Source organism: Bradyrhizobium sp. WU425 (assembly GCF_021052305.1).
GTDB classification, from domain to species: domain Bacteria; phylum Pseudomonadota; class Alphaproteobacteria; order Rhizobiales; family Xanthobacteraceae; genus Bradyrhizobium; species Bradyrhizobium canariense_D.
Genome location: NZ_CP088089.1, coordinates 6,230,578 through 6,345,049, shown reverse-complemented (window position 1 = coordinate 6,345,049; position 114,472 = coordinate 6,230,578). Strand labels below are relative to the sequence as shown.

102 protein-coding genes and 1 pseudogene (1 of these 103 cut by a window edge) are annotated in these 114,472 nt (G+C 63.1%); 64 read left to right on the top strand and 39 right to left on the bottom strand.

Going from position 1 to position 114,472, the window contains the following annotated elements:
- Positions 1–801: 801 nt before the first annotated feature.
- Positions 802–1,017 carry a hypothetical protein gene (locus tag BcanWU425_RS30660; protein WP_204513778.1) on the top strand — a complete coding sequence of 72 codons (216 nt, stop codon included), beginning with the start codon at positions 802–804 and terminating at the stop codon, positions 1,015–1,017.
- A gap of 178 nt (positions 1,018–1,195) precedes the next feature.
- On the opposite strand, the gene BcanWU425_RS30655 is transcribed toward BcanWU425_RS30660, so the two are convergent.
- The 3 genes from BcanWU425_RS30655 to BcanWU425_RS30645 all read right to left on the bottom strand — a co-directional run bounded on the left by BcanWU425_RS30655 (position 1,196) and on the right by BcanWU425_RS30645 (position 2,344).
- Positions 1,196–1,579 (bottom strand): hypothetical protein, encoded by a 384-nt coding sequence (locus BcanWU425_RS30655; RefSeq protein WP_143273163.1) that lies wholly within the window; start codon positions 1,577–1,579, stop codon positions 1,196–1,198.
- A 114-nt stretch (positions 1,580–1,693) separates the two neighbouring features.
- Positions 1,694–1,960 (bottom strand): hypothetical protein, encoded by a 267-nt coding sequence (locus tag BcanWU425_RS30650; RefSeq protein WP_204513779.1) that lies wholly within the window; start codon positions 1,958–1,960, stop codon positions 1,694–1,696.
- A 225-nt stretch (positions 1,961–2,185) separates the two neighbouring features.
- On the bottom strand, positions 2,186–2,344 hold the full coding sequence (locus tag BcanWU425_RS30645) for a hypothetical protein (protein ID WP_204513780.1): 159 nt from the start codon (positions 2,342–2,344) through the stop codon (positions 2,186–2,188).
- Positions 2,345–2,528: 184 nt separating this feature from the next.
- Here BcanWU425_RS30645 and BcanWU425_RS30640 point away from each other — a divergent pair, with 184 nt between their 5' ends.
- Positions 2,529–2,792 (top strand): hypothetical protein, encoded by a 264-nt coding sequence (locus BcanWU425_RS30640; protein ID WP_204513781.1) that lies wholly within the window; start codon positions 2,529–2,531, stop codon positions 2,790–2,792.
- Positions 2,793–2,894: 102 nt separating this feature from the next.
- Here BcanWU425_RS30640 and BcanWU425_RS30635 read toward each other — a convergent pair whose 3' ends face one another.
- Positions 2,895–3,632, bottom strand: a complete 738-nt coding sequence (locus BcanWU425_RS30635; protein WP_026233678.1) for a metallophosphoesterase family protein — start codon at positions 3,630–3,632, stop codon at positions 2,895–2,897.
- 593 nt (positions 3,633–4,225) lie between these two features.
- On the opposite strand from BcanWU425_RS30635, the gene BcanWU425_RS30630 reads away from it, so the two are divergent.
- Positions 4,226–5,656 carry an undecaprenyl-phosphate glucose phosphotransferase gene (locus tag BcanWU425_RS30630; RefSeq protein ID WP_231188833.1) on the top strand — a complete coding sequence of 477 codons (1,431 nt, stop codon included), beginning with the start codon at positions 4,226–4,228 and terminating at the stop codon, positions 5,654–5,656.
- Between the two features lie 37 nt (positions 5,657–5,693).
- Here the strand turns inward: BcanWU425_RS30630 and BcanWU425_RS30625 are convergent, their stop codons facing one another.
- The 4 genes from BcanWU425_RS30625 to BcanWU425_RS30610 form a co-directional block, all read right to left on the bottom strand.
- Complete coding sequence (locus BcanWU425_RS30625) at positions 5,694–5,987, bottom strand: hypothetical protein (protein ID WP_204513783.1); 294 nt, start codon at positions 5,985–5,987, stop codon at positions 5,694–5,696.
- Between the two features lie 532 nt (positions 5,988–6,519).
- Complete coding sequence (locus BcanWU425_RS30620; RefSeq protein ID WP_018458860.1) at positions 6,520–8,751, bottom strand: AAA family ATPase; 2,232 nt, start codon at positions 8,749–8,751, stop codon at positions 6,520–6,522.
- Positions 8,752–8,779: 28 nt separating this feature from the next.
- On the bottom strand, positions 8,780–9,340 hold the full coding sequence (locus BcanWU425_RS30615; RefSeq protein WP_231188831.1) for a hypothetical protein: 561 nt from the start codon (positions 9,338–9,340) through the stop codon (positions 8,780–8,782).
- Positions 9,341–9,454: 114 nt separating this feature from the next.
- Entirely contained in the window at positions 9,455–9,637 is a 183-nt protein-coding gene (locus BcanWU425_RS30610; RefSeq protein ID WP_204513784.1) for a hypothetical protein, read from the bottom strand.
- 281 nt (positions 9,638–9,918) lie between these two features.
- On the opposite strand from BcanWU425_RS30610, the gene BcanWU425_RS30605 reads away from it, so the two are divergent.
- The 4 genes from BcanWU425_RS30605 to BcanWU425_RS30590 are packed head-to-tail and all read left to right on the top strand — an operon-like array spanning position 9,919 to position 14,687.
- The gene (locus BcanWU425_RS30605; protein WP_231188829.1) at positions 9,919–11,130 is read left to right on the top strand and encodes an acyltransferase family protein; all 1,212 of its coding nucleotides are present in this window, start codon (positions 9,919–9,921) and stop codon (positions 11,128–11,130) included.
- A gap of 7 nt (positions 11,131–11,137) precedes the next feature.
- A complete protein-coding gene (locus tag BcanWU425_RS30600) occupies positions 11,138–12,481 on the top strand; it encodes a hypothetical protein (protein WP_204513785.1) in 1,344 nt (447 codons plus the stop codon).
- Between the two features lie 8 nt (positions 12,482–12,489).
- The gene (locus BcanWU425_RS30595; RefSeq protein WP_085349972.1) at positions 12,490–13,596 is read left to right on the top strand and encodes an acyltransferase family protein; all 1,107 of its coding nucleotides are present in this window, start codon (positions 12,490–12,492) and stop codon (positions 13,594–13,596) included.
- Entirely contained in the window at positions 13,593–14,687 is a 1,095-nt protein-coding gene (locus BcanWU425_RS30590; protein WP_204513786.1) for an acyltransferase family protein, read from the top strand. Before BcanWU425_RS30595 ends, BcanWU425_RS30590 begins: the two co-directional genes overlap by 4 nt.
- Positions 14,688–14,709: 22 nt before the next feature.
- Here the strand turns inward: BcanWU425_RS30590 and BcanWU425_RS30585 are convergent, their stop codons facing one another.
- Positions 14,710–15,807, bottom strand: coding sequence for a glycosyltransferase family 4 protein (locus BcanWU425_RS30585; RefSeq protein ID WP_231190924.1), 1,098 nt, complete (start codon positions 15,805–15,807; stop codon positions 14,710–14,712).
- A 295-nt stretch (positions 15,808–16,102) separates the two neighbouring features.
- Between BcanWU425_RS30585 and BcanWU425_RS30580 the strand changes: the two genes are divergently transcribed.
- Together BcanWU425_RS30580 and BcanWU425_RS30575 are read left to right on the top strand one after the other, a co-directional pair.
- Positions 16,103–17,560 (top strand): lipopolysaccharide biosynthesis protein, encoded by a 1,458-nt coding sequence (locus BcanWU425_RS30580; RefSeq protein WP_085349969.1) that lies wholly within the window; start codon positions 16,103–16,105, stop codon positions 17,558–17,560.
- 19 nt (positions 17,561–17,579) lie between these two features.
- Positions 17,580–18,938 carry a polysaccharide pyruvyl transferase family protein gene (locus BcanWU425_RS30575; RefSeq protein WP_231188826.1) on the top strand — a complete coding sequence of 453 codons (1,359 nt, stop codon included), beginning with the start codon at positions 17,580–17,582 and terminating at the stop codon, positions 18,936–18,938.
- Positions 18,939–18,954: 16 nt separating this feature from the next.
- Here BcanWU425_RS30575 and BcanWU425_RS30570 read toward each other — a convergent pair whose 3' ends face one another.
- The 7 genes from BcanWU425_RS30570 to BcanWU425_RS30540 form a co-directional block, all read right to left on the bottom strand.
- On the bottom strand, positions 18,955–20,112 hold the full coding sequence (locus BcanWU425_RS30570) for an acyltransferase family protein (protein WP_204513788.1): 1,158 nt from the start codon (positions 20,110–20,112) through the stop codon (positions 18,955–18,957).
- A 194-nt stretch (positions 20,113–20,306) separates the two neighbouring features.
- Positions 20,307–24,218 (bottom strand): RHS repeat protein, encoded by a 3,912-nt coding sequence (locus BcanWU425_RS30565; protein ID WP_204513789.1) that lies wholly within the window; start codon positions 24,216–24,218, stop codon positions 20,307–20,309.
- Positions 24,219–24,696: 478 nt separating this feature from the next.
- A complete protein-coding gene (locus tag BcanWU425_RS30560; RefSeq protein ID WP_204513790.1) occupies positions 24,697–26,088 on the bottom strand; it encodes a hypothetical protein in 1,392 nt (463 codons plus the stop codon).
- Positions 26,085–27,359, bottom strand: a complete 1,275-nt coding sequence (locus BcanWU425_RS30555) for a glycosyltransferase family 4 protein (protein ID WP_018458846.1) — start codon at positions 27,357–27,359, stop codon at positions 26,085–26,087. The genes BcanWU425_RS30560 and BcanWU425_RS30555 overlap by 4 nt, the downstream gene beginning before the upstream one ends.
- Before the next feature lie 27 nt (positions 27,360–27,386).
- Positions 27,387–28,733, bottom strand: a complete 1,347-nt coding sequence (locus BcanWU425_RS30550) for a glycoside hydrolase family 5 protein (protein WP_231188823.1) — start codon at positions 28,731–28,733, stop codon at positions 27,387–27,389.
- Between the two features lie 34 nt (positions 28,734–28,767).
- The gene (locus BcanWU425_RS30545) at positions 28,768–29,949 is read right to left on the bottom strand and encodes a glycosyltransferase (protein ID WP_210350951.1); all 1,182 of its coding nucleotides are present in this window, start codon (positions 29,947–29,949) and stop codon (positions 28,768–28,770) included.
- Between the two features lie 162 nt (positions 29,950–30,111).
- Positions 30,112–31,197 carry a glycosyltransferase family 4 protein gene (locus BcanWU425_RS30540; protein WP_085357614.1) on the bottom strand — a complete coding sequence of 362 codons (1,086 nt, stop codon included), beginning with the start codon at positions 31,195–31,197 and terminating at the stop codon, positions 30,112–30,114.
- A gap of 381 nt (positions 31,198–31,578) precedes the next feature.
- Between BcanWU425_RS30540 and BcanWU425_RS30535 the strand changes: the two genes are divergently transcribed.
- The 3 genes from BcanWU425_RS30535 (at position 31,579) to BcanWU425_RS30525 (ending at position 34,988) form a co-directional block, all read left to right on the top strand.
- Positions 31,579–32,586: an NAD-dependent epimerase gene (locus BcanWU425_RS30535; protein WP_026233673.1), complete on the top strand. Its 1,008-nt coding sequence runs from the start codon at positions 31,579–31,581 to the stop codon at positions 32,584–32,586.
- A 24-nt stretch (positions 32,587–32,610) separates the two neighbouring features.
- A complete protein-coding gene (locus BcanWU425_RS30530) occupies positions 32,611–34,023 on the top strand; it encodes a mannose-1-phosphate guanylyltransferase/mannose-6-phosphate isomerase (RefSeq protein ID WP_204513791.1) in 1,413 nt (470 codons plus the stop codon).
- A 74-nt stretch (positions 34,024–34,097) separates the two neighbouring features.
- The gene (locus BcanWU425_RS30525; RefSeq protein ID WP_204513792.1) at positions 34,098–34,988 is read left to right on the top strand and encodes an aldose 1-epimerase family protein; all 891 of its coding nucleotides are present in this window, start codon (positions 34,098–34,100) and stop codon (positions 34,986–34,988) included.
- Between the two features lie 30 nt (positions 34,989–35,018).
- Here BcanWU425_RS30525 and BcanWU425_RS30520 read toward each other — a convergent pair whose 3' ends face one another.
- Complete coding sequence (locus BcanWU425_RS30520; RefSeq protein ID WP_085349963.1) at positions 35,019–35,867, bottom strand: MBL fold metallo-hydrolase; 849 nt, start codon at positions 35,865–35,867, stop codon at positions 35,019–35,021.
- Between the two features lie 246 nt (positions 35,868–36,113).
- Between BcanWU425_RS30520 and BcanWU425_RS30515 the strand changes: the two genes are divergently transcribed.
- Positions 36,114–36,926: a response regulator transcription factor gene (locus BcanWU425_RS30515; RefSeq protein WP_085349962.1), complete on the top strand. Its 813-nt coding sequence runs from the start codon at positions 36,114–36,116 to the stop codon at positions 36,924–36,926.
- A gap of 232 nt (positions 36,927–37,158) precedes the next feature.
- Here BcanWU425_RS30515 and BcanWU425_RS30510 read toward each other — a convergent pair whose 3' ends face one another.
- On the bottom strand, positions 37,159–37,959 hold the full coding sequence (locus BcanWU425_RS30510) for a transglycosylase SLT domain-containing protein (RefSeq protein ID WP_085384931.1): 801 nt from the start codon (positions 37,957–37,959) through the stop codon (positions 37,159–37,161).
- An 85-nt stretch (positions 37,960–38,044) separates the two neighbouring features.
- Positions 38,045–39,187 carry an alpha/beta hydrolase family protein gene (locus tag BcanWU425_RS30505; RefSeq protein WP_085357448.1) on the bottom strand — a complete coding sequence of 381 codons (1,143 nt, stop codon included), beginning with the start codon at positions 39,185–39,187 and terminating at the stop codon, positions 38,045–38,047.
- 141 nt (positions 39,188–39,328) lie between these two features.
- Between BcanWU425_RS30505 and pgm the strand changes: the two genes are divergently transcribed.
- From pgm to BcanWU425_RS30485, 4 genes are all read left to right on the top strand, one after another.
- Complete coding sequence (pgm, locus tag BcanWU425_RS30500; protein ID WP_204513793.1) at positions 39,329–40,975, top strand: phosphoglucomutase (alpha-D-glucose-1,6-bisphosphate-dependent); 1,647 nt, start codon at positions 39,329–39,331, stop codon at positions 40,973–40,975.
- Between the two features lie 294 nt (positions 40,976–41,269).
- On the top strand, positions 41,270–42,319 hold the full coding sequence (locus tag BcanWU425_RS30495) for an aromatic ring-hydroxylating dioxygenase subunit alpha (RefSeq protein WP_198957655.1): 1,050 nt from the start codon (positions 41,270–41,272) through the stop codon (positions 42,317–42,319).
- A 6-nt stretch (positions 42,320–42,325) separates the two neighbouring features.
- Entirely contained in the window at positions 42,326–43,078 is a 753-nt protein-coding gene (locus BcanWU425_RS30490; RefSeq protein WP_204513794.1) for a GntR family transcriptional regulator, read from the top strand.
- A 10-nt stretch (positions 43,079–43,088) separates the two neighbouring features.
- Entirely contained in the window at positions 43,089–44,069 is a 981-nt protein-coding gene (locus BcanWU425_RS30485) for a PDR/VanB family oxidoreductase (RefSeq protein WP_204513795.1), read from the top strand.
- A 145-nt stretch (positions 44,070–44,214) separates the two neighbouring features.
- On the opposite strand, the gene BcanWU425_RS30480 is transcribed toward BcanWU425_RS30485, so the two are convergent.
- Positions 44,215–46,176 carry a putative bifunctional diguanylate cyclase/phosphodiesterase gene (locus BcanWU425_RS30480; protein WP_204513796.1) on the bottom strand — a complete coding sequence of 654 codons (1,962 nt, stop codon included), beginning with the start codon at positions 46,174–46,176 and terminating at the stop codon, positions 44,215–44,217.
- A gap of 344 nt (positions 46,177–46,520) precedes the next feature.
- Complete coding sequence (locus BcanWU425_RS30475) at positions 46,521–46,886, bottom strand: nuclear transport factor 2 family protein (protein ID WP_018455021.1); 366 nt, start codon at positions 46,884–46,886, stop codon at positions 46,521–46,523.
- A gap of 100 nt (positions 46,887–46,986) precedes the next feature.
- Here BcanWU425_RS30475 and BcanWU425_RS30470 point away from each other — a divergent pair, with 100 nt between their 5' ends.
- Genes BcanWU425_RS30470 through hemC form a run of 3 tightly spaced genes read left to right on the top strand, consistent with a single transcriptional unit; the run spans position 46,987 to position 50,260 of the window.
- Entirely contained in the window at positions 46,987–47,577 is a 591-nt protein-coding gene (locus BcanWU425_RS30470; RefSeq protein ID WP_018455020.1) for a TetR/AcrR family transcriptional regulator, read from the top strand.
- Between the two features lie 51 nt (positions 47,578–47,628).
- On the top strand, positions 47,629–49,254 hold the full coding sequence (locus BcanWU425_RS30465; RefSeq protein ID WP_204513797.1) for a GMC family oxidoreductase: 1,626 nt from the start codon (positions 47,629–47,631) through the stop codon (positions 49,252–49,254).
- A 25-nt stretch (positions 49,255–49,279) separates the two neighbouring features.
- Positions 49,280–50,260: a hydroxymethylbilane synthase gene (gene hemC / locus BcanWU425_RS30460; RefSeq protein ID WP_231188820.1), complete on the top strand. Its 981-nt coding sequence runs from the start codon at positions 49,280–49,282 to the stop codon at positions 50,258–50,260.
- A 202-nt stretch (positions 50,261–50,462) separates the two neighbouring features.
- Here hemC and hemE read toward each other — a convergent pair whose 3' ends face one another.
- A complete protein-coding gene (hemE, locus tag BcanWU425_RS30455) occupies positions 50,463–51,497 on the bottom strand; it encodes a uroporphyrinogen decarboxylase (RefSeq protein WP_204513798.1) in 1,035 nt (344 codons plus the stop codon).
- 110 nt (positions 51,498–51,607) lie between these two features.
- Between hemE and BcanWU425_RS30450 the strand changes: the two genes are divergently transcribed.
- Both BcanWU425_RS30450 and BcanWU425_RS30445 read left to right on the top strand, forming a co-directional pair.
- Positions 51,608–51,823 (top strand): hypothetical protein, encoded by a 216-nt coding sequence (locus BcanWU425_RS30450; RefSeq protein WP_007595236.1) that lies wholly within the window; start codon positions 51,608–51,610, stop codon positions 51,821–51,823.
- A 171-nt stretch (positions 51,824–51,994) separates the two neighbouring features.
- Positions 51,995–53,899: a sensor domain-containing diguanylate cyclase gene (locus BcanWU425_RS30445; RefSeq protein ID WP_204513799.1), complete on the top strand. Its 1,905-nt coding sequence runs from the start codon at positions 51,995–51,997 to the stop codon at positions 53,897–53,899.
- Between the two features lie 6 nt (positions 53,900–53,905).
- On the opposite strand, the gene BcanWU425_RS30440 is transcribed toward BcanWU425_RS30445, so the two are convergent.
- Positions 53,906–54,124, bottom strand: a complete 219-nt coding sequence (locus tag BcanWU425_RS30440) for a SlyX family protein (protein WP_007606917.1) — start codon at positions 54,122–54,124, stop codon at positions 53,906–53,908.
- Positions 54,114–54,881 (bottom strand): oxygen-dependent tRNA uridine(34) hydroxylase TrhO, encoded by a 768-nt coding sequence (trhO, locus tag BcanWU425_RS30435; protein ID WP_204513800.1) that lies wholly within the window; start codon positions 54,879–54,881, stop codon positions 54,114–54,116. The genes BcanWU425_RS30440 and trhO overlap by 11 nt, the downstream gene beginning before the upstream one ends.
- A gap of 184 nt (positions 54,882–55,065) precedes the next feature.
- Between trhO and ggt the strand changes: the two genes are divergently transcribed.
- The 5 genes from ggt to BcanWU425_RS30410 all read left to right on the top strand — a co-directional run bounded on the left by ggt (position 55,066) and on the right by BcanWU425_RS30410 (position 61,276).
- The gene (ggt, locus tag BcanWU425_RS30430) at positions 55,066–56,652 is read left to right on the top strand and encodes a gamma-glutamyltransferase (protein WP_204513801.1); all 1,587 of its coding nucleotides are present in this window, start codon (positions 55,066–55,068) and stop codon (positions 56,650–56,652) included.
- A 169-nt stretch (positions 56,653–56,821) separates the two neighbouring features.
- The gene (locus BcanWU425_RS30425) at positions 56,822–57,436 is read left to right on the top strand and encodes a (2Fe-2S)-binding protein (RefSeq protein ID WP_204513802.1); all 615 of its coding nucleotides are present in this window, start codon (positions 56,822–56,824) and stop codon (positions 57,434–57,436) included.
- 4 nt (positions 57,437–57,440) lie between these two features.
- Positions 57,441–58,457: an FAD binding domain-containing protein gene (locus BcanWU425_RS30420; protein WP_204513803.1), complete on the top strand. Its 1,017-nt coding sequence runs from the start codon at positions 57,441–57,443 to the stop codon at positions 58,455–58,457.
- Positions 58,458–58,459: 2 nt separating this feature from the next.
- Positions 58,460–60,751 carry a xanthine dehydrogenase family protein molybdopterin-binding subunit gene (locus BcanWU425_RS30415; RefSeq protein ID WP_204513804.1) on the top strand — a complete coding sequence of 764 codons (2,292 nt, stop codon included), beginning with the start codon at positions 58,460–58,462 and terminating at the stop codon, positions 60,749–60,751.
- Positions 60,752–60,811: 60 nt separating this feature from the next.
- On the top strand, positions 60,812–61,276 hold the full coding sequence (locus tag BcanWU425_RS30410) for an FKBP-type peptidyl-prolyl cis-trans isomerase (RefSeq protein WP_085349947.1): 465 nt from the start codon (positions 60,812–60,814) through the stop codon (positions 61,274–61,276).
- 58 nt (positions 61,277–61,334) lie between these two features.
- Here the strand turns inward: BcanWU425_RS30410 and BcanWU425_RS30405 are convergent, their stop codons facing one another.
- The gene (locus BcanWU425_RS30405; RefSeq protein ID WP_007606928.1) at positions 61,335–61,553 is read right to left on the bottom strand and encodes a CsbD family protein; all 219 of its coding nucleotides are present in this window, start codon (positions 61,551–61,553) and stop codon (positions 61,335–61,337) included.
- Positions 61,554–61,680: 127 nt separating this feature from the next.
- Between BcanWU425_RS30405 and BcanWU425_RS30400 the strand changes: the two genes are divergently transcribed.
- From BcanWU425_RS30400 to BcanWU425_RS30390, 3 genes are all read left to right on the top strand, one after another.
- Positions 61,681–62,193: a cupin domain-containing protein gene (locus tag BcanWU425_RS30400; RefSeq protein ID WP_085349946.1), complete on the top strand. Its 513-nt coding sequence runs from the start codon at positions 61,681–61,683 to the stop codon at positions 62,191–62,193.
- A 131-nt stretch (positions 62,194–62,324) separates the two neighbouring features.
- Positions 62,325–62,753, top strand: a complete 429-nt coding sequence (locus BcanWU425_RS30395) for a VOC family protein (protein WP_204513805.1) — start codon at positions 62,325–62,327, stop codon at positions 62,751–62,753.
- A gap of 41 nt (positions 62,754–62,794) precedes the next feature.
- Positions 62,795–63,283, top strand: a complete 489-nt coding sequence (locus tag BcanWU425_RS30390) for a VOC family protein (protein WP_204513806.1) — start codon at positions 62,795–62,797, stop codon at positions 63,281–63,283.
- 158 nt (positions 63,284–63,441) lie between these two features.
- Here the strand turns inward: BcanWU425_RS30390 and BcanWU425_RS30385 are convergent, their stop codons facing one another.
- Together BcanWU425_RS30385 and BcanWU425_RS30380 are read right to left on the bottom strand one after the other, a co-directional pair.
- Positions 63,442–64,611, bottom strand: a complete 1,170-nt coding sequence (locus BcanWU425_RS30385) for a hypothetical protein (protein ID WP_204513807.1) — start codon at positions 64,609–64,611, stop codon at positions 63,442–63,444.
- Between the two features lie 2 nt (positions 64,612–64,613).
- On the bottom strand, positions 64,614–65,315 hold the full coding sequence (locus BcanWU425_RS30380; protein WP_204513808.1) for a FecR family protein: 702 nt from the start codon (positions 65,313–65,315) through the stop codon (positions 64,614–64,616).
- Between the two features lie 51 nt (positions 65,316–65,366).
- Here BcanWU425_RS30380 and BcanWU425_RS30375 point away from each other — a divergent pair, with 51 nt between their 5' ends.
- Positions 65,367–66,797: a phospholipid carrier-dependent glycosyltransferase gene (locus tag BcanWU425_RS30375; RefSeq protein WP_085352672.1), complete on the top strand. Its 1,431-nt coding sequence runs from the start codon at positions 65,367–65,369 to the stop codon at positions 66,795–66,797.
- A gap of 57 nt (positions 66,798–66,854) precedes the next feature.
- On the opposite strand, the gene BcanWU425_RS30370 is transcribed toward BcanWU425_RS30375, so the two are convergent.
- Positions 66,855–67,496, bottom strand: a complete 642-nt coding sequence (locus BcanWU425_RS30370) for an OmpA family protein (RefSeq protein ID WP_018455001.1) — start codon at positions 67,494–67,496, stop codon at positions 66,855–66,857.
- Between the two features lie 514 nt (positions 67,497–68,010).
- On the opposite strand from BcanWU425_RS30370, the gene BcanWU425_RS30365 reads away from it, so the two are divergent.
- From BcanWU425_RS30365 to BcanWU425_RS30305, 13 genes are all read left to right on the top strand, one after another.
- On the top strand, positions 68,011–68,256 hold the full coding sequence (locus BcanWU425_RS30365) for a hypothetical protein (RefSeq protein ID WP_018455000.1): 246 nt from the start codon (positions 68,011–68,013) through the stop codon (positions 68,254–68,256).
- A 119-nt stretch (positions 68,257–68,375) separates the two neighbouring features.
- A complete protein-coding gene (locus BcanWU425_RS30360) occupies positions 68,376–68,624 on the top strand; it encodes a hypothetical protein (protein WP_007595197.1) in 249 nt (82 codons plus the stop codon).
- Positions 68,625–68,732: 108 nt separating this feature from the next.
- Positions 68,733–69,896 (top strand): winged helix-turn-helix domain-containing protein, encoded by a 1,164-nt coding sequence (locus BcanWU425_RS30355; RefSeq protein WP_231188818.1) that lies wholly within the window; start codon positions 68,733–68,735, stop codon positions 69,894–69,896.
- 145 nt (positions 69,897–70,041) lie between these two features.
- Positions 70,042–71,373 carry an MFS transporter gene (locus BcanWU425_RS30350; protein WP_231188817.1) on the top strand — a complete coding sequence of 444 codons (1,332 nt, stop codon included), beginning with the start codon at positions 70,042–70,044 and terminating at the stop codon, positions 71,371–71,373.
- Positions 71,374–71,591: 218 nt separating this feature from the next.
- Positions 71,592–72,698, top strand: a complete 1,107-nt coding sequence (locus tag BcanWU425_RS30345) for an efflux RND transporter periplasmic adaptor subunit (RefSeq protein WP_204513809.1) — start codon at positions 71,592–71,594, stop codon at positions 72,696–72,698.
- A gap of 179 nt (positions 72,699–72,877) precedes the next feature.
- Complete coding sequence (locus BcanWU425_RS30340; protein ID WP_204513810.1) at positions 72,878–76,015, top strand: efflux RND transporter permease subunit; 3,138 nt, start codon at positions 72,878–72,880, stop codon at positions 76,013–76,015.
- A 34-nt stretch (positions 76,016–76,049) separates the two neighbouring features.
- Positions 76,050–76,649, top strand: a complete 600-nt coding sequence (locus BcanWU425_RS30335) for a TetR/AcrR family transcriptional regulator (protein WP_018454995.1) — start codon at positions 76,050–76,052, stop codon at positions 76,647–76,649.
- 178 nt (positions 76,650–76,827) lie between these two features.
- Entirely contained in the window at positions 76,828–77,451 is a 624-nt protein-coding gene (locus BcanWU425_RS30330) for a flavin reductase family protein (protein WP_204513811.1), read from the top strand.
- A 176-nt stretch (positions 77,452–77,627) separates the two neighbouring features.
- Positions 77,628–79,895 (top strand): acyl-CoA dehydrogenase, encoded by a 2,268-nt coding sequence (locus BcanWU425_RS30325; RefSeq protein WP_204513812.1) that lies wholly within the window; start codon positions 77,628–77,630, stop codon positions 79,893–79,895.
- Positions 79,895–81,178 (top strand): acetyl-CoA C-acetyltransferase, encoded by a 1,284-nt coding sequence (locus tag BcanWU425_RS30320; protein WP_018454992.1) that lies wholly within the window; start codon positions 79,895–79,897, stop codon positions 81,176–81,178. Before BcanWU425_RS30325 ends, BcanWU425_RS30320 begins: the two co-directional genes overlap by 1 nt.
- A gap of 2 nt (positions 81,179–81,180) precedes the next feature.
- Positions 81,181–83,277, top strand: coding sequence for a 3-hydroxyacyl-CoA dehydrogenase NAD-binding domain-containing protein (locus BcanWU425_RS30315; RefSeq protein ID WP_204513813.1), 2,097 nt, complete (start codon positions 81,181–81,183; stop codon positions 83,275–83,277).
- Between the two features lie 51 nt (positions 83,278–83,328).
- Positions 83,329–83,739, top strand: a complete 411-nt coding sequence (locus BcanWU425_RS30310) for an acyl-CoA thioesterase (RefSeq protein ID WP_085361302.1) — start codon at positions 83,329–83,331, stop codon at positions 83,737–83,739.
- Positions 83,740–83,961: 222 nt separating this feature from the next.
- A complete protein-coding gene (locus BcanWU425_RS30305) occupies positions 83,962–84,153 on the top strand; it encodes a hypothetical protein (protein ID WP_018454989.1) in 192 nt (63 codons plus the stop codon).
- Positions 84,154–84,383: 230 nt separating this feature from the next.
- Here the strand turns inward: BcanWU425_RS30305 and BcanWU425_RS30300 are convergent, their stop codons facing one another.
- On the bottom strand, positions 84,384–84,860 hold the full coding sequence (locus BcanWU425_RS30300) for a nuclear transport factor 2 family protein (RefSeq protein ID WP_026232853.1): 477 nt from the start codon (positions 84,858–84,860) through the stop codon (positions 84,384–84,386).
- A 154-nt stretch (positions 84,861–85,014) separates the two neighbouring features.
- On the opposite strand from BcanWU425_RS30300, the gene BcanWU425_RS30295 reads away from it, so the two are divergent.
- Positions 85,015–85,689, top strand: a complete 675-nt coding sequence (locus BcanWU425_RS30295) for an HAD family hydrolase (protein ID WP_018454987.1) — start codon at positions 85,015–85,017, stop codon at positions 85,687–85,689.
- Positions 85,690–85,780: 91 nt separating this feature from the next.
- Positions 85,781–86,623 (top strand): DeoR/GlpR family DNA-binding transcription regulator, encoded by an 843-nt coding sequence (locus tag BcanWU425_RS30290; RefSeq protein WP_018454986.1) that lies wholly within the window; start codon positions 85,781–85,783, stop codon positions 86,621–86,623.
- A gap of 2 nt (positions 86,624–86,625) precedes the next feature.
- On the opposite strand, the pseudogene BcanWU425_RS30285 reads toward BcanWU425_RS30290, so the two are convergent.
- Together BcanWU425_RS30285 and BcanWU425_RS30280 are read right to left on the bottom strand one after the other, a co-directional pair.
- Positions 86,626–87,050, bottom strand: a pseudogene (locus BcanWU425_RS30285) (type II toxin-antitoxin system VapC family toxin).
- Positions 87,047–87,325: a type II toxin-antitoxin system Phd/YefM family antitoxin gene (locus BcanWU425_RS30280; RefSeq protein ID WP_204513814.1), complete on the bottom strand. Its 279-nt coding sequence runs from the start codon at positions 87,323–87,325 to the stop codon at positions 87,047–87,049. Before BcanWU425_RS30280 ends, BcanWU425_RS30285 begins: the two are co-directional and overlap by 4 nt.
- 230 nt (positions 87,326–87,555) lie before the next feature.
- Between BcanWU425_RS30280 and glpD the strand changes: the two genes are divergently transcribed.
- From glpD to BcanWU425_RS30245, 7 genes are all read left to right on the top strand, one after another.
- Positions 87,556–89,106, top strand: coding sequence for a glycerol-3-phosphate dehydrogenase (gene glpD, locus BcanWU425_RS30275; protein WP_085361305.1), 1,551 nt, complete (start codon positions 87,556–87,558; stop codon positions 89,104–89,106).
- Positions 89,103–90,242, top strand: coding sequence for an ABC transporter ATP-binding protein (locus BcanWU425_RS30270; protein WP_204513815.1), 1,140 nt, complete (start codon positions 89,103–89,105; stop codon positions 90,240–90,242). Before glpD ends, BcanWU425_RS30270 begins: the two co-directional genes overlap by 4 nt.
- 12 nt (positions 90,243–90,254) lie before the next feature.
- The gene (locus BcanWU425_RS30265) at positions 90,255–91,340 is read left to right on the top strand and encodes an ABC transporter ATP-binding protein (protein ID WP_018454981.1); all 1,086 of its coding nucleotides are present in this window, start codon (positions 90,255–90,257) and stop codon (positions 91,338–91,340) included.
- Positions 91,340–92,242, top strand: a complete 903-nt coding sequence (locus BcanWU425_RS30260) for a carbohydrate ABC transporter permease (protein ID WP_204513816.1) — start codon at positions 91,340–91,342, stop codon at positions 92,240–92,242. The genes BcanWU425_RS30265 and BcanWU425_RS30260 overlap by 1 nt, the downstream gene beginning before the upstream one ends.
- Positions 92,242–93,048 (top strand): carbohydrate ABC transporter permease, encoded by an 807-nt coding sequence (locus tag BcanWU425_RS30255; protein ID WP_018454979.1) that lies wholly within the window; start codon positions 92,242–92,244, stop codon positions 93,046–93,048. Before BcanWU425_RS30260 ends, BcanWU425_RS30255 begins: the two co-directional genes overlap by 1 nt.
- A gap of 10 nt (positions 93,049–93,058) precedes the next feature.
- Complete coding sequence (locus BcanWU425_RS30250; protein ID WP_018454978.1) at positions 93,059–93,388, top strand: DUF2160 domain-containing protein; 330 nt, start codon at positions 93,059–93,061, stop codon at positions 93,386–93,388.
- 127 nt (positions 93,389–93,515) lie between these two features.
- The gene (locus BcanWU425_RS30245; protein ID WP_204514103.1) at positions 93,516–95,258 is read left to right on the top strand and encodes an ABC transporter substrate-binding protein; all 1,743 of its coding nucleotides are present in this window, start codon (positions 93,516–93,518) and stop codon (positions 95,256–95,258) included.
- A 202-nt stretch (positions 95,259–95,460) separates the two neighbouring features.
- Here the strand turns inward: BcanWU425_RS30245 and BcanWU425_RS30240 are convergent, their stop codons facing one another.
- From BcanWU425_RS30240 to BcanWU425_RS30230, 3 genes are all read right to left on the bottom strand, one after another.
- On the bottom strand, positions 95,461–96,561 hold the full coding sequence (locus BcanWU425_RS30240) for an alkene reductase (RefSeq protein ID WP_085361306.1): 1,101 nt from the start codon (positions 96,559–96,561) through the stop codon (positions 95,461–95,463).
- Positions 96,562–96,744: 183 nt separating this feature from the next.
- A complete protein-coding gene (locus BcanWU425_RS30235; protein WP_204513817.1) occupies positions 96,745–97,248 on the bottom strand; it encodes a DUF1993 domain-containing protein in 504 nt (167 codons plus the stop codon).
- 264 nt (positions 97,249–97,512) lie between these two features.
- On the bottom strand, positions 97,513–98,814 hold the full coding sequence (locus BcanWU425_RS30230) for a lytic murein transglycosylase (RefSeq protein ID WP_204513818.1): 1,302 nt from the start codon (positions 98,812–98,814) through the stop codon (positions 97,513–97,515).
- Positions 98,815–99,000: 186 nt separating this feature from the next.
- On the opposite strand from BcanWU425_RS30230, the gene htpX reads away from it, so the two are divergent.
- Both htpX and BcanWU425_RS30220 read left to right on the top strand, forming a co-directional pair.
- Positions 99,001–99,933, top strand: coding sequence for a zinc metalloprotease HtpX (gene htpX, locus BcanWU425_RS30225; RefSeq protein ID WP_204513819.1), 933 nt, complete (start codon positions 99,001–99,003; stop codon positions 99,931–99,933).
- Positions 99,934–100,067: 134 nt separating this feature from the next.
- A complete protein-coding gene (locus tag BcanWU425_RS30220) occupies positions 100,068–100,709 on the top strand; it encodes a tetratricopeptide repeat protein (protein ID WP_204513820.1) in 642 nt (213 codons plus the stop codon).
- A gap of 194 nt (positions 100,710–100,903) precedes the next feature.
- On the opposite strand, the gene BcanWU425_RS30215 is transcribed toward BcanWU425_RS30220, so the two are convergent.
- Both BcanWU425_RS30215 and BcanWU425_RS30210 read right to left on the bottom strand, forming a co-directional pair.
- Positions 100,904–101,245, bottom strand: coding sequence for a hypothetical protein (locus BcanWU425_RS30215; RefSeq protein WP_204513821.1), 342 nt, complete (start codon positions 101,243–101,245; stop codon positions 100,904–100,906).
- 164 nt (positions 101,246–101,409) lie between these two features.
- Positions 101,410–102,216, bottom strand: a complete 807-nt coding sequence (locus tag BcanWU425_RS30210) for a hypothetical protein (RefSeq protein WP_018454970.1) — start codon at positions 102,214–102,216, stop codon at positions 101,410–101,412.
- Positions 102,217–102,445: 229 nt separating this feature from the next.
- On the opposite strand from BcanWU425_RS30210, the gene BcanWU425_RS30205 reads away from it, so the two are divergent.
- Complete coding sequence (locus BcanWU425_RS30205) at positions 102,446–102,739, top strand: antibiotic biosynthesis monooxygenase (protein WP_007607017.1); 294 nt, start codon at positions 102,446–102,448, stop codon at positions 102,737–102,739.
- A 137-nt stretch (positions 102,740–102,876) separates the two neighbouring features.
- On the opposite strand, the gene BcanWU425_RS30200 is transcribed toward BcanWU425_RS30205, so the two are convergent.
- Positions 102,877–104,322 carry a helix-turn-helix domain-containing protein gene (locus BcanWU425_RS30200; RefSeq protein ID WP_018454969.1) on the bottom strand — a complete coding sequence of 482 codons (1,446 nt, stop codon included), beginning with the start codon at positions 104,320–104,322 and terminating at the stop codon, positions 102,877–102,879.
- Between the two features lie 220 nt (positions 104,323–104,542).
- Here BcanWU425_RS30200 and BcanWU425_RS30195 point away from each other — a divergent pair, with 220 nt between their 5' ends.
- The 3 genes from BcanWU425_RS30195 to BcanWU425_RS30185 all read left to right on the top strand — a co-directional run bounded on the left by BcanWU425_RS30195 (position 104,543) and on the right by BcanWU425_RS30185 (position 107,165).
- Complete coding sequence (locus BcanWU425_RS30195) at positions 104,543–106,174, top strand: isocitrate lyase (protein ID WP_018454968.1); 1,632 nt, start codon at positions 104,543–104,545, stop codon at positions 106,172–106,174.
- A 30-nt stretch (positions 106,175–106,204) separates the two neighbouring features.
- A complete protein-coding gene (locus tag BcanWU425_RS30190) occupies positions 106,205–106,411 on the top strand; it encodes a DUF4170 domain-containing protein (RefSeq protein WP_007595122.1) in 207 nt (68 codons plus the stop codon).
- Positions 106,412–106,610: 199 nt separating this feature from the next.
- Positions 106,611–107,165, top strand: coding sequence for a hypothetical protein (locus BcanWU425_RS30185; protein WP_204513822.1), 555 nt, complete (start codon positions 106,611–106,613; stop codon positions 107,163–107,165).
- 39 nt (positions 107,166–107,204) lie between these two features.
- Here the strand turns inward: BcanWU425_RS30185 and BcanWU425_RS30180 are convergent, their stop codons facing one another.
- Positions 107,205–108,086 (bottom strand): metallophosphoesterase family protein, encoded by an 882-nt coding sequence (locus BcanWU425_RS30180; protein WP_204513823.1) that lies wholly within the window; start codon positions 108,084–108,086, stop codon positions 107,205–107,207.
- An 80-nt stretch (positions 108,087–108,166) separates the two neighbouring features.
- Between BcanWU425_RS30180 and BcanWU425_RS30175 the strand changes: the two genes are divergently transcribed.
- The 5 genes from BcanWU425_RS30175 (at position 108,167) to BcanWU425_RS30155 (ending at position 112,178) form a co-directional block, all read left to right on the top strand.
- Positions 108,167–108,658, top strand: coding sequence for an NUDIX domain-containing protein (locus BcanWU425_RS30175; RefSeq protein WP_085352656.1), 492 nt, complete (start codon positions 108,167–108,169; stop codon positions 108,656–108,658).
- A 62-nt stretch (positions 108,659–108,720) separates the two neighbouring features.
- A complete protein-coding gene (locus BcanWU425_RS30170; RefSeq protein WP_204513824.1) occupies positions 108,721–109,668 on the top strand; it encodes a glycosyltransferase family 2 protein in 948 nt (315 codons plus the stop codon).
- A 67-nt stretch (positions 109,669–109,735) separates the two neighbouring features.
- Positions 109,736–110,251 carry a GNAT family N-acetyltransferase gene (locus BcanWU425_RS30165; RefSeq protein WP_018454963.1) on the top strand — a complete coding sequence of 172 codons (516 nt, stop codon included), beginning with the start codon at positions 109,736–109,738 and terminating at the stop codon, positions 110,249–110,251.
- A 37-nt stretch (positions 110,252–110,288) separates the two neighbouring features.
- Entirely contained in the window at positions 110,289–110,990 is a 702-nt protein-coding gene (locus BcanWU425_RS30160) for a methyltransferase domain-containing protein (protein WP_085361317.1), read from the top strand.
- A gap of 30 nt (positions 110,991–111,020) precedes the next feature.
- Positions 111,021–112,178, top strand: a complete 1,158-nt coding sequence (locus tag BcanWU425_RS30155) for a hypothetical protein (RefSeq protein ID WP_231188815.1) — start codon at positions 111,021–111,023, stop codon at positions 112,176–112,178.
- Between the two features lie 22 nt (positions 112,179–112,200).
- On the opposite strand, the gene BcanWU425_RS30150 is transcribed toward BcanWU425_RS30155, so the two are convergent.
- On the bottom strand, positions 112,201–114,472 hold the 3' portion of the coding sequence (locus tag BcanWU425_RS30150) for a TonB-dependent receptor (protein ID WP_204513826.1). It continues 86 nt past the right edge of the window; only the last 2,272 of its 2,358 coding nucleotides appear in the window; its start codon lies beyond the right edge, outside the window — the gene reads right to left on this strand; its stop codon occupies positions 112,201–112,203.

Genomic DNA, 114,472 nt, shown 5'->3' with positions numbered 1-114,472 from the left:
ATTCGCGCCACGGCATGCGGCACGGATCCGTAGCCCGCACATCGCCTGTTTCGTCCAGCCGTATGCACGCAAATTCCCTGTTCGCTAGCGATAAATTCCCTGTTCGGATTTGGCGGATCGCGCCCCGGATGCACTGAATTTCGAGGCAAATGTTCGCATTTTCATGGGATAGCGGCCTCACCGCAGGCGCGCTTTCCCTGTAAAATTCCCTGTTCGCAGGGAATTCGGACCGCGGCAGCGAAGGAACTTCCTGCGTCTGTCGTGATTGCTGTTCAAGCGCAGGGAGACGCATCCATGATCCGCAAACCTCTGTTCGTTGTCCTTGCCTGCATAGCATTCTCGTCGACAGCGTTCGCCCAAGGCGGCGGTGGCGGCTCGGGTGGGGGAGCCGGCGGCGGCGCGGGTTCGGCGGCAAGCTCTGGTGCTGGGACAGGCACCTCGTCGAGCAGCGCGACCTCGGGCCCCTCGGCTCCTTCCGGCATAGGGACTCAAGGCACCACCACCGGCGCTAACGTGAACACGAGCAGCCCCAACCCCAGCCAGAACAATCCGAACGTCCAACCCCCAACCGCGAACGGAAAGACGCCGGCCGCCGCGCAAGCCGAGCGTAACTCCGGGGTTGGTCATTCAGCTAATGGTTTGCCGATCGGAAGCCCCGGATCAGGCACCAGCAACGAAGATCAGAAATAGGGCGATCTATTCATCAGCTCTCACCGAAAGGCCCACCGTTGTGGGCCTTTTCCTTCGAGCTATGGCTCCGAATAGATCGGACAGCCTGCGGCCAGTGTGTTAAGGCCGGGGATGAAAAAATTGATTTTGGCGATGCTGCTCATCGCGACGCCGGCCTTGGCGCAGCCCGAACCGCAAGTTACGAAGGCCCCATTGACCGATCGCGAACGGGTTCAGGCCGATCGTGCGCAGGCCGCCACGCAGGAGAAGGACGCCCCGACCGCGCGGCCGTGGGACAGGGGCGCGGATGGCAAGCGGCCCTGGGACCGGGGTGCGCAGGCGAAGTAGCAGCGTTCCCGACGGGACCTCGAAAGCTTGCCGGCAATCGGCAGCAGCCTTCCGTGAGGATCCTTCCGCGACGGAACTGAGTTTAGGCGGCACGGGCTGGGGCTGCCTCAATTTCTCCATCGAGCCGTCCAGTGCACGACAGCGCTCCGGCTCCGCTTCCTCGCCAGTCGGCACGGCCCTATCTGACGGTCACTTCCACAGCGATGATCGAGGATCCGCGCTGCCTGCGGTTTTCGCCTGACACCGCAATTCGAAACCGGTCAGTCCCTGGACGTGAGGGGGCTTGGTAGCGAAATGACGGGCCGACGATCGTCACATGACCGGCACTGGGCGCCTCTGCCAGTTTAACTTCATCCAGAAGCTGAGTTCTGCCACGCAGGCCTTGCAGGCATTCCGTGCCGGCTGGGATTGAAACAACCCAATACACGGTGTCGGAAAGCAGTACGAAGCGCTCGGGCCGCAAGGCGCATTCACCTGCGGCCGCAGCATGCGCTTGCAGCCAGTATCCCGCGAAAAAACATAGGCTTGCCGCCGCTGTTTTGGGCCTCATGCTGCCGCCCATGCGGTGATCATGGTTGGATCGGCCAGGCAAGCTCAAACAAAATCGCCGCCACCGGCTGCCCGGTGTTGCGGCGATTCATGGGTGAACGCGGCTGGTCGCTAAACGCTGTGCCGTTCACCGAGCGTACCAATACCCCCACCAGCGTTGCGACACAGGCCGGGCCTCCGCCTTGAGCGCGGCGACTTCCTCAACCGAGCGAAGGTTGGGGCCATAGATCGCAGGCGGGTAGACATCATCCCAAAACACGTAACCGGTTCGGACGTAGGCCGACCGATGATGCGCAGGAGCAAGCGCGAGCTCCGCGGCTGAAGCTGCGGTCGTTATCAAAGCAAGGCCAAGAACAGAAAGAGCAATGGATGGAGCAAGGGTGCGGAAGTTCATTGGATCAATCCCTCTCGAAATGGGCGAGAAATAATGCGACGGCCTCTAAAAGGTTGCAAGCGCATCGTTCCATAGAACGGCTGCGAAATCCAGCTATTCAGGTGCGCGAATCCAGCTGGACTGTTCGGACAGAACAGATTTGAAGGTGACCCCGGATCGGTGCGGCCGGCCAAAGACCGCGCTAGCGCTGAGCCAACACCTCGGATGCTATTGCTCAGGACAAGATCAGGCGTGGACAATTTTTTTGGCACCAGGAGAGTCACCAAGAATATCAAGAATCATGATGTCGACACACTGCTCACTCTTGATGAGCACCGCACTATTCAGGACGACTCGTATGGCTTCTGCATTGGTCTTCGCTTTGATCTTCTGCGCCGGCGTCACGTTGGGCTATGCGCTGCGTACCCGGCACCCGCAACGAACGACGACGAACGAGCCCTCCGGCACCTCGCGCAGAACGTCCCGATCGACTCCCAATTCGGCATTCGGACACGTCCGACGTGCCTTTTAGGCCTCGTCCAGCGTGCGAGCGACACCTTTGTTCTCACGACCATAGGCGACACAGAACATGACCCAGGCGATGAGGGACGCACCGCGACGGTACATCGTGGACGGTACAGGACAGCGTGTCCTTTTCGGTTTGACGATCGCGGAAACCATCGAGTTCGAGACGTTGGACAAGCCCGACGCGCCCCTCGGCCCTGGCCTTCGCTTCGATCAGAACAAGCCGGGACAACGATGGCTGGAGCTCTACGCCAAGCATGAGCGGGCCTGGCGCAGCTGGATGGCCGACAGGCGGGCAGGACGGGAAGTGCCCCTCGTGCTCAACTAGGTGATGCTCTTAGCTCGTGACCGCCGAGGCATTCCATTGGCTTCAGGAACAATCTTCCCGACGAATCGGGAGACATTCCCAGGGTAGTCATATCCTGGGCAGTCATACCGCGAGCATCCGGCTGCCTTGTATGCTCATGAGAGTTAGATTGCCCGTCGCGTAGGCGCCCGTATCGATGTTGACCCGGTTTGCCAGAACTTCGGCGGTGCGCACCGGCGTGTGACCATGAACGATATATTTGCCGAACTGCTCCTCACTCTGAAGGAACTCTTCGCGAATCCAAAGCAGGTCGCTTTCGCTTTGCTCTGCCAAGGGGACACCCGGGCGAACGCCGGCGTGGACGAAGAAAAAATCTCCACAGGTAAAGCTAAGCCGTAGTTCGTCCAGGAACTCCAGATGCTCACCCGGCATTGCGCGGATCAAATCGCGCATGATCGACGCTGGGTCGTCGCGCTTCAGGTCTGGCGGCGCGAGTCCATAGGACATGAGTGTCTGGGCGCCACCGATGCGAAGCCAATCTTCAAACAACGAAGGGTCTTCGAAAACCCTCACTAAAAATGCCTCGTGGTTTCCCTTGAGAAAAATCGAGTTTCCCCGCCGGCTTCGTTCGACCAAGAGGTCAAGCGTGGCGCGCGTGTCCGGGCCGCGATCGACATAGTCGCCCATGAACACCTCGATCGCATAGCGTGGCCGACTGTGGGCCAAGTCGGCGTCGATGACCCGCAGCATGGGCTGCAGCAAATGCGAGCAGCCATGAATATCCGAGATCGCGTAAATTCGGACGCCATCCGGCAGTTGCGGCCTATGAATCGGCGGGTGTGATTGGGCAAAAGATGTCATGGCGCGCACACTCGGTGAGGTGGTGGGGACAGTTTCGCCAAGTCGGTCCGCGGCCGGACCTTATTGAAGGGTGTCGCCTCTCAGACTGCCCGATTGCGCCGAAGGAAAGGAGGATATTCGCTTGCTTAGCTTGTCGGCGCGCGCTGAGCAAATCAGGCAACTCTGCCGTGGGCTGCATCGCGCCCGGCAGCGGGAAGATGCATGCCTCGCTGAAGACAGCTGGGCGGATACAGCTCTAGATCGTAATTCATCGGACTTCTACTAATCGAATCACATCGCTTGCGGAGTCACTCAATGTGGGCAACAGGCGCATCAAAGATGAGCTGCTATCGCTTCACGCAGGCGCCCCAGCGAATTCGACGCGGAACTTGATTCAAAATAGGGCAGCGAGTTTCGATCGTGTGTCAGCACTGTGACGCAGGTCTTCCGCGCCCCATGACCTCTCAACAAAACGCGATGCATTCATGCATCGCAAAAGTTTCGCGTGCAGCGCCACAATATCGCTGTGATCACTTCACAGTTTGCGTTCGGGGAAGTGACGGATCTTCAGCATCACGGATCAGCGTCAAGCATTCTCGATAGCAGAGGTTCGAATGGCTGTTGCAACTTATGGTTCTGAAGGCGCTGGTGCACTGTCGTCAACGCGCGGCACGGCTCTTCAGCGGCCTTTTCAGATCGTCATCATCGCTGCCGACCTGCTGCTGATCCTGCTCAGTTATGGTGCAGGGGCGGCGCTCTATAATGTCGCGCTTGCCTCCACTGGCGATGGCGCGTCGATGGGGGCAGGATTGATTGTCGGCGTTGTGTTCGTCGCGGTCGCATATTCCCAGGACGTCTACGCCACGCACCGCTTGCTGAATCTGGTCTGGCAGCTGCGCAAGGCCATCTTCATCTGGTTGGCGTCGCTGACGATCCTCGCTATGGCGGCATTTCTGCTCAAATCCACGGACAATCTGTCTCGCGGCACAGTGATCATTTTTGCTGCAATCGGCGGCGCCGGATTGATCAGTCTGCGTTTTCTCTGGCAGTTCGTACTCGCGACAAACTATGCCAGAAGCCGCTTGGTCGATCGCAAGGTGATCCTGTTGAGCCTGAAGCCGCTCGATTTCACCTCAAGCCGCTTCAAGGATTTGCGCAGAAACGGTTTCGACGTCATGCGTCATTTCGTGCTTGGGATCGACAGCGGCGACGGCCATTGGGAGCGACAGATTCGCGATGTCATTCGGCAATCGCGCCAGGCGGACGTCGACGAATATCTTCTAGCGATCGATTGGAACGAATTGCCGATGCTCCGAAAGATCGGGCCCTTCCTGCGCGCGGTGCCCCAACCGGTACGCCTTCTGCCGGATGATTCAATCGCCGACCTCGTGTCGCGCCCATTCCTGCCAGTCAGCGGGACCGTAGCGGTCGAGATTCAGCGGCCGCCGCTCAGTGTTTTCGAGCGTTTCCAAAAGCGCTGTCTTGATGTAGGGGTGGCCTTGTTGGCGCTCGTCATACTTGCACCGCTGCTACTGACAGTCGCCGTTCTGATCAAGCTCGGATCGCCGGGAGCTGCCATCTTCCGCCAGTCGCGCCGAGGGTTCAACGGCAAGCCGTTCGAGATATGGAAATTTCGGACCATGACGGTCTGCGAGGACGGCCAGACGATTACCCAGGCCACCAAACGGGATGCTCGGGTCACCAAGATCGGGCGTTTCCTTCGCATGACAAGCATCGACGAGTTGCCGCAGCTTTGGAATGTCTTGCGCGGCGACATGTCCCTGGTCGGGCCGCGCCCGCATGCGCTCGCCCATGACAATTACTACGACGAACTCATCAGCAAATACGTTTACCGCCACCACATGAAGCCGGGCCTGACAGGCTGGGCTCAGGTCAACGGCTTCCGGGGAGAAACCCCGACGATCGACTTGATGGAAAAAAGGGTGGAATATGACGTCTGGTACGTCAGCAATTGGAGTATCTGGCTGGATCTGAAGATTATGGCGCGTACGGCCTCGACGGTGCTGTTCCAGGAGGCCTATTAGTAGGAGCCGCCTAGGGGGCGGCGGCACTTATCGGCCGTCAGCTTCCGTTGCCGGGGGTCTTCTTGAAGAGACGAAGGACGGCGTCCCGTAGCGCAAGCATTGGCGGCACAAGGACGAAGAACGCTCCCATGGCGACTGAGGCAACGACGTGACGAAGCGAAAAAGGCTCGTCATGCTCGAGCTCTCGGCGATTCGGATCGAGCGGGGCAGGCGCGAGAGTGGTCGCCAGCGGTCGGGATTCCCGGCGGGCCTTACGCGGGGGAACCACGATCAACACGAAAAGAATATTGAGCAACACCCAGATGCTCAGGACAATAAGAGCAATCACCATCCGAACCTGCCGAAAAAATGCGAAGAGTATGAGCGCACGTTAGCCCCCTGAACCTCGGAAGGAAAGGTGCTCAAAGATTCGGCAGTCCAGGTTGCGGTCACGATCAACAGCCCTTCGTGCCGGGGGCAGGTTTGTGCAGGCAACACGTCACTATCTACTATCTTTCGTCCGGATCGCCGTCGTCAATCCATGCCTTGGGCTATGGCAGAGATCGGCATTTGTGGATTCCGGATGAATACGGGGATTGGGCGCGTATCGGAGCCCGACGATAGGGTCACTTGGCGGGTTGGTTCCCACGTCGTCGCGGCCCCGGAACTCAAATAGAGCCCCGCTGACGCATCTTCGCCCCGCCTGGCGTCCCGCCCCACGGCTGCGAATTTCCGACGGCCCGTTTCGGTCGGCTCCTGCAGACGATGGGACCGAAAAGTGGGTCCCTGCAGTCTCTTCGGAAGGCTCCGCGGCGGCCGTCAGCAGGTCGGGGCCTGCGCTAGGGGCGCAGCCGCGGACTGTGCGGCTTGCTGCGCCCCTCGCTCTAGGAATGTTCGACGTAATAGCTGTTGCGGTGCTTACCCTTATACGCCTCGATGCGTCCAAGCATCTTCGGGTTGGCGCGATTGAGGACAGCACCCAGCAGCTTCTTCTGAAGGATCTCCGACCCCGAAATTGATTCTTGAAGCGCAGCTCGCGTGGTTGCTCCCCATTCGATCACATAGACCATTGCATCGATGAGGACGCTGAACGCTTTTGAGTCCGCCACCGGCATCACAGGCGCAAGATCGATAATGATATATTCGTAGTGTTCCCGGAGCATCGCGAGCAGGTCGGCCATTGGCCTCGATGCGATGACGTCGGCCGAATTGACCATGCGCGAAGCAACGATGGACGGCAGGAAATCGAGACCGGTCTCCTTGCTTCGTTGCACGTGATAGCTGAAGCCCGTGGGATCACTGAGGGCCTCGACCAGTCCGCTGTTGGCGTTCGGCGCGAGTTCCCGTGTGAGTGAGCGCGTATGCAGGTCGCCGTCGATGAGGATGGTGCGGTGACCTGTCATGGCAATCAACTGAGCGAAATTGGCCGCGACTGTCGTTTTTCCTTCCTTTGGCAGCGACGATACAATGCCGATGACCTTGATCTCTCGGGTCATGCGCGCAACGTCGATTGAGACCTTGATGTTGCGCAACGTTTCCGCAAACCGCGAGAACGGATGATCGACGACATAGCGGGATAGTCCCGCTTCGTCGGCTTTCGCGGATGCCGAAAGCAACGCGCGCGTCTTTGTCGGCGGGCGAATATCTGGGAGAACGCCAAGACACTTCACGCCGAGTTCGTCCTCGACCTCTCCGGGGGTCCGCAAGACGTCGTTGAGGAGCTCGCGCGCAAAGGCGGCGCCGAAGCCGAGGCAGAGGCCGCCGACCAAGCCTCCCACCAGGGCCAAAACCGTCCGCGGCGAGCTTTTGCGATCAGGCTTGGTCGCGGTGCTGATCAGGCGTGCCTCGCTGAGCGGGAAGCTCTGATTTTGGGTGGCGCTTTGCAGCTTCTCCAGGAAGTTGTTGTAGAGATTGCGATAGGTGTCGGCCGCGCTTTCGAGATCGCGCAGCTTGACTTCTGCCTGGCCGGTGTGACCCGCCTGGGCGACCAGCTCTTTCACGTTCTTATCGAGAGAAGCCTCTCGGCTTTTTGCGATCTCGTAGTCGCTGCGATAAGCGTCCCCAATCCGATGAAGCTCATCGGCGATATTCTTGCGCAGTTCCTCCATCTTGTTGGCCAAATTGACCGCTGCAAGATGGGTCTTGCCGTAACGCCTTGACCAATCGGCATATTGGGCCTGTAAATCGAGGTACTGGGCGCGCAGGCGCGTAATGACCGAGTTGTTAAGGGCGTCCGTCACGGTGGGTTGGGCGAGGTCTTGGTCGGAAATCGCTTCGATCCGATCGAGGCGCGCCTTGGCTTCGGCCGTGGCCGCCCGCGCCTGAACCAGCTGTGTATTCAAGTCCGACAATTGCTGCTCGGACATGAGGCCGCGGCTGGTTCCGACGATATTGTGCTCTGCCTTGAAGGTTTGCACCGCGCGGTCGCTGGCCGTCGCCTGCTCGCTGAGCTCGACGCTCCGCTGCTGGAGCCATTCGGTCGCCCGTTTAGTGGACTGGTATTTTGCTTCCAGTGCACCCACGATGTAGGCATCGGCGATCGCATTTACGATCTTGACTGCCTTGTCCGGGCTGTGTGCGCGATAATTGAGCGACAAGACGTATGTGGTCAGGACGCGCTCAACCCTCAGACTCTTTTGAATCGATTCGACCACGGCATGTTCGATCCGCTCCTGTGTGGGCGGTTCGCCGGATTCGAACACTGACATGATCTTGCCGGTAACGACGGCGAGAAGTCCTGGATTGGATCCGTTGAATTCCGGATCCTCGGTGAGCCGCAGGCGGCGAACGATTGACAGGATAAGATCGTCAGAATTGATGACTTCGACCTGGCTGTCGACATAGCCAGTGTCGATCAGAGCGCTGTTGGTCCCGCTGTCCTTGTCCAGAACCTGGGTTTGCCGGGTGTCCATCATGATACGGGCGTTTGCCGTATACATCGGCTTTGCCAGAACCAGATAGACGATGACCAGAGCCAGCGAAGCGCCAACTGCCGCAGCGATCAGCGGCCATTGCCGACGAAGGACATCAGTGACACGGTCAAAGCTGAGGACCGCGCCGCCAAACTCGATGCCAAACCGGTGTCCCGATTGGAAGTGTTCTCTAGGCTGATACATCTGAAATTCGCTGCCTTAATGGTCAGGATCAATTCGGGAGGGGAACAGGTTTGAATGGATTGGCCAGTTTGGTCTTCCATTCGCCTTCCAACAGCGCTCCGCCCCGAGGCTGCGTCGGCTTGTTGTCTCTCGGCTGCAATTGGGCGCTGGAGCCATCTTCTCCCGCCGCGGAATAGCCCGCCTGCACGGCGAGGTCACCGACTCGCTGCGTGAAATCCCTAATCTTGCGCGCAGCGTCCGGTTTCGTTGACGTGCACAGCGCTTCTGCGAGCCGCAGCGCCGCGCCGATGGTCGAGCGGTCGGGGGAAGCCGATTCGGAAATGAGCGTCTGCACCGACGGCAACACCGATGGATTGGTCGCGATATATGAAGAAAGGCGAGCCCTCAGCTTCTCTTTGTCGTTGCGTAGCCGTTCCAGAAGCGAAGACGGCGCCTTCACGAAGGCGTCGAGTTCGGTTTGTGAGGCGCGGTCCGAGAATCCGACGCATTGAGCGCGGGTCGGACCGACGCCCGATGCGATCAGAGCAAATCCCGTCAAGATGATGGGTTGCCATCTCGGCTTCGTACGACGCGTCACTTCGCAGCTCATCCGTGTCCCTTCGTCGTTGCTGCAAACCAGTACACGCGAAGAGTGGCAGCCAACTGTGTCAATTTTTGTGCGATGCAAAAGCGGGTTTCATTCGGTCGCGCTTGCCATCGATTGCTACATCAGTGCCTTACCTTTCGTCGGTTGTGCAAGTACGATTTGCAATGCCTGCGAGATCGGCACAATGGCGCCTGCGATTTTTGCAGTTTGAAGATTTATGAGGCGGTCGCAAAAAATCTTGTCGCGAAATTGACACAAGAAAATTTTCCAGCGAGCAGCGCGTGGATACGCCTGGATCAAGAAACATCTTCTGTACAGGCTAAATCGCAACACCGCCGGGTTTCGCGCATACTTTGTTCGCAAATGCTCGCGACCATGCCCCGGCGAGTCAGTTCGTTCGTCCCGATGCTCCTCGATCAGCAAAAATGGCGCAAAGTTGTCGCGCGCATGTTCGAATGACAGAGAGCGTTGAATTTATCGCCGGTCGTCATGCGTCATACGCGAATCCTCAATCGTGACGATTGAAAGCACGCAAAGACCTGATACAGACTGCTGCGGTGCAACAGCTACGGAATGTCGATGTGACGGAGTTGGTTCATCGTGAGAAAGCGCATGTCCTGCCGCTCGACAGCATCCGGGGTGTCGCCGCGACATCTGTGGTGATCCACCATCTCCTGCTGATGCCGACCTTTCTCGCGGCATTCCCACACAATGCGTGGATCAATTGCTCGTTCTTCAGAAGCGCGTGGCTATTGGTCGACTTGTTCTTCGTTCTCAGTGGCATCGTGATGTCGTTGAGCTACGTCGAGGGCGACTTCGGACGCTTCTCGCTGCGCGAATTCATGGTGCGGCGTTTGGCGCGGGTCTATCCGCTTCACATCGTCATGCTGATCGCAAACCTGCTGTTCCGCCTCCTGCGTATCGGCTTGGTCGCCACAGGCGTCGTGGTTGCCGCGCCAGCCGCCTTCGAGGTGAACAACGCCTATTCCTTCCTGCTCAACGTCTTTCTCCTGCATTCGATGGGACTGATCGACTATCTCAGCTGGAACGCTCCGAGCTGGAGCATAAGTGTCGAATTCTACACCTACCTGGTGTTCGGCCTGATCGTCCTGCTGGCCCAGCGCATGCGTTCGCTGGCGTGGTTCTACGCCGTCTCCGGGCTCATCGCGGTCGCAAGTCTTGTCGTGATCGTCTTCGTGCTCGACAAGAGGAGTCTGGGACTCCAGACCGATTTCGGCATTCTTCGCTGTTTTGTGAGCTTCTTCCTCGGTGTCTTGACCGTCAGGATCGTTCGTCGGCTGCCAGGCAAGCCGAGCCCTGCCGTGCAGGGAGGGCTGCAGTTGATCGCCATGATTGCCAGTATCGTCCTGGTCAGCCTCGCAGAGACCAATCCGGCGACCACCTTCCTGGCGCCGCTTGTTTTCGCAGCCTTCCTTGGCACGCTGCTGGCGTTTCCGGATGCGTTGCTGGTGCCGAAGATTCTGGTGGCGCGGCCGCTGGTGTGGCTGGGGCGCAGATCCTACTCCATCTATATGGTGCATGCGCTCGTGGTGCTCTTCGCGGAGTACTTCGTGCGGGCACTTGGGCCACGGCCGATCGCGGCGCTCGATTCGATCTGGACGGGGCTGCCGGCGACGCTGAATCTCGTGATCTCCCTGGCCGCTGTACTGGTAGTTTCGAACTTCAGCTATCTCTACATCGAGAGTCTTGGCGGTAAGCTGCTTCGGAATGCCCTTGGAAGCCGGCCCGATTTTTCGCCATCTCCGGCGGCATCGGCGCGGCTGACGAATTGAGGCGAGCATGACGGCCCTTGCGCTGCAGCGCCCGCAGATCACGCTGGTCAGCCTCAACATCGAGGCGATCGCGCTCGGGGTTTATCTGGTCCGAGACGCCTTCGGCGGCGTGATCCGCTACTACACCAGCATCTTTCATCTGGACACGCTCTGGTACCTGCCCGACGGCGTCGCGCTGCTGTGTCTGGCCCAGTTCTTCGTGCATTGCATTTTGGGCAATCGCAGCACCCTGGCGCTCCTGGTGTTCGCGCAGATCATGCTGTCGCTGGTGCTCGGCTACTTCATGATGGGCACTGCGACCGCCGCGATCTCGGCTTTCAAGATGATGCTGCCGGTGTTTGTCGGATTCTGTTTCTGCGATTCGAGCCTGGGTTCCTACCGAAAGCTGCTGTCGATCATCGCCGTGACCTTCTATCTCTCCGTCATCGGCGTGTTGTTGACCAAGTTCTACCTCATGCCCTGGGTCGGCTACAAATATGAATCCTTTGGCGCCGTGCGTGAGGCGGGCCGGCTATGGTGGGCCTATGGCGGTGACGATCAGCGCCTGATGGGCTTTGCCGCCGACAATACCATGGCCGCATTCTTCATCCTCGTGTCGTTTGCGATCACGTCGATCCGCAAGAGCACGCTGTGGTGCCTTCTGTACGGCTCCCTGGCGGTTTACGTCATTCGTCTGACCACCAGCAAGACGACCATGATCGTTCTCGTGCTGTACCTGGTGCTGCTGGTGATCGTGCGAATGCTGCCGGAGAAGTCGCGTTTCCCCGCGATCCGCGCGATCGCGTTGTGGTCGTTCGCTGCGATCCTCGTTCCGTTCTTCATGATCGTGGTCGCATCGGGCACCGCAGCAGTGCCGCACTCGACCTTGTTCAGCATTCTCGACCGCATCAATAACAGCTGGCAGCTGCCGTTCGTCTACATGAGCCAGCTGATGCCGATCGGTCTGGTAACCGGCTGCGGCGCGGGTTGCTTCAACTATCCGCAGAAGCTTTTCTCGCCGCTCGCGGCGTACTGGGTACCGGTCGACAACTTCTACATCGGAACATACCTGATGTTCGGGCTTCCGTTCGTCGCATTCATGGTGATGGTGTTCCGCGCCAACTTCGGAGCGACCGACGTCTACAAGCTGACGCTGCTCTTCGTGGTCAACCTGTTTACCATCACCGTCCTGAACTATGGGCCGGCATCAGGGCTCCTGATCATCGCATTGAGCTTCAGCGAAGTATTCTCCCGGCGGGCGACCTCCGCACGGGCAGCCGATACCGTTCCGATAGAATTGCCGCGGCCGATCCGCTCATTGGAGGGTCTCGGCGTAGATATGCCAGGGACGGCAGCGCGTGGGAGCAGATGAGACAAACGATGCATAGACGGCTTGCATTCATCGATACGCTGCGCGGCATTGCCGTGTTGGCGGTGCTGTTCCAGCACGTGTTCGAGGTGATCGTCCAGAAGCACCCCACCGGCGCGTATTATTGGGTCTTCCACGATGCGATCGGCTACTACATGAACTTCGGCCGGTTCGGAGTCGTGCTGTTCTTCTTCGTCAGCGGATTCGTCATCCCGTTCAGTTTTCCGGACAGTGCTACTCCTGTGCGCGATTTCACGATCAGCCGCTTCTTTCGGCTCTACCCGGCGTACTGGACGTCGATGGTGATCGGGCTCGTCACGATGCAGGTGCTGGAGGCCAATGCCTACCCGTTGTCGCAGGTCATCGCGAACGTGACGATGCTGCAGACTTTCGTGAACATCCCGAACCTCTGGATCTTCTACTGGACGTTGGCGATCGAGCTCCTGTTCTATGTCGGATGCACCATTCTTTTCGCGATGGGATTGCTGAACCGGCGCTTTACTGCAGTTGCGATTGTCATTGCTGCGGCGCTGGTCGGGACCGCCGCAGCACTTCTGATCGAAAGCAGGACGGTGTCGTCGCTGATGGAGGTTGGGCTGAACCTTTCGGCGATGTTCCTGGGCAAGGTCATCCGCGACACCGTCATCGGCGGAAAGCTGCGATGGCCGCACGTCGCCGTTTGTACGGTGTTCTATGCGATCTTCGCCATCACGCTGGCGGAGAGGCGGTTCGGCGGCGTCTATCAGGAGAACTTCTTCTACAGCTATTCGATCGGGTCGGCTTATGTCTGCGCAGCGCTCGTCTTCATCGCGTTTGCGGCGTTCGGTGAGAGGATGGCCTGGCGCCCGATGGCGTTCGTGGGAACCATCAGCTATTCCGTCTATTTGATGTCGCCGTTCGTGATCGTCTGGATCCATCGCCTCGTCTGGCTCGGTGATGGACCGCTGGGATGGGCCGCTTTCGCCGCGCTGGTCGCAGCATTGTCAATTCTGGTCAGCTGGTCGACATATGCGTTCATCGAGAAGCCCAGCATCTCGTTCGGCCAAAGGTTCCGGTCGAAGCGCAGGAGGGCGGTCGTTCTCGAGCCGGCGCTCAGCGCGCAAGGGGCAGCTGAGTGATCGAAAAAACGCGCCAGCCGAATGCCGGATACGACGGATCTTTCGTTCCCTCCGTCCAGGGACTTCGTGGCATTGCGGCGCTGAGCGTGCTGATGGATCACTTCTACGACATGCCAAAGGGAGGCGTGTACGACATTCCGGATCCGGGCTTCCTGCCGCCGCTCTGGCTCTGGCTGCAATCGGTGATCAATGTCGGCGGCCACGGTGTCGAGCTGTTTTTCATGATCAGCGGCTTCCTGATCCCGGCCAGTCTGGTGCGGCACGGCTCGCTGCCAAGGTTCTTCCTCGACCGTGTCCTGCGCATCATGCCGGTGTTCGTCGTGCTGCATCTCGCGCTGTTCGTGATTGGCCCGATCGTGGGCTACAAATTCTTCCGCGGGATCGATCTGACCGGTTATCTCGCGATCTTCACGGCCAATCTGTTCTTCGTGCAGGACGCTCTCGGCTTGCCCATCGCTCAGCAGAATGCCTGGACCTTGACTTACGAATGGGCGTTCTACATCTGGTTCGCGCTGACATTCTCGGTGTGGCGCATCGGAGGGAGAATGCTGGCGGCGCCCCTGATCTTGATGGGCGTGGCCTGTCTCCTGCATTGGCCGATCACGGCGTTCTTCTGCATTGGCATGCTTCTCAGCGCCACGGGTTGGCGCATCTCCATTCCGGGACCTCTTGGCTTGATGGCGGGCCTGACGTGCGGGGTCGCCATGTACGCGAGCCTGGTGCTGTTTCACCCGTTCGTAGGTCTTATTCCGGGCCTTTTGCTGTTCGCCATGGTGCTGGCCCCGGACTCCGGTCTCGCCAGGGCGCTCAGCACGCCGGCCCTGCAGTATGTCGGCAAGATAAGTTACAGCCTTTATCTCGTGCACCCGTTCGTCCTGTTTCCGTTACAGGTGATCGGGCTCAAGCTCGTCGCTGTCGGTGTCGACCGCTGGCTGCTGTGGGCAGCATTCATCGTGCTGGGATCGTTGATGTCGCTGGTTGCAAGCGCGATCACCTACGAGCTGATCGAGGTGAGGCTGAGACGATTGTTGGATGGCGCGGTCCGCGGCGTGTTCTTTCGGTCATTGAGCAAGATGGAACAGTCCGCCTAGAAGATCGCAATATAAGTCACGATCAGCTCACGGTACGGCCGGCAAGCTTGCGGTAGGATGGCAACAGGCCATCGGCGATGCGATCCCAGTTCAACTGGCCCGCCGCTGTCTGCCGTGCACCGTCGGTCAATGTCGCGGTAAGCGATTTCGAGGTCAGGACGCGTTCGAGCGCATCGGCCAAGGCGGCAGCATTACCAGGCGGGACCAGAAGCCCGTTCACGCCGTCTGTCACGACGTCAGGAATGCCACCGGTGGCGCTGGCGACGACGGGACGGGAATTCCCGTAAGCAGACGCCAGCACGCCGCTCTGCGTCGCATCCTTATAGGGCAGGGCGACCACGGTCGCAGACTGAAATAATTGTCCCGTATCCTCGGGCGAGATATAGGCATCGATCGTTTTGACCGTCGGCATGGCCTCCATGCGCGCGCCGAGCCGCGTCATCTCGGGACCGCGGCCCGCGACGATCGCTTCGTGCGCCACGCCGCGCCGGTCCAGCAGGTCGATCGCATCGATGAAGATGTCCAACCCCTTGTAAGCCCACATCCGCCCAAAAAACAGGATTCGTGCAGATTCGGGTTCGATGGCCGCGGCGCGCGTCGGGGGCACCATGAGCACGCCGTGCATGCTGGAGACGATTTCTCCATTAAAGTCCGGCGACGCATGGCGGAAATCTGCAATGCAGCTCTCGCCGTGCGTCGTGACGACTGACGCTGCCGCGCGCATGCGCGCGCGCCAGCCGTCCTCGCGCGGAGAGGTGCCCGAGCCGCCTTCCGAATGAGGAATTGCGTCGTGAACGGTCAGCACCAGCGGGATTCCAAGCGGACGCAGGAACTGGATCAGCTTGGATGTGTAGACTTCCGGAACTTCGTGACAATGAACCACGTCTGGACGAAACGAAATTATGTCCATGAATGAAGCTGGAATGCCGATGGCGCCGGCGCGGCGCAGGCTCAAATCGCGGATCCTTGTGTTGAAGGGTGTCGTCACCGCGATATCGGCCAGTTCCCACTGCTGGTTCGCATCCTTGCGGTTGAGGACGAGGCGAACATCGCAATGGCGCGCCAAGCCCGACGCGAGCCGGTAGGAATATTCTGCAAAATGCGGCGCGTAGATCGCCACGCGCAAGCGCCTGGAGTTGCGATTGAAGGCGGTGGTAGGCGAATTCATCAAGGCATCCATTTTGCATCACATCGCTGAGCCGGTTGGAGTGTAGTCCACGATTTGAACTCACTTCCACGCTAAATCGGATGATAGATGGTGCTCATCTGATTGCCATAACGTCGTCGTACTGCTGCGCGATTGCTGCCGCCATCGGGACGGAGTGGAAAAGGGCGATGTCACGCGCGGTCATCGATTCCCTGTTTGTCTAGCGGGCGATTGTGATTGGATCTGTCGGAATTGGGTCGATTTTTTGATGAACGTCACTCCGGGCAAACAACATCAGGTCGTGGTCGCGTTGTTGTGGTCGCTGGCGCAGAACTGGGGCGGCCGTGCGCTGTCGTTTGTTCTGTTCTTGATATTGGCGCGGCTGCTCAATCCTGCGGATTTCGGTCTTGCCGCGCTGGTTGGCTTCATCCTGCTGCTCCTGAGCTCCATTTCCGAATTCGGGTTCGGTGACGCGTTGATCCAGCGACGCACGCTCGAGCCTGCGGACGTGACACTGCCATTTTTCTGCTCACTGGCGGCATCGGTCCTCCTTGCCGTTCTCATCGCCCTGCTGGCGACCGATATCGAGCGTTGGCTCGACGTGAAGGGACTTGCGCCGCTCTTGACGGCTGCGAGCCTCTCGCTTCCGATCGGTACCGCCACGCTGTTCCAGGAGGCGCTCTACAAGCGCCAGATGGATTTTCGTGTGCTTGCGCTCAGGACCATGGTGGCGACCGCGATCTCCGGAGTGGTCGGGATCGCCTGTGCCTATGCCGGGTTCGGTGCCCTCAGTCTCGTGATCCAGGTGGTCGTTCAGAGTGCGGTCAGCGGCCTGTGGCTCTGGAGCCAGCCCAGATGGCTCCCGATGCGCGGCTACGATCTGAAGAGCTTGCGCGAACTCTCCGGCTACAGCATCCACGTCGTGTCGAACAGGCTGCTGGACTTCGCCATCGTGCGTACGATCGACATGATCATCCTGTCGCTTTATGGCGTCGCGGCCTTGGGCATCTATACGGTGGGCGCGCGAGTCTACATCATCCTGATGCAGTTGCTGACACAGGCCGTCATGGACGTCGCGCTGAGCGCACTGTCCAAGATCGCGCATGAGCGTCACCGTATTGCCGACGCCTATTTGCGAAGCGTCAGCCTCGGAGCACTGATTGGCTCTCCGGTCTTTGTGCTCCTGGCGGCGATCGCGCCGGAGTTCTCCCTGCTGCTGTTCGGCTCAAAATGGGCCGGCAGCGAAGCAGTGATGAGGCCGCTGATGCTCATCGGCGCGATTCAGACGGTGCAGTTCGTGAACAGCGCCTATTTTGGCGCCATGGGCAAGCCCAACTACGTCTTCCTGCTGAACATTCTCAAATTCGCCACGGTGGTCCCCGCCATGTTCCTGCTGCCGTCGCACGACATTGGTCAGCTGGCCACCATCTTCGCTGTCGCGCAGCTCGTGGTGACGCCCGTGACGTTCGCGCTGGCGCTCAGGCTGCTGGGCCTGAGCTGGAACCAGTTTCTGCGGCCCGTCGCAGGCTGTCTTTGCGCCATCCTTCTGGCTTATGGCGCAGTTGCGCTATGCCGCGAAGCGACCCCGGACATGAATCCCTATTTGCGGATAGGACTGCTCTCGACATGTTTCGGGGCGACCTATCTGATGAGCATCTTGCTGTTCTGGCGAAAGCAGCTGTTCTCCCTGATCGCTTTCGTCGTGAAGCGTGGTGCGACCGCCTGATGAAGACGAGGAAGACGTCGTGAAGCAATTGATTCCGGTACCCGTTCGCAAGCATCTCCGAGGCTGGCTCAACAGCGCGAAGAACACGCCCTTTGCGGTCGATCTGCTCGAGTTGCGCAGGTGGCAGATCGCCAGGAAGGCTATCGGCGGCAGTGCCGCGCCGCGCAACAACCCGCGCCGGCTCGTCCTGCTCCCGTCCGACCCCTGGAGCATTCATCAGTCGCGCGGCGATGAGGCCATGATCGAGGCGGCCGTCGGCGAGATGAAGCAGGCCCATCCCATCGAGGTCTACATTGTCACCGCCACCAAAGCGGCAAGCGCGGAAGTGCGCGCAATGGGGTTCAAGCCGCTCGAATTTTGGAGGCAGCCGTTTTCCTATATGACGGTGGCGCAGGAGCTTTCTCTCACCAGGCCGGATTTCGGAATGGTTCTGGGGGCAGACGTGCTGGACGGCTACTATTCCCCCGTGGACGCCGCTCGCATGCTGCTCGTCGCCGATCTCATGGCAGCGTGCGGCGCCAAGGTCAGCGTGCTCGGATTCAGCTTCAACTCCCGTCCGGCCAAGGCGTTGCGCGAGGTGTTTCGGCTGCTCGATCCCGGCGTGGTCTTGAATTTGCGCGATGCACTATCTCTTCAGCGCTTCAAAGAGTTCGCCCCGAATCGTGCGCACCTCGTCGCTGATTCCGCATTCATGCTGGTGCCACAGGCGGAGACCGCGGCTGTGAAGCAGATTGCGGCCGCGATTGCGGAGCAGCGCAGGCAGGGACGCGACGTCTTTGTCTTCAATATCCACCCGATGTTGTTCAGGAAATCCGAGCCGGCCAAGCTACGGCGAATGATCGAACTCGCGGCGAGCGCAATCGAGCGCATGTCTCGAGAGCATAACGCGAGCTGGGTGTTGCTCGCGCACGACTATCGTCCGGAGATCGCCGACGACAATTGCCTTCGACCGCTGGCCGGTCGCCTGAGCGCAGCGCTGGGCAACCATGTTCATCATGTCGAGCACGTGCTGTCAGCGAGCGAGATCAAGGCAGTCGTCGGTCTGGTGGACGGCGTCGTCACCGGCCGCATGCATCTTGCGATTGCGGCTCTCGGACAGGGAACGCCGGTTGCGGCGATCACATACCAAGACAAGTTCCAGGGCCTGTTCGCTCATTTCGGTGTGAGCGAATCGCTTCTTCTCTCACCTGAGCAACTGCTCGCGGGAGACAATCTCGAGAAGTTTCTGCTGAGGTTCCTCGGCGCCTACAAGACGGCCGGCGCGCAGGTCCGCAATATGCTGCCGGCAGTCATGGAGCTGTCGCGCGCCAACATCGCTCCGCTGCGGGGCGATGGTTTGATGTCGGTTGACGCGGTGTCCGACGGTAAGGTCGCCTGAGGGAAGCGGGCGGACGTCAGTTGGCGGCCTGCTCCGTCTCGTCGAAACGCACGGACGTCTTGGTGACAGACGTCTTGTTGGTGGCAGGCGTCTTGGCGGACGATTGCACTTTGCGCGGCGATCCAAATCCGATGTCGGCCCCACGATTGATCAGCCGCCGCGCCGGGTTCTCGAAATAGGCATAGGTGCGATCGGCGATGATGGTCAGGATCGCGCAGCACGCGAGAGCAAAGAGGCCAAATTGATCCGGACGCAGACCAAGCGACGCCCACAACGGCTTGAATACGGCGATGAGGACGGCGTCGTGCAGCATGTAGATCGAATATGAAGTGTTGCCGAGCCGCCCGAGGAGGCGGCTGCCCGGAATTTGCACGAAAGCGCTCTCCCCGACGGCGGTGAGCAGGATCGCGCAGGAGAACAGAATGATGGCCAGATCCGGCTTGGCGAAGATGTTCAGGACAAGCACGGAGATCCCGAACAGGGCGATGCCGGCGAAGACGACCGGCTTGTGCCGATACGGGTGCGACAACCTGAACAATATGGCGAGCAGGATTCCATTCAAGAAGCTCGGCAGCGCACGGAGCATCCCGTAGTCATAATTGGCTCCATACATCTGCGATCGTTCTTGCCAGATCGGCAAATGGCCGTGGGCCAGGACCAGATAGAGCGCAGCGACGATGGCGGCCAGCACCAGCGGATGGACCTTGCGTGCAAGCAGCATAAGCAGCGGAAAGATCAGATAGCAGAAGAATTCCGCGCTGATCGACCAGGACGGAGAGTTGAAGCTCAAATGATCGGTAACGCCCCAGGCTTGAAGCAGCACGAGGTTGTACAGGAAGTCCAGCGGCGTCGACCTCGCCGATCGGTCCAGACCGAATCCGATCAGCAATACGAACACGAGTAAAGTCAGAAGATGCAGCGGATAGATCCGCGCAATGCGGCGGATCATGAACCGGGCATATGCCTTGAGACCACGCGCGTCAGACGGATAGGAATAGGAGATCACGAACCCGGACAAGATGAAGAACATGTCCACGAAAAGGCCATAAGATCCGTTCCAGACCGGTGCGATGCCGCTGTCGATGGTCTTCAGATGGAAAATGAAGACGCCGAGAGCGGCAACGAAACGATAGAAGTCGAGAACGACGAACCGTCTGGCTTCATTGGCTTCCATCGTGTGTCGAATTCCTTGCGTGACGCTACCTGCTGCTTAGCGGTGAATTGTGACGCAAGTTCGCTGGGCCGCGTTCGACGGCAGGCGGAATAGCCGTTATGCGGCTTATGCCTCGCGACAAGGCAGCCGCCTAATTATTGAACGGCGCCGGAACTTGCCTGAGCTAGTCCCGGCGCCTGAGATGTTCGCCGTGGTCAGACGAACAGGAAATCGTGGCTGGTCAGGCTGGCGACGTTGACGTTCTTCAGGAGGATCGAGTCGCTGGCCGAAAGCGTGACCAGGGCGTTCGCGCCAGACTGCGTGATTTGCAGATGGCTATAGTCCTGGGCGAGGAGCTTCGAGATCTCGATCACGTCGTGAGTGGCGGCGTTGCCGGCCTGGAAGTTGACGATCTGGTCTTGGCCGTGATCGTAGACGATCGTGGTCGAGCTCGGCGCCGCCGAGAACAGGTCGTTGCCGGCCCCGCCCTGGATCGTCACGCCGCTCGCCACCGCCGTGACGTTGTGCCAGCCATCGGTTTTGGTGGCGTCGAAGAACTGGAGTGCGTTGGCCGCATTGTAGTTCTCGTGTTGCGTCGTGCCGGCCTGTCCGTTGAAGTTGAACAGGAAGACGTCCTTCGAACCGTCGGCGTTGTTGGCGATCTCCTGGGTCTTGGAACCGGAGCCGTCGTAGATGTCGGTCAGCTTGCTGCCGTCGTTGTTGATGACCTGGGTATAGTCCAGGGTGCCATCGGCGTGGGTCCGGGTAAGCTCGACGATATGCCCGGAGGCATCGAGGTGCTGATGCTGCGTGGTGTAGGACTGCCCCTTGATGTTGTAGCTCCAATTGTCCGACGTGCCATCGGCGTTGGTAATGTAGGCGGCGGTCTTGACACCGTTGGTGTAGGCGGTCGTGGAGCTATAGCCGTCGATCTTCGTCGTCACCTCGCTGGTCAGAACGCCCTTGGCGTCGTACCAGTCCGAGATTTTGGTCCCGTCTGAGCTCTGGACAAGCGTGAAGGCAAGGCTGCTATCGGCGTGGGTGCGGACGATGTTGGTGAGGAAGCCGGTCGGATCGTAGCTGTCGTGCTCGGTCGTGTAGGTCTGGCCCACGATATTGAACTGGAAGACGTCCTTCGAACCGTTGGCGTGGTAATCGGTCTCCGTCATCTTGACGCCGGAGGCATTGTAGTTGCTCACCACGCTGCTGCCGTCGCTATTGACGACTTGGCTGTAGTCGAGCGACCCGTCGGCATGCGTGCGGACCACTTCGGTCGTGACACCGGAGGGGTCGAGGTGCTGGTACTGCGTGGTATAGCTCTGACCTGTTATATTGTAGCTGTAATTGTCGTGGCTCTGGTCCGCATTGGTGATGTAGGCCGCGGTCTTGACGCTGTTGGTGTAGATCGTCGTTGCGCTGTAGCCGCTCGTCTTCTCCAGGACCTCACTGGTGAGGATGCCGCTGGCGTCGTACCAGTCCGAGACCTTGGTGCCGTCGCTGCCCTGCTGCAGTTTGAAAGCCAGGCTGCCATCGGCGTGCGTGCGAACCAGCGAGGTGAGGAAGCCCGCCGCATCGTAGATGTCGTGCTCGGTCGTGTAGGTCTGGCCGGTTATGTTGAGAAGCCAGATATCCTTGCTGCCATCGGCGTTGTAGTCGGTTTCCTTCGTCCTCGTTCCGGCTGCGTTGTAGTTGGTGACGACGCTGCTGCCGTCGTTGTTGATGATTTGCGTATAGTCGAGCGTGCCGTCGGCATGCTTGCGGGTCACGGCCGTGACCTTGCCGGAGGGATCGACGTGCTGGATCAGCGTGCTGTAGCTCTGGCCGGTGATGCCATAGGCGTAATTGTCCTGACTGCCGTCGGCATTCTTGACATAGGCGTTGGTCTTGACGCCGTTGCTGTAGAGCGTCGTCGAACTGAAACCGTTGGCCTTTTGGACGACTTCGCTGGTGAGGCCGCCGGCGGCATTGTACCAATCGGTCGTCTTGGTGCCGTCGGTCGTTTGCGTCAGCTTGAACGCCAGGCTGCCATCGGTGTGGAGGCGCGTCAGGGTCGTGAGAAAGCCGGTCGTATCGTAAACGTCGTGCTCGGTCGCATAGTTCTGGCCCTTGATGTTGTAGGTCCAGACGTCCTTGCTGCGATCGGCATGGTAGTCGGTCTCGACCAGCTTGACCCCCGTGGCGCTATAGGTGGTGATCACGCTGCTGCCATCGCCGTTGTAGACCTGTGTCGAATCGAGCGAGCCGTCGGCATGGCTGCGGACCACAGACGTGACCTTGCCGGTCGAATCGAGGTGCTGGACCTGGCTCGTGTAGCTCTGCCCCTTGATGTTGTAGGTATAGTTGTCCTGGGTGTGGTCGGCGTTCTTGACATAGACCGTGGTCTTCACGCCGTTGGTGTAGATGGTCGTCGAATAATAGCCGTCTGACTTTTGCACGACCTCGCTGAGAAGCGTGCCGGTGGTGTTGTATGTATCGGTGGTCTTGGTGCCGTCGGTAGCGAAATGGACGGAGGTGGTCTTTATGCCACCGGTGTAGCCGATCGCGTCTTTGGACCCGTCGGTGTAGCCGATCGTGGTCGAAATAGGCAGTCCGCTTGCGTTCAGGCCGGTGTCCGCTTTCGACAGGAGGTTGCCGCTGGCGTCATAGGTTTTCGTGCTGCTCCAGGTCGCGGCCGAGTTCGTGACGGAGAAGGAATGGCCGCCCTGGATCTTGGACAGTGCGCTGCCGTAATGCGCGATCATATAGTCCATCGTCGCTTTCGAAGCGACGGGGAGGACATGCGAGTCGGTTAGCGTGATGGTTTGAAGCGCCGTCGACGTGCTCAGGTCGGACAGTTGCGGCACGATCTCGGCAGCCGTACCGCTGACACTGGTTCGGGTGTCAGGCGGAATCGGGGTGGTCGCGGGCGCGTCGATCTCGATGATCAGCGGGTGATCGCTGACCGGAATCGTAATCGTGCTGACGTCGGTGTAGCTCGCGATCGCGGTAGTTCCCGTCAGCGTGTCGTACACCTTGACCGAATGATGCATGCCGCCAAGATTCACCGTGACCGTCTGGGCCGGATTGGAGATCTCGGCATCGGCCGCATCATTCCAGAGCTTCGGCTCCGCCCAAACGACAAGCTCGTAGGCGCCATTGCTCTTGCCCAGCACCATGCTGTTGCCCAAGGCCGGCATGTTGCTCAGCGTGTAGTTCAATGGATTAGTCGGCTGCAGGCCGCCCTTGCCGTCATCGGCCAGAATGCTCGTCAGGTTGTGAATTGCCGTCGCGGCGAGCTTTGGCGTTCCATCGGAGTTGAACAAGCCGAAGTTGGCTTCGGGATTGGTGTTGCTGGCGGACGAGTCGCGGTCGAACATCTCGTAGAGATAGGTCGCACTCACGCCAGCCTTGTAGGCATCGACCAGGGTGTTCAAGACCGACTTGGCTTGCACCGTCTCGTCGACTCCGAGATATTGGGTGTTGGCCTGGGTGGTGTAGCCGGTCTCCGTAATCACGACGGGCTTTCCCGGCGCCGCGGTCGAGACGGCGCTCAAGGTGGCAGCAAGTGAGCTGCTGGTCGTCAAGCTGGTGCTGACATAGGCATGCGCATTGGCGAAATCGGCCGAGCCCGACATGTTGCCGAGCTGGCTGTAGCCCTGGGGATCGTTGTAGGCGAGCGACAGATTGAAGACGGGAATGCTGGAAAGCGTGCCGTCTGCCTTGACCGCCTGATAGAGCGCGCTTTGGAACTGGGCCGCGGCGCCAAGGCTCGAGCTGCCATTGTAGCTGAAGGGCTGGTGATTGGCCTCGTTGAGCCCCTCGATGGCGCTGATGCTGCCCGGATGGCTCGCCAAGAACTTCTCGAGCGACACGATATACTTCTGAAGGCCGGCCGCACCCAGCTGGGGCAGGGCGGAGGATACCAGGAAGTCGAACTTGTAGCCGGCAGCCGCCAGCCCCTCAACGACCGGTTGTGCGGCGGGGCTGGTTCCCATTGCGTCGCGGAGATGGGTGACACCGAGATACTTAAGGTCATCGACCATCAACGCGAGGTTATTGTAGTCGGTCCACCCGAAGCCGGCATGCGTGTTGACGCCGATGGAGTTGATGAAGCCGCTTGCGGAGAGGACGGTTTGATCTGACGACATTTCACACTCGAATTTCTACGCGAACGAAATTGCTCGCAGGGATTTGCGTTCAACCTTCTCGATCGAGTGTGAATTTCAGATAAAAATCGGAGCTACAAATCGAGAGCGATCAGCAGTTCCTCGCAGGAACAGCTCGACTCTGATTCAAGACAATAACGATGTCGTGCCGACGCAGCATGACCTCAACATGGCGCTTCCAAGAATTCGCAAGGTTTCACTGCTGAATCTATGCGCATGTCGCGCTTCAATGATGCATGTGACTTGGGGCGCGGAGCGGTGAAACTGTCAGGTCGACCCGATGCGCTGGTAGAATTTTGCCAGCACGAGCAAATCACTCATTTCTCGTACTGGTTGTCAGTCACTTCGCCGCATTTTGAAGCGAAGTAGAGAGTTCCACGGTAGGAACTTCGCGGACGCGGGCAGAGCGTCAAGGGCGCATCTAGCTCCAAAGAAGGTTTGCAAGAGACCGGTCGACAGATCAGCTCGGGCGAGCCAGGAGGAGAAAGTTTCCGCGCCAGCCGACCGCCGCCGTGGCGATTGCGGCGATGACGATCTTTCCAGCAAGCCACGCCGCCGGTTCGCTCGGCGCATGACTGAGCGATCCGATCAGAATGGCGGCTGCGAGCGCCTGAAGCACCAAGGGCCAGCGCGGGAACGCATCGAACCTGAGGGTAGGGCCAAGCCCGGCCAAGATCGCCGCGAGCGTGGCGATCGAGGCGCAGGTGACTGCCGCTTGGGGTGACAGGCCGGCCCAGACGGCAACCAGGGAGAACGCCGCAACCATTGCAAGCTGCCCGGCAGCAACGAGGGCGAGCCTGGTCGCGAGCTTTTCCAGGTGGGGAACGACCGCGATCGTCGCCTGCAGGTGGGTATGGAGGAAGTAGAAAGCAGCGACCGCCGGCCCTGTCGCCAGGAAGCCCTCGACGCTCTCCCGCGGGACCAGGATGCGGGCCGCGTCCGGAATGAAGGCGACAAGCCCGCCCAGCAGGACCAGGGTCGTGCAGATCATGAACTCGAACATGTGCCGCGCCGATTGTCTCGACGTCGTGGCGCTCCCGTGCTCGAAATCATTGACCACTTCAGGATAACTCACGGTGTGGATCGCCGCATTGAGGACCCAGAAGGGACGTTGCAGCAGGTCGAGCGCAATGGAAAATCCTGCACCGGCTCCTGTGGCGCCGAGTCGCCCGACGACGATGATACGAAGCAGAACCGGCACGGACAAATGGATCACGGACGCGCCGGCTGCAAGCATGCCGTAACGCGAGAAGTCCTTCCAGTCAGCCAGCATTGTTCGCAGCGACACGCGATCCAGCGGCGTGCGATATGCGATGAGACCGGCAAGGAGCCCAAGCAGGTGACCCAATGCGATGCCGAGCAGCGTCGCTTCGGCCGTGCCTGAGATCATTCCGCCCGAGACGGCCCCGCCCAAAAGCGCTGTCGCACGCAAGGCAAGAAGGCAGGAGGCGGTTCCCAGCCGGTTCGACAGTCGTACCGACAAGAAGTACAAATCGGTCGAGCCCTGAAGCACGGCCACGCTCAGGCCGAGGACGACCAGCCGTGGCGTGAGGCCGCTGATCAAGGAGGCGCAGCTCCCGACCGCAACGAGCGCGCCGGCGCTCATGAGGGCCGCCGCAAAGAGCGACGATCTCAGTCGAGCAGCCTCGCTCTCCTTGGCGGCCGCAAGAAAGCGCAGCCCCGCGAGCTGCAGCCACTCGAACATGAGGACGCAGAGCAACTGGCTCGAGGCCATTGCGAGAGAATAATTGGTGTAGTCGGCGGCAGGCAGCAGGTGACTGATCACAAAGATCAGGATGATCGCTGCTGCGCTTTGGTAAACGTAGCCGGCGATCGCGAAGAGACGTGTCATCTCGGAATGAAGCTACTCTTTGCCACCGCATGCGCTTGTGGTACCCCGGCTATTGCCGGGCGCACGGACGACATCCGTCGCTGACGCAGTTGTTCATACAGGTTCTTGTACGACGACAATACGTCGGAAAAGATCCACTTGTTCGTGTCGGCGATAAGCCGACGGCTGATCTCGTCGATCTTGTGCGGGTCCGCGGCGATTTCGCGCATGCTCGTGGCCAGGGATTGTGGATCTGCTTCGGTCAACCACCCGGTTACGCCATGCTCGATCGCCTCCGGCATGCCGCCAAAGTGCGTACCGAGCAGCGGTCTGCCCGCCGCCTTGGCGTCGGCGACGACGAGCGGGCCGGGATCGTGCCAGATGGACGGAGCGACCACGACGTCGACTTGCCTGTAGAATTCATCGGGAGACACGAATCCCATGAACTCGACCCGTGCATGCGGCGCCAGTGCTCTCAGGCGCTGTTGTTCCTGATCGCCCAAGCGGCCGGCAATCATCATCCGGATCCGATCGGGCGGCAGCATGGCCAGCGCTCGCATGAGATTGTCGATGCCCTTCTCCTCGGTGATCCGTCCGATGAAGCCGAATGTCACTTCCGTCGTGCAGACAGGCCGCGGGTAGGGTGAGCGCGGCGGCTCGGTCGAGGCATTGCGGATGACGGTGCGGATTGGGGTCTCGGCAAACATGCCCATATCGGTGTGAATGGAGAGGACGCGCTCGCTGACGCCGACCACGGCATCGAGCCAATGCGTCGCCCGTTTGCGGTGGTACGTCAGGATCCCACAGCTCGTACAGGTGTGTTCGCAGGAGCGGCCCTTGTCGAAGCGGGAACAGCGTGGACACGTCAAATAATAATCATGAAGCGTATGCAGGACCGGAACTCCGAGCTTGGCGGCTACCCGCCAGATCGCCGTGGTCAGGCCCGATAAATTATTGGAATGCAGAACGTCCGGCTTGAAAGCGCGAATGCGCTCCGCGATCATCGGGGCCTGGATCTGCCAATCGTCGATCGCATGCCAGATGCTTCGTTTCACGACGTTCTTTTGCTCCGTGAACGGCGCATAGACGTTTTGCACCGGTGCGGAATAGACGTTGATACCGTTGCATAATTCACGGCCCTGCTCGGGTGCGGATGCGGCGCGCACCACCTCGACCTCGTCGCCGCGCTGAGCCAGGCCCTCGGCAAATCTCCGCGCGAAGATCTCTGCTCCGCCGACGATCTTTGGTGCCTGCGGGGTCGGATAAAGCGTGGATGTCAAAAGGATCTTCATCGCGTCAACCTCTTTGTGCCGATCCGATTACCGTGCCGGCCGTATATCCAGTGCGGGAATGGCGTCATTATTGGCGGCGATCAGGACCGGCGTGCTCGAAACCGGCAGCCAGATCCCGGAGGCTGGCCTTGCAGTTGCATCGCAGGGGGCCGCGAAAGTCGCGCCTGGCAGATCGCCTCTGATCCGGACCTCGTAGCGTCGATCCGGATCCTCGGACCAGACCGCGATCTTGCCGCCGGTGGTCGAGGATGCTCCGATCGACATCACCCCGTTGGCAAGGCTTCTTCGTTCGGCGGTTAGAGTGGAACGGACGAATGCCCAGGCGCCACGCGCCGCGCAGGCTACGGGTTTGGGCGAATTGTCGAAACCGTAGAGGCCAAAATTGTCCTCCAGCTCGGCTGGATTCTGACCACTATTTTTGAGCTCATAGATCCACATCCCCTTGAGCCAGCGCGCCGCTGTCGAGGCCCACAGGATGAGCTGTGCCGTGTTATCGGCCTGAGCCTGCTCGCTGACACCACATTTGTTCGCAGCCGTGGTCCAGCCAGTCTCGGTCACGTAAATGGGGAAGTCGGGATTGCCGCTCGCTTGGCCGACCAGTCGATGGAACGCCGTGAGCCGGTCGATAATCTCGGCCGAATTGCGCTTCGCCGGCGCCATGCAGAAATTGTAGAGATGAATCGAGGCGCCATCGGCGTATTGAAGGATGCCGGTTTGCAGCATCTTCTCCGTCCACGTCCAACCGGGATCGTCGCCGATCGCGCCGACGACGAAAGGTGCATTCGGCACCGCCTGCTTGACCGCGGGCCGTGCGACCTTCGCGAGGGCCAGGTAGTTGTCGGCTGAGAATGAAGGGTCCTTCTTGGCTGCCAGATTCCACTCGTTCCAGAGTTCGAAGATCGGGCGCTGCGGCGCGACCGATCGCGCGGCCGCTGCCGCATAGTCCGCGAACCGCTGCCGGGCTTCGTCCGTCGTCGGAGGCGACGAGTTCGGCACGAGGTGATGACCAAATGCAAGGATGAGGAGCGGCCGGGCGATGCCGGACTGAACCTGCGCGTCGAGCCTGCCCAACCGCGGCGTGAAGCCCATCCGACGTCCCGGCAATTCGAAATCAGACCAGGGAAAATCGTCGCGGAAGGCGTTAAAGCCCAGTTGCTTGATCTGGCTGACGTTCACGGAGGGCACGTAGCCTCGCGAACTGACCGGCCCTCCCAGTCCCTGATGGGTGCCGATACCCAACAGGAATCTGCTTTCAAGCGTCTGAGCCTGTTGAGCGCATGCCGGGACAGACAGAGAAACAGACGCGATGAGGCTCGCCATCCAGAGCAGCCTGTTGCGACCCAAGGTGCGGTGGCCTGCCATCGCCTGGATCATACCCGTCATCATTTCTCGCCTGCCGCAACTCACCTCAAAAAGGCTTCGAGAGGTCCGATTGCAGTGCCACGTTCTGCTCGACTCCGCTCTTGTTGTCGTCGAGGAGTTCGACATAGACCTGATGCAATTGGCGGTGTGTCTTCTGGACGTCATAAAACTGCTTGAAGCGATCGTAGCCGCGTTGCCCCAGGACCTTGAGATCCAGATCGAGCATCCGTCGGAAGCCGTCGATGAGAGGTTGAACCGCAACAGGTTCGCAAAGCACGCCGGTGACGCCGTCAACGACGATTTCAGGCAGCGCTCCGCTGTGGAAGGCCAGGATGGGCTTGGCCGCGCGCATCGCTTCCAGAGCGACGAGGCCGAAGGCCTCCCATCGTGACGGGATGACGACGAGATCGGCCGCCTCCAGCTGAGCCTCGATCTGCTGACGATCCAGCCAGCCTAGCAGCGAGACGTTGGCGGGAACCGCAGCTCCGTCGAACTTGTTGACCACGGAGGCGCCGACAATGCGAACATCCAGGACATCTTCGAGGGATCGTGCGGCCTCGATCAGGAGGTCGAAGCCCTTTTGTCGATCAAGACGGCCAATGAAAAGGACCTTGGCCTTCTTTGAAGTCCAATCTGTCGCAGCGCCGTACGGCAGTGGGCGGCTCTTGGAGATGCCATTGTGCACCAGGGTCAGACGGTCGGTCGGAATTCCCGCCCGGACCGCTTCATTGAATTCATCGCCGGAAATGCAGATGATACGATCCGACGTGCGGGCCAGAAGAGTCTCTGCAGCTTTTGCCGCCAGATGGCTCAGGCGGCCGGTCTCTCGCGAGAACGCCCAGCCATGCGGGCAATAGACGACGCGAGGACCTTCGGAACGAGCCGCCAACGCGGGCCTGAGAACGAGTCCGGCAAACGACGAATGGAGATGCATTACGTCGGGTTTGAAGGCGTCGAGCGCCTGCATGCTCGCCCGCAGCATCTGAAATAGTCCGGCGATGCTGCGGCCCGATCTGTCGAAGGTCGTGATCTGGCTGTCATCGATTCCGACGAGGTCGTGGCGATGATCCGATGGCACAACATAGTGCACGTTCTCCGCGCCGAAGCTCGCTTGCTGCTGCGGATGCAATTCGTTCAGGTAGCTCGCTATCCCACCCCGGATGGTTTCCGCGACATGCAGCACCTTCACCGCCTGCCTTGCGGAAGATTGAGTTGGGAAGATCGACATGGCGCATCCTTAATTGAGCATCAACGGATGCGATCACAATCCATCCAATCCATAGCGAGATTTGGGCAGCGGTGTGGTGTTGTTGCGCCGCGATGTCGAAGCTCTCTTGCTTCGAAGTCGAACGTACACACGGAACTCGTTGGATGGCGGCCGTTGTCGCCGCTATGCGCGCGACGCGAGAAAATCCAACAGTGCTCGCGCCGAGTCTTGCCACGAATATAATGCAAGACGATCTTGTTGCTTTCGGCGCTCCTGATCAGAGATTGCGCCGATTGCCAACCTTTCGAGCATAAGCTGTTGCAGCGCTTGAGCATCGTTGGCGCAAAAATAAGCAGCTGCTTCGCCGCACGTTTCCATCACCGCGTCAGCCGTCGAGGCTATGACCGGACAGCCGAAGATCATGGCTTCAAGTGGCGGTACACCGAAGCCCTCGTATAGAGAGGGAAAGACAAACGCCAGAGCGTGCGCATACAGAGCTGCAATCTCGCCATCCGCCAGGCGTCCTGCCAGAAGCAGGCCCGATTCGCTCTCGCCCAGATTGTCTTGAAATACCTTGCTGTTATCTCCGCCGACAATGACGAGGGGAACGTCCTTTCGTTCGAGCAGCCGCGCCGCCTCGATTGCAACGGCGAGATTCTTGTTCTTGGTTCTGGAGCCGACAAAGAGAAAATATTTTCCCGGCTGAAGCCCTAATCGTTCGAGAATACCGTGATCAGGCGTTGTGGACGCGAAATGCTCCGCGCTGTTGGGGAATATCGGAATGTCCGTTTTCGAAAGGCCAAGCATTGCAGCCAATTCATTGCGAGAAAAGGCCGATACGGTCGCGATCGTGGCCCGCCGTGCAAGCAGGCGGCCCATCGTGCGGTGGACGGCCAAATAGCGCCAATTGAAGAAATCGGGCCGGCGGAAGACCTGTGCGTCGTGGATGACGACGATATGATCGCCATGAAACACAGGTCCGGCATTGGCCAGACTGATCAGGCGACCTCCAGCGGCGGCGCGCGCAAGTTCAATCTGATCCCAGGCATGTCCGCTCAGCCGTCCTATCTTGCGTACCTTGATGTGGGCGAGATTGATCGCTTCGCTCGTCTCGCTCGGCACGAGCAATTGCCACTCGGCTCCTCTGAGGGCAGCGGGCGATTGGTCGGACGCAAGCAACGCATCGATCGCTTTGACCAGTTCGGCGGCATAACGCTGAACGCCGGTCAGCTTTTGCGAGAGAAAGCGGCCGTTGATGAAAAGCTTCAATTTTGTGCCGTTCGGGTTGTCGATGCCACAACGCGTGGGTCGCGATTTGTGCTTTCGAACCAAATGTGAGCACGGAAAGAAGCAGCCCGAAGGCACGAAATTATGACGGCATCGGTAGTGATCGCGCTGTTCGTTCGGCGCTCCCCGGGAACACTTGTTGAAAGTCTTGCCGGGCAGCCGGGAGCCTTTTATGGACGCGCGCCTGATGTTGCGTCGGCAGGCAGAGGGCGCTCCCGTCTGGTTAACTTGGGGAAGGCTGACATCCGAAGCGCCCGGCATTAAGCTTGCCGATGCGAGGGGGCTGTTCTCCAATGCTGAACCCTTGCCTCTACCGGTTCAGTCTGGCAATGCGGTATATGAGGACGGACAACGGAGTTTATTTTGGCCCCCGTGGTGGTTACCGGCGCTGCCGGCTTCATCGGCATGCATGTCTGTGAGCGCTTGCTTGCGCGCGGGGAACGAGTTGTCGGCATCGACGCAGTGACCCCTTACTATGATCCCGCGCTCAAGCGCGCTCGCCTCGAGACGCTCAAGCATGAGGCTTTCACGTTCCACGAGATCGACCTGGCGGATTTCGCTGCGGTGACGCGTGTGTTCGACGAGGTCTCGCCCGACCGCGTGGTGCACCTTGCGGCGCAGCCCGGCGTGCGCGCATCGATCGACGATCCCATCACCAGCATCCGCGCCAATTGTGATGGCTTCGTCACCGTGCTCGAAGCGGGCCGGCGCCACGGCCTGGCGCATCTCGTCTACGCCTCGTCGAGCTCCGTGTATGGCGCCAATCGCACCTTGCCGTATTCGACCGAGCATTCGGTCAATCATCCGGTCAGCCTCTATGCCGCGAGCAAGAAGGCCAACGAGCTGATGGCGCACACGTTCGCACATGTTCACAAGCTGCCGGTGACCGGACTTCGCTTCTTCACTGTCTATGGTCCATGGGGCCGGCCCGACATGGCCGCCTGGCTCTTCACGCGCGCGATCTTTGCGGGTGAGCCGATCAAGCTTTTCAATAATGGAAATATGTGGCGCGATTTCACCTATGTCGACGACATCGTCGAGGGCGTGATCCGCACCCTCGATCGCCCCGCGACGCCGAATCCCGCGTGGAACGCCGAGCAGCCGGAAAACTCGTCGAGCTATGCGCCGTATCGCGTCTATAACATCGGCAACAATTGCTCGGTCGATTTGATCGAGTTCGTCGAGACACTGGAGAAGATCATCGGCAAGCCCGCGATCCGCACGCTTTTGCCGATGCAGGCAGGCGACGTCCTCGAGACGCGCGCCGACATTTCGGCCCTGCAACGCGACGTCGGCTTCACGCCCTCGACGCCGCTGGCGGATGGCTTGGGCCGCTTTGTCGAATGGTACCGAAATTATCACCGCGTATAAACCCCTCTCTTGAGTAGCTCACACGTGTCCCAAAAAATTATCCCCCTGATCATGTGCGGCGGTGCCGGAACGCGGCTGTGGCCGGCTTCGCGCGAGGTGCGCCCCAAGCAGTTCCTGCCGCTGTTCGGCACGCGCTCGACCTTCCAGGACACGCTGCTCCGCGTCTCCGAGGCCTCGCTGTTCGATCGCCCGATCGTCATCACCAATGCCTCCTATCGCTTCATGGTGCTGGAGCAGCTCGCGGAAATCGGCATCGAGGCCGACGTGATCCTCGAGCCGATGCGGCGCGATTCCGGTCCTGCGATCGCAGCCGGCGCGGTGTTTGCGCAGAACCGCTCGAGTGAGGCGATCGTGCTCGCGCTCGCCGCCGACCACGTGGTGCAGGACAATGCCGCGTTCGTCGCGGCGTGCCGCCAGGGCCTCACCGCCGCGAGCGCCGGGCGCATCGTCACCTTCGGCGTCAAGCCGGAGCGGCCGGCGACCGAATACGGCTATATCAGCCCGGGCGAGGTCATCTCCGGCGAGGTGCACGCGGTCGCGCGCTTTGTCGAGAAGCCGGATGCGGTGAAGGCAGCCGACTACCTCAATTCCGGCTATCTCTGGAACAGCGGCAACTTCATGTTCCCGGCCAGCGTATTGCTCGACGAATACCGCAAGGTCGATGCGGCGAGCGTGGAGACCATCTCCAATGCCGTGACCAATGCCGGCCGCGATCTCGGCTTCGTGACGCTGGAGCCCGAGGCGTTCGGCGCGGCCAAGGCGATCTCGATCGACTATGCGGTGATGGAGAAGACCGCGCGCGCAGCGGTGGTGCCGGTGTCGTGCGGCTGGTCCGACGTCGGCTCCTGGCACGCAGTGTGGGAATTGTCGGACAAGGACGCGCAAGGCAATGCGTCGCATGGCAGTGCGGTGTTCGAGGATAGCCGCAATTGCAACGTCACCACCGATGCTGCGCTGGTCGCGCTCGAAGGCGTCGACGATCTCATCGTGGTCGCGACCGCGGACGCAGTGCTGGTCTCGCGTCAGAAGGATGCCAACGGGCTCAAGCGGCTGGTCACGAAACTCAAGGCGGTCGCACCGAAGGTCACCGAGGAGCACCTCAAGGTGCATCGGCCCTGGGGCAGCTACCAGTCGGTCGACAATGGCGAGCGCCACCAGGTCAAGCGCATCGTGGTGAAGCCGGGCGGGCGTCTGTCGCTGCAGAAGCACCATCATCGCGCCGAGCACTGGATCGTGGTCCGCGGCACAGCCCGCGTCACCGTCAACGAGACCGTCAAAAGTGTGCACGAGAACGAGTCCATCTACATCCCGATGGGCGCGGTACACCGGATGGAGAACCCCGGTAAAATCATGCTGGAGCTGATCGAGGTCCAGACTGGAAGCTATCTCGGGGAAGACGACATCATCCGGATTGAAGACGACTATCAGCGCTCTTGAGCAGAATGTCGCTCCAACATTCCGCGAACATTTAGAAATTGTCCTGCGAATTGCGATGATCGGAGCAGGCTACTATGACCGACGACACGCACACAATCCGCTGCGGCGGGCTCGCCGCGACCATCAAGGCGCAAGGCGCGGAGATGTGTTCGCTGGCGAGCGATGCCGGCATCGAGTTCGTTTGGCAGGCGGGGGCGGCCTGGCCGCGCCATGCGCCGCTGTTGTTTCCGATCGTCGGGCGTCTCGCCAGTGACGAATTGCGGCACCGGGGCAGGACCTACCGGATGACCCAGCACGGCTTCGCGCGTGACAGCCGCTTTGCGTGGGTGGAACGTGGCGAAAGTCGCTGTATCCTGGTGCTCGAAGACAGCGAGACGACGCGCGCGCTCTACCCCTTTGCGTTCCGCCTGACGGCGACCTATGCGCTCGACGAATCCGGTCTCGATCTTTCACTCGTGGTCGCGAACACCGGCAAGGAGATGTTGCCGGCCTCGCTCGGCGGCCATCCCGCTTTCAACTGGCCGCTGCAACCAGGACTGGCGAAGGAGAGTTACGCGCTGAGCTTCGCGAACGCAGAGCCATCCCCCGTCCGCCGTCTCGACGGCGGCTTGCTGCGTCCGGCAACGGAGCCGAGCCCGGTCCAAGGCTCCGTGTTGCCCCTGTCAGAATCCCTGTTCGTCGACGACGCAATCATCTTCGATCGGATCGCGAGCACTTCGGTCCGCTATGCCGCGGAGCAGGGCGCGTCCACCGGGCCGTGGTTGAAAATATCATGGCGCGGCTTTCGCGAGCTTGGCGTCTGGTCGAAACCGTCGGGCGCGCCGTTCCTCTGCATCGAGCCCTGGCGCGGCTATGCCAGTCCCGCCGGCTTCGACGGCGAATTCACTGACAAGGCGGGCCTGATGCACATCGCGCCCGGGACGGAAGAGCAATTGTCATTTCGGGTTGAGGTTGGATCGTCCTGAGGCCGGACGGCCTTCGCGCATCTCAAGTTCTCAGACCTCGATCCGCGTGAGGTCCTCGCCGAGCACGACAGGACCCGCGTAGTCCCGCCTGACATCCGCGAGCAGCGCATTCAGCATGGAATCATCGGTGCGAGGCCGGTGATGAGTCAGCGCGAGCTTCTTAACGCCGGCCTTGGCCGCGACCTTGCCGACTGTATCGCCGCAGGCGATCGTGAATTTCGCAAGCCGGCGCAGGTGCTCGTTGTCGATCTCCGGCGTGGCGAGAAAGCAGCACTGGACCAGCAGATCGGCCCCCTCAGCCAGTCGTTCGAGACCGGGGCACGGCACCGTATCGCCGGAAATTGCGATGACCTTGCCTTCGGCCTCGAAGCGGTAGCCGAGGCACGTCCAGCGTGCGAGGAAGGCCGGCGACATGTCGAGGCCGTCGCCATGCGAGACGAGTTCGGCACTGATCTTCCAGCGCCCGGTGTCGAGAACGGGGCCCGGTATAATGTCGGTCGCGACGACAGGTTTCCAGCCGCCGAAGCTCGGCTCGCCCTGATCGCGCCAGGTGATGTCCTTGTCGTAGACCTGCGTGACCAGCGTATTGACGAGCCGTTCGGTATCCGGCGGTCCATAGATGCGCAGATCGTCCTTGCGCCCGTGCATCCATGAATTGAGCATCACGTCGTAGAGGTCGCCAATGTGGTCGAAATGGTGATGGGTGAGAAAGACCGTGTTGATGGAGCCGAGCGGCACGCCGGCCTTGTTGAGCTGCACCATGACGCCGCGGCCTGCATCGATCAGGATATTTTCCTCGCCGAGCCTGATCAGCGTTGTCGTCGCCATGCGGCGCGGGTCCGGGCGCGGGCCGCCGGTGCCGAGCAGGATGACTTCCATGGCGCCACCTCCTGGGGCAGACTTTTCGGGCGTTACAGTAGATTTGAAGCGGTTGGCGAGGCAAGCGTCCGTGGGACGGCCGTCAGCCCCCACAACAACCGCTTGTGCGGGGCTCCCGAACATGATGCGCGGGACGAGAAGTGTGGGCCAATTCATACTTAATACGGCCAGATCGTGACCAATGTTGTTTGGGCGCGATAACGCGCCTAGTATTGCAGCAGGCAATTCGAGGGGGCTCGAACAGTCGTGAATGTACGTTCACAGGACGGCGCGCTCGGCGACCTGAGCTTCGAGGTCGGCCCGCAAGCACACAGGACATCCAACATCGTGGCTGATTCCGCAGTCCAGGAATTGCGTGTCGCTGGCCGCGAGCGGCTGATCGTCGTCGAGGACGATCCGGTGACGCGGACGATGCTGGTCGGCTATTTCAGCGAGAACAATTTCGACGTGGTCGGCGCCAGCTCCTGCGCGGAATGCCGCCAGGCGCTGCGGACGCGGACCGATCTCGTCTTCCTCGACGTGCAGCTGCCCGACGGCGACGGTTTCGATCTCGCCAAGGAGATCCAGGCGACCAGCAACGCGGGCATCATCTTCGTGACCCGCCGCGACACCGACGTCGATCGCATCCTCGGCCTCGAGGTCGCGGGCGACCACTACGTCACCAAGCCGATCGATCTGCGCGATCTGCTCGCGCGCGCGCGAAGCGTGCTGCGGCGGCGCTCGATCGACCGCAAGGCGGCGCGCAACCACAATTCGATCGCCTTCGGCGACTGGATCATCGACCTGACGCGGCGCGAGCTGCTCGGCAGCGACGGCAAGCCGGTGGCGCTGACGCGCGCCGAATTCGACCTGCTCGCAGCGCTCGTCGGTGCCGACGGCAGGCCGCTTAGCCGCGACTATCTGATCGAGGTCGTCAGCAATCGCCAGGCCGAGGTCGACATCCGCACCGTCGATGCCTTGGTGGCGAGGCTGCGCCGCAAGCTCGTCGGCAGCGGCACGCCCGTCATCACCACGGTCACCGGGGTCGGCTACAAGCTCGCGCTGAGCGAACGGCTCTAGAGCCGGGCGCAGCACGAAACGGTGCCGGCTGAGCCGTCGGCTTCAGCCACTGAAGCCGACCAGGAACCGAATGGCGAGAAAGGCCGACAGCGCCACGGCGCCGGTCGCGAAGATTGCAAACAAAACTCTCAAACTATTGTGCATGATCTCTATTCAGGTTCGGTTTCAAAGTCCGGTTTCAAAAATGTCGTTCGTCCAATCGCTGCTCGTCTCAAGGCAGGCGACTCTAATTCTATTGGCGTGATGCGATCCGTTTCCACTTGGCTTCGACGCGAGCCTTGATGATGCGGACCCGGGCTTCCTGTGCCGCCCAGTATGCCCTGCTCGCGACCGCCGTGCCTTGACGGTAACGTGCGTAAACGTCCTTCGGCTGCGCCGGTCTCTTTTGATTGTGCGCTGACTTCAAGACGGTGGGCGCCGGAGTTGGCGCCGGTGCCACATCTGGGACGGCGGCAGCCTGGTTTCCCACATTCATCGAGTTCATAGAGACAAGACGATTACGGGCGCGATGACAATAAACCTGGGAGCGCGGCGTCATGGACTCCTCGTCATGACCGGCTCGATATTTCATCAGGGCGCGGCAAAGGTCCCCGCCTGCCAGGCGCCATGCGCGGCTCAGATAGAGAACGCCATAGTGGATGTTGATATCGGGCTCTGCGAGCTCTGCGTTATGTCCCCGAAATCCGAGCATCGCTGCCGTTTCGGGTCGAATTTGCATGAGGCCGATCTCGCCGACGGCGCCAATGGTGCCCGGATTGTATCCGCTTTCAACGAAGACGACGGCCTCCGCGATGTCGGCGGGCAGATCGGTCCTGGCCGTTTCTCTTTCGATAATTTTTCGAATCGCCGCCCGCGAGGCCGGCGTCTCTCCAGCGCCGAGATCTGCATCGTGACCGCCAGCCGCCAACGCCGGTTCCGCGGCGTTCAGAGCGCTGCCCTGAGCGTGCACGGAGGTGGATGCCAACCAAAGCACAGCGATCGCAACGTGTGTCCACGCCGCGCGGGCATTGATGTGTGTTCGATCCCGCAGCATGGACATGTATTATATCTTTCGAGTTAACAACCGATTTTCTGGCGGCCTGGCTCGGACGGCGCGACCGGCCAGCGGCGCAATGAAGCTATCGCGACCGCGAGCTCTGGTCGGTTGATGTGCTTGGCGCAGCCCCGGCCAATTTGTCGTCGACCGCATAGAGTGTGCAGGTGGGTGACCATTTTGTGCAGGCGCCAAGTGAATCGCGCTGGGCGTCGTCGGCGGTCGCGCGCCCCGTACGCCAGCCGTAACCGCCGTTCGGCGACACCGCAAAAGCCTTGTGCGGCATCGTGCTGGCGAGATAGCGCGCGAACTCGGCCCGCGCGGCCTCGCTGAGCTGGCCCGGCGGCGGCAGCGGATCGGGCGGGCTCAGGACGTCGTGGCCGAGACCTCGCTCGCGCAGGAAGGCGTCGAGATAGGGCGTCCATTGCGGACGGCTCACCACCGAATAGAGATAGTGGCCATCGTCGCCGTAAGGCGGCGCTGCGACGAATTTCGCGTTGCCGCCGCTGGCGCGAAATCCGTCATGGAGGCGGCGCGCGAGGTCGGGACCGAAGTACGAATCGTTGGCGGCGTAGACCCACAGCATCGGCGCGCGGGAGGTTTTGCCGAACGTGGCGAAGGCCTGCACCAGCCCGTTCGGATTGCAGACGTCGTCATCGTCGCGCGAGCCGCGCCCGCCGGCAAAGCTGATCGCGGCGGCGAGACCCGCTGGCGCCTGCGCGGTCAAGGCGACAGTGGCGAACCCGCCGGCGGAATGGCCGGCCGCGATCATGCCCGAGGTGGTGACGTCGGCCCTGCGCACCATCGCCTCGATCGCCGCGCGCAAATCCGCCACCGCGACCGCCGCCGCCGGCAGATAAGCGGCATTGGCGCAGCCGCCGACGCTGTCGACGCGCCCGCCGGGCGAGGTGCCGTAGCCGCGCCGCATCACGATCAGCGCGGCGAAACCGCGCCGGGCATATTCGAGAGCGATGCCGTAATATTTGTGCGCGGACATCGTCGCGCGATCGTCGAAACTGCGCGGCGAGCCGTGGCTGAGCAGCGCGAGCGGATAGCGCTTGGTCCCGGCTGGCCGGACCAGGAACGCCTCCAGGCCCTGCGGTCCGGCCTCGGCCATCGGGATACGCAAGTCCTCGGTGTAGAACTCCGCGGCCATTGCATCGGGCACGATGCCAGCCGTCGCAAACCAGGCCATCAGAACAACCAAGAGCCTCTGAAACAGCGTCATGCCCCGACTCGAAAAGCCCCGATCAAAAGACCATAGCATGATCCCAGGAACGGCCGCCCCATCGCGGGTGTTGTGCTCTTGGCGGGGGCTTGGCCGATGCTATGGTATCGCGCAATTCTACGACAGGACGAGGTATATCCAGTGGCTGATGTTCATCCCGCGGCGGGCAAGCAGGCCTCGCCGGACGCGCTCACCAACGTTCCGCGGCTGGTGACGGCCTATTTCGCCGGCAAGCCTGATGTCGCCGATCCCGCGCAGCGGGTGGCGTTCGGCACCTCCGGCCATCGCGGCACCTCGTTCAAAACCAGCTTCAACGAGGGCCATATCCTCGCGACGACGCAGGCAATCTGTGATTACCGACGTGAAAAGGGGCTGACCGGTCCGCTCTTTATCGGCATCGACACCCATGCGCTGGCCGAGCCGGCGCTGGTCAGCGCCATCGAGGTGTTCGCGGCCAACGGCGTCGACATCATGATCGACAAGGACGGCGGCTACACGCCGACGCCGGTGATCTCGCATGCGATCCTGACCTACAACAAGGGCCGCACCTCCGGCCTTGCCGACGGCGTCGTCGTCACGCCTTCGCACAATCCGCCCGAGGACGGCGGCTACAAATACAATCCGCCGCATGGTGGACCGGCCGACACCGACGCGACCTCCGTGATCGAGAAGCGCGCCAATGCCTATCTCGCCGACGGCCTCAAAGGCGTGAACCGCATCGACTACGCCAGGGCACGCAAAGCCGCGAACGTCCACGCCTATGACTTCGTCACACCCTATGTCGCCGATCTCGGCAACGTGGTCGATCTCGACCTGGTCAAATCCGCCGGCGTGAATATCGGCATCGATCCGCTCGGCGGCGCCGCCGTGCATTACTGGCATCCGATCATCGAGCGCTACGGCCTGAAGGCGACCGTGGTGAACGAGGCGATCGACCCGACGTTCCGTTTTATGGCGGTGGACTGGGACGGCAAGATCCGCATGGACTGTTCCTCGCCTTACGCGATGGCGAGCCTGATCGCGATGCGCGACCGCTTCGACGTCGCCTTCGCCAACGACACCGACGCCGACCGCCACGGCATCGTGACGCGCACCGGCGGCCTGATGAATCCGAACCATTATCTCGCGACCGCGATCTTCTATCTGTTCGCGCACCGCCCGAACTGGGGCAAGGGCGCCGCGATCGGCAAGACGGTGGTGTCGAGCTCGATCATCGACCGCGTCGCGAAAAAACTCGGCCGCAAGCTGGTCGAGACCCCGGTCGGCTTCAAATGGTTCGTCGACGGCCTGCTCACGGGCGGCTTCGGCTTCGGCGGCGAGGAGAGTGCAGGCGCCTCGTTCCTGCGTCGCGACGGCACGGTGTGGACCACCGACAAGGACGGCATCATCCTCGGCCTGCTCGCGGCCGAGATCATGGCCAAGACCGGCCGCGATCCGAGCCAGCTCTTCAACGATCTCACCGTCGAGTTCGGCGTGCCCCATTACGCGCGCATCGACGTCGCCGCCACCACGCCGCAGAAAAACATCCTGAAGTCCGTCACGCCCGAGCAGCTCGGCCTGAAGGATCTCGCCGGCGATCCCGTCCGCGCCACCCTGAGCAAGGCGTCCGGCAACGGCCAGCCGTTCGGCGGCATCAAGGTCGAGACCGATTTCGGCTGGTTCGCCGCAAGGCCGTCAGGCACCGAGGACGTCTACAAGATCTACGCGGAGAGTTTTCGCAGCCCCGAGCACCTGAAGGCGATTCAGCAGGAGGCTCAGACAGGGTTGGCGAAGGTGTTCGGGGCGTAGTCGTCGAGCCAAAGCGCCGCTGCCACTGCTCCCCCGGGGGGGGGGAGACTCGCCGCATCAACAGGTGTCATCACCCGCGAAAGCGGGTGATCCAGTACGCCGTGGCGCCAGTTGAGTAAACCAACAACCGCCGCGGAGTACTGGATTCCCCGCTTTCGCGGGGAATGACAGCGGAACAGATTTGTATACACAATGCGAGATAAAGGTATTATAATACGCTCCCATCCGCCCTTGAACGATTCCATTCCTCCGCTATTGTATACATAACGTATCCACAAGCCTTGGAGTGAACCGGTGACAAAACCCTTCCCGATGAACGCCTGGTATGCCGCCGCCTGGGACGCCGATGTGAAGCCGGCACTGCTGCCGCGGACGATCTGCGGCAAGCACGTCGTGATGTACCGCAAGGCCGATGGTTCGGTGGCTGCGCTGGAGGATGCCTGCTGGCACCGCCTGGTGCCGCTGTCCAAGGGTAGGCTCGAAGGCGACACCGTCGTCTGCGGCTATCACGGCCTGAAGTACAACGCGCAAGGGCGCTGCACCTTCATGCCCTCGCAAGAGACCATCAACCCGTCGGCCTGCGTGCGCGCCTATCCGGTGGTCGAGCGTCATCGCTACATCTGGCTCTGGATGGGCGATCCCGCGCTGGCGGATCCTGCGCTGGTGCCCGACCTGCACTGGAATCACGACCCCGCCTGGGCCGGCGACGGCAAGACCATCCACGTCAATTGCGACTATCGCCTCGTGCTCGACAACCTCATGGACCTCACCCATGAGACGTTCGTGCACGGCTCGTCCATCGGCAACGAGGCGGTTGCGGAGGCGCCGTTCGACGTCACCCATGGCGAGAAGACGGTGACGGTGACGCGCTGGATGCGCGGCATCGAGGCGCCGCCGTTCTGGGCCAAGCAGCTCGGCAAGTCCGGGCTCGTCGATCGCTGGCAGATCATCCGCTTCGAGGCGCCGTGCACCATTGCCATCGACGTCGGCGTGGCGCCGACCGGCACCGGCGCGCCCGAAGGCGACCGCTCGCAAGGCGTCAACGGCTTCGTGCTCAACACCATCACGCCGGAGACCGAGAAGACCTGCCACTATTTCTGGGCCTTCGTGCGCAATTATCAGCTCGGTGAGCAGCGCATCACTACCGAGATCCGCGAGGGCGTCTCCGGCATTTTCCACGAGGACGAGCTGATCCTCGAGGCGCAGCAGCGCGCGATGGACGAGAACCCGGATCGCATCTTCTACAATCTCAACATCGACGCCGGCGCGATGTGGACGCGCAAGCTGATCGACAAGATGGTGGCAAAGGAAAATCCGCCGCAGCATCTTCAGGCCGCGGAGTAAGCCGACATGGCCGAGCGCGAGGTCGACCGCTCCGTCTCGCAGACCGTGAAGGCGCAGCTCGCGCTGCGCGACCAGCTCCTGTCGGGCTCGTTGCGCCCGGGCGAGCGCATCTCCGAGCTCCAGGCGGTGGAGACCACCGGCGCCTCGCGCACCCCGGTGCGCATGGCGCTGGTGCGGCTGGAGGAGGAGGGCCTCTTGGAGGCGATTCCCTCCGGCGGCTTCATGGTGAAGGCGTTCTCCGAGCGCGACATCTCTGATTCCATCGAGCTGCGCGGAACGCTGGAAGGGCTCGCCGCGCGCTTTGCCGCCGAGCGCGGCGTCTCCGCGCGCGAGCTCGAGCCGCTGAAGGAGTGCCTCGCCGCGATCGACGAGTTGTTGCGCCAGGTCCCGATCTCGGTGGATGCGTTCTCGTCCTATGTCACTTTGAACGCGCGCTTCCACGCCCTGCTCACCGAATTGTCGCGAAGCCCGCCGCTGATCCGGCAGATCGACCGCGCCTCGTCGCTGCCGTTTGCGTCCCCGAGCGGTTTCGTGATGGCGCAGTCGGCGCTGCCCGAGGCACAGCAAATCCTGATCATCGGGCAGGAGCACCACCGCGTCGTGATCGACGCCATCGAGAACCGCGAAGGCGCCCGCGCCGAAGCGGTCATGCGCGAGCATGCGCGGCTCGCGGTGCGCAATTTGCGGCTCGCACTGCGCAACCGGACCCATCTCGACCTCTTGCCGGCGCTCGCGCTGATCAGGTCCGCAACCGATTGAGGGGAGTGCCATGCGCTTCATCGAAACCTGGATTCCGGCGACGCTCGTCTCGATGCGCGATCTCGCACCCGGCATCCGCGAATTCCTGATCCGGCCCGACCAGTTCGACGGCACGGCCTATCCGGTCGGCAGCCACATCAATATCAGCGTTACCATCGACGGGCAGCCCGAGACGCGGTCCTATTCGCTGGTCGGGGAAGCCTCGTCCCAGGGTCTAAGGATCGCCGTGCGCCGCGCCCAGGACTCGCGTGGCGGCTCGCGCTATATGTGGTCGTTACGGCCGGGCGCGCGGCTCGACATCACGACGCCCGCCTCGCTGCTCGCCGTCGATTGGGCACGCCAAAACTACTGCCTGATCGCCGGCGGCATCGGCATCACCCCGATCCTCGGTGCCGCGCAGGCGCTGGCCCGGCGCGGCACCGATGTCACGCTGCATTACGCGGTGCGCTCGCGCACCGAGGCCGCCTATCTCGACGATCTCGCCGCAACGCTGGGTGATCGCCTGGTCGTTCACGCCAGCGATGAGGGCAAGCGGCTCGATCTCGACGCCCTGTTCGCCTCGGTGCCCAAAGACACGCTGGCGCTGTTCTGCGGCCCGATGCGGATGCTGGATGCCGCGCGCCACGCCTGGATCGGCGCCGGCCATCCGCTTCCCGATCTCCGCTACGAGACGTTCGGTTCGAGCGGCACGCTGCCGACCGAGACATTTCGCGTGCGCCTGAAGGGCTCCGATGTCGAGCTGGAGATCCCGCGCGAGCGCTCGATGCTTGATGTCCTCAACGCCAGCGGCCACGACGTGATGTACGACTGCAAGCGCGGCGAATGCGGCCTGTGCGCCATCGACGTGGTCGCCATCGACGGCGAGATCGACCATCGCGACGTCTTCTTCAGCGACCATCAGAAGCAAAGCAACCAGAAGATCTGCGCCTGCGTTTCGCGCGCCCGCGGCACCATCACGGTGGACACGCTGCTGCGGGCGGATCCGGTCTGAGGTGAGGTCGTCATGCCCGGGCTTGTCCCGCCTGCGCGGTCGGAGCCGCTTCGGCGAGGCGAAGGCCCGGGCATCCACGTTCTTCGTGCGATGTCGTAGGTGTGGATGGACAGGCCCGGCCGTGACGCCGTGAATGCTTTGGTGGCTACGCCGCGTAGGTCGCCCGCAACTTCTTCGGATCAAGCAGCGCCAGAACGCCATCCGCCGACACCGGCCGGCTGATGAGATAACCCTGCACCTCGTCGCAACCGATCTGGCGCAGATATTCGAGCTGGTCGGCGGTCTCGACGCCTTCGGCGACCACGCCGATGCGCAGGTCGCGCGCGAGCCCAATCACCGATTTCACGATCGCGGCGCAGTCGGGCTGCACCAGCATGTCGCGGATGAAGGACTGGTCGATCTTGATGCGGCTGAACGGCAGCTTGCGCAGGTAAGTCAGCGAGGAGAAGCCGGTGCCGAAATCGTCGAGCGCCACGGTGACGCCGAGCTCCAGCAGCGCGTTCAGGACCGACGCGGCCGAGGCGTATTTCGACAGCAGCATCGATTCCGTGATCTCGATCTCGAGCCGGTGCGGGGCGATCTTCGCGTCCGCGAGCGCCTGCACGATGATCTGGAGGAGGCCGTTGTTGTGAAACTGCGCGGCCGAGAAATTCACCGCGACCCTGATCTCTTCGGGCCACTCGGCAACCGTCGCGCAGGCGCGGCGGACGACCCATTCGCCGATCTCGTGGATCAACCCGGTTTCCTCGGCGATCGGGATGAATTCGCTCGGCGGCACCAGCCCGCGCTGGGGATGCTGCCAGCGCAGCAGTGCCTCGAAGCCGGTGATGCGGTTGCCGCCGAGGTCGAGGAACGGCTGGAACACCAGGAACAGCTCGTCCCTGGCGATGGCGCCTTCCAGATCCGATTGCAGCGCTTTGCGGTCGCGTGACGAGCGGTCGTCGGCTTCCTCGAAGAAACACACCGTGCCAGGTCCGGCCTTCTTGGCGCGGTAGAGCGCGGTGTCGGCGTTCTTCATGATGTCGAGTTGCGTGCTGCCGTCACGCGGCGCCAGCACGATGCCGACGCTGGTCGCGCCGACGATCTGGCGGCCCTCGATCTGGAACGGTTCATCGAAGGCCGCGACGAAGCGCTCGGCGATCTCGAGCGCATCCTCCGGCCGCGCCCGATTGGCCATCACCAGCGCGAACTCGTCGCCGCCGATGCGTGCGACATGCTCGGCCGCGCGGGTGCAGCGTTGCAGGCGGCTCGCGATCTGGACCAGAAACTCGTCGCCGGCGGGATGGCCGAACTTGTCGTTGACCTCCTTGAAACGATCGAGATCGAGCAGAAGCACCGCGAATTCCTCGCCGGACAGAGCGAGCCGCTTCAAGGCTGCATCGAGCGTTTCGTTGAACGCGACGCGATTGGGCAGATGGGTCAGCGAGTCCTGCCGCACCGTACGCTCGGCCTCGATCTGCCGCATCACGCGCCGTGCGAACGCGATCGAATTGACGAACACGCTGCGCAGCAGCACTGATCCGTAGACGACCACCAGGAAAGCGATCAGCAGAAACGCCGGATCGCCATTCCTGCCGAGGCAGATCGCGATGCCAGCGAAGATCGGGGCCGTGAATGCGATCGCGGCGATCGGGATGGTGGCGAAGGCCAGCGCGCCCCCCGCCAGCATCCCCGAGCAAAGGCAGGTGATGACGAGCTGCCCGCCCGTTGAGGCATTGACGAAGAATGCGACCGGAACGGTGCCCCAGGCGGCGCCGAGGATGAAAGCATTGCGCACCAGCCGATGCATGGCCCGGCGCGAGACGAATTGCGGTTTGGTGATGCGGCGCGCGGCATGGGATTGCAGGCCGAACGCGATCGCGGCGCCCGCCACGATGGCGGCCCAGATCAAGGCCAGCTTCAAGTCCGGCGAATGCCACAGCGCGACGACGAGTACCCCGGCGTTGCAGGCATTGGCCAGCATGATGCCGACCGAATAGCCGAGCACCAGCGACATCTGTTCGGCGCGGATATGGCCGGCGACGGCTTCGTCGGTTACGGGACCGCCAAAGGCCGACAGATCACCGGCGAACAGCCGCGCGAAATAGCTGGTCGTTTGAGTCCGCATTCCAGAGCCTAGCAGCATGGGCCGCTTGTCCGGCCCGGTCAGGAGAATTCGCTGCAAACCTTTGACGAACTATGAATTATCCAAACTTGCGACGATTGCTCTGACCACTTCTGCGTGTTCGCGATATTGTATCGATAACAAATCGATACAAATGCGGCGCCTCGCGTTACGGCTGTGACGGGAGGCTATGTTCGCTACCAATTCCGCTGTCATGCCTCGCCTTGTGCGCACTTGCGCACTGGGGCGGGGCATCCAGTACGCCGCGGCCTATCGGATCAATCAAGCCTGTCTCGGAGTACTGGATCGCCCGGTCAAGCCGGGCGATGACAGTTGTGCTTCAGGCATCACCGCCCCAACTGCTTCGGATCGTAATAGAACCGCTCTTCGATCAACTGATCGCCCCGCCAGGTCTGCCATGCGATCTCATCCAACGTTCGGATGATGCCTTCGGCATTGGTGAAGCTGAATCTCCAGCGCGTCGCGACATGATCCCCTTCGATCAGGCTCGGCCCAATGCGCACCGCCTTGACCTCCTTGAAGGCTGCCAGCACGCCGCGCTCCTTGGCGGCGAGCTTGTCGCGTCCGACCACGGGATCGCCCTGGTTTTCATAGGTGGCGGCGTCCGGCGTGTAGTAGTCGAGGATCGCCCCGACGAAATCCCCGTCCTCCAATCGTTTGGCAAAAGCTTCGACGACATCACGGCTCGGCATGGTGCACCTCACGAATAAAACCGACTGCTGGTCGGTAAATACCGACCGACGGTCGAAAAGTCAACTGGCTGTCCTCGTCCATTTCGACTACAGCAGACCCATGGCGAAACAGGCGGAGCGGCGGGCTGCGACATCGGAGGCGATCCTGACGGCGGCGCGCCGCCTGTTCGGGACGCAAGGCTTTGTCGCGACGACGATGGACGAGATCGCCGAAGCCGCCCACGTCGCCAAGGGCGCGGTGTATCATCACTTCAAGACCAAGGAGGCGGTGTTCGAAGCGGTGTTCAATGAGGTCTCGCGCGACCTCGTCGCCGAAATCGACAGCACGGCCCGTGCCGAGAAGGACGTGCTTGCCGCGATGGTCGCCGGCACCCAGCATTATTTCGCCGCGACCGCGAAGGGCCCGACCGGCCAGATCATCCTGCGCGACGGCCCGGCCGTGCTCGGCTGGGAGCGCTGGCGCGAGATCGACGCCAAACATTTCGGCGGCAAGCTGCCGCGCGCGATTGCGGCGGCGATGGAGGCCGGCCTGATCGCGCGGCAGCCGGTCGAGCCGCTGGCCCGGCTGCTGCTCGGCGCGGTAACGGAGGCCGCCGTCGCCTGCGCCGGACGCGCCGATATCGCAAGGGCGGGTGCGGAATATGCCCGTGCGTTCAGGTCGCTGGTCGAGGCGCTGCGCGTGGCTGCATGATCGTGCTAAGTGATGATTGGAAACGCCCGTCAACAAAAAGAACAGTAGCGCATGAACGCAACTTCCTCCCTGACACCCTCCGACCCTGAATTCGACTACATCATCGTCGGTGCCGGCTCTGCCGGCTGTGTGCTCGCCAACCGGCTGTCGGCCAACGGCAAGCACAGCGTGCTGCTGCTCGAGGCAGGCCCGAAGGATTCCAACATCTGGATCCACGTGCCGCTCGGCTACGGCAAGCTGTTCAAGGAAAAGACCGTCAACTGGATGTACCAGACCGAACCGGAGCCTGAGCTGAAGGGCCGTCAGGTGTTCCAGCCGCGCGGCAAGACGCTGGGCGGATCGAGCTCGATCAACGGCCTGCTCTATGTCCGCGGTCAGCACGAGGATTACGACAGATGGCGTCAGCGCGGCAACGCCGGCTGGGGCTATGACGACGTGCTGCCCTATTTCAAGAAGGCCGAGAACCAGTCGCGCGGCGCCGATCAATACCACGGCAGCGGCGGCCCGCTGCCGGTCTCCAACATGGTGGTGACCGACCCGCTGTCGAAGGCCTTCATGGATGCCGCGGTCGAGACCGGTCTGCCCTACAATCCTGATTTCAACGGCGCCACCCAGGAAGGCGTCGGCCTGTTCCAGACCACGACGCGCAACGGCCGCCGCGCCTCGACGGCGGTGGCCTATCTCGGCCCCGCCAAGGCCCGTCGCAATCTCAAGATCGAAACTGGCGCGCTTGGCCAGCGCGTGCTGTTCGAGGGCCGCCGCGCGATCGGCGTTGAATACCGTCAGGGCGCCACATTGCGCCGCGCCCGTGCGCGCAAGGAGGTCGTGCTGTCGAGCGGCGCCTACAACTCGCCGCAGCTGCTCCAGCTCTCCGGCGTCGGACCCGCCGACCTCCTGCGCAAGCACGGCATCGACGTCGTGCTGGACGCGCCGGGCGTCGGGCACGATCTCCAGGACCACATGCAGGTCCGCATCGTGATGCGCTGCTCGCAGAAGATCACGCTGAACGACACCGTCAATCATCCGCTCCGCCGCACCATGGCTGGCGCGCGCTATGCGCTGTTCCGCAAAGGCTGGCTGACGATCGCGGCCGGCACGGCGGGCGCGTTCTTCAAGACCAGTCCGCGGCTGGCCTCGCCCGACATCCAGGTCCACTTCCTGCCGTTCTCGACCGACAAGATGGGCGAGAAGCTGCACGATTTCTCCGGCTTCACGGCGTCGGTGTGCCAGCTCCGTCCCGAAAGCCGCGGGTCCTTGCGCATCAAGAGCGCCGACCCGACAGTGCCGCCGGAGATCCGCATCAACTACATGTCGACCGAGACCGACCGCACCACCAACGTGGAAGGCCTGAAGATCCTGCGCAAGATATTGCATGCACCGGCGCTGAAGCCGTTCGTGGTCGACGAGTACGATCCCGGAGCGAAGGTGTCCACGGATGCCGAGCTGCTGGACTATTGCCGTGAGCGGGGCAGCACCATCTACCATCCAACCTCGACCTGTCGTATGGGCAATGATGCGCTCGCGGTGGTCGATCAGCGGCTGAAGGTGAGGGGCCTCGAAGGCCTCCGAATCGTCGACGGTTCGATCATGCCCGATCTCGTGTCGGGGAACACCAACGCGCCGATCATCATGATCGCCGAAAAGGCCTCCGACATGATATTGGAGGATGCGCGGTAAACTCGCGTCTTGAGAGGATTTGGGCTTGGCTACGCGATTCAAGATCGGCACACGCAAGAGCGCGATGGCGCTGGCACAGACGGAAGAGATCGCGCGCCGCCTGACCGCCGCCATGCCCGATCTCGACGTCGAGATCGTCAAGTTCGACACCACGGGCGATCTCGACCAGACCAGCAAGCTGTTGCCCCATGGCGGCAAGGGCGGTGCCTTCGTGGCGCAGATCCGCGCCGCGGTGCTGTCGGGCGAACTCCACGCGGCGATGCATTCGCTGAAGGACATGCCCGGCAACGAAGACACGCCCGGCCTCGTGATCGGCGCCACGCTCTCGCGCGATCCTCCCAACGACGCGCTGGTGCTGCGTGACGGCGTGACGCTGGAGGCGTTGCGCCAATCTCGTGGCAAGTGTTTCAAGATCGGCACCAACGCCGTCCGCCGCGCCGCCTATGCGCGGCGGTTGTTTCCGGACGTCGAGATCATCCACTTCCGCGGCGCCGCGGACACGCGCGTGCGAAAACTCGACAATGGCGAGAAGCAGCGCCTGCCGGATGGCGGCGCGGTGGGGCCTGCGGATGCGCTCATCATGGCGCGGTCCGGCCTCGACCGCGTCGGCCTTTCACAGCGCATCGCCTACGAGTTTACCGCAGCCGAGATGCTGCCGGCAGCGGGGCAGGGCATCGTCGCCGTCGAATGCGCCGCGCAGGACTGGCAGACGCGTCGCATCCTCGCATCGATCGACGATCCCGCTGCCCACGCCTGCGCCGATGCAGAGCGCGAGGTGCTGTGGGTGCTGAACGGCCATTGCAATTCGCCGGTGGCGGGCTTTTCGACCATTGCGGGTGATCAGATGTCGCTCACCGCGTCCGTGCTCGATCTCTCCGGCAACACCATCATCGAAGCCTTGCGTTCGGGCCCCACCAATCGCCCACGCGAACTCGGCCGTGCGGTGGGACTGGATCTGCTGGCCAAGGGCGCCGCGGAGATCATCGAGCGCAGCCGGCCGCGCTAAGTCGGCCGCGAGGCGGGCATCGGTGGATGATGGCATCATGCGCCTGTTTTGCCCGACGGGTCAAATGTTGGCGCGCTCTGATGCGATGACGGCGCACCTGATTTCAGTCCGCCCTAAGTCATTGATCGGGCGTGGCCTCTCTACTGTGCATGGGGTTGTTTTCGCGTTTTTTTGTTTTTCCGCTCCCCAGGCGCAAAATAAATCAGCCCCGAACCCGCTTCAGCATCTGCTCGACATGGGCGATCGGCGTCTCCGGCTGGATGCCGTGGCCGAGATTGAAGATGAACCGCCCTTGCGCGAAATTCGCCAGCGTGTCGTCGACCGCGCGGTCGAGCGCGGCGCCGCCTGTGATCAGCACCAGTGGATCGAGATTGCCCTGAACCGCAACCTTGCTCTGCACGCGCTCGCGGATGAAGGCCGGCTCCGCGGTCCAGTCGATGCTGACGGCGTTGACGCCGGTCGCCTCGACGAACCCGGGCAGTTGCGCACCGGCACCGCGCGGAAAGCCGATGATCTTGGCGTCCGGCACCTTGGCGCGCACGCCTTCGACGATGCGCCGGGTCGGCTCGACCGACCAGCGCGCGAACTCGGAGGGTGGCAGCACGCCGGCCCAGGTGTCGAAGATCTGCAAGGCGTTGGCGCCGGCCGCAAGCTGCGCCAGCAGATATTCGATCGAGTTCTCGACCAGCACGTCAATGATCTCGGCGAACGCCTCCGGATGCCGGTAGGCCATCATCCGCGCCGGGGCCTGGTCGGGCGTACCCTGGCCGGCGACCATGTAGGTCGCCACCGTCCACGGAGCGCCGCAGAAGCCGATCAGCGCGATCTTGGGATCGAGCGCGCTGCGCACGATCTTGAGGGCCTCGAACACCGGCGCGAGCTTGCCGAAATCGGCGTGCTTCGCCAGTGTTGCGACCTTGGCGGGATCATCCAGCGGTTCGAGCCGCGGACCCTCGCCGACCTCGAAGCGCACGGAACGTCCGAGCGCATAGGGGATCACCAGGATGTCGGAGAAGATGATCGCCGCATCGAAGCCGAACCTCCGGATCGGTTGCAGCGTCACCTCGGCGGCAAGCTCCGGGTTGAAGCAGAGATCGAGAAAGCCGCCGGCCTTGGCGCGCACCTCGCGATATTCGGGCAAGTAACGGCCGGCCTGCCGCATCATCCAGACCGGCGGAACGACCTGCCGCGGGCCGGAGAGGACGTCGATGAATGGTTTGGTCGCAGACTGGGGCACGAACGGTCCTGAAGATGGTTAGGGCTCCTGATACACCGCCACGGCCCGAAGCGGAACAGGGGAACCAAGCGCAATTGGGCCGCGTTGACCAGCCAACGGAGGACGAGACCATGGCTGAGACATTCAACCCCGCGCCGCATGACAAGCACGCCGACGATCTGCACGAAGCGCTCGCCGCCGACCGCCACGCCAAGCTCGACGCCGGTCTGAAAGATACCTTCCCGGCGTCCGACCCCGTGAGCGCCGCCCAGCCGACGCCCTCGAAGGCCGATGCGGAGGCCGACAATCCCTCGCTCTGGGACAAGGTTAAGGCGATCTTCAGCTAAGGCGGAGAGCGCCGGATTCCGATAGGTTTGCTAATGCCTTGTTAGCGATGCGCTGATTCCGGCGTCCGTACGACTACGGAAAGCCGGGGACATCACTGCATATTTCTCCCGGTGTTTCAGAGTTCAATAACAGAAGCAGCAGAGTTTCCGGTCATCGGAGAATTCTGCTGCATGAGTGCTGTAACCCAAAGAGCCGGATGGAGCCGCCTGCCGCTGCGGGCGGCTGCGTTCGTCGCGCTGACCTGCGTGGCCATCCTCGGCGTCAGCGGCTGGCGGGAATGGGCGGCCCGCGACGCGGTGCTCAAAGGCGCCGAGGCAGAAATGGCGAACGTTGCGCGCTCGCTGACGCAACATGCCGAGGACAGCCTCGATCTCCTGGATTCAGGCGTCGTCGGCGTCGTCAGCCGGCTGGAGATGGACGGCACCGAGCCGGCCACGATCGCCAAGCTCCGAAACCTGCTGGAGGCGCGAAAGAAGGCGATAGAGCGCATCCATAGCCTCGCCATCATCGACGAGCGCGGCAACTGGTTGACCTCGCCTGGCACGATCGGCTCGACGCTAAACGACGACGCGTTCTTCCGATATCACCAGTTCTCGCCGAAACGGGAGCCCCATGTCGGCCGTCCCGTGAAGAGCCTGCTCGACGGTGAGTGGGTCGTGACCCTGTCGCGCCGTTTCAACAAGCTCGACGGCAGCTTCGGCGGCGTGGTGCTCGCGACCATCAGCTCGGGATATCTCTCGCATTTCTACGAACAGTTCGAGATCGGCCGCAACAGCTCGGTGGCGCTGACGCACGGCGACGGCCTGATCATCGCGCGTAACCCCAGCAACGACAGGTTCGTCGGTCGCAGCGTTGCCGATACGCCGCTGTTCCGCGATACCGCCTTGCAGCGGCCGGGCGGCGCCTACCATTTCAAGTCGCCGCTCGACGGTGCCGACCGGGTCAGCTTCTTCAAGCGCTCCGGCCGTTATCCGCTGGTCCTGCTCGCCACCGTCGACAAGGCCGAATTGCTGGCGCCCTGGCGTGCTGCGGCGATCTCCCGCATGCTCTACGTGCTCGCGCTGGTCATGCTGATCGCGATCATCGGTGCGGTGTTGGTGCGGCAGCTGCAACGGGGCCAGAGTATGGCGGCCGCGCTGGTCGAGAAGGAAGCGCATTTCCGGCTGCTTGCCGAAGGCTCCAGTGACATGGTGACCCGTATCGGGCTCGACGAGCGGCTGCGCTATGTCTCGCCGTCATCGATTGGCGTCGTTGGCTGGCGCGCCAATCAACTGATCGGTACCCTCGCGCTGGCCGGCATTCACCCGGACGACCGGCCGCAGGTCCAGGCCCTCGTCGACGCCATGAAGCGCGGCGATGCGGAGGAGGCGCGGGTCACCTATCGCAATGTGCACCGGCAGAACTCGGAAGTCTGGCTCGAATCGACCATGCGGGTGACCCGCAAGGAGAATGGCCGCGTCGACGGCGTGGTCGCGATCTCGCGCGACATCACCGAGCAGAAGAAGCTCGAGACCCGGCTCGAAACGCTCGCGATCGAAGACAGCCTCACCGGGCTTGCCAATCGCCGCCGCTTCGATGAACGATTGAAGGAGGAGTGGGCGCGTGCCTATCGCGAGCGCTCCAGCCTCTCTTTGCTGATGATCGACGTCGACCACTTCAAGTCTTACAACGACGACTACGGCCATCCCGCGGGCGATGCCTGCCTCCGGCAGGTGGCCCAGATCATCGCTGCTGAGGCGCAGCGTTCCGGCGATCTTGCGGCGCGTTACGGCGGCGAGGAGTTCGCCATGTTGTTGCCGAACACCGACGCTGCGGGCTGCGCCCTGATCGGCGACCGGATTCGACGGGCGATCCGTGATGCGGGCCTGGTCCACACCAGCAACCATGTGGCTGGCTGCGTCACCGCTTCGCTCGGCGGTGCTGCGTGCCGGCCGGCGCTGGAGCGCACGGCCGGCGTCGCCTCGCTGGTCGAGGCCGCCGACCAGGCGCTCTATGCCGCCAAGGAGGCCGGGCGCAACCGGCTGATGATGTCGGGCGAGGTGAGTAACCTTCTTCTCAAGGCGTCCGGTCAGTAAGCCCGCTCAATAATGCGGCGGACGCTCATTGGCGGCTCCCGGCGCATTCGCCTCGGCCTCCTGCAGCCGCTCGCCGAGCTCTGCGATTCTCCGCGTCAGCGCGTCGATCTGCTTCCACTGCGCGGTGATGGTCTGGTTCAGCGTCTCAATCGCGTCGTCCTGATAGGCGAGGCGGGTCTCCAGCGTGTCGATGCGCTCGCCGAGCGTCTTGATCTCATTCGTCACGTGCCGCGTCCTTGTCCCGTTCGCGCAATCCACATTCTTGCAAACCGTGGCCGAGCGCGACACGCTCATCGAACACGAAGCATTCGCCGCGCCAGCGACTCTGAGCCTCCGGCACCTCTTCCAGATATTTGAGAACGCCGCCCTTGAGGTGATAGACCTCGGCAAAGCCGCGCGCGAGCAGGTGTGCGCTCGCCTTCTCGCAGCGGATGCCGCCGGTGCAGAACATGGCGATTCTGCGGTGTCTGGCGGGATCGAGCTGCTCGGCCGCAAAATCTTTGAACTGGCCAAAGCTCCTGATGCCGGGGTCGAGCGCGCCCTCGAACGTCCCCATCGCCACCTCGAAGGCGTTCCTGGTGTCGAGCACCAGCGTATCCGGCGCTTCGATGAGCGCGTTCCATTCGGCCGCATCGACATAGGTGCCGACCTGCCGCGTCGGGTCGGCGCTTTCGTCGCCGAGCGTGACGATCTCCTTCTTCAACCGCACCTTGAGCCGGCCGAATGGCATCTTCTCGGCGGTCGAGAACCTCAATTCGAGATTGTTCAACCTGCCGCCGAACATGTCGCCGTGAGCGAGCTCTTGGGTAAGCGCGTCGATCGCCTCGCCCGCGCCCGCGACCGTGCCGTTGATGCCCTCCTGCGCGAGCAGCACGCTGCCCTTTAGCTTCAGGCCGGCGCAGAACGCGCGCAGCGGCTCGCGCAGCTCGCGGTAATCGGGCAGGGCGGCGAATTGGTAGAAGGCGGCGACCTTGTAAATCATGGCGCCCGTTTAGCAGGCGGGGCTCGCCCGGAAAACCCGCATCGAGCAGCTCTATTCCCGGCGGATGGCAGCCATTTCCCTGGCATGCCAGCATTGCCCCGGCCGGCCGGAATGTGTCATGTAGGCCCGGTTTTTCCGAGATGGCGCGCCATCCGCACCAGACGCCCAATGAGAGCAGAATTCGATGAGAAACTTCCATTTCCCCGGCAGGTCCACGGTCCACGCCACCAACGCGATGGTGGCGACCTCGCATCCGCAGGCGTCGCTTGCCGCGATCGAGGTGCTGCGCGAGGGCGGCACGGCGGTGGACGCGGCCGTCGCGGGTTCGGCCATTCTCGGCGTGATCGAGCCGCAATCGACCGGCATCGGCGGCGACTGCTTTGCGCTGATCCAGCCGCGCGGCGAGGGCAAGATCATCGCCTATAACGGCTCCGGCCGCGCCCCGAAGGCGGCGAACGCCGATTGGTATCTCGAGCGCAAGATCAACTCCGTGCCGCTGACCTCGGCGCATGCGGTCTCGATCCCCGGCGTGATCGACGCCTTTGCAACCGTCTTGCGCGATCACGGCAAGTTCGGCTTCGACCGGCTGCTTCAGCCCGCGATCAAGGCGGCCGAGGAAGGCTACGTCGTCGCCCCCCGCATCGCCTTCGACTGGAAGAACCAGTTCGAGAAGCTGAAGGCCGGCACCAACACGGAGCGGTATCTGCTGCCGCACGGCAAGCCGCCGGTGGCCGGCGACGTCATCCGCCAGGCCGAGCTCGGCAAGACGCTGCGGGCGATCGCCAAGGACGGCCGCGACGCCTTCTACAAGGGCCCGATCGCGGAAGACATGGTGGAGACCCTGCGCGGGATCGGCGGCCTGCACACGCTCGACGATTTCGCCGCGCACACCACTGAGACGACGACGCCGATCGGGACCATGTACAAGGGCTATGACGTCTGGCAGTGCCCGCCGAACGGACCCGGCCTCACCATGCTGCTGATGCTGAACATCCTGTCGCGTTTCGACCTGACGAAATACGCGCCGCTCAGCATCGAGCGCTTCCACCTCGAAGCCGAGGCCGCGCGCATCGCCTACATGCATCGCGAGCTGCATGTCGCCGATCCCGAGCATATGCAGATCGAGGTCGCCAGGATCCTCGCCAAGGAATACTGCAACGAGCACATCGACAAGATCCGCATGGACCGCATGCTCGACCTGCCGAACGTCGCGCCGCCGATGAACCCGTCGACCATCTACATCACCGTCGTGGACAAGGACCGCAACGTCTGCTCCTTCATCAACTCGGTTGCGCATTCCTTCGGCTCGGCGATCGTCTCGAACAAGACCGGCATCCTGCTCCAGAACCGCGCCGGCGGCTTCCGCATCCAGCCCGGCCACCCGAATTGCATCGCCGGCGACAAGCGTCCACTGCACACGATCATGCCAAGCCTGCTCACCAAGGGCGGCCGTTCCGTGATGCCGTTCGCGGTGATGGGCGGACAATATCAGCCGGTTGGCCAGACCCATGTGGTGACCAACATTCTCGATTATGGCTGCGACGTGCAGGAGGCGATCGATATGCCGCGCGGCCTGCATTATGAAGGTCAGTACCAGCTCGAGGACAGCGTGCCGGCCGCCATTGTCGAAGGCCTGAAGAAGCTCGGCCACAAGACCACCAGCGTCGTCGGTCCGCTCGGCGGCGCGCAGGCGATCTGGATCGACTGGGACAAGGGCACGCTCACCGGCGGTTCCGATCCGCGCAAAGACGGTTGCGCGCTCGGATACTGACCACCGCGCACGGGGTTCCCCGCGCGAGATCAGGAAAAGTTGACGAAGGGCGACGCGGCATTTGCTGCGTCGCCCTTTCTCGTTCGGAACGGAGCTCATTGCTTCAGGTTAAGGGCCGATGAGCGGTGCAGGCGTGCGCTGCTCTTGCTCGAAGCGGCGGAGGCCCTCCATGTCCGAAAAATCAGGTTCCGGACCGTCCGAATTCGATCGGCGCGCCTTCATGGCCGGCGTTGCCGGCAGCGCGCTGGTCCCCATGACGGCGCGTGCGGCCGCGCAGGATGCGAGCGTGTCGGCCGCCCAGGATCCGGCGCTTCCTGTCGATGTCACGCTGCGGGTCAACGGCAAGGACAAGCGCCTGCGCATCGACGCCCGCACGACGGTGCTCGACGCGCTGCGGGAGCATCTCAAGCTCACCGGCAGCAAAAAGGGCTGCGACCACGGCCAATGTGGTGCCTGCACGGTACTGATCGACGACCGGCGCGTGGTGTCGTGCCTGACGCTCGCGCTCGCGGCCGAGGGGCAGGAGATCACCACGATCGAGGGCCTTGCCACCGACGATCATTTGCATCCGATGCAGCAGGCCTTCGTCGACAACGATGCGTTTCAATGCGGCTATTGTACGCCGGGCCAGATCATGTCCGCCGTTGCCTGCGTCAAGGAGGGGCATGCGGGCAGCGAGGCCGACATCCGCGAATACATGAGCGGCAACATCTGCCGCTGCGCCGCCTATCCCAACATCGTCGCCGCCGTGAAGCAGGCCGCGCCCGAGATCATGAAAGGCTAGGCGCATGCGACCGTTTTCGTATCAAAGGGCAACAGACCCCGACATGGCGGTGCAGGCGCTCAGTGCTGCCGCAACTGCGAACAATCCGCTGACGAAGGCTACAGCACAGCCGCTCGCTGGTGGCACCACGCTGATCGACCTGATGAAGCTGGACGTGATGCGGCCCGCCGCGATCGTCGATATCAATCCGCTGGCGCGGGGCTGGTCGGCGATCGAGCCCGGCAGTGACGGCTTGCGGCTCGGCGCGCTCGCGAAGATGTCCGACGTGGCGGCGCATGCCGAAATCCAGCGCCACTACCCGGTGATCGCGAATTCCCTGAAGCTTGCCGCCAGCGCCCAGCTGCGCAACATGGCGACGCTCGGCGGCAACGTGATGCAGCGAACGCGTTGCAGCTATTTCCGCGACGTCTCCTATGAGAATTGCAACAAGCGCAATCCTGGTTCGGGCTGTGCCGCCATGGATGGCGTCAATCGCACGCATGCGGTGCTGGGTACGTCCGATCAGTGCATCGCGACCTATCCCGGCGATTTTGCCCAAGCGCTGGTCGCGCTCGATGCGGTGGTCGAGATCACCGGCAGGTCCGGCACGCGCAACCTGCCGTTCGCAGATTTGCACAAGGCACCCGGCAGGACGCCCGACATCGAGACCACGCTTCGGCCCGGTGAGCTGATCTCGGCGTTCTCTATTCACGGCCGCTGGCCGCGCTCGGTGTATGTCAAGGCGCGCGACCGGCAGTCCTACGAGTTCGCGCTGTCGTCGGCTGCGGTCGCGCTCGACGTGCAGGATGGCACGATCAGGGACGCGCGTGTCGCGCTCGGCGGCGTCGCCACCGTGCCGTGGCGGGCGCGCGGGGCAGAGGCGCTGCTGAAGGGCCAGAAATTCGACGACGGTCTGGCGCAGCGTGTGGCCGACGCCGCGTTTGCCGACGCCAGGGGCCGCCAGCACAACAGCTTCAAGATCGCGCTCGGCAAGCGCGTGGTGGCGCGCGCGCTCCAGCAGGCTGTAACGATGGAGATCTGATCATGACCGCTGCAGCTCCCGAGCCGAAAGCGAACATGGGCAAGCCCGTGCCGCGCTATGATGCGGCCGCAAAGGTCACGGGCCGGGCGACATATGCGTCCGACATGCCGCTCGACAATCCTGCCTACGCATTCCTGGTCACCAGCGCCATCGCCAAGGGCCGCATCGACAGTTTCGATCTCGACGATGCCAGGCGGGTCCGCGGCGTGATCGACATCGTCACGCATGAGAACGCTCCGAAGCTGAAGGAATCGAAACTGTTCAGCAATGGCGGCTATGCCGGCACCACGATCCAGCCGCTGAAATCGGCTGACATCGCCCATGACGGCCAGATCATCGCCGTCGTCATCGCCGAGAGTTACGAGGGGGCGCGCGAGGCCGCCAATCGCGTCAAGGTCAGCTACACGGCCGTAGCGCCGAGTGCGAGCTTCGACTCGCCGGGGACCACCACGGCAGCGGCAAAGGGACAGAACGCACAGTTCAAGGAAGACCCGGAGGTCGGCGATTTCGCCAAGGCGTTCGACGCGGCCGAGGTCAAGCTCACCGCCTCTTATGAAACGCCGACCCAGCACCACAATCCGATGGAGCTGTTTACGACGAGCTGCGCCTGGATGGGCGACGAGCTCGTCGTCTACGAGGGCAGCCAGTACGTCTACGGCCTGAAGAACGGCGTCGCCGAGCAGCTCGGTATCGACGCCGACAAGGTCCGTGTCGTCAATCCCTATGTCGGCGGCGGCTTTGGTTCGCGCGGTTCGATGACGTCCCGCACTGCCATCATCGCCGGCATTGCCAAACGCCTGAACCGGCCGATCAAGCTGGTGCCAACCCGCGACCAGGGTTTCACCATCGCCACCTACCGCGCCGAGACGCGCCATGAGATCAGGCTTGGTGCGGGTCGGGACGGCAAGCTGGTGGCTTTGAGGCACGACGGCGCGGAGGTTTCGTCGCGTCCGGATGCCTATTGCGTCGGCGGCACCAAGACGACGACGCGGCTCTATGCCTGCCCGAACGTCGCAAGTCTGGTGTCGATCGTGCGCGCCGACCGCAATACGCCCGGCTTCATGCGCTCGCCGCCGGAGGTGCCGTATCTCTTCGCGCTGGAGAGCGCGATGGACGAGCTCGCTGTGAAGCTGAACATGGACCCCGTCGAGCTCCGCCGCATCATCGACACCACCGTCGAGCCGATCGGCGGCAAGCCCTATACATCGCGGTCCTTGTTGGCGTGCTTCGACGAGGCCGCGAAGGCGTTCGGCTGGTCGCAGCGCTCGCCGCAGCCGAAATCGATGTCGGACGGCGACTGGCTGGTCGGCTATGGCTGTGCTGCCACCTGCTATCCGACGCAGATGGCGCCGTCTGCCGCGCGCGTCCGCCTCCAGCGCGACGGCCGTACCCGGGTCGAGATCGCCGGTCACGAGATCGGCACCGGTGCGTATACCGTCATCGCCCAGACCGCGGCCGAGCGGCTCGGCGTGCCCCTGGAGAAGGTCGCGGTCTTCCTGGGTGACAGCGATCTGCCGCCGGCGCCCGTTGCCGGCGGTTCGAACTCGACTGCCAGCACCTGCTCGGCGGTGATGATGGTGTGCGACCGCATTCGCCAAAGGCTGTTCAAGGCCGTGATGCCGAGCGACAGCCTCGCTGACAAGGCCAAGGAGACTGTCGGCATCAGCCAGGCGCCGAGCACGCAGGCGGCGCAGAGCGATCGTCCACTCGATCTCGAGAGGGCCTTCGACGCGCTCGGCGTCGGCATCGTCGAGGAATACGGCGAGTGGAAGCCCGAAGGCGCGCCGCTGGATTCCTTGACGGCCATGCACAGCGGGCACGCGCGGCTCGTCGGTGGCCATCAGATGAAAGACAAGATCGCCTATGCCTTCGGTGCTGAGTTCGTCGAGGTCCGCGTCAACCGCTTTACCCATGAAATCCGCTGCCCCCGGCTGGTGGGAGCGTTTGCGGCGGGCCGCATCATGAATCCGCGCACGGCGCGCAGCCAGCTCATGGGCGGCCTGATCTGGGGCATGTCCTCGGCGCTGCTGGAGGCCACCGAGATCGACGAGCGCAATGCACGCTACGTCAACGATAATCTCGCCGACTATCTCGTGCCCGTGAATGCCGACGTGCCCGGTGTCGAAGTGATCCTGCTCTCCGAGCAGGACGACCGTATCAACCCGGCCGGCGTGAAAGGCCTTGGCGAGCTCGCCAATGTCGGCACCAATGCGGCGATCTGCAATGCGATCTATCACGCCACGGGCCAGCGCATCCGCAAGCTGCCCGTGCGGCTCGAAAATATCGAGATGTGAGGGGTGGAAACGGCGTCAGCGTTGCGCTAGACACCTGGCGCCTCAAACGGAAGGTCTCTTATGCAGCGTTTACAGCGCATGCTCCTCGCCATCATGTCGGCAGTCGCGATCACCGTGATCGCCGGCGTGTCCGATTTCGTTTCCACCACGGCCTCGGCCCAGACCGCAGGGAAGACCATGACAACAGCTTCAGGTTTGCAGATTACCGATAGCGTCGCCGGCACCGGAGCTTCGCCCAAGCCGGGCCAGATCTGCGTGATGCACTACACCGGCTGGCTCTACGAGAACGGCCAGAAGGGCAAGAAATTCGACTCGTCGGTCGACCGCAACGAGCCGTTCGAATTCCCGATCGGCAAGGGCCGCGTCATCGCCGGCTGGGACGAGGGTGTTGCCTCCATGAAGGTCGGCGGCAAGCGCACGCTGATCATTCCGCCGCAGCTCGGCTATGGCGCCCGGGGCGCAGGCGGCGTGATCCCGCCGAACGCGACGCTGATGTTCGACGTGGAATTGCTCGGGGTGAAGTAAGCCCGCAAACAAAAAGACCGGCCTCTCGGCCGGTCTTTTCGCATTCAGTGCGACGCCGTTACTCCGTCGCGCGCTTGGCCGCAGCGGCTGCGCGATCAACCGCGTCCTTCGCGGCGTCCTTGGCGTCGCCCATGGCCTGCTGGCCCTTGCCCTTCACTTCCTGGACTGCACCTTCACCCTTCAGGCGCTCGGATCCAGTGGCTTCACCGACGCCCTGCTTGGCCTTGCCCATTGCCTCGTTTGCGGTGCCCTTGATCTTGTCGGTCGTGCTACCCATGAAACTCTCCTGCGGTTTGCTCGCCAAGACAACGTTCGACGGTTATGAGGGTTCCGATTTTGTTATGGCTCGATGTCGCGGCTTTGGGTTAGTTTGCCGCACACGGAACCAATAGAAAGCAAGTCCCATGACCGGCCATGACCATTCGCATTCCCACCATGACCACGATCACCACGATCGCTGGAAACATGACGGCGTGCGCGTCATTCCCGGCAACCAGCTCGATACCAACGTTCCGTCGACGGCGGGCATGGACCGCGCGGCCGCGATCAATTTCGCGCGCGTCGGTGCGCAGAAATTGTGGGCGGGCACCGTCAGCATCAAGCCCGACGCCAAGACCGGCGCGCATCACCACGGCCATCTCGAAAGCGTGATCTATGTGGTGAAGGGCAAGGCGCGGATGCGCTGGGGCGAGAGCCTGCAATTCACCGCAGAGGCCGGCCCCGGTGACTTCATTTTCGTGCCGCCCTACGTGCCCCATCAGGAGATCAACGCCAGCGCGGACGAGGTGCTGGAATGCGTGCTGGTGCGCAGCGACGGCGAGGCGGTGGCGATCAACCTCGATATCGAGCCGGTCGAGAAGCCCGAGACCGTCCTGTGGGTCGATCCCATTCACCGCGATCCGAACGAGAAGAAGTGAGGATCGCCTGAAAGCCAGCGGGTTCTGTGTGACAGAACCTCGCGGGCAGGGCTCCAAAAAAGATCCGGAAGCCGTGTCGGATCGCCGCTTGGCCGTCCGTCCTTGGGCAGAACCCCGCCCAAGGAGCTCCGATGCCCAGGATGATTTTCCTCAATCTGCCCGTGACCGACCTCAAGCGCGCCACTGCCTTTTACGAGGCGGTCGGTGCGACCAGGAACCCGCAATTCAGCGACGAAACAGCGAGCTGCATGGTCTTTTCCGAGACCATCTACGCGATGCTGACGACCCACGAGAAATTCCGGCAGTTCACGCCGAAGCCGATCTCGGATGCAAAGACCTCAAACCAGGCGCTGTTCTGCCTGTCCGCCGATAGCCGGACCGAGGTCGACGATATCGTCGGCAGGGCCGCGGCTGCAGGCGGGGTGGCCGATCCCAGCCCGAAGGACGAATACAGCTTCATGTACGGCCGCAGCTTCGAGGATCCAGACGGCCACATGTGGGGCGTGAACTGGATGGACATGGCAGCCTTCGCGGCGCAGTCCGACATGGCGAACGCCTGATCTGAGCGCGCGAACATCACAACTGAAGAGGAGCATTCACGATGTCCAAGGTCGTTCCCTGCATGTGGTTCAACGGCGATGCCGAGGAAGCCGCGAAGTTCTACGTCTCGCTCGTGCCGAATTCGGCGATCACGCATGTTCAGCGCAACGTTTCAGATGGCCCGTCCGGCAAGGAAGGCTCCGTGCTCGTCGTCGAATTCTCGGTGGCGGGACAGCCCCTCGTCGCCCTCAACGGCGGCATGAAAATGGAATACACCCACGCGATCTCGCTGATGATCCATTGCGACGATCAGGCCCAGGTCGACAGCGTCTGGAATGCGTTCCTGGCCCATGGCGGCAAGGAAGAGCAGTGCGGCTGGCTCAGGGATCGCTGGGGCGTGGCCTGGCAGGTCGTGCCGAAGGTTATGTTCGAATTCCTCTCGAGCCCCGACAAGGCGGCTGCCGCACGCGCGATGCAGGCCATGATGAAGATGGTCAAGCTGGACGTGGAAACCTTGCGCCGCGCGTTCGAAGGCAAGTCGGCGGCGTGAGCCGGTGAGCTCGCACCACACACTCACTGTCATCGCACGGCTTCGACCGCGCGATCCAGTACGCCGAGACGGTCATTGGTCAATCGATCGGCCGCGGCGTACTGGATGCCCCGGTCGAGCCGGGGCATGACAGCGGAATCTGAGGCGAAGGCCCGCCGCTAATAATTGATCCGCAGCCCCACGCCGCCATGGATGGTGTTACCCACCGGCTGCGGGCCGAGCGTGCCATTGGCGAACAGGTCGACGATCCAGCCCTTCTGCACCCGGAAGCCGAGCCGGCCGCCATATTCGAACCAGCCTTGGTTGCCCATGGTCGGCACCACCATGCCGTCGCCGGTCACGGTCGCGACGATGCCGCTATGGCCAGCGAATGACTGCACCCAGCCACCGTTGATGTTGGCCTCGATATTGCTGCCAAAGAGATGCGTCCACTGGCCGCCGATCTTGACCAGGCTGGTACGGTCGGTGCCGGTCGCGATACTGGCGTCGAACGGATTGAACGCCACCGCGCTGTCCGTATAGCCGGAGACGCGCTGCCAGAGTTGCCAGACCTCGATCGAGGCGGCGACCTCGTCGCGGGGCGACACGCGGCTCATCCAGCCGGCGCGGCCATAGACGGCGTAGTTCGAGGCGTTGGTCGAACTCGTGACGCTCACCGGGCCGAGGCTGGTGTTGTAGCTGCGGGTATAGCGCGCCTTCTCCCACGGCGTAAGGATCGTGCCGACGTCGAAGAACGGGCGCGACGAGCCCCAGTCGGTGAAATCATAGCGCAGCGCGAACGCGGCGATGGGAGCGCTTGTGATGTTGTAGCCGCCCTCGCTGTACTGCGTGTAGGCGATGCCGGCGAGCAGCGACAGATTGTTGGTCAGCTCCTTGCGGCCGTGGATTCCGGCCGAGAACGAGCCTGCGGAGCCGAACGCGCTGACGCAGTTGCTGCAATTGATCTGCTCGTTGACCCCGAGCAGCACCGTGCCAAGCACCCGGTTGGTGATCATCTGGTTGAAGCGCTGATTGGCAAGGCCGCCGATCGAGCTGCCGCTTGAATCCGCGCCGGTTGGTGTCGGTGTCGGCGTCGGGCTCGGCGAGGATGACGGATAAGGGCTCGGCGACGATGACGGGGTGGGGCTGGGCGAGGGCGAGGGGCTGTAGGTCGGCGTGGGCGAGGGGGAATAGCTCGGCGCCGGGGTGGGCGTCGACCCTCCGCACTCGGACTCGCAAATCGCGGCGGCTGCCGCCGGACGGGCATGGAACGCGACAAACGCAAACGCAGCCACGGCGGTCAGCACGCTCGCCAGGATGAAGCGCCTGAGGCTGGTGAGATTCGCCATCTTCAGCGTCCGCACAGCATGCCGTCGTCATGGATGGCGGGCGTGACGGTCGGCGAGGCCTCCGCATATTGGCTGACCGCGCACAGTCCCGCGCTCGCGGCGCAGGTCGCGGCAAAGGTCCAGGGCGGCGTATTGGTCTTACTGATGGAGATCTTGCCGCCGGCCGAGGTGATGATTGCGGTGTCGCCGGGCTGGGTGAGCTGCACGCATTGCTGGCTCGTCGTGCAGACGCTGGCGGCACCGTCCTGCAGCACGACGACCGAGCGGCCGCGCTGGGACAGGATATCGAGAGTGGTACCGCGCACGCCGATGGTCGCGAGCGGGGTCGTGATCTTGTAGGCGGTCTTCTCGGAATGTCCCGTGACGAAACGGAATGCGCCGGTCGTCATGCGGATCGCGACGTCGCGATAGCTGTGCTCGTCGTTGAAGACGGTGCGGTCGAGCTTGAGCGTGGCGCTCGGACCGAGCGACAGATTGGTGCTGTCGGCCATCACGAAGCGAGCCGCGCTGCCGGCGCCGGTGCGCACGGTCTCGTCCCGCAGCATGCTGTCGCCGACGCTGATCGGGGTCGTGGTCGAGGCCACGCGAACGACTTCATTCTGGATCAAGACGGCTTCACCGACGCGCGTCTGGGCTTGGGCGCAAGGGGCCGCGCACAAGAGGGTCGACAACAGCGTGGAGAAAAGCCAGAAACGCAAATTCATTTCGCAACCGATCGATGTGTCCCTGATCGTACCGGATCACGCGCGCTTGCGATGTGGCGGAATTATCACAAGCAGCGCGAGACCTGCGTTATGCTTAGTGACAGTTGCGGCAGAATGCGTTCAATGAAAACCGCGATCTCTATTATTCTCCGCGGTGACGCAAAATTGCCACGCAAGACATCCCCACAAACGCGACTTGACTTGCCTGCGGTTCCGAAGGTGTCGCGGAGCGCAGTGATTGCTGTCGCGATTTTCCTGGTCGCGCATCTTGCCCTGCTGATTGGCCTGACGACGCCGGAGAAGTTCGTCTTCGACGAAGTGCACTACGTGCCGGCGGCGCGGCAGATGCTGGCACCAGCGGTGTCGCAATCGATGCTCAATCCAATGCATCCACCTTTGGCGAAAGAGCTGATCGCGCTATCGATCGCGGCCTTTGGCGACAGCGCGCTGGGCTGGCGCTATCCCGCGACATTGTTCGGCGCGCTCGCGATCGTCGCGATCTATCTGTGCGGCCTCGCGCTGTTCGCCGCGCAAGGGCCTGCGATCGCCGCCGCGCTGATCGCCGCCTGCAACCAGATGCTGTACGTGCAGGCGCGCGTCGCGATGCTCGACATTTTTGCACTCGGCTTCGGCCTGCTCGCGATTGCCGCCTTCATGCATGGCTTTCGAAAGGATCGTCCCCATGCATTATTCGCGGCTGCCGGCAGCCTGTTCGGCTGTGCGGCCGCCTGCAAATGGAGCGGCCTGTTTCCGCTCGGAATCTGCATCGTCATCGTCGCGGTGATCCGCCTGATGCAGGGCTGGCACACCCTGTTTGCCGACGCGAAGCCGGGGGATTGGTACCGGCCTGATCTCTGGCCCGACTTCAGATTACATCACGTCGTGCTCTGCTTCACTGTCCTGCCCGCGATGACATATCTTGCGGCCTTCGTCCCACTCTACGGCGTGTCGCTGCCGGATCTGGTCGAGGCGCAGCGCCGGATCTTCGCGGACAACACCACCACTGCCATCGCCGGCCACACTTATATGAGCGCCTGGCCGTCATGGCCGCTGCTCGCGCGCCCGGTGTGGTTCCTGTTCGACAAGACCGTGGACGACAATGTCTCCGCGATCGTCTTTCTCGGTAACCCCCTGGTGCTGTGGCCGACGCTGCTCGCGCTCGCCGTCGTGCTGCGCGATTTCGTCGTCGCGCGTCGCCGGGATGCGTTCCTGATCGCGGTCTTCTATTTCGGGTCCTGGCTCGCCTGGGCGTTGCTGCCGCGTACGCTCGCCTTCATCTATTACTATCTGCCGGCTGCGACCGTGGCGTCGCTCGCGCTGGTCTACGTGCTGCGGCGGGACGGTCTACCGGGCTGGCTGTTGTGGGCCTATGTCGGGGTCGTCGCGATCGGCTTTGCCGCCATGCTGCCGATCTCGGCGGCCTTCGTCGGCACATCGATGCAGACCTTCAATCGGCTGATGCTCTTCCAAAGCTGGATATGAAATCGCCGCCCGCCGGGAGAACGGCAGGCGGCGTCTTGATGGGCGACAATTTCGGAATCACTTCGACGCGGTCTTGGTGTCCATGTTCACGACCTGGACGCGGCGGTTGATCGGGTCGGCGCCGTTGGCGGCGTCCTTCAGCTTGGTCTTGCCGTAGCCGACGGTGACGAGATCGGTGCCGGTGAGACCGTAGTTCAGCACCAGGTATTTCTTGATGGTGTCGGCCCGCCGCTCGGAGAGCCCCTGATTGTAGGCCTCGGTGCCGACCGCATCGGTGTGGCCGGCGACCACGAAGGTCGAGCCCTTCAACGAGGGATCGGACAGCGCCTTGCCGAGCGCCTGTACCGACGGCACCGACGTCTTGGCGATGTCGGCCGAGTTGTAGTCGAACTGGATCTCCAGATCGATCTTCGGCTTGGTCGCGGCGAGCTCGGCAATCTGCTCGCGCTCGCCCGTCGACAGCGACCGCGTCGAGCGGTTGCGCACGGTGTTCAGGAACGTCGATTCCTTGGCCTGGACCGCCGGATCAACCTGCGGACCTGCGGACAGACCCCGGGTCACGGGCTTCGGCTTCAGTGCATCCAGGATCTGGTTGGTAGAGACATTGCCGTCGCCGGCCATAGCCAAGCCGGCTGTCATCGACAGAATTGCCGAGAGGGTCACCGCCTTCAGTGCAAAAGAGTTATTGAAACGGGTCATTGTCGTATCCTCGTTGTGACGCCTGATGGCTATTTGATGCTGCGAGCATAGGGCAGGTTCAAAAGCCCTGGTGTGATCTTGGTCACGGTGGAAACGGGGCCGTCCTGGACCACGGCAGCGTATTTCAAGCGGTTTCGGTTCATAGAGAGCCGACCCGCGGTCCGCTCCGAGGAGGGGCGCCAGCGCGGGAAGAGAAGTGGTCGCACACCTCTCCGGCGATGGTTCGAGCCGTCGCAGTCCTGTCGTGATCCGCATCACTGAGGACCGCCGCGCCGAGGTGCCGCTCGGGCGGCGGGGGGCCGGTTCACTCAAGGAAACCCATGCTCACCGATTGTCGCAAAGCCGTCGCGTGTTGGCCTGTCTGTGAACAATTTTTCGGCCAGATGGACGCCTAGCAGGGCACAGCCTCCAACAAGCGCAAACGAAGGGAGCTGAGTTCCACCCAGTGCCGAGGCCAAGTGATTACCAGTTTTATCGCAATGGCCCGCCGGATCGGACCGTGTCCCTGAGCTCCATGCCCATCTATATCGGGGCGGCGATGATCGCGGTGGCGATCTTGCTGTCGACACTAATCACGGGGCTGACCTCCCGCTATGTCGGGCTTCAAGCGCCGACCGACGAGAACATGTGGCTGGTCGATCGTCTCACCGGCAACGTCTATCGCTGCCAGGCGGAGGAGCGCGGCAAGGCCTCGTGCGAACCCGATGTCGCAACAGGCAGCGTCGGCGACCGGTCCAAAGCCCCGAAAGCCGGCCGCTGAGTCCTGCCGTCTTCGCACCGCAGCAAGAAATTGTCTTCTCCACGAAACGTCTTCGCGGGAGAATACGTATTGCGAAGGCCGACATGACGCCGGTTTCGTTTTACGGAGGAGACTTTTCGATGAAAATCTTGCTCACAGCTGCAGCTTTGGTCGCGTTCGCCGTTTCCCCTGCATCTGCCGCGATGATGGCGTGCACCAGCGACAATATGATGAAGTCCGCCGCCATGATGGGCGGCACGGCGGATACGCCGGCCAAGACGGCCATGAACAAGGAAATGGCCATGGCCAACACCGACATGAGCAACGGCAAGATGAAAAGCGCCTGCATGCATTACATGAAGGCGCAGAAGGCCATGTCGATGAAGTAGCAAGCGCCTTCCGACCGCGCTGTCAGCAGATGGCGGCGCGGTTTTTCCTTGTCCGCTCCTGGATCGGCTTCTTGGCTGGATGCGAATCCCGCTACACTGCATTCCGCAATGTCCCGCGCGCCCAAACCGATTCCACTCACCACGACACAGGCCCGGCAAATCTGGCTTCATGCCCAGCGGCTGGACGAGCGCGCGCCGTTCGGTGACGGCGCGCAAGCCGTCTCCGACGCGGTCGCCCATCTCGGCTATGTGCAGATCGACACCATCAACGTGATCGAGCGCTGCCATCATCACATCCTGTTCAGCCGGATTCCGTCCTACCGGCGCGCCGACCTGCGCCATGCCCAGAGCGTCGACAAGAGCGTCTTTGAATATTGGACGCATGCGCTGTCTTACGTGCCGGCCGGCGACTTCCGCTTCTTCCTGCCGGCGATGTGCGAGCACCGCCGCGAGGGGCACAAATGGTTCGCCTCGGTGAAACCTGCCGACATGCGCAAGGTGATGCGGCTGGTGCGCGCCGGCCCGCTGACGATCCGCGACATCGAGGACGACGTGCTCACCGAGAAGGAGCATCTCTGGCAAAGCCGAAAACCCTCGAAGCGGGCATTGCAGCTCGCCTTCTACATGGGTGCCGTGACCGTCAGCGAGCGCCAGGGCATGCTCAAGATTTATGAGCTGATGACGCGCCATTTCGGCTGGGACAAGCTGCCGAAGCCGGCGTCGGCAAAGGACATCACGGTCTATCTGCTCGATCGCGCGCTGCGATCGCAAGGTGTCGTGAGCCTCGATTCGGTCTGCCATCTCAACGCGCCGCGCAAGCCGGCGGTGGCTGCCCTGATCGGCTCGCGCGTCCGCCGTGGCGAGCTCGTGCCTGTCGCCATCGACGGTGCCGGCAAGCAGGAGCACTGGGCAGTGCCGGCTGCGCTCGAGCCGGGCGAGTGCGCGCCGCCGGATCTGGTCCATATCCTGTCGCCGTTCGATCCGCTGATCATCCAGCGCAAGCGCACCAATCTCATTTTCGGTTACAACCATTTGTTCGAGGCCTATGTGCCGAAGGCCAAACGCAAGCTCGGCTATTTCGCGCTGCCCGTGCTGGTCGGCGACGAGATCGTCGCCGCGCTCGATCTGAAGACCGATCGGCAGGCGAAGAAGCTGCTGATGCAGAAATGGACCTGGGTCGGCGAGGGGAAGAAGACCGCGGGGCGCAAGGAGCTCAAACGGAAGATCGAGGAGGAGCTCGATCGCTTTGCGAAGTTTCAATTGGCAGAGTAGTTGTGCGCGGCGGGGATCACCGAGCTCTGTCGTAGCGCAACGTGGTGGCCGGCTGCGCCCCTTGCATTGCTTGCTCCATTGACTCTTTCGCGGCGATGCTCAAAACCCCGGATCAGCCCATAAAAGCAACAACCCGGGGGAAGCCATGAGCCAGACCACGACCTATGCCGGTTCGACCGGCGCAGCCAAGTCGGAAATCGAGACCTCGACGATCCGCGCCATCTCCTGGCGCCTGATCCCGTTCCTGGTGCTGGCCTATTTCTTCTCCTATCTCGACCGCGTCAATCTCGGCTTCGCCGCGCTGACCATGAATGCCGAGCTGAAATTCACGCCGCTGATCTTCTCCTGGGGCGCCGGCATCTTCTTCATCGGCTATTTCATCTTCGAGGTGCCGAGCAATCTGGCGCTGGAGAAGTTCGGCGCCAGCCGCTGGATCGCCCGCATCATGGTGACCTGGGGCATCATCTCGGCGCTGATGGCGCTCACGAGCGGGGTCACGAGCTTCTACGTGCTGCGCTTCCTGCTCGGCGTCGCCGAAGCCGGCTTCTTCCCCGGCATCATCCTCTATCTCACTTATTGGTATCCGGCCGAATATCGCGCCCGCTTCCTCGCGGCCTTCGCCATCGCCGTTCCGGTCTCCACCGTGATCGGCGCGCCGGTCTCTGGCCTGCTGCTCGGCCTCGACGGGGCCATGGGCCTGAAGGGCTGGCAGTGGCTGTTCATCATTGAGGGCATTCCCTCCGTGCTGCTCGGCATCGTCACCTGGTTCTATCTCACCGACAGGCCAGAGAAGGCGGATTGGCTCTCGGCCGAGCAGAAGGCCTGGCTCAAGACCAAGCTCGATGCCGAGATCGCGGCCAAGCAGGCGGTGAAGCATATGTCGCTCGGCGAGGCGCTGACCTCACCTAAGGTGATCATGCTGAGCCTCGTCTATTTCGGCTTCGTCGGCGCGCTCTATGGCATGCAGTTCTGGCTGCCGCAGATCGTCAAGGCGTTCGGCCTCACCAACGCCCAGACCGGCTTCGTCACCGCGATTCCGTATCTGTTCGGCACCATCGCAATGATCCTGTGGACGCGGCATTCCGATGCCACGCGCGAGCGCGTGATGCATGTCGGCGCGCCGTTGCTGCTCACCGCCGTCGCTCTCGGCGTCTCCAGCTATCTCACCGACCCCACCCTGACGATGATCGTGCTGACGGTTGCCGCGATCGGCGTGTTCTGCTGCTTCGGCGTGTTCTGGACCCTGCCGACGGCCTGGCTCTCCGGCACGGCGGCGGCCGGCGCCATCGCTCTGATCAACTCGATCGGCAATCTCGCCGGGTTCGGCGGACCGTATCTGATCGGCTGGGTCAAGGAAGCCACCGGGCAGACCTCGACCGGACTGCTCGTGCTCGCGGTGCTGCCGCTGATCGCCGGCATCCTGGTCTTCATCGGTGGCCACGACAGCAAGCACGAGTTCGCCGAACAGGGGCGGTAGCCTCGAAATGTCGCCCTGGCGAAAGCCAGGGCCCATTTCCGCGCGGTCCCTCTGGGGCCGCGGCGCGAGCTCTCTTCCAACAGTCCGGGCTTTCCGCCAAGGGCAGCGGGGAGGTTACCACCTCTTAACGATCACGCTTTCCTGATGACTGACGATTATTGACTTTCATCAGTGATTAGTCGACATTCCTCTCATTGCAGCCGAGGGAGTGTCCTCCGATGTTCGTCCGATCCGTTTTATCCAGCTATTCGAGGCTCTTGGCCGGTGTTTCGCTGGCGCTGATGGCTGCCGCCCTCGCTGGGTGCAATGACACCGTCGCTGAAAACGCCGACCCGCCGCGGCCGGTCCTGGTCGCCACCGCCCACTACGATGCCGAAAAGCCCGAGCGCAGCTTCGTCGGCACCATCAGGCCGCGGATCGAGAGCGATCTGGGCTTTCGGGTCGCGGGCAAGGTCGCCAAGCGTCTGGTCGAAGTTGGCCAGACCGTCGAGATCGGTCAGCCGCTCGCGGTCCTCGATGAGGTCGATCTGAAGCTCCAGGCCGAGCAAGCCGTCGCCGAGCAGACCGCTGCGACCGGCGTGCTGGCCCAGGCCGCCGCCGCCGAGCAGCGCGCCAAGGATTTGAGGGCCAAGGGCTGGACGACCGACGCGCAGCTGGATTCGAGCCGCGCCGCCGCCGACGAGGCCCGTGCCCGTCTGAACCGGGCCGAGCGCTCGGTCGAATTGACCAAGAATTCCCTTTCCTACGCGACGCTCAACGCCGACGCCCGTGGCGTCGTCACCGCAACACTGATCGAGCCCGGCCAGGTGGTTGCCGCAGGCCAGACCTCGATCCGTGTCGCCCGCTTTGCCGAAAGGGAAGCGGTCGTCGCGATCCCTGAGACGCTGGTTGGACGTGCCAAATCGGGCGCCGCCAGCGTCACTCTTTGGTCGGAGCCGGGCAAGAAATATACGGCCAGGCTGCGCGAGATCGCGCCCACCGCAGATCCCGCCACGCGCACCTATCTCGCAAAATTCTCCCTCGCCGAGGCTGACGACAAGGTCTCGCTCGGCATGACGGCGACGCTGACTCTGTCGGACGCTGCCACCGAGCGCGTCGCGCGGCTGCCGCTGTCGGCGCTGTTCAACGAAGGCGACAAGCCGTCCTTCTACGTCGTCGACGACAACGGCGGGGTGACGCTGAAGCCGGTGACGGTGAAGTCCTACGAGAGCAACGACGTCGTCATCACCGGTGGTGTCGAAGAGGGTGCCAAGATCGTTGCCCTCGGCGTTCAGAAGCTCGATCCGGGCCAGAAGGTACGGGTCGTGTCGTCACTGTCCTTTTAAGTCTCGTTTACGAGTTACGTCGTGTGAGGTGAGTTTCGGCCCAAGCGCAAATGCTGGGGCTGAAGCGGCGAAGCGATCCAGAACCTGCCCAGCCCCCTGGATTGCTTCGCTGCCTCGCGACGACGCGTTCAACAGAGTGGCTGTGGTTTTTTGCAACCGGATCATCTTTGGAGAGTGCGATGAAGCGCTTCAATCTTTCGGCCTGGGCCGTCAGCCATCCGACGCTGATCCTGTTCCTGATGCTCATACTCGGCGTCGCCGGATTCTTCTCCTATCAGAAGCTCGGTCGCGCCGAGGATCCGTTCTTCACGGTGAAGGTGGTCAACGTCTCCGTGCTGTGGCCGGGCGCGACAGCGCAGGAAATGCAGGCGCAGGTCGCCGATCCCATCGAGAAGAAGATCCAGGAGCTGCCCTACTTCGAGAAGGTGCAGACCTATTCCAAGCCCGGATTCACTGCGCTCCAGGTGACCTTCCGCGATTCCACGCCGCCGAAGGACGTGCCGTATCTCTTTTATCTGCTGCGCAAGAAGCTGGTCGACGTGCAGGGCCAGCTGCCCGCAGGGATTCTCGGGCCCGTCGTCAACGACGAATTCTCCGACGTCGATTCCATCCTCTACATGATGACGGGCGACGGCGCCGACTACGCCCAGCTCAAGAAGGTCTCGGAAGGTTTCCGTCAGCGCCTTCTGAAGGTGCCGGGCGTGACCAAGGTCGACGTTTACGGCAACCAGGATGAGCGCATCTTCGTCGAGTTCAGCCATGCCAAGCTCGCCACGCTCGGCATCACGCCGCAGGCGCTGTTCGATTCGCTCGCCAAGCAGAACAACGTGACGCCGGCCGGCACGGTCGAGACCTCGTCGCAGCGCGTGCCGCTGCGCGTCACCGGTGCGCTCGACGGCGCCAAGGCCGTCGCCGAAACCCCGGTCGAGAGCAACGGCCGCGTGTTCCGCCTCGGCGACATCGCCACCGTCACCCATGGCTATGTCGACCCGCCGAGCTTCATCGTGCGCCAGGAAGGCAAGGCCGCGATCGGCATCGGCGTCGTCACCGCCAAGGGCGCGAACATCCTCGATCTCGGCAAGGAGGTCGAGAAGGCGACGGCTGAATTCATGAAGGCGGTGCCGCAGGGCGTCGACGTCAAACTGATCGCCGACCAGCCCAAGGTGGTCGAGCACGCGGTCGGCGAGTTCGTACACTCTTTCATGGAAGCCCTCGTCATCGTGCTGTTCGTGTCGTTCCTGGCGCTTGGCTGGCGCACCGGCATCGTGGTCGCATTGTCGGTGCCCCTGGTGCTCGGCATCGTCTTCGTCGTCATGAACACGATGTCGCTCGACCTGCACCGCATCACGCTCGGTGCGCTGATCATCGCGCTCGGCCTGCTGGTGGATGACGCCATCATTGCCGTCGAGATGATGGTGGTGAAGATGGAGCAGGGCTGGGACCGCATGCGTGCGGCGTCCTTTGCCTGGGAATCCACTGCGTTTCCGATGCTCACGGGAACGCTGGTCACGGCCGCTGGCTTCCTCCCCATCGGCTTTGCCAATTCCGCGGTCGGCGAATATGCCGGCAGCATCTTCTGGATCGTGGCGATCGCGCTGGTCGCGTCCTGGTTCGTGGCGGTGATCTTCACGCCCTATATCGGCGTCATGCTGCTGCCCAACATCAAGGTGCACCACAATCACGATCCGCACGCGGTCTACGAGACCCGCATGTATCGGGGCCTGCGCGCCATCGTGCAGTGGTGCGTCGACCACCGCATCACCGTGGTGGTCGCGACCGTCGGCGTCTTCATCGCCTCGATCGTCGGTTTCGGCCACGTCCAGCAGCAGTTCTTCCCGCTGTCCGAGCGTCCCGAGCTGTTCCTCCAGCTTCGCCTGCCCGAGGGCACCGCCTTCAACGTCACCGAAAAGGCGGTGAAGAAGGCCGAGACCATGCTCAAGGACGACAAGGACATCGAGACCTACACGGCCTATGTCGGACAGGGCTCGCCGCGCTTCTGGCTCGGCCTCAATCCGCAGCTTCCGAACGAGGCTTTTGCCGAAATCGTCATCGTCGCGAAGGGCGTCGAGGCGCGCGAGCGCATCAAGGCCAAGCTTGAAAACGCCGTTGCCGACGGCGCGCTCAACGAGGCCCGCGTGCGCGTCGACCGCTTCAATTTCGGTCCCCCCGTTGGTTTTCCCGTGCAGTTTCGCGTCATCGGACCCGACGCCAACAAGGTGCGCGAGATCGCCTACCAGGTCCGCGACGTCATGCGGCAGAACAAGAGCGTCAAGGACGTCCAGCTCGACTGGAACGAGCAGTCGCCTTACCTCAAGCTTGTCGTCGACCAGGATCGCGCACGCGCCATGGGCCTGACCCCGCAGGACGTGTCGCAGGCGCTGTCGATGCTGATCTCGGGCTCGCAGGTGACGACCGTGCGCGACGGCATCGAAAAGGTCGGCGTGGTCGCGCGCGCCGTCTCGTCCGAGCGGCTCGACCTCGGCGCCGTCGGCGATCTCACCATCACCTCGCGCAACGGCGTGGCCGTGCCGCTGCAGCAGATCGCCAAGATCGAGTATGCGCACGAGGAACCGATCATGTGGCGGCGTAACCGCGACATGGCGATCACCGTGCGCTCCGACGTCGTCGACGGCGTGCAGGCGCCCGACGTCACCGGCCAGATCGCGCCGAAGCTGAAGGCGATCAAGGACAACCTGGAGCCGGCCTACCGCATCGAGGCGGGCGGCGCGTTCGAGGAATCCGCCAAGGGCAACGCCTCGATCTTCATTCTCTTCCCGCTGATGGTCATGGTGATGCTGACGCTGCTGATGTTCCAGCTGCAGAGCTTCTCGCGCCTGATCCTGGTGTTCCTGACCGCGCCGCTCGGCATTGTCGGCGCCTCGTTCGGGCTCAACATCGCCAACGCCCCGTTCGGCTTCGTGGCGCTGCTCGGCCTGATCGCGCTTGCCGGCATGATCATGCGCAACGCCGTGATCCTGGTGGATCAGATCGAGACCGACGTCTCGCACGGCCTGACCCGCCGCGAGGCGATCGTGGAGGCCACCGTCCGCCGCGCCCGTCCGGTGGTGCTGACGGCGCTTGCCGCCATCCTCGCCATGATCCCGCTGTCGCGCTCGGCGTTCTGGGGGCCGATGGCGATCACCATCATGGGTGGCTTGTTCGTCGCGACCTTCCTGACGCTGCTGTACCTGCCGGGCCTCTACGCCCTCTGGTTCCGCAAGAGCCTGGATGAGGCGGGCACGCCCGAGCAGCCTGCCGCGCCGCAGCATGGGAGCGATGACCAGAACGCAATTCCGCTTGCTGAGGCGGCTGAATAAGTGAAGATGAACTGCTGATTGACGAGTCTGACAGATGACACTGGTTTCGGAACATATCGAAGGCGACACCCGGGAACGCATTCTCGAGGTGGCCGAGAGGCTGTTCCGCCAGATCGGCTATCTCAAGACCACGGTCGGCGACATCGCCAAGGAGCTCAAGATGAGCCCCGCCAACGTCTATCGCTTCTTCGAATCGAAGAAGGCGATCCATCAGGCGGTGGCCCGTTCGCTAATGGGCGAGGTCGAGCTGGAAGCGCAGCGGATCGTGGCCAGGCCCGGTCCGGTACTGCCGCGATTCCGTGAGCTGCTCACCACCATCAATCGCATGAACACCGAGCGCTATGTCGGCGACAATAAGCTGCACGAGATGGTCGAGATCGCGATGCAGGAGGACTGGGACGTCTGCGTCAACCACATGGAGTGCATTGCCGGGGTCATCGGCCAGATGATCACGCAAGGCGTGGCTTCCGGCGAGTTCGAGGCGCCGGACCTGCAACTGGCTGCGCTGTGCGCCTGCACCGCGATGATGCGCTTTTTCCACCCCCAGATGATCGCCCAGTGCGCTACCAAGCCGGGCCCGACCATCGACCAGATGATCGATTTCGTCATCGCGGGATTGTCCCCGCGCCACTGACGCGGCGGCGGATTTCCTCCTATAAGCAGGCCGACCGCCACGGAATGACGGCTGATGGCGGGCAAGGACGGATCAACAAACTCCGTCATTGCGAGCTTTGCGAAGCAATCCAGACTGTCTCTGCGGAGGGATTTTGGATTGCTTCGCTGCGCTCGCAATGACGAGAAGGAAACAGCGCGTGACCGACAAAGACCTGCACTTCTACGAGCCCGCCAAGGGCCACGGCCTCAAGCACGATCCCTTCAACGCCATCGTCGCGCCGCGGCCGATCGGCTGGATTTCGTCGCGCGACACCAACGGCCACGTCAACCTCGCGCCCTACAGCTTCTTCAACGCGTTCTGCTACGTCCCCCCGATCATCGGCTTCTCCTCCACCAACTGGAAGGACACCGTCGAAAACATCCAGCAGACCGGCGAGTTCGTCTGGAACCTCGCCACTATGGACCTGGCCAGGCACATGAACGCGACTGCGGCGCATGTTGGCCCTGAGGTCGACGAGTTCAAAATTGCGGGCCTCACCGCCGTGCCCGGCAGGCTCGTCAACGTGCCGCGCGTCGGCGAGAGTCCCGTCGCCTTCGAATGCAAGGTGTCCGATATCGTCCGCCTCAAGGGCGCCGACGGCAAGGAAGCCAATGCCTGGCTGACGCTCGGCGAGGTCGTTGCCGTCCACATCGACAAGGCCATGATCAAGGACGGCGTCTACCAGACCGCCGCCGCCCGCCCGATCGTACGCGCCGGCCGCAGCGGGGATTATTTCGAAATCAAGCCGGAAAACATGTTCGAGATGGTGCGGCCGGATTAGACCGGCCGACCGCGAAGCCATCCCCTCCCGGAACTGCCACCACGCCTCGGCCGTTATGGCCCCTGGGCGGCTGCCCGGCCGCGTCAATTCGCGTCTTTCCGCAGGCGAAGTCTTCACCGCCGCCGGCCACTTTCCGCTAAAATGCCCGATCACCGCGCCGATGCATGAGGTCCGCCATGAGCTTCCGCCGCGACACCCTGACCAAGCCGATTTTCTCCTGGGCGCGCGGCGTGCTGCCGGCGATGTCGGACACCGAGCGCGAGGCGCTGGAGGCCGGCGACGTCTGGTGGGACGCCGATCTCTTCACCGGCAACCCCGATTGGTCGAAGCTGCTGAAGGTCCCGCAGGCAACGTTGACCGAAGAGGAGCGGGCCTTCCTCAACGGCCCCGTCGACGAGCTTTGCGCCATGCTCGACGAGTGGAAGATCTTTTGGGAATGGCGCGACCTGCCGCCCGATGTCTGGCACTTCGTCAAGCGCGAAAAATTCTTCGGCATGATCATTCCGAAGGAGTTCGGCGGCCTCGGCTTCTCGCCCTATGCGCATTCGGAAGTGGTGCGCAAGATATCGACCCGCTCGATCGCCGCCGCGGTGACGGTGATGGTGCCGAACTCGTTGGGCCCCGGCGAGCTCCTGATGCACTTCGGCACGAAGGAGCAGCAGCAGCGCTGGCTGCCGCGTCTTGCCGATGGCCGCGACATTCCCTGCTTCGGCCTCACCAGCCCCGAGGCCGGCTCTGATGCCGCCTCGATGGTCGACACCGGCATCATCTGCAAAGACACCTTCGAGGGCCAGGAGGTGCTGGGCCTGAAGCTCAACTGGCACAAGCGCTACATCACGCTCGGCCCCGTCGCGACGCTGCTTGGCCTCGCCTTCAAGGCCTATGATCCCGATCATCTCGTCGGCGACCAGGAAGAGCTCGGCATCAGCGTGGCGCTGATCCCGACCAATCTTCCCGGCGTCGAAATCGGCAAACGCCATTTGCCCTCGATGCAGGTCTTCCAGAACGGTCCGAACTGGGGCCGCGACGTTTTCATTCCGCTCGACTACGTCATCGGCGGCCAGGCGCGGCTGGGGCAGGGCTGGAAGATGCTGATGACGGCGCTCGCCGCCGGCCGCGGCATCTCGTTGCCGTCGCTCTCCGCCGCCGGCGCCGCCTATGCCGCCCGCACCACCGGCGCCTATGCCCGCATCCGCGAGCAGTTCGGCATCTCCATCTCCAAATTCGAGGGCGTCGAGGAGCCGCTCGCCCGCATTGTCGCCACTGCCTATCAGCTCGACGCGGCGCGACGGCTGACCTGCGCGGCACTGAATACCGGGATCCATCCCGCCGTCATCTCGGGCATCATGAAGCTGCACGCGACCGAGCGGATGCGCACCGCGGTCGACGACGCTATGGACATCCATGGCGGCAAGGCCGTGATCGACGGTCCGCAAAACTATCTCGGCAATCTCCACCGCGCCGTTCCGGTCGGCATCACCGTCGAGGGCGCCAATATCCTCACCCGCAATCTCATCGTGTTCGGACAGGGCGCCATCCGCGCCCATCCCTATCTGCTCGACGAGATGAATGCGCTTGCCGATGCCGATCGCGAGCGCGGGCTCACCGCCTTCGACAAGGTGTTCTGGAAACATGTCGGCCACAGCTTCGAGACACTCTTGCGCGCGTTCGGCCGGAGCTGGAGCTTTGGTGTCTTCGCGCTTGCACCCGATGCGGGTGACGCCAGACCATTCTATCGTCAGCTCTCGCGCTACTCGGCGGCTTTTGCCCTCTGCGCCGATATGGCGCTGTTGACGCTCGGCGGCGCGCTCAAGCGCAAAGAGATGCTATCGGCGCGCTTCGGCGACATCCTGTCCGAGCTGTATCTGCTCTCTGCCGCGCTGAAGCGCTGGCAGGACGAGGGCCGGCAGAAGGAGGATTTTGCCGCGCTCGAATGGTGCATGGCGACGGGCTTTCGGACCATCGAGAACCGGCTTGCCGAGATTCTCGCCAATCTGCCGAACCGCTTCGTCGCAGGCATCCTCAAATTCGTGGTCCAGCCCTTCGGCGCCCGCGTGCTGGGTCCCTCCGACCGGGTCGTGCATCAATGCGCGAGCCTCGTGCTGGAGCCGTCGGCCGCGCGCGACCGCCTCACGCCCGATCTCGCTTATGTCGACGACGATGGCGGCTTCGCCCGGCTGGAGCGCGCGTTCAACCTGATCGCAGGTACGGACGCCATCGCCAGGCGCATGCGCGCGGCTCATCTGAGCGACTGGAAGGATGCGGTGGCCAAGGGTGTGATCACGCAGGCGGAGGGCGAGCAGCTGGCCGCGGCCCGCGAAGCCGTTACAAAGGTGATCGAGGTCGACGATTTTGCGCCGGAGGCGCTGTCGCCGATTTACAAGAAAACCGGCGACGTGCATCAGTTCTTCCAGGAACTCGGTGAACAGAGGGCGGCGAGCTGATGGCACGACCGGTTTTCATCGTCGACGGCAGTCGGACGCCGTTTTTGAAGGCGCGTTCGGGGCCGGGGCCGTTCACGCCGGTCGATCTCGCCGTGCAATGCGGCCGGCCACTGCTGGCGCGTCAGCCGTTTTCGCCTGATACCTTCGACCAGGTCATCCTCGGCTGCGTCAACGTGATCGCGGACGAAATGAACCCGGCTCGCGTCGCCGCGCTCCGGCTCGGCATGGGCGAGGACATGGTCGCCTTCACCGTTCAGATCAATTGCGGATCCGGCATGCAGTCGATCGACACCGCGTACCGCTACATCCGCGAGGGCCATGCCGACATGATCCTGGCCGGCGGCACCGAGGCCTTGAGCCACGCGCCGCTGGTCTGGCCCAATTCCGGCGTGCGCTGGTTCGCCGGCCTCGCCACCGCCAAGGGCGTCGCCGCGAAGCTTGCCGCGGCCTTCAAGCTGCGGCCGCGCTATCTCAAACCGATCATCGGCCTCGAGCGCGGGCTGACCGATCCTATTACCGATCTCAACATGGGCCAGACGGCCGAAGTCGTCGGCCATCTCTTCGGCATCACCCGTGCGCAGTCCGATGCCTATGCCGCCGAGAGCCATCGCCGGCTCGCGCATGCGCAGGCGGAAGGTTTTCTCAAGGGCGAAGTCGAAACCGCGTTCTCCCGCGACGGAAAATTCTTCGACCATGATGATGGCGTGCGTCCGGACTCGACGGCCGAGAGGCTCGCAAAACTCCGGCCCGTGTTCGAGCGTCCCTGGGGCCAGGTCACCGCCGGCAATTCCTCGCAGATCACCGATGGCGCGTCCTGGGTGATCCTGGCGTCCGACGAAGCGGTCGCCAGGCACAAGCTGACGCCGAAGGCCGTCATCGTCGACAGCAACTGGGCCGCACTCGATCCAAGCATCATGGGTCTCGGTCCTGTGATGTCGGCGACGCCGCTACTGAAGCGCAATGATCTCACCATCCAGGACGTCGAGACCTGGGAGCTCAACGAGGCGTTCGCCACCCAAGTGCTCGGCTGCCTCGCCGCCTGGAATGACGACAAGTTCTGCCGCGAGATTTTGGGACTGGACGGCGCTGCCGGCGAGGTCGACCGCGACAAACTCAACGTCGATGGCGGCGCTATCTCGCTCGGGCATCCCGTCGGCACGTCCGGCAATCGCATCGTGCTGCATCTCGTCAATACCATGAAGCGGCTCGGCACGCGGCGCGGCGTTGCCACCGAGTGCATCGGCGGCGGGCTCGGCGGCGCCATGCTGATCGAGGCGGTATGACCATGGATTCCAGGATCATGACCGCGCTCGGCGACCGCGTGCTGGAGCTCGGGCCCAAGCCCGCCGCCGATCGTCCCTACAAGCACTTCAAGCTGACGCGCGACGCCGACGGTGTCGCCTGGCTGCTGTTTGACCGCACTGACGCCAGCGCCAACACGCTGTCCTCGGAGGTGATGGAGGAGTTCGACGCCGTGCTGGCGGCGATCGAGACCGAGCGCCCTGCCGGCCTCGTGATCCGCTCCGCAAAGCCGTCCGGCTTCATCGCGGGCGCCGACGTCAACGAATTTCGCGGCGCCAGTGATGCCGGGATGGTGGAGACGCGGATCCGCGCCGCCCATGCGGTGGTCGATCATCTTGAAGTGCTGAAGCTGCCGACGGTCGCGGTGATCCACGGCTTCTGCCTCGGCGGCGGGCTCGAAGTCGCGCTCGCCTGCCAATCGCGCATCGCCATCGACGGCGCGCGCTTCGGCTTCCCTGAGGTGATGCTGGGGCTACATCCCGGTCTCGGCGGCACCGCGCGTTTCACTGCGCTGGTCAATCCGACACAATCGATGGCCCTGATGCTGACCGGCCGCACCATCGATGCCCGCCGCGCCAGATCGCTCGGCCTCGTCGATACCGTGACGCAGGAGCGCCACGTTCGCAATGCCGTCAAGGATGCGCTGTTCGGCCGCCTCAAGCGGGCGCGGCCGGGTTTTCTGACGCGTGCGGCGAATTTCGGCCCGGTGCGCGGGCTGCTGGCCAAACGGATGCGATCGGAGGCGGCGAAGGCCGCGTCCCGCGAGCATTATCCGGCGCCCTATGCCTTGATCGATCTCTGGGAGACCCATGGCGGCAGCAAGGCCGCGATGCTCGGGGCAGAGCAGGCCTCGTTCGCCAAGCTGATGGTGACGCCGACCGCGCAGAACTTGATCCGCGTGTTCTTCCTGCGCGAGCAGATGAAGAAAGCGGCAGGCTCCGGCAACACGATCAGGCATGCCCACGTCATCGGCGCGGGCGCCATGGGCGGCGACATCGCGGCCTGGTGCGCGGGGCAGGGGGTGCGCGTCTCGCTCGCCGACATGAAGGCGGAGCCGATCGCGGGCGCAGTCAAGCGCGCCGCCGAGCTCTACGGCAAGATCATCCGCAAGCCGACCGAGGTGCGCGACGCGCTCGATCGCCTCATGCCTGACATGGATGGGGAGGGCGTCCGCAACGCCGATCTCATCATCGAGGCGGTCCCGGAGAAGCTCGAGCTCAAGCAGAAGGTCTATGCCGGCCTCGAGCCGCGAATGAAGCCGGGCGCGATCCTCGCGACCAACACGTCGAGCATTCCGCTGCAGGATTTGCGCACCACGCTGGCGCGGCCGGAGCGGCTGGTCGGCCTTCACTTCTTCAACCCGGTGTCGCGGTTGCAGCTGGTCGAAGTCGTCAGCCATGACGGTAACGATACGCAGGTGCTGAAGGAGGCACTCGCCTTCGTCGGCGCGATCGATCGGCTGCCGTTGCCGGTGAAGAGCTCGCCGGGCTTCCTCGTCAACCGCGCGCTGACGCCTTACATGCTGGAAGCGATGGTGATGCTGGACGAGAAGATCGACCAGCGCCTGATCGACGCCGCCGCGGAGCAGTTCGGCATGCCGATGGGGCCGATCGAACTGGCCGACCAGGTCGGGCTCGACATTTGTCTCGATGTCGGCGACATGCTGCGCGCCAAGTTCGGCGATCTGCTGCCGCCGACGCCGGCCTGGCTCCGCGAGAAGGTCGCCAAGGGCGAACTCGGCCGCAAGACCGGCAAGGGCTTTTACGTCTGGCGTGACGGCAAGGCCGAGAAGGCGCCGTTGCCCGAGACCGGTCCGCGCGTCACCGACCAGATGATCGACCGCCTGGTGCTGCCGATGTCCAACGTCTGCGTCGCGGCGCTTCGCGAGGGTATCGTGGATGATGCCGACATGGTCGACGGCGCCATGATCTTCGGCACCGGTTATGCACCGTTCCGTGGCGGCCCGTTGAATTATGCGCGCACGCGTGGCGTCGATCATGTCGTATCCACCTTGCGCGCGCTGGCCGGAAGATTCGGCGAGCGCCTTGCGCCGGATCCGGGCTGGGATACTTTCAAGTGAGCAGTTTCAGGTGAGCAAGATTCAAGTGAGCAATCTTCAAGCGGGAGCGGCATGAACGGGCAAGCCGATGCCGGGCCGGGCGGCGATCTCTGCATTCGCACGCTGGCGATGCCGGCCGACACCAACGCAAACGGCGACATCTTCGGCGGTTGGCTGCTCAGCCAGATGGATGTCGGCGGCGGCGTGTTTGCGTCAAAGGTCGCGAAGTCGCGCACCGTGACTGTCGCCATCGAGGCGATGAATTTCCGCAAGGCCGTCTATGTCGGCGATCTCGTTTCGGTCCACGCCCACCTCGTTCGCGTCGGGCGCACCTCCATCACCGTGCATCTGGAAGCATGGGCGCTGCGCCGCGGCGAGCAGCAACCGTTCCTCGTCACCGACGGCAACTTCACCTACGTCTCGATCGACGAGCACGGCCGCCCGCAGCCGGTTCGCCCGACCGACACCGCGATCGCGACGTAATCGCACGCGGCGTTGCGCCTCATCTGTCTGATGCGTGCGGCAACACCAAACGCGGCGCGACTGAGTCCCGCCGCCGCGGCTTTGCCAAGAACCAGTCATAAAACGGATGAGGTCCCGGCGTACTCCGTCGCGTGTCGATCCGGGGTGGAAACGGCGTCAAAATGCCCAGGAACCTTTGGGCAGAACTGCCGTTGTTTGCCCGCACTGAGGAATCCACGGACCATGCCGGACAGCTACATCATCGAAGTCGATTCGCAGACCGCAGGTATCGTCGTTCGTTCCCAGGGAGGCTACTGCTTTTTCGCCTCGTCCAGCCGCTTCAACCGTCTCGAAGGCCAGCTCTTCCGCAACGCCCGCGAAGCCGAGCGCGCCGCGCGCAAGCTGGTTAACGGTGATGTGAAGGAAGCGGCTTAGTCCTCCCGCGGGTCATTCCGGGCCGCGTGTGGCCCGAGAGGTGGGAATCTTTTGCCGCGAACTCTGCCTTCCCTTCTCGCCTTGTTGGAGAAGGTGGCGCGTAGCGCCGGATGAGGGGTCGTCTCCGCGAATTCCAATGCGAGAGGATTCGTTGTCGGACAGAAACCCCTCACCCGACTTCGCTTCGCGAAGCCACCCTCTCCCGCAACGGAGAGGGGAAGAGCCGTTGTTCACAACTTCGTCGCCGCCCGTGAGAGCAGCTTCCAGTCGTCGCCCTGCTTCTGCCAGTTCATCAGGATGTGAAGGTTGGTCGGCACTTTTTTCCCATCAGCCGCCATCTCTTGTTCCGCCACCCAGTGGAAGCGCACGATCGCGGCGGGGCCGACGACCTTGATGGTCGGGTCCTTGTACTCGATCGACAGGAATTTGGATTTGCCGTCGGTGGCGTTGGCGATGAAGGTCGCCTTGTCCTCGACCTTGCCGCTGGAATGGCTGTAGCTCACCTCTTCGGCGCAGAGTGCGCCGAGCGCCTTGGGATCGGCCGCGATCTGGGCGAGACGGAACGCCTCGACCTTCTTCGCCACGGCTTCCTCGTCGGCCGAGGCCGCCAGCACCGGTGTCGTGAGCGCTGAAACTGCAAGAGTGGAGACGGCAAGAGCTGGGACGGCAAGAGTCGAGAGAGCGAGATCGCGTCGGTTGATCGTCATCGTTTCCTCCTTTTTGGTCTTGCATGGAGTGTTGCAGTCGCACGCGACTTTGTCGAGGGTCGCGTATTGGTCATGCACGTGCGTCATTGCGCGATTGACGCTGTATTGATACGGCTTTCGTATTGATGCGTCATATATTCGGGAAAGTACGGACATGATCGAGGCTATCGGCAGGGCGTTGCTGTTCGACATCGACGGTACGCTCGCCAACACCGATCCGCTGCACTTGAAGGCGTTCAATCTGGTGCTCGGCCCTCGCGGCCACGTCTTCGATCACGCGCGCTTCTCCAGAGAGCTGCAAGGCTTCGCGAATGTATCGATCGGCGAGCGTTTTCTGCCCGACGAGGCGCCCGAACGGCGTGCCTTGATCCTCGATGAGAAGGAGGAAGTCTTCCGCACGCTTGTTGCCGGGCAGATCGAGCCGCTGCCGGGCCTGATGGCGCTGCTCGACAGGGCGGATGCGGCCGGTATTCCCATGGTTGCCGTGACCAATGCCCCGCGGCTCAATGCGGAGCTGCTGCTGTCCGGCCTCGGCATCACGCACCGCTTCAAGGCGCTCGTGATCGGTGCCGAGCTGTTGCACGGCAAGCCGCATCCGCTGCCTTATCAGGAAGGGTTGCGCTTTGCCGGCGCCAGCGCCATGGCCTCGATCGCGTTCGAGGACTCCCGCACCGGCGTGCAATCGGCCGCAGCGGCCGGCATTCCGACCATCGGTATCCGGACCAGCCTCAGCCATGCTGATCTCGTCGCCGCCGGGGCCATCGCCTCCGCCAGCGCCTTCGACGATCCGGAGCTGCTGGCGCGTCTCGCCGCCGCAATGGCGTGGTGAGGACCTTGGTCCGTTAACCGTGATCGGCGCGCGCATTGACCGAGCGCGCGAACCGCCGCACCATGCAGCTTCCTGACTTGAGGCCATCGCCGTGACCGGACTGACCCATCGCCAAGCCGAAATCCTCAACATCGCGCGAGCCTCGGGCCGCGTCATGGTCGAGGAGCTGGCGCGCCGGTTCGAGGTCTCGGCGCAGACCATCCGCAAGGATCTCAACGACCTCTGTGAGCGGCGCTCGCTGACCCGCATTCATGGCGGCGCCATCATCGCATCCGGCGTCGAAAACCTCGCCTACGAGGCGCGGCGCTTCGTCGCCGCCGACGAGAAGAAGGCGATTGGAGCCGCGGCCGCCTCGCTGATCCCGAACGGCTGCTCGCTCTTCATCAACATCGGCACCACGACCGAGGAGGTCGCGAGCGCGCTGACCTCGCACGAGGACCTCCTCGTTATCACCAACAATCTGAACGTCGCCATGCTGCTCTATCGTCATCCCCGCATCGAGGTGGTGGTCGCCGGCGGCACGGTGCGGCGCGCCGACGGCGCGGTGGTCGGCTCGACCGCGACGCAGCTGATCGGCCAGTTCAAGGTCGACTATGCCATCATCGGAGCGTCCGCGATCGACGAGGAGGGCGCGCTGCTCGACTTCGACTATCGCGAGGTGCAGGTGGCGCAGGCCATCATCGCCAACGCCCGCAGCGTCATGCTGGTCGCTGATTCCACCAAGCTCCGGCGCAGCGCGCCGGTCCGCATCGCGCATATCAGCCAGATCCAGACCTTCGTCACCGACCAGGAATTGCCAGAGCGCCTCGCCACCATCTGCCACGGCAAGGGCATCGAGGTGATGGCCGCGATGCCGAAGGGGGCGGACGTCGATGAGGCTCAGGCCGAGGCACAAGAAGCGCCCGAGGCCGCGCCGGTGGTGCGGCTGAGGTAGGACTATGGGTTGTCCCACGGGTTCAGCAGCGGCACGCCGAATACCGCAAAATCCTTCACATTGCGCGTGACGAGCATGAGGTTGTTTGCCAGCGCGGTCGCGGCAAAGAAGCCGTCCATGACAGACAATGCGAGACCGCTTCTGCGACTCTGAGCCATCAGGTCACCCCAGCGTTCCGCGACCGCGTGGTCGATCGGCAGTGTGCGCCCGGCAAAACGCTCCGGCAGATCGCGGGCAAGCCAGGCGGCCAGTGCTGCACGGCGACGGCCGTCCTCCACAACGCGATGCCGCGACGAAGCTCGGCGATCGATGCCGCGCTGATGAACGCACGATCCTCGTCGATCGTATCAAGCCATGACAAGACTTTCGGCGAAGGGGCGGGCCTCTGGACCTCCGACAACACGTTGGTGTCGAGCAGTAGATTCACGGCAGCTCGTCGTGCGGCGCGTCGTGAACGCGTTCAAGCTCGAGGTCGCCGCTGCGCAGCGGCGAAGCCAGCAGGAATTCGGCCAAGGTACCTTTGCGCGCCGTCTTGCGCGCCCATTCCTCGACGGAAACGATCACCGCGTTGGGCTTGCCGTGTCGGGTGATGATTTGCGGGCCGGCTTGGGCACGATCGATCACCTCGGAGAGCCGGGCCTTGGCGTTGGCAAGCGTCCACAAGTCCGTCGCTGGTGAATCTGGTGCAGTGTGTTCCGTCATGCAAACAACGACCAATATGACTATTCTTACTAATAAGGGTCATCGACGACTTTTCAAGAGCAATAATGCCGCTCAAATCCCTCCTGAACTGCCTATTTCGCCCCCCGTGTGCCCGCTTAAAAGTTCCGCTTTCACTTCGTTTCTCTCCTCTTTCATCTTGCTTTCGTTTTCTGGTGTGATCTAATCAAAAGCGAAAGTAACCGCTCGATTGAACGGGCGGTCGCCGGGGGATGCGTCTGTTGGATCGTATTTTCGACCTCGCCATTATCGGAGGCGGTGTTAACGGCTGCGGCATCGCGCGCGACGCGGTGGGCCGCGGCAACACGGTTTTCCTGTGCGAAATGAACGATCTGGCGAGCGGGACGTCGTCCTGGTCGACCAAGCTGGTGCATGGCGGCCTGCGCTATCTCGAATATTACGAGTTCCGGCTGGTTCGCGAGGCGCTGATCGAGCGCGAGATTCTCTGGGGCATCGCGCCGCACATCATTCGCCCCCTGCGTTTCGTTTTGCCGCACCATGCGGGCCTGCGGCCAGCCTGGCTGCTGCGCCTCGGCCTCTTTCTCTATGACCACATCGGTGGCCGTCATCTGTTGCCGGCGACGCGCTCGGTTGACCTCCGACGCGACGAGGTCGGCCGCCCGCTGATCCCGAACCGCTACGGCCGCGCGTTCGAATATTCCGACTGCTTCGTCGACGACGCCCGTCTCGTCGTGCTCAACGCACGCGATGCCGCCGACAAGGGCGCCGAGATCCGCACCCGCACTCGCGCGACGGATATCAAACAGTCAGACGGCATCTGGACCGTCAGCATGATCGACACGCTGACAGGCGCGCGCTCGTCGATCCAGGCCCGTGCGGTTGTCAATGCCGGCGGGCCCTGGGTCGAGGATGTGCTCGGCCGCGGCGCCGGCGTCAACGCGAAAGCCAAGGTGCGCCTGGTGCAGGGCTCGCACATCGTCGTGAAAAAACTCTACGACCACGACCGCGCCTACATGTTCCAGAATGCAGATGGCCGCATCATCTTCGTCATTCCCTATCAGGACGATTTTACGCTGATCGGCACCACCGACCGCGACTATGACGGCGATCCCGCCAAGGTGAAGGCGACGGCCGAAGAGATCCAGTATCTCTGCACGGCGGCGAGCGAATATCTGGCCAAGCCTGTCACGCCCGATGACGTGGTTTGGACCTACTCCGGCGTACGTCCGCTCTATGACGACGGGGCCAGCGAAGCCAAGGCCGCGACGCGCGACTATGTGTTCGAACTCGACACGCCCGGCGGCGTGCCGCTGCTGTCGATCTATGGCGGCAAGATCACGACCTATCGCCGTCTCGCCGAGGAGGCGCTGGAGCGGCTCGCGCCCTATCTTCGCAGTGCGAAAGCACGCGAAGGCTGGACCGGCAAATGGCCGCTGCCCGGCGGCGACATGGGCGTGTCCGATGTCGACGGCCTGATCGCCGAGCTTCAGCGCGGCTATCCTTTCCTCAGCCACGAGCATGCGCGGCGCCTGGCGCGCGCCTATGGCACGAGGGCGATCAAGCTGCTTGGGGATGCGAAATCGGCGGTCGATCTCGGCCAGGCCTTCGGTGCGACGCTGACCGAGCGCGAAGTCCGCTATCTCATCGCCAACGAATGGGCCGTCACCGCCGAAGATATCGTCTGGCGCCGTTCCAAGCTCGGCCTGCGACTAAGTGCCGACGAGATCGCGGCGCTGGACGACTGGATCAGGACCCACGCCGTGCAGCAAAGTCCCCTGCTGGAAGCCGGAGGACGCTCATGACGGTGACACTCGATCACGTGACCCGGACTGTCGACGGGGTCCCACACATCCGCGACGTCTCGCTGACGCTCGAGAGCGGCACGCTCAACGTGCTGCTCGGGCCGACGCTGTCGGGCAAGACCTCGATCATGCGGCTGCTCGCTGGCCTGGACAAACCGACATCGGGCAAGCTGCTGGTCAACGGCAAGGACGTCACCGGGGTCGACGTGCGCCAGCGCTCGGTCGCCATGGTCTATCAGCAGTTCATCAACTACCCCTCGCTGTCGGTCTACGAGAACATCGCTTCGCCTTTGCGCGTGCAGGGCAAGCCGCGCGCCGAAATCGAGGCGCGCGTTGCGGAAGCCGCCCGGCTGCTCCGGCTCGAGCCGTTCCTGAAGCGCACGCCGCTCCAGCTTTCCGGCGGCCAGCAGCAGCGAACTGCGATGGCGCGCGCGCTGGTGAAGGGCGCCGACCTCGTGCTGCTCGACGAGCCGCTCGCCAATCTCGACTACAAGCTGCGCGAGGAACTGCGCACCGAGCTGCCGCGCATCTTCGAGGCCTCCGGCGCGATCTTCGTCTATGCCACCACCGAGCCGACCGAGGCGCTGCTGCTCGGCGGCAACACGGTGTGCATGTGGCAGGGAGAGGCGCTCCAGATCGGCGAGACTCCAAAGGTCTACCGTCATCCGCAGACCTTGCGGGTCGCGCAGGTGTTCTCCGATCCGCCGCTGAATCTCGTCGGCATCGAGAAGAAGAACGGTTCCGTGCAATATGCGGGCGGCATTGCCGCGCCGGCGTCCGGTCTCTATTCCTCGCTCGCGGACGGCGCCTATCGCCTCGGATTTCGCGCCCATCAGCTCGCACTTGCCAATGGCGAGACTGACCGCCACGCCTTCCATGCCACGGTAACGGTGACCGAGATCACCGGTTCGGAGAGTTTCGTGCATCTGACCCGCGACGGATCGAACTGGGTGGCGGTGCTGCACGGCGTGCACGAATTCGAGCCCGGCCAGACGCTCGATGCCGTGCTCGATCCCAACGACGTGTTCGTTTTCGATGCTGCCGACCGGCTGGTCGCGGCACCCGGTCCCATAGCGTTTTCAAGCGAAGTGCCGAGCGGTTCGCGTGAAGAAAACGCGTCAAAGAAAAAAGCCTGAGGGGGATGCGACATGGCCCGCATTGACCTCGTCGATCTCGCCCACTCCTACGGCGGCAATGATGCCCCGCAGGACAGCTTTGCTCTCAAGCCTGTCACCATGACCTGGCGGCAGGGCGGCGCCTATGCGCTGCTCGGGCCGTCCGGCTGCGGCAAGACCACGCTGCTCAACGTCATCTCCGGCATCATCACGCCGTCGCGGGGGAAAATCCTGTTCGACGGCGAGGACATCACACCGCTGTCAACCCAGAAGCGCAACATCGCCCAGGTGTTCCAGTTTCCGGTGATCTACGACACCATGACGGTGGGGCAAAATTTGGCGTTCCCTCTGAAGAACCGCGGCGTGCCGAAGGCTGAGATCGACAAGCGGGTCGCCGAGATCGGCCGCTTGCTCGACCTCGAGCCCTATCTGAACCGCAAGGCGACGCGGCTCACGGCCGATGCCAAGCAGAAGATCTCGCTCGGCCGCGGCCTGGTACGCTCCGACGTTGCCGCCGTGCTGTTCGACGAGCCGCTCACCGTGATCGACCCCGAGCTGAAATGGCAGCTCCGCTCCAAGTTGAAGGCGCTGCATCGCGAGCTCGACCTGACGATGATCTACGTCACCCACGACCAGACCGAGGCGCTGACCTTCGCCGACACCGTGGTAGTCATGCATGACGGCCGCGTGGTGCAGAGCGGCACGCCGGCCGAGTTGTTCGACAAGCCGGCGCACACGTTCGTCGGCTATTTCATCGGCTCGCCCGGCATGAACATCCTGCCGGCCGAGGTGAGGGGCCGTGAGGCCAAGATCGGCGGTCATGTGATCGCGCTCAACCGCAGCTACGACAAGCTGCCTGCTGGCGCAAAGATCGAGATCGGCGTCCGTCCGGAATTCGTTGAGGCCGTCGCGCCGGCGCCCGGCCTGCTCAGTGCGAAGATCGAACGCGTCGACGACCTCGGCCGCATCCGCTTCGCGCGCGCGCGGCTCGGTGACGCCAAGCTCGCGGCGCGCGCGCCGGCCGGCTTCACCAGCCCGGACGGCACGGCCGGCCTGAAATTCGATCCGTCGCACGTCCACGTCTATGCCGACAGCCTTCTGGTGGAGGGAGCCGCCTGATGGACAAGACTATCAACCAAAAAGCCTGGTTCCTGGTGCTGCCGGTGTTCCTGGTCGTCGCCTTCTCGGCAGTGCTGCCGTTGATGACGGTGGTGAACTATTCGATGCAGGACACCTTCGGCAACAACCAGTTCTTCTGGAACGGTGTCGGCTGGTTCAAGGAATTGCTCGATCCTTCGACCGACCTCGGCGGCCGCTTCCTGGCTTCGCTCGGCCGCAATCTGTTCTTCTCGCTCGTGATCCTCGCGATCGAGGTGCCGCTCGGCATCGTCGTCGCGCTCTCGATGCCGCGCCAGGGCTGGACGGTTGCGGCCTGCCTCGTCATCCTCGCGCTGCCGCTGCTGATCCCGTGGAACGTGGTCGGCACGATCTGGCAGATCTTCGGCCGACCCGACATCGGCCTGCTCGGCTATGTCCTCAATGCCAGCGGCATCGACTACAATTACGTCTCCAACGACATCGACGCCTGGGTCACGGTCATCGTGATGGACGTCTGGCACTGGACCAGCCTGGTCGCGCTGCTGTGCTATGCCGGACTTAAGTCGATCCCGGAGGCTTATTACCAGGCGGCGCAGATCGATGGTGCCTCGCGCTGGGCGGTGTTCAAGGCGATCCAGCTGCCGAAGATGAACCGCGTGCTGCTGATCGCGGTGCTGCTGCGCTTCATGGACAGTTTCATGATCTACACCGAGCCGTTCGTGGTGACGGGTGGCGGCCCCGGCAACTCGACAACCTTCGTGTCGATCGAGTTGGTCAAGATCGCGCTCGGCCAGTTCGACCTCGGCAAGGCCGCCGCGCTGTCGCTGGTCTACAACCTCATCATCCTGATCGTCTGCTGGATCTTCTACACCGTCATGACCAATGCCGGCGCCGAGCGGAAGCCGCAGGAAGGAGCCGCGTGATGCATTCGATTCCCGGCCGTCGCCTCATTATGGCGCTGTTCTTGATCTTCCTGCTGTTGCCGATCTACTGGCTCGTCAACATGAGCTTCAAGACCAACGCCGAAATCGTCTCGACGATGACGCTGTGGCCGCACGCGCCGACGCTGCAGCACTACAAGCGCATCTTCACCGACGAGAGCTGGTATTCCGGCTATATCAACTCGCTGGAATATGTCGTCCTCAACACCATCATCTCGATTTCGGTGGCGCTGCCGGCGGCCTACGCGTTCTCGCGCTACCGTTTCCTCGGCGACAAGCATCTGTTCTTCTGGCTGCTCTCGAACCGCATGGCGCCGGCCGCGGTCTATGCCCTGCCGTTCTTCAATCTCTATTCGGCGATCGGGCTGTTCGATACGCCCTGGGCGGTCGCGCTCGCGCACTGCATCTTCAACGTCCCGCTGGCGGTGTGGATCCTGGAAGGCTTCGTCTCGGGCGTGCCGCGCGAGATCGACGAGACCGCCTTCCTCGACGGCTATTCCTTCCCGCGCTTCTTCATCAAGATCCTGGTGCCGCTGATTGCGAGCGGCATCGGCGTCGCCGCCTTCTTCTGCTTCATGTTCTCCTGGGTCGAGCTGCTGCTCGCGCGCACGCTGACCTCGGTCTCGGCCAAGCCGATCGCGGCGATCATGACGCGCACGGTGTCGGCTGCGGGCATGGACTGGGGCCTGCTGGCGGCAGCCGGCGTGCTGACGATCATCCCGGGCGCACTCGTGATCTGGTTCGTCCGCAATTATATCGCGAGCGGTTTCGCGCTCGGTCGGGTCTAGGGAGGCATCAATGGAATGGATTGCATGGATGGCCTGGACGCCGCCGACGGCGATCTTTTTTGTCGCGCTCGCCTGCACGCTGGCTGTGATGACCTGGCTCGGGGTGGCTTATCCCGAAGCCGAGCGCGTCGGCGTGCTGCGCATCCCGACCACGCGCGGCGACCGCCTGTTCATCTCCCTGATCACGGCGGCGGTCATCCACTTGCTGTGGATCGCCTTCGCCGGCACCGACCCCCTCGCCACGCTGCCGATCGGCGAGGACGGAGTTGAAATTTCGCGCCTTTGGATCGCATCAGGAATTTCGCTGGCCACGGCCGTACTCATTTTCCGCACGGTCTAGCCCGCGAAGGAACGGCCAGATCCGGGACCAACCCGGGCCTGTAAAAAGTTTGTCGCTGCAACGGAGGAATAACATGCGGCAGTTTAGGAGAAGGGAACGTCCATTGACCAAGAATAGCTTTCTGACGATGTCCAGCGTCGCCGCCATCGTCGCGGTGTCGCTGGCCGTCTCGGCGCCGGTGCGCGCCGCCGACGACGCCGCGATCCAGAAGTGGATCGCGGAATTCCAGCCCTCGACGCTGTCGAAGGAAGACCAGAAGAAGGAGCTGGAGTGGTTCGCCAAGGCCGCCGAGCCCTTCAAGGGAATGGAGATCAACGTGGTCTCCGAAACCATCACGACCCACGAATATGAGTCGCAGACGCTGGCCAAGGCGTTCTCCGAGCTCACCGGCATCAAGCTCAAGCACGACATCATCCAGGAAGGTGACGTCGTCGAGAAGCTGCAGACCCAGATGCAGTCCGGCAAGAACGTGTACGACGGCTGGATCAACGATTCCGATCTGATCGGCACCCACTTCCGCTACGGCCAGACCATCGCGCTGTCGGACTATATGACCGGCGAGGGCAAGGACGTCACCGACCCCATGCTCGACGTCAACGACTTCATCGGCAAGTTGTTCGGCACGGCGCCGGACGGCAAGCTCTATCAGCTGCCCGACCAGCAGTTCGCGAACCTTTACTGGTTCCGCTACGACTGGTTCACCAACGCCGACTACAAGGCCAAGTTCAAGGCCAAGTATGGCTACGAGCTCGGCGTGCCCGTGAACTGGTCAGCCTACGAAGACATCGCCGAGTTCTTCACCAACGACATCAAGGAGATCAACGGCGTCAAGGTCTATGGCCATATGGACTATGGCAAGAAGGACCCCTCGCTCGGCTGGCGTTTCACCGACGCCTGGCTGTCGATGGCCGGTAACGGCGACAAGGGCATCCCGAACGGTCTGCCGGTCGACGAATGGGGCATCCGCATGGAAGGCTGCCGTCCGGTCGGCTCCTCGGTCGAGCGTGGCGGCGACACCAACGGTCCGGCCGCGGTCTACTCGATCACCAAGTACCTCGAGTGGATGAAGAAGTATGCTCCGCCGCAGGCCCAGGGCATGACCTTCTCCGAGTCGGGTCCGGTGCCGGCGCAGGGCAACATCGCCCAGCAGATGTTCTGGTACACCGCCTTCACCGCCGACATGGTGAAGCCGGGCATCGCCGTGATGAACGCGGACGGTACGCCGAAGTGGCGTATGGCTCCGTCGCCGCACGGTTCGTACTGGAAGGAAGGCATGAAGCTCGGCTACCAGGATGCGGGTTCGGCGACGCTGCTGAAATCGACTCCCCCGGATCGCCGCAAGGCGGCCTGGCTCTATCTCCAGTTCATCGTCTCCAAGACGGTGTCGCTGAAGAAGAGCCATGTCGGTCTCACGTTCATCCGTGAATCCGACATCTGGGACAAGTCGTTCACCGAGCGTGCGCCGAAGCTCGGCGGCCTGATCGAGTTCTACCGCTCGCCCGCGCGCGTGCAGTGGACCCCGACCGGCAACAACGTGCCCGACTATCCGAAGCTGGCGCAGCTGTGGTGGCAGAACATCGGCGATGCGTCGTCCGGTGCCAAGACGCCGCAGGCCGCGATGGACTCGCTTGCCGCGGCCCAGGACTCCGTCATGGAGCGTCTGGAGAAGTCGGGCGTGCAGGGCGCCTGCGGTCCGAAGTTGCACAAGAAGGAGTCGGCCGAGTTCTGGTTCGCCAAGGCCCAGAAGGACGGCACGATTGCCCCGCAGCGCAAGCTCGCCAACGAGAAGCCGAAGGGTGAGACGGTCGACTACGACACTCTGATCAAGTCGTGGCCGGCACAGCCCCCGAAGCGCGCTTCGCTGCAGTAAGGCACATCAGCATAACGACGAAAGGCCGGGAGCAATCCCGGCCTTTTTTCTTTGTGGCACACACTTTCAACATTCTCGGTGTCATCGTCCGCGAAGGCGGACGATCCAGTATTCCAGAGACGGGCGTGGTCGAACCCGGAAGCCACAGATTACTGGATGCCCCGCCTTCGCGGGGCATGACAGCGCATGCGTGGAGAAGAGGCTATTCCGCGGGTTCAGCGGCCAGCGTCGGGTAATCCGTGTATCCCTTCGCGCCGCCGCCGTAGAACGTGTTCTTGTCCCAGTCGTTCAGCGCCGCGCCCTGCTTCAGCCGCTCGACCAGATCGGGATTGGAGATGAACGGCTTGCCGAAGGCGATGAGATCGGCCGCGTTCGCCTCGAGCACCTTGGCAGCGAGCTCGAAATCATAGCCGTTGTTGGCGATGTAGGCGCCGGGGAAGCGCTTGCGCAGGCCCGCATAGTCGAACGGCGCGATGTCGCGCGGACCGCCGGTGGCGCCTTCGACGACGTGGAGATAGACGAGCTTCAGCGCGGCGAGGCCGTCGACGATATGGTCGTAGAGGGCCTGCGGGTTCGAATCCGAGATGTCGTTGGCCGGCGTCACCGGCGAGATGCGGATGCCGGTGCGATCGGCGCCAGCTTCCGCTACGACGGCCCTGGAGATTTCCAGCATCAGCCGCGCGCGGTTTTCAATGGAGCCGCCATAGGCGTCGGTACGCTTGTTGGTGCCGTCCTTGGCGAATTGTTCGAGCAGATAGCCGTTGGCGCCGTGGATCTCGACGCCATCGAAGCCGGCTTCGAGCGCATTCTTCGTGGCGCGCCTGAAATCGTCGATGATCCCTGGAATTTCGGAGAGTTCGAGCGCACGGGGCTCGGAGACGTCGGCGAAAGTGCCGTTGACGAAGGTCTTGCCCTTGGCGCGGATCGCGCTCGGCGCCACCGGCGCTGCGCCATTGGCCTGAAGGTCCACATGCGAGATGCGGCCGACATGCCAGAGCTGGATGAAGACTTTGCCGCCGCGCTGATGCACCTGATCGGTGACCTTGCGCCAGCCGGCGACCTGGTCCTTTGAGTAGATGCCGGGGGTGTCCTGGTAGCCTTGGCCCTGCTGTGAGACCTGGCTCGCTTCGGTAATCAGAAGCCCCGCCGAGGCACGCTGGGCGTAATAGTCAGCGGCGAGCGCGCCCGGTACGAAGGTGCCGGGAACGGCGCGGTTGCGCGTCAGCGGCGCCATCACGAAACGGTTCGCCAGCGTGATCGGGCCGAGCTTGTAGGTCTCAAACAATTTGGTCGAACGGCTCATGAGAATGCTTCCAGGCGGTGAGAGATCCGGAACACTTGTGCATTGCGGCAATCAGCGCAAGGGAGGAGCCATACAGAAACTGCAGGCGAGATGCGCAGCCGAGCCGCGCAGCATAGAGCATGTGCAATTTCAGCCGCAGCAGCAGATTCGATCTCCCGCCGCGGCCGTCTGAATAATCGCCTTTCAGTTCGCGCCGAGGAAATCGCGCTTGCCGATCTCGACGCCGGCGTGGCGCAGAAGGCCGTGGGCGGTTGCGGCGTGGAAATAGAAGTTCGGCAGCGAGAACGCGCTCAGGAATTGCTGGCCCTTCATGGTGATGGACTTGTCGGGGCCGGCCGGGAAGGTGACGTCCTTGGTGTCGGCGCCCTCGAACTGCTCGGGCTTGAACGATTTCACGTAGTCGATGGTCTTCGCCAGGCGCTGCTTCAACTCCGCAAAGCTGGTCTCGGTGTCCGGTGTGGAGGGCACGTCGCTATGGGTCAGCCGGGCGCAACCTTTGGCTGCGAAATCGCTGACCAGCTGGATCTGCTTCGAGAGCGGCAGCATGTCCGGAAACAGGCGGGAGCCGAGCAGGACGGCGGGATCGACCTTCTTGGCCGCACAATGCGCCTCGGCTTTCGTGAGCAGGCCAGTCAGGCTGTTCAGCATTTGCAAATAGGCGGGAACGACGGCGTCGTGGAAAGACATGTGATGCTCGCTCTTGTGGTGGGAAATCTCAGGAGAAACCTGAGCTACTCACATGGGAACGTCATGGAAAAATACAATCGCCGGAGGGGCTTGTGCAGTGCGAAAATTCTACCGAGCGGGCTTGTGGTGCTATCGGCGTCATACTCTCGTGTCATCGCCCGGTTGACCGGGCGATCCAGTACTCCGAGGCAGCTGTGATTGAATCGATAGGCCGCAGCGTACTGGATGCCCCGCTTTCGCGGGGCATGACAGCGATCCTGGTGCTTACCGGATCGTCCCCACTGGCTGCGCCTGTGCCGTGCCCCCGCGCATGCGAGCGAGCAGTTCGGCCGTAGGCCAGGAATCGGCCGGCAGACCGTATTTGATCTGCATCGCCTTCACCGCGGCGCGGCTTTGCTGGCCCAGCACGCCGTCGACCTTGCCGACATTGAAGCCGGCCTGGACCAGAAGCTGCTGCAATTGCTTGAGCTCGTTGAACGGCAGCTGCGCGACCGGCGTGGACGGCTTTCGCATCGGAGCCGCGCCCGCGATGCGGGTGGCGAGATAGCCCGCGGTAGTCGAATAGATCAGCGAGTTATTCCACTCGGTGTAGGCCGCGAAATTCGGGTACGCCATGAAGGCCGGACCGAAGCGTCCCATCGGCAGCAGCACGGAGGCCGCGAGATTGTCGTTCGGCAGCGGCCGGCCGTCGGGATAGGTAACCCCGAGCTGCGCCCATTTTGAGCGCGGCAGCTGCACCGTGAGGTCGGTCTGATCCCACGGCAGGTTCTGCGGCACCTTGATCTCCTCCAGCCACGGCTCGCCGCGCCGCCACTTCAAGCCGTTGGCGATGTAGTTCGCGGTCGAGCCGATCACGTCGTCCTCGCTGCGGAGGAGATCGCGTCGGCCGTCGCCGTCATAGTCGACGGCATAGTTGACGTAATGCACGGGCAGGAACTGGGTCTGACCGAGCTCGCCGGCCCAGGAGCCGACCATCTCGTCCGGATGCAGGTCGCCCCGCTCGATGATCTTCAGCGCGGCGATGGTCTCGTTCACGAACATCTCCGAGCGGCGGCAATCATAGGCCAGCGACACCAGCGATTTCAGTGTCGGCAGATTACCCATGTTGACGCCGAAATCGCTCTCCAGTCCCCAGAACGCGGCGATCACTGCCGGCGGCACACCGTATTCCTTTTCCGCGCGCGCGAACGCGGCCGCATGTTGCTTGATATGCTGCTGGCCGTTCTGCATGCGATAGGGCGCGGCCATGCGGCCGGCAAATTCGGTGAAGAGCTGGCCGAACACGCGCTGGCCGCGGTCGCGATTGACGATGCCCTGGTCGTAGACGAGGTAAGGCGAGGCCGCCGCGATCGTCCGCTGCGACACGCCGGCGGCAACGGCCTGCTGTTTCACGTCGACCAGGAAGCGATCGAAGTTCGCCCCGTTATGGCACGACGCCGCGCGCGGCGAGGGCCCAGTGGCCCTGGGAGCCGCGGGCTTTGCCGGCGGCGGCGCGAACTGGGCAGAGGCGGGAAGGGCGAGCGTGAGCAGGGCGGCGGCCGCGATCGCAAATCGGGTCTGGAGCATGAGGTTTCCGCAAGGGGAGGAGACGCTTGGATTCTCGGCCAAGCTTAATGGAACGATTGACCTCAAACCAGTGCCGCGGCTCCGCGACGCACCTTGAAACCTTGCGGGCGGGCCGGGGTCATCCCTACCTCATGCTCGCCGGCCCGCAACGCCTCCAGCGGCTACGGCCGGCCTCGGGAGACGGCCATGAATTATCTTCGTACCGCAATGCTGCTCGCAGGCCTCACCGCCCTGTTCATGGGCGTCGGCTATCTGATCGGCGGTGCCGGCGGCGCCATGATTGCGCTCGTCATTGCCGCGGCGACCAATCTCTTCACCTATTGGAACTCCGACCGGATGGTGCTGTCCATGTATGGCGCCCATGAGGTCGACCGCAGCAGCGCACCGGAGCTGGTCGGGCTCGTGGCCGAGCTAGCGGCCCGCGCCGGCTTGCCGATGCCGCGCGTGTTCCTGATGGAGGAGCCGCAGCCCAACGCGTTTGCCACCGGGCGCAATCCCGAGAATGCCGCGGTTGCGGTCACCACCGGGTTGATGCACCAGCTCAGCCGCGAGGAGCTTGCGGGCGTGATCGCGCACGAGCTCGCTCATATCAAGCACCACGACACGCTGCTGATGACTGTGACCGCGACCATTGCCGGTGCGATCTCGATGCTGGCGCAGTTCGGCATGTTCTTCGGCGGCAACCGCGACAACAACGGCCCGGGCATCGTCGGCTCGATCCTGATGATGATCCTCGCCCCGATCGGCGCCATGCTGGTGCAGATGGCGATCAGCCGCACCCGTGAATACGCCGCGGACAATCTCGGCGCACGCATCGCCGGTCAGCCGATGTGGCTGGCATCGGCGCTGGTGAAGATCGAAGGCGCGGCGCATCAGGTCCCGAATTTCGAGGCGGAACGAAATCCAGCCACCGCGCACATGTTCATCATCAATCCGCTGTCGGGCCACGGCGTGGACAATCTGTTTGCCACCCATCCCTCGACGCAGAATCGCATCGCGGCGCTTCAGGAGCTCGCAGCCGAGCTCGGTGCGCAGGCGTCGCCGTCGGTCGGCGCCAATGAGAACTATCCGCCGCGGAGCCCGTGGGGCCGCTCCTCCTCGCGCGGGCCTTGGGGCTGACGCAGCAGCGGCTCTAATTTGCGCGCTTTGTGACCTGTCGCACACAGGACGGTCCCGGCCGGTGTTAACACCCTGCCGTGACAGTTCCTGCGAAAGGGGATGCGTGGCCGGCCCTCTGCCTGCCACCGTCGAAGATGACCAAAGCTGCAGTACCATTGTTGATCGTCGTGGGCGTGCTGATTGGCCTGTCCACGCACACCGTCGTCAATTGCGGAGACGAGGACGAGCCCGACATCTGTTCGGCGGTGATCGGCTTCTCGCCGCTGCGCGGCTCGCTGATCGCGTTCGCCTATGAGGGGCGCGGACGGATCGCGCTGCGCCACGGCGACTGGCGGCGGGCGATCGCGGATTTCGACGAGGCCATCCATCTCAATCCCAACCGTGCCTCGCTCTATCGCGATCGGGCGTTGGCGCGCCGGCAGAACGGTGACCTCGAACTTGCCATCGAGGATTACGACGAGGCGATCGCGCATGATCCCAGGCACGCCGCGCCCTACCACCAGCGCGGTCTCGCGCTCGCGGCCGCCGGCGATCTCGATCGCGCGATCCTGAGCTACAACACCGCGGTCCGCCTCGACCCCTCCGATGCGCAGCCTCGGCTCGATCGCGGCCTCGCCTTCCTGGCGCGTGGCCAGGCGAATGAAGCGCGCGCCGATTTCGAAGCCGCGCTGGCGCTGCCCGCCGGCAAGGATGCCCGCACCCGCGATGCGGCACGCGCAAAACTCGCTGACCTCGCGAGTGCCGAGCCGACCCGGCTCGCCGCGCCAGGGCGGTAGAGATATCTAGAGCTGCGTGCGCCGCTGCAACCCTCTCCCCTTGTGGGAGAGGGTGGCTCGCCGCGAAGCGGCGAGACGGGTGAGGGGTATCTCTCCGCGCGTGAGTCTGCTGCAGTTGAATTCGCGGAAACAACCCCTCATCCGGCGCTTCACGCCACCTTCTCCCACAAGGGGAGAAGGAAGAAAGTGCGCTCCTACTTCTTGGTTTTGGCCTTCTTCGCCTTCTTCACCGGCTTTTCCGTGGGCGCCTTCTTCTCCACCTTCACCGCGACCGGCGTGCTGGCGGCGATCCGCATCGACCGCGCGTAGCTGTCGGCGACGTTGTCGGCGGACATCTGCAGGCGCTTGGCGGCGGCAACGGCCTGCTCCATGGTGGCCTTGGCCATCATCTTGAAGCGGTCGCCGGTCTCCTTGCCCTTGGCCTTGGCCGCAAGGCCGTTGAATCGATCCCGGCGCTCCTTGGCGCGGGTCATCAGGCCCGTATGCAGCTGTCTGGCCAGTTGCCGGATCACGACATCCAGGTCGGCGTCCGCCATGTTGTTCTATCCTCTTCGAAAACGGTATCGATGCGGGCGGGACTATGCAGATCGGGCCCCACCTTGGCAATTCCCGGCCGCGCGTCATCCGCAGCTTCCGGTGACCAAAACAAAAAAGCCGCGCTGTGCGCGCGGCTCTCTGCCTTGGTTTTGCGCTGTCTGTTTTACTTCAGCGAGGCGACCGGGCCGCTCGCAGCTGCCGGATCGGGGTCGAAGCCGAACACCCCCACCAGATACTTGTAATAGTCCGGCAACTTCTCCTTGAGCGCCTCGCGCGACTTCGGGTCGTGGAATTCGCTCTTCCCGGCCAGGAAGATGCTGGCGGTCACCGCAAAGAATTCCATGTGATTCTTCAGCGCATAGGATTCCTTGGGCAGGAGATCCTTGGACTTGGCGTAGGCGTAATAGCCGATCACGCCTTTGTTGGCGTAGCCGTCCGGCAACAGCCGCGCATGGTAGGCGTGCAGGAGCTCGTGCAGCAGCACCGCTTCCTTTTCGTAACGCATCATATCCGGCCGCAGCATGATCACGCCGAGGCCGGAATCGACCGCGAGGTCGACGGCGTTCGGATTGCTCCAGCGCTGCTTGTTGGGGTCCCAGACCGTCAGCGTGCGGGGAGCGGTGCGCTGGATGTCAGGCGTGACCCGGCCGTAGCACGCGGTCGCGGCGCCTTCGTCGAGGCAGGCCAGCTCGCTGGCGATGATCGGGACGGTGCGGAAGAAGCGCAGCACGCGCGGCGAGAGGCCGGCAGCCTCGACCACGTCGATCTGGCTCTTCACATTGTCGGTGAGCTTGTCGACATCCTTGCGGTCGGAATTCTCCGACAGGTCGAACATGTAGCCGCGGTAGCTCTGGAAGCCCGGCGGTAACGCCTGCGCTGCGCCGGAGGACGGATCCAGCGGTCCGGCATGGGATGGATTGGCAAAGAGCGCGCCGACAATGGTCGCGGTCAGCAGCAACGCAATGCGCATGATGAACCCCCTGATGTCACTTCACGCGGCAGAATAAGCCGCCGTTGTTTGCGAAAAGTGAGTGGGGCGAGACTAAGGCAGCGATGTTGAGGCGTGCTTAATCGATCGTTGCGGATCGCGGAACTGAATTAGCGCCGAGTTAACCAAGCGTGGATTGCCCGCGCGCTTCGGCGTAGCATGCGGTCCGGGCACCAAGCCCTCAAACCAGATAGCCGGAAGCGAGGATGCCATGTATGCCGCCATCCGTCAGGCCAAGGCAAAAAGCGGGAGCGCCGAAGAGCTGGCGCGCCGTATCAAGGAAGGCGCCGTTCCGATCATCAGCGACGTCGACGGCTTCCGCGCCTATTACGTCGTCTATGCCGGTGACGACACGGTCACGGCGATTTCGATCTTCGACAAATTCGAGCAGGCGGAGGAGGCGAACAGGCGTGCGATCGCCTGGATCGAGAAGGATCTGGGCGCGCTGCTTGCAGGCGACGCCCGCGCCGCCGCCGGGCCGGTGATCGTGCATACGCTGGCGTAGGGATTGGGTGCAGCCGCACATTCAACTGTCATCGCCCGGCTTGACCGGGCGTCCAGTACTCCGAGACGGCAGGGATTGAACCGATAGGCGCGGCGTACTGGATGCCCCGCCTTCGCGGGGCATGACAACGGTGTGCTTTACAGCTCCCTCGCATTCGAGAATGCAAAGCTCGACACCCGCCGCGTCGTCTCGTCCAGGATCAGGGTGCGCGTGATCGGCGGCTCGGCGCGCTGGGCGCAGTTTTCGCGCTCGCAGAGACGGCAGTTGACGCCGATCGGCGTGCCCTCCGTTTTCTCCAGATCGATGCCGGCAGCGTAGACGAGGCGCGCGGCGTGACGGATCTCGCAGCCGAGGCCAATGGCGAAGCGCGGCTGTGGCAGCGGGTGCGGCGCGACGGGGCGGCGCACCATCTGCGCGATCGAGAAATAGCGCGTACCGTCCGGCAGCTCGATCACCTGCTTCAGCAGGCGGTCAGGCGTGTCGAAGGTCGAGTGCACGTTCCACAACGGACACGTGCCGCCGAATTTCGAGAACGGGAACGTGCCCGACGAAAATCGCTTCGAGACATTGCCTGCATTGTCGACGCGCAAGAGGAAGAACGGGATGCCGCGCGCGTTCGGCCGCTGCAGGGTGGTGAGCCGATGGCAGACCTGCTCGAAGCCGGAATTGAAGCGCTGCGCCAGCAGATGGATGTCGTAGTTCAACGCTTCTGCCGCGGCCAGGAAGGCCGGGTAGGGCATCATCACCGCGGCCGCAAAGTAGTTGCCGAGCGTGATCCGGAATAGGCGGCGCGGTGTGTCGTCGAGCGCGCCGGCGCGGCCGATGATGGTCTCCAGATGCTGCGCGCATTCAACGAGGCCGAGCTGAAAGGCGAGCTGGAACGCGCGGCCGGGCGGGTCGACCAGTTCGGAGATCAGGAGCTGGCGCCGATGGCGGTCGAAGCGCCTCAGCGTCTCGCGCATCACGTCCACCGGCATGATGCGGGTCTGGATCGAATGCTTTTCGCGCAGCCGTGCCGCCAGTGCCGCATAAAGCTCTTCGGCCGGCACGTTCAGTCCGTCGCGCAGAGTCTCCGCGGCCTGCTCGAGTTCCGGAAAGTAGTTGCGGTTGGCCTCGATCAGCTCGCGGACGCGCTCGACCGGATTGGCCTCATAGCGGGTGCCGACGTCGCGGTCGGCCATTTGCGCCGCGGCCAGCGTCTCGCCCTGGCGGGCCTCGGTATAGGCGGCATAGAGCCGTTGCAGCGCATGGGTGACGCCGGGGCAAAGCTCGGCCAGATCGCGCAGTTCCTGCTTGGGAACGTCGATCTGGCGGAACAGCGGGTCGGAGAAGATCTCGTTGAGTTCGGCGAAGAAGCGGTCCTCGTCGGCGGTCGCGAGGTCGCGCAGGTCGAGGTCGTAGGTTTCGGCCAGCCGTAGCAGGATCTGCGCAGTCACCGGACGCTGGTTGCGCTCGATCAAGTTGACATAGCTCGGCGAGATCCCGAGCCCCTCGGCGATCTGAGTCTGCGACAGCCCCAATTGCTGCCGGATCCGCCGGAAGCGCGGGCCGACGAAGAGCTTCTTACCGGATCCGGCGGGCATTCTAGGTCTCCAAAGTCGTAAGGCAGTCTTACTGACCTATATTCTTTACAAGTTTTACAAAGTGACATTTATACAATCACCTATGTTACATGACATCACCATTCAAATACAAGACTCCTATACGAGCTAGGCTTTCTCGCGTTTAGCTTCTGACACGCATCTCGCAATGCATTGTCAAGAATGTCGATGGCGGTGCCATCGTCGTGAAAGGATCAGGCACATGAATTACCAGCCCCGCGGCATCAGCACCTTCCAGGCCCCTGCCTCGTATCAGAGTGAGGTCGAGGCGGCCCGGTCGCTCCTGGAGACCCAGCCGACCTGGAACGGGGTGTCGGCCGAGGCCGTCGCCCGCATGCGCCTGCAGAATCGCTTCAAGACCGGCCTCGACGTCGCTCGCTACACCGCGGCGCTGATGCGGGCCGACATGGCCGCCTACGACGGCGACCCCACCAAGTACACGCAGTCGTTGGGCTGCTGGCACGGCTTCATCGCCCAGCAGAAGCTGATCTCGGTCAAGAAGCACTTTGGCAAGACCGATCGCACCTATCTGTACCTGTCCGGCTGGATGATCGCGGCGCTGCGCTCCGAGTTCGGCCCGCTGCCGGACCAGTCGATGCACGAGAAGACCTCGGTGCCGGCGCTGATCGAAGAGCTCTACACCTTCCTGCGTCAGGCCGATTCGCGCGAGCTGAACGATATCTTCCGCAACCTCGATAAGGCCCGCAAGGAAGGCGACAAGACCAGAGAGAAGGAGCTGATCGAGAAGATCGATAACTTCCAGACCCATGTCGTGCCCGTCATCGCCGACATCGACGCCGGCTTCGGCAATGCGGAGGCCACCTATCTGCTCGCCAAGAAGATGATCGAGGCGGGTGCCTGCGCGCTCCAGATCGAGAACCAGGTCTCGGACGAAAAGCAGTGCGGCCACCAGGACGGCAAGGTCACCGTGCCGCACGAGGTGTTCCTGGCCAAGATCCGGGCCTGCCGCCACGCCTTCCTCGAACTCGGCGTCGAAGACGGCATCGTCGTGACCCGCACCGACTCGCTCGGTGCCGGCCTGACCCAGCAGATCGCGGTCAGCCACAAGCCCGGCGACCTCGGCGACCAGTACAACAGCTTCCTGGATTGCGAGGAAGTGACCGCGGAGAACGCCCGCAACGGCGACGTCATCATCAACCGCAACGGCAAGATGATGCGTCCGAAGCGCCTGCCCTCCAATCTCTATCAGTTCCGCCCGGGCACCGGCGAAGACCGCTGCGTGCTGGATTGCATCACCTCGCTGCAGAACGGCGCCGACCTGCTCTGGATCGAAACCGAGAAGCCGCATATCGAGCAGATCGCCAAGATGGTCGACCGGATCCGCAAGGTGGTTCCGAACGCGAAGCTGGCCTACAACAACTCGCCCTCGTTCAACTGGACCCTCAACTTCCGTTGGCAGGTCTACGACGCCATGAAGGAAGCCGGGAAGGACGTCAGCAAGTACAATCGTGCCGAGCTGATGAAGCCGGAATACGACGATACGCCGCTGGGGAAGGAAGCCGACGAGCGCATCCGTACCTTCCAGGCGGATTCGGCCAAGCGTGCCGGCATCTTCCACCACCTGATCACGTTGCCGACCTATCACACGGCGGCGCTATCGACGGACAATCTGGCGAAGGAATATTTCGGCGACCAGGGAATGCTCGGCTATGTCAAGAACGTCCAGCGCGCCGAGATCCGTCAGGGTATCGCCTGCGCCAAGCATCAGAACATGGCCGGCTCCGACATCGGCGACGACCACAAGGAATACTTCGCCGGCGAGGCTGCCCTGAAGGCGGGCGGTGCCCACAACACGATGAACCAGTTCGGCTAACGCATCACGCTAATCGACAGGAGACTGACAATGACCAACAGCAATTTCTGGGTGATCGGCGGCGAGTTCGGTTCGATGAACTTCCACAAGCTCGTGGAAGGTTCGGCCCAGGTGCAGGGTCCGTTCAAGACCCGCAAGGAGGCCGAGGACGCCTGGCGCTCGGTCTCGGAAGAGAACCGCCACAAGGCGGGCGTCCGCTTCTCGATCGTGGAAGAGCCGTCGCGGGTCTCGGCGTGACAATCTGAACTTGCATGCCAATCTGAATAAGAAGACGTCCAAGGACGGAGGGTCCCATCCGGCGCAAGCCGGGTGGGACCGTCTGTTTTTGGCACAGGTGAAAGATTTGTGGGCGTCGTAAGTCACTGGAATTGTAGGCCCTTTGCGGACACTTTGGTTGCTGATAGGTTAATCCCGCCAAGTGAGGACGAGGCCGCCAATGTCAGAGCCCGAGACCAGCGGGATCCATCCCGGCCAGCCGCGCCCGGTGCGGCTGCGTGATGCGTTGTTGCGAGCGCGAATCGAGGCCGCCGACCGGACCGGCGTCGTCGTCGATTTGCGCGATGCCGAGGTGGCGCGGCTCGAGATCCTCAACGATTCGCTCGATCCCCTGTTCGCACAGGTGCCCGATCAGATCGACCTGTTCGACCGTGGCATCAGCCAGGGCGACACGCCCAGGCTCTGGATCGACGTCGTCGCGCATATCTTGATGGGGCGTGACAAGCGAATGTACCGCTTCGTGCAGGACACCCGCTTCGGCCGCATCGTGCTCGCCGAATCGCACGACACCGCTGTCATCGTCGAGGCCGTGACTGATTATGTCGCCCGCCGCATGATCGAACGCGAGCATGCGATGGTGGTCCCGCCCGAGCCGAAGCCCGAGCTAGCGCCGCCGCGGCGCCGCTCGCGCGTGTGGCCGTTCGTGTTCGGATTTGTGCTCGGCGCCGCCGCGCTGTTCGGTGTTGCCGTGCTCGCGGCGCTGCGGAGCTGGTGAGACGTTCGCCGTCGTCATTGCGAGCAATGACGGGCGGCCTCAAATCAATCTCACATGCTTGATCTGTCCGATCTGAAGTCCAGCCCCCAGGCTCCGCACCGTCTGCTCGCAACGCCAGCCGGTGTTGTCCTTCTCGATCGTGAACAGATTGTAGGCTGCAGCGGGACTGCGGCCGTGCGCGAGCGCGGAGGCCGACGGCACGCCGAGCGCCGGAATATTGCCGTTGGGTCCCTCGAACCACATCGTCGAATGAATGTGGTCGTGTCCATGCAGGATCAACTCGACGCCGTGGCGTTTCAAAAGCGTCAGCAGCCCGGCGGAGTCAGTCATGCGCTTGTGGCGCGCGCCGGACTTCAGGGGATGATGCACCAGCAGCACGCGAAAGACGTCCTCGGTTGCGAGCCGCTCGAGCACCTCTTCGAGCGCCGCGAGCTGTTCGCGTCCGAGCGCGCCTGTCGCCATCAACGGCAAGGTGGGCACCGCCGTGGACAGGCTGATCAGTGCGAGCGGCCCGCGCCGGCGCAGGCTCGGAAAGCCGATACGGCCATCGTCGCCCGCAAGATAGGGCGCGAAGGTTTCGCCGAAGCGATGAAAGGTAGCGCGGACATAAGCGTCGTGATTGCCGGGAATCGTGGTGACGCGGTCGGGCGGACCGACGCCGTCGAGCCAGGCGCGCGCCGGCGCGAACTCCGCCTCCAGCGCCAGATTGACGAGATCGCCTGTGACCGCGATGTGGTCGGGACCTTGCGCCTTCACGTCGGCGACAAGGGCGTCGAGCACCTCGCGGCGCTGGTATTTGTGACGGTTGCGCGTCCAGTTGACATAGCCGAACGCGCGCTTGCCGGCGAGCTCGATCAGCCGCGGCTTCGGCAGCGGCGGCAGATGCGGGTCGGACAGATGGGCGAGCGTGAAGGGAGCCATGGGGGGCGATTGCCTCGCTATTCGTCCGCTGTAATGGCAAGGTCGCAGGCTAGGTGCAAGCGGGGCATCAAGGGAGCCCGATGGGGGAACGTCTGAACAGCGTCCGACGGAAATTCGAGCCGCTGCTGCGGCGAATCTTCCACGCCTATTTCCTGCTGGTCCGCGGGATGACGCTCGGCGTCCGCGCCGTGGTGGTGGATGCCGACACCAGGGTGTTCCTGGTCAGGCACAGCTACGTCACGGGCTGGTATCTGCCCGGCGGCGGCGTCGATCTCGGCGAGACCATGGAGCACGCGATGCGCCGCGAGCTCAAGGAGGAGGGGGATATCGATCTCACCGGCGACGCCGTGCTGCACGGCATCTTCCTCAACAGCCACGTCTCCCGCCGCGACCATGTCGCGGTCTACGTCGTCAGGCAGTTCAAGCAGGATCGCCTGCCCGCGCCCAACCGCGAGATCGCGGAGTGCGGATTCTTCGCGGTCACTGCGCTGCCCGAGGGGACCACGCCGGGCACGCGGTTGCGGATCGCCGAAGTCCTGCACGACAGGCCGCGGATTGCGACGTGGCGATGATGGCTGCCCGTGCTAGTAGATCGCCGCGCCTGCGGTGTCGGCGCATGGACGAGGGATGAAGATTGTCTGAATCGACGACGTCATGGCCATTTCGGGTCGCCGTGCTGGTGCCCTGCTACAATGAGGAAACCGCCGTCGCGACGGTCGTCGCCGATTTCCGCAAGGCCCTGCCTGCGGCCGAGGTCTACGTGTACGACAACAATTCGACCGACCGTACCGCGGCGGTCGCGCGCGAGGCGGGAGCGATCGTGCGCAGCGAACGGCGCCAGGGCAAAGGCCACGTCGTTCGCCGCATGTTCGCAGACATCGAAGCCGACATCTACGTGCTCGTCGATGGCGATGCGACCTACGACGCGCCGAGCGCGTCGCGCATGATCGACCAGCTCCTCGACGAGCATCTGGATATGGTTGTCGGCCTGCGTGTCGATCAATCGCAAGCGGCCTACCGGCGCGGTCATCGCATCGGCAATCGGCTGTTCACCGGTTTCCTGGCATCGACTTTCGGCCACACCTTCAAGGACATCTTGTCCGGTTACCGCGTGTTCTCCCGCCGCTTCGTCAAATCCTTTCCCGTCCTGTCCGGCGGTTTCGAGATCGAGACCGAGTTCGCGGTCTATGCGCTGGAATTGTCGCTGCCGGTCGCCGAGGTCGGGACGCCCTATTATGCGCGCCCGGAAGGCTCCTTCTCCAAGCTCAATACCTGGCAGGATGGGTTGCGCATCTTCAACACGATGCTGAAGCTCAACCGGTTGGAGCGGCCGCTGCGCTTCTTTTCGGCGATCGGCATCCTCTTCGCGCTGCTGTCGATCGCTTTCGGATTGCCCGTGGTGATCACCTTCCTCGAAACCGGCCTGGTACCGCGCCTGCCGACCGCCGTCCTCTCCATGGGTCTGATGATCATGGCGCTGCTTTCGGCTTCGTCGGGGCTCGTGCTCGACACCGTGACGCGCGGGCGGCGGGAAATGAAGATGCTCGCCTACCTGTCCCAACCACCGCTCGGGCGGAGCTGAAATTGCCCCGGGGGCCGGGCGCAATCGTATGGACCGCTGCCCTCCAAGGTGATATCCCGCCGACGCGATGAACGATCTTTCCCTCACCATCCGGTCGGAAGCCGTCGGCGATGCTCAGGCGATCGAGCGGCTGCACGAACGCACCTTCGGACCGGGCCGCTTCGTGCTCAGCGCGTACCGCATCCGCGAGCACGTGGACCATGTGCTCGATCTATCCTTCACCGCCCGCGTCGGTACGTTGCTGGTCGGATCCGTCCGGCAATTGCCGATTTGCGTCGGCGACACGCCGGCGTTGCTGCTCGGGCCCCTGACGGTCGAGCCTCCGTTCCGCAGCCGCGGCGTCGGCAGGCTGCTGCTCGAGCGCGCGCTGAAGGATGCCAAGGCGCAGGGCCATCGCCTGGTGCTGCTGGTCGGCGACGAACCCTATTACAGCCGCGTCGGCTTCAAGCAAGTCCCCAAGGGACGCGTCACCATGCCGGGCCCGGTCGATTACAGCCGGCTCCTCGTCATCGAGCTGGTCGAGGGCGCGTTCGAAGGCGTATCGGGGCCGGTCGGTCCCGACTGGAGCAAGACGCGAACCTGACGCGCCCTCGCTTCGAAGCTCACATGAAGGTAGGGCAGTGCCGGTCGATCAGCAATATTACCGGGAAGTGGCGTCCGGGAGCACGGCGGAAAAGCTGCTGATCGCGGCGCGCGACCGCATCTACCAGGATTTCATCGCCCAGATGCAGCCGTGCGCGGCGGACGAGATCCTGGATGTCGGCGTGTCCGACGTGATCAACGACGGCGCCAACGTGCTGGAGCGAAGCTACCCGCATCAGCACAAGATCACGGCCTGCGGGCTCGGCGAAGGTATCGGATTCAAGGCGGCTTTTCCGCTTTGCCGTTACGTGCAGATTGAACCGAATACACGGCTGCCGTTTGACGACAATGCGTTCGACGTCGCGACGTCCAATGCCGTGCTCGAGCATGCCGGCAGCCATGAAAACCAAGTGCTCCTGGTCGAGGAGCTTGGCCGCGTCGCGCGGCGGGTCTTCATCACGGTGCCCAACAGGTTCTTTCCGGTCGAGCACCACACGGCCATCCCGCTGGCGCACTATCTGGACGGCACCTTCAGGATCGCCTGCATGATCGCCGGCAAGTCGGAATGGACCGACGAGCAGAATCTGATCCTGATGACGCGAAAACGGCTGCTGGGGCTCGCCGCGCTGGTTGCCGAGTCTGCGAGTGCCAAGTCGTCCAACCCCATGTCCGCGGCTGTGGGCTACACCGGTTTGTCGCTCGGCCCGCTATCGTCCAATCTCTATCTTGCATTCCGCTGAAGCAGCGCCTCCCGCCCCAGCATGATCCCGATGAAGAAGATCCACACCAGCAAAGCCTCCTTCGTCGTGTTGTTTCTCGCGGTGCTGGTCGGCCATTTCTGGACCATGATGCGATGGAACGAGGCGCGCGGCGTCTATGACGACATCTGCTACCTGCGGCAGGCGCATCTGTTCCAGAGATTCGGGCTGGTGGAGGGATTCGACACCAGCCTCACCCGCGACGACGATGGCTATCAGAAAGCAAAGCTGAAGGAGATCGGCTACCCCGACTGGAACGATACGACCGCGGCGCCATGTCACAATCTGATGCCGGCCACGGGGAAGGTCGTCATTCAATACCCGCCGGGCGTCGGCCTCGTGTTGGCGTTGTTTCCGCCAGGGCACCAGGTCGCGCCCATGTACATGCTGGCGACCATTGTCGTCCTGGGCTTTGCGCTGTTTGCGCTTTCTCTCGCGCGCAGCATGAGGTTGGTCCTGATGGCCGGGACGTTCGGCTGTCTTGCGATCTACCTGATGGTCAATCCGGTCAAGGCGAGCTATTCGATGGCCCCGACGGTCGTCGTGTGCGCGCTCGTAGGATGTCTCACGGCGCGATGGCTGGCGGGCCCGCGATCTCAACCGAATATCTGGCTGCTGGCGCCAATCGGTTTCCTGCTCGGATTGACCGTCGACTTTCGATTGGCCAACCTTTTCCTGGCGTCGGGCTATGGTCTCTTTCTCCTCGTCGCGTTTCTTGCGAAGCGGACGATGTCCCGGTTCTTGCAGGGGCTTGTGTTCGGCGTCGCGTTGCTGGCCGGCGTGATCCCGACCATCGTCTCTTACGCCGTCAACGCCGGCAGTCCGTTCGCATCGACCTACGGCAACAATCCCGATGTCAGGCCACTGGATTTTTCGTTCGCGGTGGTCCGGGACTATCTGGCCGATCCGCTCCAGACCTTGCTGATCGTCATCGGAATCGCAGGCTCGAACTGGCTGTTGCGGCAGGCGAACGGCATTCGCCGCGTCGCGCTGCTCACGATCGCCAATCTGGCGCTCAACCTCGCCTTCTTCTTCACCTATCCGATCGCGACACCGTACTACACGATCCCTATTTCTCTCCTGACATTATGGACCCTGCTGTTTGCCGTGCTGTTTCAGGAGGCATCAGAGGGGGCCCCCGAAGCGGCCGCCTCAGCCACAGCACGATGAAGTCCGGCTAGCAATCGCGCTTTCAGAACTTGAAGTTCGCGAACGCCCGTACCCCGATGCCGGGCATCAACACCTCGTCCTTGGTGTAGGACACCGAGTTGCGGATGTTTTCGTTCAACAGATTGTTGCCGACGAGGCCGAGCAGCATCTCGCGCGCGCCGAATGCATTCGGGTTGAGCTTGGTCTTGTAGCTCACCTCGGCCTTCAAGAGATTGTAGCCCGGTGTCGGCGTCTCCGCGATCACCGCGACGTTGTTCTGAGCGAAGGCGTGCAACAGATTAACGCGCATCAGCCAGTTGTCGTCGCGCCAGAACACGCCGCCGCCCAGTCTCACCGGCGGAATGCGTGGCACGTTGGTGCCGTCGGTGAAGGTGGCACGGACCACGTCGAACTGGTTCTCGATGCCCCAGATGCCGCCCTGGAACGCGCCGACATCGAGCTGCGACTGAAATTCGCCACCGCGGAAGTTCGCGTCCCGCTGCGAATAGACCGCCTGGTTCACCTCGGCGCCGGGCGTGCCGCACGAGGCAAAGTCGTCGTCGCACATCACGCCGGTGAGACGGCGATAGATGAAGTTGTTGAAATGCGTGTAGTAGACCGTCGCCTCGAAGCGGAACGGCCCCGTTGCCTTGCGCAGGCCGACCTCCACGGATTTCGCGGTCTCGATGGTGAGGTTGGGGTTGCCGATGTCGAAGGTCGCGGTCGCATCATGTGCGCCGCGCGAGAACAGCTCGGCGGCCTTCGGCGCGCGCTCGACATATTGCGCGGTGATGCTGCCAACCATGCCGCCTGGCAGGTCCTGCAACAGGCCGATGCTGCCGCTCTTCGGCGTGAAGGACGGATTACGGCCGATGCCCGCCTGCGGCGTGCCGTCGGGCAGGAAGTCCGCGGGAAAATCCGGCGTCGTCCCGTGCAGCTCGACATGCTCGATGCGGCCGGCGATCTGCGCCCGCGTCGCGTCCGTGAACTTGAACTCGTTGAACGCGTAACCGGCAACGCGCGTGCTGTTGTTCGGGTCCCACAGGCCGTTGAACAGCGTGCCCGGATTGTCCGGGCTCGGCGCGCTCAATTCCTGATGGCCGACCTGGAAGCCCAGCGCCGTCGTCACCTCGGCGAAGCGCGCGTTGAACGGCATCAGCTGCACCTCGGTGCGGATCTCCTGCTCCTTGTTGGTGAAGGTCTGCCGCACGCCGTCCGTGTTGGAATCGGCGGGATCGGCAAGCCCGATCTCGTTGTGCCGGTAATCGGTCGCGCCGGCCCAGAAGCGAACGACGTCGATCGCCGTAGCGTCGGGATGGTACTCGCCCTTGACGTTGATCTTGGTCTGATGGGCGTCGATCCGCGTGTTGTGGTCGGCGCCGTCGATGCCGGGGATGTGGTACAGGGAGTCGTTCTGCGTGATCGCCGCGCCGATATAGCCGCCCTGGAAAAAGTAGGAGCCGCCGATCGAGGCGCCGTCTGAGCGCGTCGCCGAGTTGGGCTGGCGTCCGTTGGCGACGGGCCGGGTCTGGTCGGCGAGGTACGGGTAGCTCGGGATGCTGTAGTCGGTGGTGTTGCGCCCGTAGACGTCGGCATGGAAGGCAAAATTGCCGCCGCCCGTGTCGAGCAGCACGCCGCTTTCGACGCCGCGGTCAACCGAACTGAACGCGCTGCGCGTCTCGGCGGTGACGCAAGGCGAAGTCGCGGCCGCTGCGAGCGGTGCCTTCGTCGGCATGCCGTAGGTCTGGAACGACGGAGCGCAGGTCGGCAGCGCGTCGGGAATCCGGTTGTTGGTGGCGCTGACGACGCCGCCGATCGAGGTCGAGCCATAGCGCAGCGCAGCCGGCCCGCGTACCACCTCGACCTGGTTGGTCGCGAGCGGATCAATTGGAACGAAGTGATCCTCGCCGAGATCGGAGGCGCCGCCGGCATTGGTGCCGTTCTCGACGATGCCGACGCGGTTGACGTCAAGTCCCCGGATGATCGGCCGGCTGGAGGCGCCGGGCGCGAAGCTCGATCCGGTGATGCCGGGTTTCGAGAACAGGAGGTCGCCGAGCTGGCCGCCGCCCTCGCGGCGGATCTCTTCGTTCGGCACCACCGTGACCGTCGCGAACTGGTTGGTCACGATGGGCAGCACGCCCTGCTGAGGTGCGGCCGGCGTGGAGGTTGCCGGCGTGGCGTCCGCAGCGCGTTGGTGGCTGCGTGCCCGCGCGGTTCGGGTGGGACGACCGGGGTTGCGGGTCGGCACCACCGCCCTGCGCACGATGGGGCTCGGAGCCGTCACGGTGACGGCGGGGATCTCGGTCGATGACTTA

Bases quoted from the DNA above. Each gene is read 5' to 3' on its own strand.
- BcanWU425_RS30660 (WP_204513778.1), top strand. From the start codon at position 802: ATGAAAAAATTGATTTTGGCGATGCTGCTCATCGCGACGCCGGCCTTG.
- BcanWU425_RS30655 (WP_143273163.1), bottom strand. From the start codon at position 1,579: ATGGGCGGCAGCATGAGGCCCAAAACAGCGGCGGCAAGCCTATGTTTT.
- BcanWU425_RS30650 (WP_204513779.1), bottom strand. From the start codon at position 1,960: ATGAACTTCCGCACCCTTGCTCCATCCATTGCTCTTTCTGTTCTTGGC.
- BcanWU425_RS30640 (WP_204513781.1), top strand. From the start codon at position 2,529: ATGACCCAGGCGATGAGGGACGCACCGCGACGGTACATCGTGGACGGT.
- BcanWU425_RS30635 (WP_026233678.1), bottom strand. From the start codon at position 3,632: ATGACATCTTTTGCCCAATCACACCCGCCGATTCATAGGCCGCAACTG.
- BcanWU425_RS30630 (WP_231188833.1), top strand. From the start codon at position 4,226: ATGGCTGTTGCAACTTATGGTTCTGAAGGCGCTGGTGCACTGTCGTCA.
- BcanWU425_RS30625 (WP_204513783.1), bottom strand. From the start codon at position 5,987: ATGGTGATTGCTCTTATTGTCCTGAGCATCTGGGTGTTGCTCAATATT.
- BcanWU425_RS30620 (WP_018458860.1), bottom strand. From the start codon at position 8,751: ATGTATCAGCCTAGAGAACACTTCCAATCGGGACACCGGTTTGGCATC.
- BcanWU425_RS30615 (WP_231188831.1), bottom strand. From the start codon at position 9,340: ATGAGCTGCGAAGTGACGCGTCGTACGAAGCCGAGATGGCAACCCATC.
- BcanWU425_RS30600 (WP_204513785.1), top strand. From the start codon at position 11,138: ATGACGGCCCTTGCGCTGCAGCGCCCGCAGATCACGCTGGTCAGCCTC.
- BcanWU425_RS30595 (WP_085349972.1), top strand. From the start codon at position 12,490: ATGCATAGACGGCTTGCATTCATCGATACGCTGCGCGGCATTGCCGTG.
- BcanWU425_RS30580 (WP_085349969.1), top strand. From the start codon at position 16,103: ATGAACGTCACTCCGGGCAAACAACATCAGGTCGTGGTCGCGTTGTTG.
- BcanWU425_RS30570 (WP_204513788.1), bottom strand. From the start codon at position 20,112: ATGGAAGCCAATGAAGCCAGACGGTTCGTCGTTCTCGACTTCTATCGT.
- BcanWU425_RS30565 (WP_204513789.1), bottom strand. From the start codon at position 24,218: ATGTCGTCAGATCAAACCGTCCTCTCCGCAAGCGGCTTCATCAACTCC.
- BcanWU425_RS30560 (WP_204513790.1), bottom strand. From the start codon at position 26,088: ATGACACGTCTCTTCGCGATCGCCGGCTACGTTTACCAAAGCGCAGCA.
- BcanWU425_RS30555 (WP_018458846.1), bottom strand. From the start codon at position 27,359: ATGAAGATCCTTTTGACATCCACGCTTTATCCGACCCCGCAGGCACCA.
- BcanWU425_RS30550 (WP_231188823.1), bottom strand. From the start codon at position 28,733: ATGATCCAGGCGATGGCAGGCCACCGCACCTTGGGTCGCAACAGGCTG.
- BcanWU425_RS30545 (WP_210350951.1), bottom strand. From the start codon at position 29,949: ATGTCGATCTTCCCAACTCAATCTTCCGCAAGGCAGGCGGTGAAGGTG.
- BcanWU425_RS30525 (WP_204513792.1), top strand. From the start codon at position 34,098: ATGACCGACGACACGCACACAATCCGCTGCGGCGGGCTCGCCGCGACC.
- BcanWU425_RS30520 (WP_085349963.1), bottom strand. From the start codon at position 35,867: ATGGAAGTCATCCTGCTCGGCACCGGCGGCCCGCGCCCGGACCCGCGC.
- BcanWU425_RS30510 (WP_085384931.1), bottom strand. From the start codon at position 37,959: ATGCTGCGGGATCGAACACACATCAATGCCCGCGCGGCGTGGACACAC.
- BcanWU425_RS30505 (WP_085357448.1), bottom strand. From the start codon at position 39,187: ATGACGCTGTTTCAGAGGCTCTTGGTTGTTCTGATGGCCTGGTTTGCG.
- BcanWU425_RS30490 (WP_204513794.1), top strand. From the start codon at position 42,326: ATGGCCGAGCGCGAGGTCGACCGCTCCGTCTCGCAGACCGTGAAGGCG.
- BcanWU425_RS30485 (WP_204513795.1), top strand. From the start codon at position 43,089: ATGCGCTTCATCGAAACCTGGATTCCGGCGACGCTCGTCTCGATGCGC.
- BcanWU425_RS30480 (WP_204513796.1), bottom strand. From the start codon at position 46,176: ATGCGGACTCAAACGACCAGCTATTTCGCGCGGCTGTTCGCCGGTGAT.
- BcanWU425_RS30475 (WP_018455021.1), bottom strand. From the start codon at position 46,886: ATGCCGAGCCGTGATGTCGTCGAAGCTTTTGCCAAACGATTGGAGGAC.
- BcanWU425_RS30470 (WP_018455020.1), top strand. From the start codon at position 46,987: ATGGCGAAACAGGCGGAGCGGCGGGCTGCGACATCGGAGGCGATCCTG.
- BcanWU425_RS30465 (WP_204513797.1), top strand. From the start codon at position 47,629: ATGAACGCAACTTCCTCCCTGACACCCTCCGACCCTGAATTCGACTAC.
- BcanWU425_RS30450 (WP_007595236.1), top strand. From the start codon at position 51,608: ATGGCTGAGACATTCAACCCCGCGCCGCATGACAAGCACGCCGACGAT.
- BcanWU425_RS30445 (WP_204513799.1), top strand. From the start codon at position 51,995: ATGAGTGCTGTAACCCAAAGAGCCGGATGGAGCCGCCTGCCGCTGCGG.
- trhO (WP_204513800.1), bottom strand. From the start codon at position 54,881: ATGATTTACAAGGTCGCCGCCTTCTACCAATTCGCCGCCCTGCCCGAT.
- ggt (WP_204513801.1), top strand. From the start codon at position 55,066: ATGAGAAACTTCCATTTCCCCGGCAGGTCCACGGTCCACGCCACCAAC.
- BcanWU425_RS30425 (WP_204513802.1), top strand. From the start codon at position 56,822: ATGTCCGAAAAATCAGGTTCCGGACCGTCCGAATTCGATCGGCGCGCC.
- BcanWU425_RS30420 (WP_204513803.1), top strand. From the start codon at position 57,441: ATGCGACCGTTTTCGTATCAAAGGGCAACAGACCCCGACATGGCGGTG.
- BcanWU425_RS30415 (WP_204513804.1), top strand. From the start codon at position 58,460: ATGACCGCTGCAGCTCCCGAGCCGAAAGCGAACATGGGCAAGCCCGTG.
- BcanWU425_RS30410 (WP_085349947.1), top strand. From the start codon at position 60,812: ATGCAGCGTTTACAGCGCATGCTCCTCGCCATCATGTCGGCAGTCGCG.
- BcanWU425_RS30405 (WP_007606928.1), bottom strand. From the start codon at position 61,553: ATGGGTAGCACGACCGACAAGATCAAGGGCACCGCAAACGAGGCAATG.
- BcanWU425_RS30400 (WP_085349946.1), top strand. From the start codon at position 61,681: ATGACCGGCCATGACCATTCGCATTCCCACCATGACCACGATCACCAC.
- BcanWU425_RS30395 (WP_204513805.1), top strand. From the start codon at position 62,325: ATGCCCAGGATGATTTTCCTCAATCTGCCCGTGACCGACCTCAAGCGC.
- BcanWU425_RS30390 (WP_204513806.1), top strand. From the start codon at position 62,795: ATGTCCAAGGTCGTTCCCTGCATGTGGTTCAACGGCGATGCCGAGGAA.
- BcanWU425_RS30385 (WP_204513807.1), bottom strand. From the start codon at position 64,611: ATGGCGAATCTCACCAGCCTCAGGCGCTTCATCCTGGCGAGCGTGCTG.
- BcanWU425_RS30380 (WP_204513808.1), bottom strand. From the start codon at position 65,315: ATGAATTTGCGTTTCTGGCTTTTCTCCACGCTGTTGTCGACCCTCTTG.
- BcanWU425_RS30375 (WP_085352672.1), top strand. From the start codon at position 65,367: ATGTGGCGGAATTATCACAAGCAGCGCGAGACCTGCGTTATGCTTAGT.
- BcanWU425_RS30370 (WP_018455001.1), bottom strand. From the start codon at position 67,496: ATGACCCGTTTCAATAACTCTTTTGCACTGAAGGCGGTGACCCTCTCG.
- BcanWU425_RS30365 (WP_018455000.1), top strand. From the start codon at position 68,011: ATGCCCATCTATATCGGGGCGGCGATGATCGCGGTGGCGATCTTGCTG.
- BcanWU425_RS30360 (WP_007595197.1), top strand. From the start codon at position 68,376: ATGAAAATCTTGCTCACAGCTGCAGCTTTGGTCGCGTTCGCCGTTTCC.
- BcanWU425_RS30355 (WP_231188818.1), top strand. From the start codon at position 68,733: ATGTCCCGCGCGCCCAAACCGATTCCACTCACCACGACACAGGCCCGG.
- BcanWU425_RS30350 (WP_231188817.1), top strand. From the start codon at position 70,042: ATGAGCCAGACCACGACCTATGCCGGTTCGACCGGCGCAGCCAAGTCG.
- BcanWU425_RS30345 (WP_204513809.1), top strand. From the start codon at position 71,592: ATGTTCGTCCGATCCGTTTTATCCAGCTATTCGAGGCTCTTGGCCGGT.
- BcanWU425_RS30340 (WP_204513810.1), top strand. From the start codon at position 72,878: ATGAAGCGCTTCAATCTTTCGGCCTGGGCCGTCAGCCATCCGACGCTG.
- BcanWU425_RS30335 (WP_018454995.1), top strand. From the start codon at position 76,050: ATGACACTGGTTTCGGAACATATCGAAGGCGACACCCGGGAACGCATT.
- BcanWU425_RS30325 (WP_204513812.1), top strand. From the start codon at position 77,628: ATGAGCTTCCGCCGCGACACCCTGACCAAGCCGATTTTCTCCTGGGCG.
- BcanWU425_RS30320 (WP_018454992.1), top strand. From the start codon at position 79,895: ATGGCACGACCGGTTTTCATCGTCGACGGCAGTCGGACGCCGTTTTTG.
- BcanWU425_RS30315 (WP_204513813.1), top strand. From the start codon at position 81,181: ATGGATTCCAGGATCATGACCGCGCTCGGCGACCGCGTGCTGGAGCTC.
- BcanWU425_RS30310 (WP_085361302.1), top strand. From the start codon at position 83,329: ATGAACGGGCAAGCCGATGCCGGGCCGGGCGGCGATCTCTGCATTCGC.
- BcanWU425_RS30305 (WP_018454989.1), top strand. From the start codon at position 83,962: ATGCCGGACAGCTACATCATCGAAGTCGATTCGCAGACCGCAGGTATC.
- BcanWU425_RS30300 (WP_026232853.1), bottom strand. From the start codon at position 84,860: ATGACGATCAACCGACGCGATCTCGCTCTCTCGACTCTTGCCGTCCCA.
- BcanWU425_RS30295 (WP_018454987.1), top strand. From the start codon at position 85,015: ATGATCGAGGCTATCGGCAGGGCGTTGCTGTTCGACATCGACGGTACG.
- BcanWU425_RS30280 (WP_204513814.1), bottom strand. From the start codon at position 87,325: ATGACGGAACACACTGCACCAGATTCACCAGCGACGGACTTGTGGACG.
- glpD (WP_085361305.1), top strand. From the start codon at position 87,556: ATGCGTCTGTTGGATCGTATTTTCGACCTCGCCATTATCGGAGGCGGT.
- BcanWU425_RS30270 (WP_204513815.1), top strand. From the start codon at position 89,103: ATGACGGTGACACTCGATCACGTGACCCGGACTGTCGACGGGGTCCCA.
- BcanWU425_RS30265 (WP_018454981.1), top strand. From the start codon at position 90,255: ATGGCCCGCATTGACCTCGTCGATCTCGCCCACTCCTACGGCGGCAAT.
- BcanWU425_RS30260 (WP_204513816.1), top strand. From the start codon at position 91,340: ATGGACAAGACTATCAACCAAAAAGCCTGGTTCCTGGTGCTGCCGGTG.
- BcanWU425_RS30255 (WP_018454979.1), top strand. From the start codon at position 92,242: ATGCATTCGATTCCCGGCCGTCGCCTCATTATGGCGCTGTTCTTGATC.
- BcanWU425_RS30250 (WP_018454978.1), top strand. From the start codon at position 93,059: ATGGAATGGATTGCATGGATGGCCTGGACGCCGCCGACGGCGATCTTT.
- BcanWU425_RS30245 (WP_204514103.1), top strand. From the start codon at position 93,516: ATGTCCAGCGTCGCCGCCATCGTCGCGGTGTCGCTGGCCGTCTCGGCG.
- BcanWU425_RS30240 (WP_085361306.1), bottom strand. From the start codon at position 96,561: ATGAGCCGTTCGACCAAATTGTTTGAGACCTACAAGCTCGGCCCGATC.
- BcanWU425_RS30235 (WP_204513817.1), bottom strand. From the start codon at position 97,248: ATGTCTTTCCACGACGCCGTCGTTCCCGCCTATTTGCAAATGCTGAAC.
- BcanWU425_RS30230 (WP_204513818.1), bottom strand. From the start codon at position 98,814: ATGCTCCAGACCCGATTTGCGATCGCGGCCGCCGCCCTGCTCACGCTC.
- htpX (WP_204513819.1), top strand. From the start codon at position 99,001: ATGAATTATCTTCGTACCGCAATGCTGCTCGCAGGCCTCACCGCCCTG.
- BcanWU425_RS30220 (WP_204513820.1), top strand. From the start codon at position 100,068: ATGACCAAAGCTGCAGTACCATTGTTGATCGTCGTGGGCGTGCTGATT.
- BcanWU425_RS30215 (WP_204513821.1), bottom strand. From the start codon at position 101,245: ATGGCGGACGCCGACCTGGATGTCGTGATCCGGCAACTGGCCAGACAG.
- BcanWU425_RS30210 (WP_018454970.1), bottom strand. From the start codon at position 102,216: ATGCGCATTGCGTTGCTGCTGACCGCGACCATTGTCGGCGCGCTCTTT.
- BcanWU425_RS30205 (WP_007607017.1), top strand. From the start codon at position 102,446: ATGTATGCCGCCATCCGTCAGGCCAAGGCAAAAAGCGGGAGCGCCGAA.
- BcanWU425_RS30200 (WP_018454969.1), bottom strand. From the start codon at position 104,322: ATGCCCGCCGGATCCGGTAAGAAGCTCTTCGTCGGCCCGCGCTTCCGG.
- BcanWU425_RS30195 (WP_018454968.1), top strand. From the start codon at position 104,543: ATGAATTACCAGCCCCGCGGCATCAGCACCTTCCAGGCCCCTGCCTCG.
- BcanWU425_RS30190 (WP_007595122.1), top strand. From the start codon at position 106,205: ATGACCAACAGCAATTTCTGGGTGATCGGCGGCGAGTTCGGTTCGATG.
- BcanWU425_RS30185 (WP_204513822.1), top strand. From the start codon at position 106,611: ATGTCAGAGCCCGAGACCAGCGGGATCCATCCCGGCCAGCCGCGCCCG.
- BcanWU425_RS30180 (WP_204513823.1), bottom strand. From the start codon at position 108,086: ATGGCTCCCTTCACGCTCGCCCATCTGTCCGACCCGCATCTGCCGCCG.
- BcanWU425_RS30175 (WP_085352656.1), top strand. From the start codon at position 108,167: ATGGGGGAACGTCTGAACAGCGTCCGACGGAAATTCGAGCCGCTGCTG.
- BcanWU425_RS30165 (WP_018454963.1), top strand. From the start codon at position 109,736: ATGAACGATCTTTCCCTCACCATCCGGTCGGAAGCCGTCGGCGATGCT.
- BcanWU425_RS30155 (WP_231188815.1), top strand. From the start codon at position 111,021: ATGAAGAAGATCCACACCAGCAAAGCCTCCTTCGTCGTGTTGTTTCTC.